Below are 115,343 nucleotides of genomic sequence, written 5' to 3' on the forward strand. Positions count from 1 at the left end.
TCATTTACTTATGTATTTTTTGTTTCACTATCTCTACTCAGCTAGCTTTTTGTTGTATGCGTCTCATCTCTACAAGTCTATCTACTACGTTCTCGGTAATTTACTGTCTCGTGGGCGCGGAGATGTTTAAGATGTTTAAAAGAAACACCCACCGCCAAAACCACCCCAGCCGCCGTGACGCGCGTAACGCCCGGCCGATACCGACATCAGTCCGTAAAGCAGGCCGATCGCGCCGGCGATGCCCGCCAGCGGGATCAGCGACGACATCAACCAGGCCACGCCGCCAGCCGCGCCGCCAGTGAGCACGCTGCGCACGCCCTTGGGCGCCTTTCCGAACAGGCCGCGGATGAAGCTGGCGGCGATGAAGGCCGCAACCAGGGCGAAGACCCAGTCGCCGCCGCCGTCGCCCTGCGCGCTGCGGTTGTCGCTGACCGGTGCAGGAAGCTCCTCGCCATCGATCAGCCTTACGAGTTGGGCGGTGGCATCGGCGATGCCGCCGCCGTAATCTCCTTCGCGGAATTTCGGCGCCAGGTATTCCTGGATGATGCGGTTGGCGATGGCGTCGGGAATCGCGCCTTCCAACCCGTAACCCGGCTGGATGCGCACCCGTCGGTCGTCCTTGGCCACGACCAGGAGCACCGCGTCGTCGACGCCCTTGCGGCCGAGCTTCCACTGGTCGAATACGCGTTGCGTGTACTGCTCGATGGTTTCCGGTTGCGTGCTCGCGACCACCAGCACCTGCAGCTGGCTGCCCTTGCGTTGCTGCAGGGCCAGCGCTTGTTGCTCGAGTTGCTGCCGCTGCGCCGTATCGAGCGTGCCGGTGGTGTCGACCACCGGCGAGTCCAGTGCGGGAATCGCTGCTGCCTGTTGTGCCCACGCAGGCAGACAAGCGAGCAGCAGCCAGGCGAACGCGAGCGCGCGTCGCAGCATGTCGATCAGCTATCCGCCACCGATCAGTTGCCGGGTGCGGGCGGCGGTGGCGGCGCAGGCGGAGCCGGCGGGGGCGGCGTGTTGCCGAAATCCACAGTGGGCGCCTCGGAAATCTGCGCCTCGTTCTCCACGGTGAAATTGGGCTTCTGCTTGTAACCGAAGATCATCGCGGTGAGGTTCTGCGGGAACGAGCGCACGTAGGTGTTGTAGTCCTGCACCGTGGCGATGTAGCGGCCGCGGGCCACGGTGATGCGGTTCTCGGTGCCTTCCAGCTGCGCCTGCAGGTCGCGGAACGACTGGTCGGATTTCAGGTTGGGGTAGTTCTCGGTGACCACCAGCAGGCGCGACAAGGCTCCCGACAGCTCGCCCTGCGCCGCCTGGAAGTTCTTCAGCGATTCGGCGTCGTCGGCATTGACGTTGATCTGCCCGACCCGCGCGCGCGCGTTGGTCACGTCGGTCAGCACCTGGCGTTCCTGCTGCGCGTAGCCCTGCACGGTCTTGACCAGGTTCGGAATCAGGTCGGCGCGGCGCTTGTACTGGTTCAGCACTTCCGACCAGCCGGCCTTGACCGTCTCGTCCTTCTGCTGGATGGCGTTGTAGCCGCAGCCCGAGAGCAGCGCGACCAGGGCAAGAATCAGGATCGAACGCGAAAGCAGGCGCATGGCGGAAGTCCTCCAGGTGGGCTGCGGCCATTGCAGCACCGCACCGACCCCAGCGCAACCATCATGCCCGGTCTTGTCCCCGAGGGGACTTCCTCCGGGGCGTAGATCCGGGCTTGCTCGGATGCTCTGGCTCCACACATCCGAGCAAGCTCGGACCTACAAATCAACCGCGTTACGGCACGATCGGGTGCTGGTGCTGGGCGCCGCGGCGGCGCATCAGCAGGTTGAGCCATTCCACCAGCACCGAGAAACCCATCGCGAAGTAGATGTAGGGCTTGGGCACGTGGACTTCGAAGCCGTCCAGGATCAGGACCGCGCCGATCAGCACGATGAAGGCCAGCGCCAGCATCTTGATGGTCGGATTGGCGTCGATGAAATGGCCCAGCGGATTGGCCGCCAGCAGCATCACCGCCACCGCCAGCAGGATCGCCGCGACCATCACCGGGATGTGCTGGGCCATGCCCACGGCGGTGATCACCGAATCCAGCGAGAACACGATGTCGATGATGGCGATCTGCAGGATCACCATGCCGAACACGCCGGAAGCCTTGGTGGTGTTGGGATCCTTGTCATGGCCGCCGGAGATCAGCTCGCGGATTTCCATGGTGCCTTTCACCAGCAGGAAGATGCCGCCCAGGATCAGCACCAGGTCGCGCACCGAGAAACCCATGCCGAGCAGGTGGAACAGGTCGTTCTGCATGCGCGCCAGGAACGCCAGCGAAACCAGCAAGGCGATGCGGGTGATGCAGGCCACGGCGATGCCGAACTTGCGGGCCACGTCGCGCCTTTCTTCGGGCAGCTTGCCCACCGCGATGGAGATGAACACCAGGTTGTCGATGCCCAGCACGATCTCCAGCGCGCTCAGGGTGACCAGGGTGAGCCAGACGTTGGGGTCGGCAAGGAATTCGAAACTCATCGGCAATCAATCCTTCAAATCGAAAAAAGTCGCGGACCCAGGATCAGGCCCCAGCACAGCAATACGTTCATCATCAGTACGAACACGGCGGCAGAACCCATGTCCTTGGCGCGGCCGGCCAACTCGTGGAACTCGGGGCCGTAACGCTCGATCACGGCTTCCACGGCCGAGTTGAGCAATTCGGCCGAAAGCACCAGCAGGCAGCTGCCGATCAACAGCACGCGTTCGATCGCGCCTTCGCCCAGCCAGATCGCCAGCGGGGTCAGCACCACCAGCAGCACCACTTCCAGTCGGAACGAGGACTCGTGCAGCCAGGCCGCGCGCAGGCCCTGCAGGGACCAGACCGTGGCTTTCAGGATCCGGCCCGGACCGCGGGGCATATGCCCTTTTTCATCGGCCATGTCGAAGGAGCTCAGCGAAGGTGGACATGGGCTGGGCGAGGCTCGGCCGTCGGGAAGGCGTCGATTTTGCCACAAGGCGACGACAGCCACTCGCGGCCACCTGGATTTGCGCTGGCTGGCGTGGGCTGGTCCACTACGGAAAACCCCTGCCGGACCGCGTCATGCCCTCGATACGCCCCATGCATACCCTCCTGCTCGCCAGCCTGCTCACCTTCCTCGCAGCGTGCGCCAGCACCCCGGCACCGCCGATCGGGCCGCCACAGGTACCCGGACAGGTCTCCAGCGCGGATTGGGAGCAGGACATGCAGCGCTTCGCCGCCGCGGACGCCGTCACGCCACCGCCGAAGCATGCGCTGCTGTTCATCGGCAGCTCCTCGATCCGGTTCTGGGACACGCTGGCGACGGACTTCCCCGGGCTGCCGGTGATCAACCGCGGCTTCGGCGGCTCGGAGATCCGCGACAGCACCTGGTACGCGGACCGCATCGTGGTGCCGTACGCGCCGCGTCAGGTCCTGATCTACGCAGGCGACAACGACCTGGCAAGCGGACGCAGTCCCGTGCAGTTGCGCGATGACTTCCGCCGCTTCGTGGCACGCGTCCGCCACGACCTGCCCCGGGTGAAGATCGCCTATATCTCCAACAAGCCCAGCCCCTCGCGCGCCCACCTGCTGGCTGCGCAGCGGAAGGCGAATTCGCTGATCCGCCAGGACATCGCCACGATGGCGAACGTCCAGTTCATCGACATCTTCACTCCGATGCTCGATGCGCAAGGCCGACCACGCGAAGAACTGTTCGGCGAAGACCGGCTGCACATGAACCCGGCCGGCTACGAGTTGTGGACGCGGGTGGTCGCGCCGTACCTGTCCGCCGACCGATCCATTCCGGTAACGGATCCGTAACTCCTGCAGGCATAGATTCGCTGCTCCCATCCTGCGGAGCATATCCATGGCCGTGAACTACATTCCCGACGGTTACCACACCGTCACTTCCTATCTGATGGTCGATGACGCGGCCAAGGCGCTGGATTTCTATCGCGACGCCTTCGGCGCCGAGGAGCTCTTCCGCCTGCCGATGGGCGACAAGATCGGCCATGCGGAAATCATGATCGGCGACACCCACCTCATGCTGGCCGACGAATTCCCCGACATGGGCGCATTGGGCCCGAACAGCCGCGGCGGCCCCACTGCCAGCTTCATGATCTACGTGCCCGACGCCGACGCCGCCTACGACCAGGCGGTCAAGGCCGGCGCCAAGGCGGACCGGCCGCTGAAGAACGAATTCTGGGGCGACCGCATCGGCACCGTGATCGATCCCTTCGGGCACAAATGGTCGCTGGCCACGCACGTGGAGGAAGTCGGTCCGGAGGAAATGCAGAGGCGCATGGCCGAATGGAGCGAGCAACAGAAATGAGCCTGTGCCCATGAACGACGACAACCCCAGCATCCTTTCCCACGTCTCGATCGGCAGCAACGACCAGGCCCGGGCCATTGCTTTCTACGATGCCGTGCTTGCAACACTGGGCTGCAAGCGGGTGCTGGAACACCCCGGCGCAGTGGCCTATGGCAAGCGGTTCCCCGAATTCTGGGTGCAGACGCCCGTGGACGGAAAGCCCGCGCAGGCCGCCAATGGCGTGCATTTCGGTTTCATTGCATCCAGCCGCGATGCGGTGCATGCATTCCATACCGCGGCGCTGACCAATGGCGGAATCGACGAAGGCGGTCCGGGACCACGCCCGCACTATGGCGAACCTTATTACGGCTGCTTCGTACGCGATCCGGATGGCCACAAGATCGAGGCTGCGTTCTGGGACGAAAGCCTGGCCTGACCGGCGACGCCGTCGCAGTTGATCCTGCGTACGCGGACCCGGACGTGGAGATCAGTTGTCGCTCGCGCCGAAGATCGCCACGCCACGCGAGCCATCGCCTTTGGCCCATCCGCGATACATGCCCGAGGTACTGAAGGGCATGGCGATGTTGCCATCGCGATCCACCGCGATGGCGCCCCCGTCGCCGCCGAGTTCGGGTACGCGCTGCAGGATCACCGCATCGGCGGCGGCAGCGAGGCTGGCGCCGCCATAGGCCATGCGCGCGGCGATGTCGTGCGCGACCGCGTTACGGATGAAGAATTCGCCCCAGCCCGTGCCCGACACCGCGCAACGCTCGTCGGCCCAGGTGCCGGCGCCGATCAACGGCGAATCGCCCACCCGGCCGTAGCGCTTGTTGGTCATGCCGCCGGTGGAAGTGGCGGCGGCGAGATTACCGTGCGTATCCAGTGCGACCGCACCGACCGTGCCGAAGTATTTGCCGCGCAGATTGTCGGCATCGGCGGATTCAGCACGTTCGCGCGCCTGTTCCTGGTCGAGTTGCGCACGACGTGCGTCGGTGTCGAACCACTCGTTGGTCACGCGTTCGATCTGCGGCTGGGTGTCCGCGAACTGTTCGGCACCGGCGCTGATCATCATCACATGCGGCGAATGCTCCATCACCGCGCGCGCCAGCTTGACCGGGTTGCGGATGGTTTCCACGCCGGCCACCGCACCCGCGCGGCGCGTGCGCCCTTCCATCAGCGAGGCGTCAAGCTCGTGCCTGCCATCCGCGTTATAGACCGACCCCTTGCCTGCATTGAAGCGCGGCGATTCCTCCAGCGCCACGACCGCTGCTTCGACCGCGTCGAGCGCGCTGCCGCCATTGGCGAGGATCGCACGTCCCGCTTCCAGCGCCTGTTCCAGATCGGCGCGGATCGATTGCTCGTCGGCCGCGGACAGCTGGTCGCGCTCGATCACGCCGGCGCCGCCGTGGATGACGAGGGTGAAGTGTTGGGCGTGCGGGGTCATTTGGAAGATCGGCTATGGCCAGGCCAAAGGATAGCCGATGGCCCCGTCCCCCAAGGGGACTTCCTTCGGGGCGTAGGAGCGGGCCTTGCCCGCGATGCTTTTCATCTGGTTACACGAGAAGAGCATCGCGCCCAAGGGGCGCTCCTACGGCATGCCGTTATTGCTGGCGCAACGCCTCGATCGGATCCAGCTGCGAGGCCTTGCGCGCCGGGTAGTAGCCGAAGAACAGGCCCGTGCAGATCGAGAAGGCGGCGGCCAGCGCCACCACCTGGCCGTTGAGGACGATGGGCAGGTCGCTGAACTTGCCGACCAGCAGCGCGCCGACCACGCCGATGAGGATGCCGATGACGCCGCCGACCAGCGAGATCAGCATGGCCTCGGCGAGGAATTGCCTGCGCACGTCCGAAGGTCCCGCGCCCACCGCCATGCGCAAGCCGATCTCGCGGATCCGCTCGGTCACCGAGACCAGCATGATGTTCATGATGCCAATGCCGCCGATGATCAGGCAGATGGTCGCCACCGCGCCGAGCAGTTTCGACATCAGGTTGGTGGTGGCGGTGCGCGTGGCGACGATCTCGGAAATATTGCGCACGTTGAAATCATCGTCCGTACCCGGCGCGATCTTGTGCCGCTGGCGCAGCAGCGCCTCCACTTCGCCCTGCACGTAGCCCAGGTCCTTGGCGCTGGTCACGGTCAGCGCGATCTGCATCACCGCGCCCGCGGGCAGGCCCATCGCGCCCATCAGGCGTCGGCGCGCGGTCTGCAGGGGCACCATCACCACGTCGTCCTGGTCCTGGCCGAAGCCGCCCTGACCCTTGGCCTTGAGGGTGCCGATCACGGTGAACGGCACCCGCCCCAGGCGGATGGTCTGGCCCACGCCGCTGTCGTCGCCGAACAGGGTGCGACGCACGCTGTCGCCCAGGATCACGCTCTTGCCGGCGCTGGTGTAGTCCTGCGCGTCGAAGCCTTCGCCGTTTTCCATCGTCCAGCCGTTGATGTCGAAATAATCCGCCTGCACGCCCTGCCAGCTGGTCGCGGCGTTGTTTTCCGCATACACCACCTGGGTGCTGCCGCGCAGCGCACCGGCGACATATTGCACTTCCGGGATTTCGTTGCGGATCGCCTCCACGTCGCCCTCGTCGAGGGTGAAGAAACTGCTGGAGCTCATCCGCACCCCGCCGCCGCCACGCCCGGCGCCGGGCGAGATGTCCAGGCGCTGCGAACCCAACCCGGACACCATCTTGTCGATTTCCGCCTGGGTGCCCTGCCCCACCGAGACCATGACGATCACCGCGGCGATGCCGATGATCACGCCCAGCGAAGTCAGCGCGCTGCGCATCCAGTTGCCGCGCAGGGCGAAGATCGCGGTGCGCAGGATGTCGAGGAAATTCATGCGTGTTGCTCCACGTGCGCGTGCGGCTCTTCATGCAGCTCGCCATCGCGCATCACGAAGATGCGGTCGGCGTGGGCGGCGACTTCGGCATCGTGGGTGATCAGGATCACGGTGTGGTCGTCGTCGCGCAGGCGCTTGAACAGGGCCAGGATCTCCTCGCCGGTCTTCGAATCCAGCGCGCCGGTGGGCTCGTCGGCCAGCAGGATCGGCGGCTTGTTGATCAGCGCGCGGGCGATGGCCACGCGTTGCTGCTGGCCGCCGGAAAGCTCGCTGGGCCGGTGCGAGGAGCGCTCGCCCAGGCCGACCGACGCCAGCGCTTCCTGCGCGCGACGCTTGCGTTCGACCGGCGGCACCTGCGCGTAACCCAGCGGCATGGCCACGTTGTCCAGCGCGCTCATCCGCGGCAGCAGATTGAAGCCCTGGAACACGAAGCCGATCTTGTCGCGGCGCAGGATCGCCAGCTCTTCCGCATCCAGCGTGGCCACGTCGATGCCGTCGCATTCGTAGACGCCCGCACTGGGCTTGTCCAGACACCCGATCAGGTTCATCAAGGTCGACTTGCCCGAACCCGAAGGGCCCATGATCGCGACGAAATCGCCGCGATGTATTTTCAGATCCACGGCTTTCAGGGCGACGACCTCGGCCTCACTGCCGGGCGAATACACCTTGCCCAGGCCGCGCGTCTCGATCACCGGTACCGCTGTCGGGTCCTGGCTCATTCCCTGGCGCGCTCGCCGGTGATGATCGTGTCGCCCTGCTTGATGTCGCCGGAAACCTCGGTGTTGGTGCCGTCACTGGCGCCGATGCGCACCTGCACCTGTTGCGGCTTGCCATCGACCAGCTTGTACAGCGGCGCGCGCTTGGCGCTGGTCAGCGCGGACACCGCCGCATCCCATTGCTTGCGCTGGACGTCGTCCAGGCTGGTGCGGAACGCGGCGAAATCCTGCTGGTAGCGCTCCAGCATGCGTTGCCTGATCTGCGCCTGCATGTCACCGGAACCGCTGGAGACCATGCGCGGACCGCCGCCGCCACCGAACATGGAATTGCTGCCGCCGGCTTTCGCCGCCGCCTGGCGCGCGGCCTGGCGTTCGCGGATGCTGGCGACGGCGGCATCGAATGCCGCCTGTTGTTCCGGATTGGCCTTCAACTGCGCGACCGTACGCGCCAGGTCGTCGGTGATCCCGCTGCCGGCGCCGCGCATCGCGACCGGCGCCGCCTGTTGCGGGGCAGCGCTGTCCGCCGGTTTGTACCGCAACGCCGCGTTGGAAATCCTCAACACGTCATTGCGCTTGCTGACCTCGATCTCGGCATTGACGGTCAGGCCCGGCAGCAGGGTGCCGTCGCTGTTGTCCACGGCGACCACCACCGGATAGGTGACCACGTTGCTGGTGGTGGTGGCGGACAGGCGCACCTGTTCCACCGTGCCGCGGAACTGGCGGTCGGGGAAGGCGTCGACGGTGAACGATACGCCCTGCCCGACCTTGACCTGGCCGATGTCGGCTTCGTCCACGGCCAGTTCGATCTTCATCTTGGCCAGGTCCTCGGCGATGGTGAACAGCTCCGGCGCCTGCAGGCTGGCGGCCACGGTCTGGCCGGGCTCGATGGTCCGGGTCAGGACCACGCCATCGACCGGCGAACGGATCACGGTGCGGCCCAGGTTGATGCGCGTGGTCTGGGTCGACGCGGTCTGCTGCTGGATCTGCGCCTGCGCGGAATTGACCGCCGCGCGCGCCTGGTCCAACGCCGCGCGGGCAAGGTCGACGTCGCTGCGCGCGACCAGTTGGCGGCTGCCCAGGTCGGACTTGCGGTCGTAGTCGAGTTGCGCGTTGCGCAAAGTGGCCTGGGCCTGGGCCAGCGAGGCCCGCGCGCCGCTGATCTGCGCCGAGCCCTGGGCGATCTGCGCTTCATAGGTACTGGGATCGATGCGCGCGATCACCTGGTCCTTCTTCACCTGATCGTTGAAGTCGACCAGCACGTCGGTGACCTGGCCGGAAACCTGGCTGCCCACGGTGACCGTGGAGGTGGCGCTGAGCGTGCCGGTGGAAGAGATGACCACGCGGATGTCGCCGCGATCGACCTGGACGGTACGGTAGGCGCCTTCGGCCGCTTCGCTCTTGCGATTGTTCCAGTACCAGAGCCCGGCCACGATCACCGTCACGACGACCACCGCGGAAACGATGCGGGCAACCAGTTTGCTGCGGGGGCGCGAGGGATTTCGACGTGGGGAATTTCGACGCGGCTGGTTCATGCGGGGAGTCGGACCTTGGGGCGTGGGATTCGAGGCATTAACGCACGGCCGCGGTCAGCGTTGACAGTGCGGGACGGGCGAGGGTTCCCTTGCTCGATCCCGTTTAGGAGTGGTTTGCTTGCATGAGGGCACGGGAGGCGGGAGGGGAAACGAGAGATGGAAACAAGAGCCCTCCTCACTCCTCACTCCTCACTCCTCACTCCTCACTCCTCGCTCCTCGCTCCTCGCAACCCAGGCTAAGCGACGAAACGGATGGTCGCGGTAGTGCCGCGCCCGAGCACGCTCTCAAGCTCGACCTTCCAGCCGAAGCGCTCGCACAGCCTGCTTACGATGGAAAGGCCCAGGCCGGTGCCGTTCGGACGCGAAGGATCGGCGCGGTAGAACGGTTCGAACGCGCGCGACATCGAGTCCTGGCTCATGCCGATGCCGGTGTCGCGGATGACGATGCGGTCCTGTTCCAGGACCACCTCGATGCGGCCCGCATCGGTGTAGCTGCAGGCATTGCGCAACAGGTTGCTGACCACGACCTGCATGACCCGCGGCGGCGCGTGCAGGCGCGGCTTGGCGTTGCAGGTGACTTCCAGGTCCACGTGCTTGCCGATCAGCAGCGAACGCGCGTTGTCGGCTTCGTCCAGGACGATGTCGGCCAGCTCGAAATCCTCGCTCTGCGGCTCCACGTCGGCCTCGCGGGCGAGGATCAGGAAGGCGTCGATCACCGCTTCCATGTCGCGTCCCGCACGCTGGATGCGTTGCAGGGCGCGGGTCACCCGTGGCGGCGAATCCTCGGCCATGGCCATGTCGCTGGCCACCCGGATCACGGTGAGCGGAGTACGCAGCTCATGGCTGGCGTCGCGGGTGAAGTCGCGTTCGCGTTCGACATGCGCCGAAACCCTATGGGCCAGGCCGTGCAGCGCCGATGCCAATTGCCGTGCTTCGCCCTGCACGTCCGCCGGCAGCTTGTCCGGCGCCAGGTTGCTGATATCGGGGCCACGCGGATCCCAGCGCATGACCTGTTCGGCCAGCCAGCTGACCGGCGAGACCAGGCGCTTGGAGGCTCGGTAGGTCAGCCATGAAACCGCGTAGATCGCGATCAGGGTGAGGATGATCGGCAAGGTGCCGAAATAGAAGGCCAGGCGCTCGGCCTGCGAGCGCAGGAACACCAGGTACAGGCGTCCCGCCGGTTTCTCATCCACCAGTACCAGTTGGTCGTCGTCCTTCAGCTCGTAGAAGCCCGGCTTCAGCGCGCGCAGGTTCTCCGGCAACAGCAGGTTGGAGCGCCCGCGTGGGACCAGGTAGCCGCGGATGTTGTAGGTATTGGGCGGCGGCTGGGTCTGCGATGCGCCATACAGGTCCCAATAGTGCATGGCCTCTTCCTGCAGCGCGGTGTTGATCAGGCTGTGCTTGATCACCGCCGATACCAGAAACACGCCGAGCACGATAGCGAGGCTGGCCAGCACCACCTGGATGATGAAGGCGATCCGGATCTTGCGGGGCAGGCCTTGCCGCATCTTATGTTCCGTTTCGGGGTAGCTGGGTCATGCCGGCAGAATCATGCCCGTATCCGGCCCATGGCTAGGCGATGTCCGCGATGCGATAGCCCGCGCTCTGCACCGTATGCAGCAGCGGCTTGTCGAACGGCTTGTCGATGACTTTGCGCAGGTTGTAGAGATGACTGCGCAAGGTGTCCGAATCCGGCAGGCCGTTGCCCCATATCTCGCGCTCGATCTCCTGGCGGGTGACCACGCGCGGCGATTCGCGCATCAGGATGGTCAGCAGGCGCAGCCCGATCGGCGAAAGCATCAACTCCGAACCGCCACGGGTGGCACGCATGCTGACCGGATCCAGCGCCATGTCGGCGACCTTCAATACTTCCGCGCCGACCTGGCGGCGTTCGCGTCGGATCAGCGCGCGCAGGCGCGCCTCCAGTTCCTGGATCGCGAACGGCTTGGTCAGGTAGTCGTCCGCGCCCGAGCCCAGTCCGGTCAGCTTGTCGTCCAGGGTGTCGCGCGCGGTCAGCATCAGCACCGGGGTGGATTTGCGTGCCTCGGTACGCAGGCGACGGCAGACTTCCATGCCGTCCATGCGCGGCAGCATCAGGTCGAGCACCAGCACGTCGTAGCTGTTCTCGACCGCCAGCCGGTAGCCATCGAGGCCATCGGTGGCGTAATCGACTTCGAAGCCGCGCCCTTCCAGGTACTCGCCGATCATTTCTGAAATGTTGCGGTTGTCTTCGACCACCAGCACCAGTCCGGCGGTTTCTTGAGTTTGGCGCATGCAGCCTCCGTCGTTTCTTCAGGTTTGTGAAACTACCTGCTGGACGGTTGACGGCATGTGAAGGCGACGCCCGGACAGGGAGAAGTGCCCTACTCTTCGCAACCGGCCATCCGCCCGGCCAGGTCCACCACAACGGAATCGAACCCATGCACCCTGTCCTGGCCAGCATTTCCCTGCTCATCCTGAGCAATGTGTTCATGACCTTCGCCTGGTATGCGCACCTCAAGGAACTGAGTGCGAAGCCGTGGCTGCTGGCCGCGCTGGTCAGCTGGGGGATCGCGCTGTTCGAATACCTGCTGCAGGTGCCGGCGAACCGGATCGGCTACACCGTGCTCAGCGTCGGCCAGCTGAAGATCATGCAGGAGATCATCACCCTGGGGGTGTTCGTGCCTTTCGCGATCTTCTACCTGAAGGAACCGTTGAAGCTGGACTACCTGTGGGCGGGACTATGCCTGCTGGGCGCCGCCTATTTCGCCTTCAGGAGCAAGTTCTGATCCTTGCCGCCGCTAGGGAGCCTCTGAATAATTCCCTCGTTCGCGCCCATTGCACAAAGCAGGAAAGGCAAAGGCCCTTGGACACGGATCAGGGCGGAAAAGGCAGATACAGCAAAAGACAGATACAGCGTTTGCTTTATCCGTGGTTTCCGCTCTGATCCGTGTCCAGGAGAAGCCCTGGATAATTTCCCCTTTCAAGCCCGCTGGGTGGCTGAAAATCCTGCGGCAGCCATCTCTCCGGGTGGTTCGACAGAGCCTGCCCCGGACCCCTTATCGAGTACGGAGCAGGCTTTGATCCGGGGCTCACCATCAACGGCATTCCAGGAGTCGCGCCCGCTTCCCGGAATCGTCCAGACCTTCCCTAGAGCTTGACCTTGCCAAGCAGGATGTCCTTGAACATCACCCAGTCGCCGGCGAAGGAATAAAGCGGATGCTTGAACGTCGCCGGGCGGTTCTTCTCGAAGAAGAAATGCCCGATCCAGGCGAAGCCGTAGCCGCAGAACAGCGCACCCAGCAGCCACCAGGCATTGCCGCTGACCGCGGCCGTGGCCAGCAGCGCAAGCACGCCCCAACTGCCGATGAAATGCAGCCGGCGCGAAGTGCGATTGCTGTGTTCCTCGAGGTAGAAGGGGTAGAACTCGCGGAAACTGGCGAAGCGGCTCATGACTCCTCCCGGTGGCTTATGCGGTACGTGGCGCGAACATGATGACGCCCATGCCCAGCAGGCACAACGCCGCGCCAAACAGGTCCCAGCGGGTCGGCTTCACCGCATCGACCCACCACAGCCAGCCGATGGCCACGGTTACGTACACCCCGCCGTACGCCGCGTAAACGCGGCCCGAGGCGGTCGGGTGCAGGGTAAGCAACCAGGCGAACAGGGCCAGGCTGGCGGCGGCGGGCAACAGCAGCCACGCACTGCCGCCCTTGCGCAGCCAGACATAGGGCAGGTAGCAGCCGACGATCTCGGCGACGGCGGTCAGCAGGAACAGCAGCAGGGTCTTCATTCCTGCCCGCGCTCGATCCGCTTGGCCCGATCCCAGTAGGCGTCCTGCTGCTCCAGCGGCAATTGCGCAAGGCGGGTGCCCTCGCCGGCCGCAAGCGACTCCATGCTGCGGAAACGCCGCTCGAATTTCAGGTTGGCGTGGCGCAGCGCGGCGCCGACATCGACCTTGGCGTGGCGCGCCAGGTTGGCGCAGACGAAGAGGATGTCGCCGATCTCGTCCTGCAGGCGCTCGCGGTTGGCTTCCACGTCGCCGCGCGCGAATTCCACCCGCACTTCCTCGATTTCCTCGTGCAGCTTGGCGATCACCGGATCGGTGCCGGGCCAGTCGAAACCGACCCGCGCCGCGCGCGCCTGCAACTTCACCGCGCGCTGCCATTCGGGCATGCCGCGCGAAATGCCGGCCAACGCCGAGATGTCGTCGTCGCCCGCCGCCTGGCGTTCGCGCTGCTTCTGCGCTTCCCATTCGCGGGTCTGGGCCTCGGCGTCCTCGACGCTGGCATCGGCGGCCGCTCCCGGCATCCTGCCTCCCGCGGCATTTGCACATCCCTGTGCGGCAAACACATGCGGATGCCGGCGCGTCATCTTGTCGCAGATCGCCGCGACCACATCGCCGAAATCGAAGGCGCCCTGTTCCCGCGCCATCTGCGCATGGAACACCACCTGCAGCAGCAGGTCGCCCAGTTCGTCCTTCAGGTGATCGAGGTCGTTGCGATCGATCGCATCGGCGACCTCGTACGCTTCCTCGATGGTGTACGCGGCGATGCTGGCGAAGTCCTGCTCGATATCCCAGGGGCAGCCGCTGTCGCGATCGCGCAACCGGGCCATGATCGCGAGCAGATCGGCGATATCGGCCGGCTTATCCAATCCAGCTCCTCCACGGCAACTGCGGATCGCCGAGGGCGATGAAATCGCCGTTCAACAGCGTAGGCCGCTGGTTGTAGCGGAACGCGCGCCCGTCCGGGGCGATGACCACGCCGCCAGCGGCCTCCAGCACGCATTGCGCCGCGGCCGTATCCCATTCGGAGGTCGGGCCGAAGCGCGGGTACACATCCAGGGTGCCGTCGGCGATGCGGCAGAACTTCAGCGACGAGCCCAGGCCCAGCGTCTGCGCATCGCCGATCCGGGCCAGCAGTGCCTCGGTACGCGCATCGCGATGCGAGCGGCTGGCGGCCACGCGCAGGGTACCCGTGGCCGGCGCGCGGGTGCGCAACAGGGTGTCGGTTTCGCCATCGCGTCGACAGGCTTCCGCGCCGGCCACGCCATGCCAGACGGTCCCGCCGACCGGCGCCAGCACGACCCCGAACACGGACACGCCCTGTTCTATCAGGGCGATGTTGACGGTGAACTCGCCGTTGCGCTTGACGAACTCGCGGGTGCCGTCCAATGGATCCACCAGCCAGTAACGGCTCCAGTGCCGGCGCGTTTCCCAGGGGATATCGGCGGCTTCCTCGGACAGGATCGGCCAATCCGGAGTCAGCCGTTCCAGGCCATCGACGATGATCCGGTGCGCGGCCAGGTCGGCGGCTGTCAGCGGACTGGAATCGGATTTGCTTTCGACCTCGAAAGCATTTTCGTACACGGCCAGGATCGCCGCCGCCGCCTCGCGGGCGATGGCGATGACCGCTTCGCGCAGGTCCGCGGTGACCGGGCTCATGCCGGCATGCTCATGCCTGTCCCCGCAACCATTCGCGGGCGATGAACAACGCCGCCAGCGAACGGCCTTCGGAAAAATCATCGCGCAGCATCAGCTGGTCCAGCGCATCGAGCCTCCACGGCACCACTTCCAGTTCCTCGGGTTCGTCGCCGGGCAATCGCTGCGGATAAAGATCGCGCGCCAGCACCAGCCATGATTGATGACTCATGTAGGTGGGCACCAGACTCAACGCGCGCAGCACCTCAAGCCGGTGCGCGCCATAGCCGGCTTCTTCCTGCAATTCGCGATTGGCGGCCTGCACCGGGCTTTCACCGGCATCGATGCGGCCCTTGACCAGGCCCAGCTCGTAACGATGCACGCCCGCCGCGTATTCGCGCACCAGCAGCACGGTTTCGTCGTCCAGCATCGGCACCACCACCACCGCGCCATAGCCGTGCGGCTTCTGCCGGTGGAAATGCCGGCGCTCGCCGTTGCTGAACTCCAGGTCCAGCACCTCGACGATGCGCTCGGACGGGCCTTCGCTGCGTTCGCTGATGCCGTGGATGATGGGCAGGCGGCGGCTCATCCGCGAACTCCGGTGCGGGGGCCTGCGGTGGTCGATATGATGGGCGGATGCAGGGAAACGATCATGAAGCTCAAATGCTAACAGAGGCCGGGGACTGGCGTTCGCGCGACCTCGAAGTGTTATGGCACCCGTGCACGCAGATGCGCGAACATCCGGATACGCTGCCGCTGGTACCGATCGCGCGTGGCGAAGGCGCCTGGCTGGTGGGCTACGACGGTCGCCGCTACCTGGATGCGGTCAGCAGCTGGTGGACCAACCTGTTCGGCCATGGCGAACCGCGGATCGGCGCGGCCATCGCGCGCCAGGCGCAGGTCCTGGAGCAGGTGATGCTGGCCGGTTTCTCGCACGCGCCTGCGGTGCAACTTGCCGAACGCCTGCTGGCGCTGGCCCCGCGCCAGGCCGATCGCAAGCCGCTGGCCAAGGTGTTCTATGCCGACAATGGCTCCGCGGGCGTGGAAGTGGCGCTGAAGATGGCGTTCCATTATTTCCACAACCGCGGCGAACACCGGCGCACGAAGTTCGTGGCCCTCGAGAACGGCTACCACGGCGAAACCATCGGCGCGCTGGCCGTCGGCGACATCCCGTTGTACCGGCGCGTATATGCGCCGCTGCTCAGCGAGGCCCTGTTCGCGCCATCGCCGGACGCCTACCTGGCCGAACCCGGCGAGTCGGCGGCGGCGCATGCCGGGCGCGCTGCCGATGCGCTGGCAAACCTGTTCGACCGCCATCCCGGCGAGATCTGCGCGCTGATCATCGAGCCGCGCGTGCAATGCGCGGGCGGCATGCGCATGCACGACCCTTCCTACCTGGCTCGTGTGCGCCAGTTGTGCGACGCCAACGGCGTGTTCCTGATCGCCGACGAGATCGCGGTGGGTTTCGGCCGCACCGGGCCGATGTTCGCCAGCCAGGAAAGCGGCGTGATGCCGGACCTGCTGTGCCTGTCGAAAGGACTGACCGGCGGCTTCCTGCCGCTGGCGGCGGTGCTGGCCACGCAGCAGATCTACGACGCCTTCCTCGACGATTCGCGCGAGCGCGCCTTCCTCCATTCGCACAGCTACACCGGCAACCCGCTGGCCTGCGCGGCAGCGCTGGCGACGCTGGATATCTTCGGGCAGGACGACGTGCTGGCGCGCAACCGCGTTACGGCGAAGCAGATGGCCGCGCTGGCCGCCCCATTCGCCGCCCACCCGCAGGTCGCCGACGTGCGCCAGGCGGGAATGATCGTGGCCTTCGAGCTCACCCGGGGCGGCGACAAGCGCACGCCGTTCCCCGCGCAGCAGCGGGTCGGACTGAAGGCCTATCGGGCAGCGCTGGAACGCGGCGTGGTCCTGCGCCCGCTCGGCGACGTTCTGTACTGGATGCCGCCGTATTGCATCGATGATGCGCAGTTGCGATCGCTGGCGGAAACCACGCGCGCGGTGATCGACGAGGCGACATCGTGATGCCGAACCTGTTGTGGGAAGGGCTTCAGCCCCGACGGCTCTTCGCCCGGCAAACCGTCGGGGCTGAAGCCCCTCCCCCAATCCGAAGAAAGTCCCTTCGGGGGACAAAGGACTGCGAGTGCGCCTGACCCGCTGCCACGTTGACACTGCGCTCTCTCCAGGCGTCGAGATCACACTGCCCGAGTCGGCGGCCGCGCACCTGGTCCGCGTGCTGCGCCTGCGCGAGGGCGATGAATGCGTGCTGTTCAACGGCGATGGCGACGACTATCGCGCGCGCATCGCCTCGGCGGGAAAGCGCGAGGTCGTGGCCCAGGTCCTGTCGGCCAGCCCGGTGGACAACGAATCGCCGTTGCGCATCACCCTGGTCCAGGGCATCGCCCGCGGCGAGAAGATGGACCTGATCCTGCAGAAGGCGACCGAACTGGGCGTCGCCGGCTTCGTCCCGGTGCTGGCCGAACGCACCGAAGTGAGGCTGGACGCCGAACGCACCGAAAAGCGCATGACCCACTGGCGCAGCGTGATCGTGTCGGCCTGCGAACAATCGGGTCGCGCCCGCGTGCCGGAGCTCATGCAACCGATCCAATTGGGCCAAGTCGCAGCGCAGGTCGCGGATGATGCCGTGAAACTCACGCTGGATCCCGTCGGCGATTCCGCGCTGGCGACGCTGGCGACGCCAGCTGCCCGTTTGCTCACCATCGCGATCGGCCCGGAAGGCGGCTGGTCGCCGCGCGACCGCGAGATCCTGCGCGCAGCCGGATTTTCCGGTTTGCGGCTGGGGCCGCGCATCCTGCGCACCGAGACCGCGGGATTGGCGGCTATCGCGGCCCTGCAATCGCGATTCGGGGATATGTAGGAGCGGGCCTTGCCCGCGATGCTTTGTCTTCTGGATACGGATCGAAGAGCATCGCGGGCAAGGCCCGCTCCTACGCCCCGACGCCCCGAAGGAAGTCCCCCTGGCGGACGAAGCAGGCGGTCGTTACGCCACCGCCGCCAACGCATCGCCGAGCATGGCCTCGATGCTTTCCAGGTCCGGCAGCAACGCCGCCTCATCGCCCAGCAATACGCGCATGCGCACGCCATTCGGCAGCTGTTCCTCGGTCGCATCGGCCAGCAGGCCGTCGCGCGGCACCGAGACCAGGCGTGGGAACGACTGCGTCAGCAAGGCGAAATACGGCATGGCTTCGCTACCGCCCAGCGCCTTGAGGACCACGATCTTGCTGCTGGCGACGACGCTTTCCGCTCCCAACCCGGTCAACTGCGCGAACGAAACCAGCGGCACCTGCCAGCCGTGCCAGGAAATCTGGCCCGGCAACCACGCCGGTGCGTCGGCGATCGGCTCCACCGGCACGCGCGCCAGTACCTCGGCGACGGTCGCGTTGGGCAGGAGCAGGCGCTCTTCGGCGGCCTGGATCAGTACGCCACGGATTTCGTCGTTGGAACTTGCCATCGGTATTTCCTCGGTACGTCAGGCCTGGTTACAGCGTGCCTGGATACAACGTGATCAATCGGGCCAGTGCGAAGCGAGATGCGACGCCAGCTCGGCTGGCGTCGCCACCATGCCGCCACGCGCGGCCAGCGCCTTGGAGGCGGCCGGGTCGTAGCAGCCCTGCGGCGACTGCCCTGCGGCGAGGCCGCCCTCGGCCGCCAGCGCCAACGCCGCCTCGACCTGCGACGGATCGCTGCCGCTGAGCAGCAGCACCGCGCTTTCCGCGGGCGGGAGCGAGGCGATCAGGTCATCGACCCGGAGCGCGCCCTCGCCGAAATGGACGACGCCTTCTTTCACGTTCACCGCCACGTCGTCGGGCAGCACGTAGACATGCGCCGCCTGCGCGGCTTCGCCCGCTCTGGCCAGTTGCACCGGCAGCGTCGAGACGCGCTCCATCTGCTTGACCAGGTTGTCGTAGCGTCCACCATCGAGGCGCAGCTGCACCAGCACCGGGCGCGAAAGGCCGGGCGGCAGGTCCGCAAGCACCTTGCGTACCGCATCGGGACCGCCAATGCCGGCGAACAGCAACGCCGCACCACGGACGCCGGCGCCCGTCGCCGTGGCATGGATCGATTCCAGTTCCAGGGTCAGGCCACTGGATTTCACCGGCGCCTGGGGCAGCGGTGGCGGCTCGGCCACGGCAACCGCCGGCGGCTCCGCCGATCCGATACCGTCATGCAGCGGCGCGTCGTGTTCCACGGCGATCGACGGTTTCCAGGTTTCCGGGTCGATGGACTGGCTGGATCCGGGCGCGTCGTCGTCGGCCACCAGTTCCAGGCCGCCGCGCGGGAGTTCGAACGCCACTCCCTGCGCTTCCTCCAGGTGCGGTTCGATTCCCGCATCGGCATGGATCTGCGCCGGCGAGAGCGGCAGGCCGGGTTCGGGGCGGGTGTCGTCCAGCTCGCCACCCGGCGGCAGCACGTCGGCGTGGCCATTCAACTTCGCCGACAGATGCCGCGCCCAGCGCTTGGCCTCCCAGCCTTCGCGACGCGCGGCCAGCTCGACTTCATCGAAAATCACCACCACCGAAGGATCGTGCAGCACCTGGTCGAAACGCGAAAGGCTGTCCTCGATGGCCGATTCCAGCGCCACCAGCACGACCTGCGGGGAAGCGTCGCCCAGGGCCGCTCCATCCAGGGTGTTGGGATCGTCCTCCAGCACGATCTCCGCCCCTGCTGCATGCAAGGCCAGGCGCAATTGCTCGCGGGCGGAGCCGGGACGCGCCAGCAACGCGACGCGCTTGCCCGGTTGCGCGGTCATCGCCAAACCACCCTCATTCACGGACACGGGCGATCCCCAGCAGGTCGTAGACGTTGCGCATCAGGTCGAGCTCCTGGTACGGCTTGCCCATGTAGCGCTGCACGCCGAGTTCCATGGCGCGCTGGCGATGCTTGTCGCCGGTGCGCGAAGTGATCATCACGATCGGCACGTCCTTGAAGCGCGGATCGGCCTTCATCGCCGTCGCCAGCTCGTAGCCGTCCATGCGCGGCATCTCGATGTCGAGCAGCATCAGGTCGGGCACGCGCTCTTCCAGCCGCTCCAGCGCTTCGATGCCGTCGCGGGCGACGGTGACCTCGAAGTTGTGGCGCTCCAGCACCCGGCCGGTGACCTTGCGCATGGTCAGCGAATCGTCGACCACCATCACCACCGGTACGCGCCGCTCTTCAGGCGCCGGCGTCTCGGAGACGAACAGGTGCGGCTGCAGGATGTGACGGCGCACCAGCGGGGCCACGTCCAGGATCACCACGATGCTGCCATCGCCGGTGATCGTGGCGCCGTAGATGCCCGGCACCGAAGTGATCTGCGGACCGACCGGCTTGACCACGATCTCGCGGTTGCCCAGCACCTGGTCCACGGCCACGGCCGCGCGCAGGTCGCCGGCGCGCACCAGCAGCAATGGCACCTGCGGCTGGCCTTCGGCGCGCGCGGGCGGCTGCCCGATCAATGCGCCCAGGTCGTGCAGCACGTATTCCTCGCCACCGTAGACATAGACCGCGCCCGCGGTTTCGAAACGGTCGCGGGAGATACGCCCGACGCCGCCCACCGCCGCCACCGGCACCGCGAACTGGGTTTCGCCGATCTGCACGAACACCGCCTGGGTGACCGCCAGTGTCTGCGGCAGACGCAGGGTGAAGGTGGTGCCCTGGCCGGACTGCGAAGCGATTTCCAGCGAACCGCCGAGCTGGCGGACTTCGTTGTAGACCACGTCCATGCCGACGCCGCGGCCGGCGAGCTGGCTGATGCTGTCGGAAGTGCTGAAACCGGATTCCAGGATCAGCCGTTCCAGGTCCGCATTGGACATCTGGGTATCGGCCTGCAGCATGCCGCGCTGTTCTGCGCGGCGGCGGATCGCGGCATGGTCGATGCCGACGCCGTCGTCGGAGACCTGGAACACCATTTCCGCGCCTTCGCGACGCAGGGCGATCTGCACCGTGCCTTCTTCCGGCTTGTGCTGTTTGCGGCGCTGCTTGGGCGATTCCAGGCCATGGGCCACGGCGTTGCGCAGCAGGTGCTCCAGCGGCGCGGTCATGCGTTCGAGCACGTTGCGGTCGAGTTCGCCGTGGGCGCCGTCGAGCTGCAGCCTCACCTGCTTGCCGGTATCGCTGGCGGCCTGGCGCAATACGCGACGCAGGCGCGGAACCAGTCCGTCGAATGGCACCATGCGCGCGCGCATCAAGCCTTCCTGCAATTCGGAGCTGACCCGCGACTGCTGCTGCAGCAGGCCGTCGTACTGGCGCGCAAGCTCGTCGAGCACGCCCTGCAAGCCGGTCAAGTCGGCCGCCGATTCGCCCAGGCCGCGGCTGAGCTGCTGCAGCGTGGAGAAGCGGTCGAGCTCGAGCGGATCGAAGGTCGGGTCGCGCTTGTCGTGCTCGCGCTGGTAACGCGCGACGATCTGCGCCTCGGTTTCCAAGTCGAGGCGACGCAACTGGTCGTGCAGTCGGGTATTGGTGCGGTCGAGTTCGGACATGGCGCCGCGGAACGCGCCCAACTGCTGTTCCAGGCGCGAACGGTAGATCGCCACTTCACCCGCATTGTTGACCAGGCGGTCGAGCAGGTCGGCGCGCACGCGCACCTGCTCCTGCGCCGCATAGGGCATGGCCTCGTCGTCGCTGGCGAAAGCGGTCTCGATCGGCGCGGAAAGCGGCGCCAGGGCGATGGCCGGCGCCGGAGCCTGTGCCGCGCCTTCGGCAGCCTGCTCGATGGCCGCGGCTTGCGGGTTCGCACTCGATTCGAATTCGGCGATGAGTTCGGTCGGCATCGGCGCCTTGCGATGCGCGGATACCCTGGCCACCAGGCCGTGCAACCCGTCGAAGCCGCGTTCGAGCAAGCGCACGCCATCGCCGTCCAGGTCGATGCGCTGCGCGGCCACCTGTTCCAGCAGCGACTCGATCGCATGGCCCAGGTCGCCGATGGCGTTGATCCCGGCCATGCGCGCGCCGCCCTTGATGGTATGCAGGTCGCGCTGCAGGCCGGTGATCAGCGAACGATCGTCCGGGGTCTCGCGCAATTTCGCCAGCAGGCCATCGGAATGGTCGAGCAGGTCGTTGCCTTCCTCGGCGAAGATGTCGACCAGGTCGAGATCCAGTTCGGCGGGGTCCAGCGCATCGTCGGCAAGCGCGGGCGAGGCGTCGTGCGCGGTGGCCATCGTTTCCTCTACCCCTGCATTGCCTTCGTTTGCGATCGGTTCGCCGCCGGCTTCGACCGTTCCGTCGGAGCCTGCCGCTTCGGTATCCATCGATTCTTCCACCCCTGCCTCCATTGCCGGTGGTTCCGGCACGACGTCGCTCGGGGGTTCGACGGTATCGATTGCTGCTTCAATGCCTGCGGACGCGGACGCCAAGGAATCGGCCTCGAGCATCTCTGTTTCTTCGGTCTGGACTTCTTCGACCGGCGCCGCGGATTCAGGCTCGTCGATCATCGGCTCGTCGATCGCCGGCTCCTCGACCACAAGCTCCTCGACCGCGGATTCTTCGATTTCCTGATCTTCCAGGAAGGGCGCTTGCATGGCCGGTTCTTCGACGACCTGCTCTTCTACGACCTGCGCTTCTACAACCAGCTCTTCGACAGCCTGCTCTTCGACGGTGGGCCCGTCGGCGGCCTGTTCTTCGATGGCAAACTCTTCGCCAGCGATTTCTCCGCCGACCGTCGCTTCGGGCGCAAGCTCTTCGGCGGCTCGCTCTTCAACCGTGACCGGTTCAATCGCAGCCGCGTCGTCCTGCGCTGGTTCCGGCACGGAGTATCCGGGTTCGGAAGCGACGGTTTCCGTCGACGCTTCCCCACCCGAAGCCGCATCACCTGCCGATTCTCCGGCCGGGGATGCTTCGATCGCATCGCTGGCAATGGCTTCCCCGGCGAGTTCGTCGACAGGCGCTTCCGTTGCCGGTACGACCGCGCTGTAGGTCATTTCCACGTCGAAGAAAGTGACTGCGGGTTCCGGCTTCGCATCCTCGGCTTCAGCAGCCTCGACTTCGGCATCGCGGATTCCAAGCACGACTTCCCGATCATCGAATGCCAGTTCGTCGTTCGTCCCGTCGACCAGCTCCGTTTCCGCTCCAGCCGGCGAGCCGGCCGTTTCAGACGCGACCGCCACGGGCTCTTCATGGCCAACATAGGCGGACAGATCATGGACCGACAGTTCGACCCCGCCGGGCGATACCGGCGGCTCGATGCCCGGCATGGCTTCGGCGTAAGTGCCCTGCGCGGAGTCGTCGACGATCACTGCCGCCATACGCGCTTCGGGCAGGCTGTCGCGCAGGTTGGCCAGTTGCGCCGTGAGTGCGGCGAATACCGGGATGCGGGGCGAAGCGGCCTGCAGGGCGGCGACGGTGCGGCGGATCGCATGCGCGCTGTCGGCCAATGCGGCCACGCCTTCGGTCGACGGGATTTCCTTCGCCGACCAGAGCCGCTTCACGTATTGCTCGGCCGCAGCGGTGACTTCGGTGATTTCCGGCACGTCGGCCATGGCGAACGCGCCGTTCATGGTGTGGAACGCGCGCAACAGGGATTCATCGGCAAGGCAGGCAGCGGTTTGCGCTTGCGCCATCCACTGATCCACGGTTTCAAGGTGTGCGCCGACCTCGGTCTCCAGGATTTCGCGCAGCACCCCGTCCACGGAAGCGGGCGTGCCTTCGATTTCCGGTGCGAACGCTTCCGTAGCGGGCGCTTCGACTTCTTCGCCGGTATCGAGGTCGGCGGCGACGGCCGGCTTGGCGGAATAGAAGATCTCTTCACCCGCCGCCACGCGATCGCTGAGCTCCTGCAGGCCCTCCAGGTCGGCGCTGACCTGGCCTTCCCCGCGCAGTGCGGCATTGAGTTGCGGCAGCACCTTGGTGGACTGTTCGAGCAGGGCGATGACCGCATCGGACGGCGGACGCGAGCCGTCGAGCACGCGGTTGAGCATGTTCTCGATCTTCCAGCTGAACTCGCCCAGCAGCTTGGCGCCGACCAGGCGGCCGCTGCCCTTGAGGGTGTGGAATACGCGGCGAATGGAACGCAGGCGCTCCATGTTGTCCGGGGCCGCGCTCCATGCCGGCAGCAACTGGCCGAGGTTGACGATTTCCTCGTCGAACTCCTCCATGAAGACTTCGCGGATATCGTCGTCGATGTCGTTGCCGGTCAGGTCGAAACCACCCTGGGCGACGCTCTGCGCGACCGCTGCCACGGGGGCCGGGACTTCGGCGACGGTCGCCACGGGAACCTCGGCGGCCGGCGCTTCAACGACATGCCCTTCAACAACATGCTCTTCGACAAGGCGCTCTTCGTCGAACGAAGCGGCGGCCGCTTCGGCTTCCAGCGCCTGCATCGCTTCCTGCACTTCCAGAGCTTCCAGGGCGTCGGTGTCCAGTGCCGCCTGGTTCGGATCCGCGTCGTCCGGCGCGATCGCAGCGATGCCGGAATGATCGAAGTCGACCGTGTGGCTTTCCGGCGCTGCGTCGATCGACGCGTCGTCCAGCGCCACCGCCGGGATATCGGTTTCCACGGCGATGGCATCGGCGAAGGCCACGGCTGCGGGCGCCACCGGCTCATCCGCCGGCAACGGCCAGTAACGCAGGTTCTCCAGGCTGCTGCGGGTGATGTCCAGGATTTCGTCGCGATTGGGGCGGCGTTCGCGCAGGGCTTCGAGGTAGTACTCGAGACTGGCCATCGCATCGGCCAGCGTGTCCAGCTGCTGCCCGCCGGGCACGCGGCGCTTGCCGATCAGTTCGATCGCCACGTACTGGCGCACGCCCAGCAGGTAATCGGCGGGTTGCGGCAGTTCCAGCATGCGCAGCGCACCGGCGACTTCGGACAGCAGGCGCGGGACTTCGGCCAGTTCGGCGTGGTTCCAGTTGGTTTCGATGAAGGCCACGAAGCCTTCGCGGGCCGCCGAGAAATTGTGGATCGCTTCCTGGGCCAGCGCCTCGACCGTGCGCTGCGATTCGGAGCTGGCCATTTCCTCGACCGCGGCGCCCGATTCGCCCAGGCGGGCGACCTGGTCGTCCAGCGAGGCGTCCACGTAAAGCAGGGCGCCGGCGATATCCAGCAGCGCGCCCTCATCGGCCGTACGCTGGCCGCCGACCATCTCGCGCAACGAATCGCGCTGCTGCACGACCACGCCGCGGGCCACGCCCAGGCCGAGCATGCCCAGGGTATCGGCGACATTGCCCAGTTCGTCGACCTGGGTCTGCAGCGCCGAGACCTGCGCGCCGGTCCGCAGATGCAGGTCGAGCGCGTCCTTGATCCGCAGCAGTTCCTCCTTGACCGCGGCACCGACGGTGTCCAGCAGCGCGCGATTGCGCCCGCTGACGCTACCGCGCGCGTGATCGAGTTCGGCTTCGCTGGGCAGTTCCGCATCCAGTGCGAAGGCCGTGCGCAGTTCGTCGAGCCCGGCATGCCCGGTCGCGGATTGCGCGACCAGGTAAAGCAGTTGCCGGGTGGGCTCCTGGCTTGGCGCAGTGGCACCGCCGCCTTCCTGCTGGCTGCTGCGTACCGCACGGCTGACGCCGGCATAGGCCTGGCGCAGCACCGGAGTCGCAGGGATCGCGCCATCGCGCAGCGCATCGGCGACCGAGGAAGCGACCCACAACATGCGTCGCGTGGCGATGTGCTCGACGCTTTCCAGCAAGCGTTTGGCCGATTCGGCCAGGACCACGGCGTTGGCCGGCGCGCCGTCTTCGGGCCATGCGGACAAGGCCAGGTCGAATTGCTCGAGGGCATCGCCCACGCGCGCCTGGCGCGCCTGCCATGGCAGCACTTCGGGCAATGGCAAGGCCTGCGGCAGCGGTTGCTCCAGGTCCGGCGCGAACAGCACGCTCTCGCTCAGGCCGGGGGCGCCGCGCGCGGCGCGAATGTCGTTGAGCAGCGGCAGCAGCACGATCGGGATGTCGCGATGGCCGTTCTGCAGGCGTTCCAGGTAGTCGGGCAGCAGCACCGTGCCGCGCATCAGCGTGCCGCAGGCCTCGTCGCGATCGCTGGTGGTGCTTTCCTGCAACGCGCGCGCCAGCAGTTCCAGTTCCTCGGCGACCATCGCCGGGGCGTACAGCTCGACCATGCGCAAGGTGCCCTGCACCTGGTGCAGATAGCCGGCGCAGAAATGCATGCGCGAAGTGTCGGCGGTGTCTTCGGCGAAGAACTCCACCTCGGCGCGCGCCAGGCGCAGGGTTTCGTCCAGCTCGGGCTTGACCCAACCCAGCACTGCGTGGCTCATCGCATCGCGTAGCGCACTCATCGGCCTGCTCCTGCCGCGAAGATCCGCCCACTGCCTGCGCGTGCTGCCCGGGAATTCCTGACTTCCATTCTGGTTCGTCCCGCCCTCAGCCCGGCAACTTGAAGTCGGCGACCGAGCGACGCAGTTCCGCCGACAGCTCGGTCAGATGGCCGATGGATTCGGCGGTCTGGCCGGCGCCCAGCGAGGTCTGCGAAGTGATCTGCCGGATCACGCCCATGGTCTGGGTGATATCGGTGGCCGCGGTCGACTGCTTTTGCGCCGCGCTGGAGATGCTCTTGATGAGTTCGTTGAGGTCGATCGACACGCGCTCGATCTCGCCCAGCGCGGTGCCCGCGTCTTCGGCCAGTCGCGCGCCGGAAACCACTTCCGACGTGGTCTGTTCCATCGAGCTGACCGCTTCGTTGGTGTCGGCCTGGATGGTCTGGACCAGCGATTCGATGCGCCGGGTGGCGCCGGAGGTGCGTTCGGCCAGGCGTTGCACTTCGTCGGCCACGACCGCGAAACCGCGACCCGCTTCGCCGGCCGAAGCCGCCTGCACCGCCGCGTTCAAGGCCAGGATGTTGGTCTGTTCGGAAATGTCGTTGATCAGTTCCACCACCGATCCGATCTCCTGCGAGGACTCGCCCAGGCGCTTGATGCGCTTGGAGGTTTCCTGGATCTGGTCGCGGATCTGGTCCATGCCGCGGATGGTTTCCCGCACCACGCCGGCGCCCTCGGTGGCGATCTGCACCGATCGCTGGGCCACTTCCGCCGACTCGGTGGAGTTGCGCGAGACCTGGTCGATGCTGACCGCGATTTCGTTGATCCGCTCGGAGGCGCTGTTGATCTGGTCGGACTGGTGCCCGGCCGCTTCCGCCAGCTGCAGCGCGGTCGCCTGCGTTTCCTGGGTCGACGCGGCCACCTGCACGGTGGTGTCGTTGATGGTGGTGACCAGGTGGCGCAGTTCATCGACGGCGTAGTTGATGGCGTCCGCGATCGCGCCGGTCATGTCCTCGGTCACCGTCGCCTTCACCGTCAGATCGCCTTCACCCAGCGAGCTGATTTCGTCCAGCAGCCGCATGATCGCCTGCTGGTTGCGGCTGTTGTATTCCACCTGGGTCTGGTAACGCGTTTCCTGTTCGCGCTGGCGGCTGCGATACAGGCTCCAGAGCAAGCCGACGATCGAGACCAGGGCAAGCAGGCCGGAGACGATGCCGAGCCAGAAATTGGGGAACGGACGCGTATCGCGCACCGAGCCGAACGAGGAGAACGCGTCGAACAGCTTCTTGCTGTCCTCCAGCATCTGCGTGGAGCCGCTGGTGATGGTGGCGGCGGCCGACTGCGCGGCGAACAAGTTCTTGGAACTGCCGGTGATCGCGTCCAGGTCCTTCTTCATCGTCGCCCACAGCGCCTGCGATTGGGTCAGCGCCGACAATGCGTCGCCGCCGCGCAGCGGGGCGATGCCGAGGTCGGCATTGCCGTTGCGCAGGCCTTCCAGTACCTGTCCGAACACCACCGCGTCGCGCGTCAGCGCGCTACCGGCATTCGCCGCGCCGCTGCCGCCGGCGCGCATTTCCGTCACCCGGCGGGCCATGGTGCCCGCGACCACGACCTGCTGCAGGGCGTTGTACATCTGCGAAGACTGGGCGCCGCTGGCGGACATGGCGCGCACCACTTCGTTCAACTGCGCCTGCAACTGCGGGACCTGGTTGCCGAAGCGATCGGCATTGCCGGCCAGGGCCAGCACCGCCGGCTCGCTGCTGATCAACTGGTCGGCGCTCTTGCCCAGCGGCGTCCAGGTGGCCACCAGCTTGTTCAACGGGCCCGATACCGTTCCTTCCGAACCGTAGCGGCTGGTGGTGGTGGCGATGGTGGAGTCGATCTGCGACTTGGTGGCTTTGAACGCCTTGAACGCCTCCGCATTGCCTCCCACCGCCTCGCGGCCCTGGTTGGCCAACTGCTGCGACAGCACCTGCAAGTCGGCCGCGCCGGTGGCGGCGCCCGACAGGCGGCTGCCGGTGTAAGTGGCGACGCCGGTATTGGCGCCGAACACGATCACCGACAATGCCAGCAGGATCAGCCAGAAGTTGCTTCCCAAGCTGCCGAGCTTGCTGGCTTTGGGAGAATCCGGTGCAGTGCTCATTATTCGACCCCTGGAATTGGACAATATGCAGCAGTAGTTCAAATCAAGCCTGGCTGACGCGCGCTGCGCATCATCCAAGTACCCGGCCCGGCCAAGCCCGACCTTCCCCCCCGGGGACCGCGCGTCTATGCGCCGGATCCCTTCGCCTCCCTGGCGGCATTGCAGGCCGCTCCAGCGGCCTTTCGCTCTTTCCCGCCGGCTTTCCCGTCAACTCGGCCCTACAGCGCGGCCTGGCGGAATTCCGGCGTACGCGCCAGCAACGACAAAGCAAAGACTCCCCAGTCATGCTCGTCGCCGTGGAAGGCCCGCTCCACGAAATGCGCGTACCGCCCTTCCGCCAGCGCGCCGGGCTCGATGCCCTGCTCGTCGGTGAAACTGCGCTGGCCATACAGTTCGTCGATGGTCAGGGCCACGTCGCCGCCGGCCTGGCGCACCACCAGCACGCGCTGGCCTTCATGCAGCACGGTGCGTTCGCCCTCGAGGAAATGCTTGAGGTCGATCACCGGGAACAGATTGCCGCGCAGGTTGCCGATGCCCAGCAGCCAGGGCTGCGCGCCCGGAACCGGCGTGGTCGGCGGCAAGGGCACGATTTCCACCACGTCCTCGAAGCCCGATACCAGCCGGCGCTGGCCGACGCGGTAGCCGACCCCGCGCCACTGCTCGGCGGCGGCTTCGCGCGCCGGCAGGACCACGGCGTGGGCCAGGCTGCGGCGTTCGTATTCAGCGAGGGTGTCGAATGGAGTGCGGCTCATGGCGTCGTCCCTTTCCGGTCAGCCGACATGGGTGCGGATCGCGTCGAGCAGCTCTTCGCGGGTGAATGGTTTGGTCAGGTACTGCTCGGAACCGACGATGCGGCCGCGCGCCTTGTCGAACAGGCCGTCCTTGGAGGACAGCATGATCACCGGCGTGCTCTTGAAGACCTGGTTGTTCTTGATCAGCGCGCAGGTCTGGTAGCCATCCAGGCGCGGCATCATGATGTCGACGAAGATGATCTGCGGCTGCTGGTCGGCGATCTTGGCCAACGCCTCGAAGCCGTCCGTCGCCGTGACCACTTCGCAGCCTTCCCGCTTGAGCAGGGTTTCAGCGGTGCGACGAATGGTTTTCGAGTCGTCAATCACCATCACCCGGAGGCCGCTGAATCCCCCGGCCGGGTTGTCATGCTCTGTCATTACCGTTCATTCCCCAGGCGCGGCGCTTCTAATCGGCTCCGCTGCGAAGCACCTTATATCCCAACATCCGCACGCACTGTCAAGTTGGGGTGAGGGTCCGGGCGAAGCTGAATGCGGCGATGCGAACTTCGTCTCATTTTCCGCCTGCTAACATCCTCGGCTGAAAAACCCCGGAAAAAGCCCGCCATGCCCCTCGATGTCGTCGTGGTGATGGACCCCATCGGGTCCATCAAGATCGCCAAGGACACTACCTTCGCCATGTTGCTGGAGGCCCAGCGCCGCGGCCATCGCCTGCATTATGTGCGCCCCGGTGGGCTGTCCCTGCGCGACGGCAAGGCGCTGGCGCAGGCCGCGCCGCTGGCGGTGAAGGACGACAAGGCCGGCTGGTTCACCCTCGGGGAAACGGCGCCACTGGCCTTCGGCCCGGGCCAGGTGGTGCTGATGCGCAAGGATCCGCCGTTCGACGACCAGTTCCTCTACGACACCCAGATCCTCAGCATCGCCCAGGGCGCCGGAGCGCTGGTGGTCAACGATCCGCAGGGCCTGCGCGACTACAACGAGAAACTGGCCGCGCTGCTGTTCCCGCAATGCTGCCCGCCGACCCTGGTCAGCCGCGATGCCGCGGAGCTCAAGGCCTTCGTCGCCGAACACGGCGAAGCCGTGCTCAAGCCGCTGGACGGCATGGGCGGACGTTCGATCTTCCGCGCCCGTGCCGGCGACTCCAACCTCAACGTGATCCTGGAAACGCTGATCGGCGACGGCAACCAGACCCTGGCCCAACGCTTCATCCCCGGGATCAAGGAAGGCGACAAGCGCGTGCTGCTGGTCGACGGCGTGCCGGTGGATTACGTGCTGGCGCGGATACCGCAGGGCGACGAATTCCGCGGCAACCTGGCCGCGGGCGGACGCGGCGAAGGCCGCCCGATCTCCGAACGCGACCGCTGGATCGCCGCCCAGGTGGCGCCGGAAATGAAGCGCCGCGGCATGCTCTTCGTCGGCCTGGACGTGATCGGCGACTACCTGACCGAGGTCAACGTCACCAGCCCCACCTGCGTGCGCGAACTGGATGCGCAGTTCGGCTTGAATATCGCGGGGATGTTGTTCGACGCGATCGAGAAGCGGCTGCAGATCTGATGGAAAGCATCGGAATTTCTGTTCTTGATCGTCATTCCCGCGTAGGCGGGAACCCAGTGACTTATCGCCCTCACAAGCAAAGTCACTGGGTCCCCGCCTTCGCGGGGATGACGACGGAATTTTCCCAGGACCAGTAATGTCCGCAGTCGTCGCACCCCCGAAGATAGGCTCCAACGAACGCCTGACCGCCACCCTGGCGCTGTCGCTGATCGTGCACGGCATGCTGGTGCTGGGACTGGGCTTCGCCCTGGACGACGCGGCGCCGGTGGTGCCGACGCTGGACGTGATCCTCAGCCAGACTTCCACCCCGCTGACGCCCAAGCAGGCCGATTTCCTCGCCGCGGCCAACCAGCAGGGCGGCGGCGACAGCGACAAATCCAGACGGCCGCGCGACAGCCAGGCCGGCTGGGTACCGCAGGCCCAGACCGGGGTCGCTCCGCACCCCTTGCGCGCGCAATCGCCCGACGCGGCGCCGCCACCTGAAACCCGCGTGGTCACCACCCGGAACAGCGACACCACCGTGCCACCGGCGCAGACCCTGCCCGAGCCCGACCAGCCCGAACTGCCGCGCGGCGACCTGAAGATCTCGCGCGATGCGGAAATGGCCCGGCTGGCGGCGGAGATCCACCTGCGTTCGGAGCTGTACGCCAAGCGCCCGAAGCGCAAGTTCGTTTCCGCCAGCACCCGGGAATACGCCTACGCCAACTACCTGCGCGCGTGGGTGGATCGCGCCGAGCGCGTCGGCAACCTCAACTATCCCGACGAGGCGCGGCGCAAGCGCCTGTCCGGGCAACTGGTGATCAGCGTGGCGGTGCGCCGCGACGGTTCGGTGGAAGGCAGCCGCATCATCCAGTCCAGCGGCATCCCCCTGCTCGACTCCACCGCGCTGCGCATCGTGCAGCTGTCGGTGCCGTTCCCGCCGTTGCCGAAGACCGACGAGAACATCGACATCCTCCACGTCACCCGCACCTGGCAGTTCCTGGCGGGCGGCGAAGTGCGCGACGACGAGTAGCGACGATCAAAAGCCCATAGGGTGGGCCCCAGCCCACCGTCTTTGACGGAGCCGATGCGCCCCGATGGGCGCATCAGGTGGGCTTGAGCCCACCCTATGCGATTACCACTCGCCGCGGCGATGGTTGGACACCCAGCGATACATGCCCATGATGTTGAGCACGCGCATCGTGTCGAAGCCGATCCACTTCTTCGTCTCGTCGTTGAACTTCACGTTGCGGTACAACTGGTCCCACGACTGGCCGGCGCGCACCAGGTCCAGCACCTGCTGGTGCAGGTCGACCATGTAGGCTCGCTCGGCGGCGATGTCTGGCTTGGTTGCCGGGCTGTAATGTCCGATGTCGATCACATCCACATCCTGCAGCAACACCCAGTCGAGCGTCTCGATCCAGCCGGGATAGTAGAAATCGAGGAAGTCGTTGTAGGGCATCGACTTGCCTTCGCAGACATCCGTGCACTGCAGCGCCTTGTACTTCGGGAACAGCACCATGATCATGCTGTCGGAGTGGCTGGGGGCGACGCGATGCAGCAGCACCGTTTCGCCGCCGAGGGTGATTTCCATGTCCTGGTCGAAGACGCGATCGGGCACGGCGGTGGGGATCTTCTCGCCGACGATCGGCTCGACCGCGCGCTGGTTGGCGACGACGATCGCGCCGTCTTTCTGGAACACTTGGCCGCCACTGATGTGGTCGGCATGACCGTGGGTATACACGACGTACTTCACCGGCACGTTGAAGCGCTCGCGGATCTCGTCGCGCAGCCAGCCGGCGGTGCAGGTCGCCGCGGGGTCGATGACCAGCGCGCCTTCCTTGGTGATAAGCACCAGGCCGCTGTGCACGGCCAGACCCGCCCCACTGGTGTGGCGATAAAGGTTGCCCTTCATCTGTTCAAGGCCGCGCGGCATGTCGGGGCAATCGCCCCCGGTGAAATCCGGCAACAGGGAGCGGTTGGCGTATTGCGCCTGGTCGACGGCGATGCCGTCATCGGCGGCTCGCGCGGTTGGCGCAAGCGGGACCAGCATGACGGCCAAGAGCATTGGCAAGCGGACAAGTGCACGCATCATGGATTTCCTTGGCTAGGGGACGGCGGTGTGGAGCCTAGGACTTTCGTGGCGCCAATGCGTGCCTGTGCAGACCGGTGCCTATGCGGTAGCAACGCAGTCAACGCATCGCGGTTGTCCAGTCCGCCGCGCAGCCACAGGCGGGTGGCCGCTTCGGCGCGGTCGATCAACTCGCCGGTGTGGGAGAAATCGTAGGCGTGCACCGCCAGCGGGCATAGCGACGGAATGACGACCAGTTCGCAACGTTCGGAGTAGCGCTCGACGTCACTGCGCAGTTGGCGCATCGCCAGCAGGTTCAAGGCGTGCACAGCGATGGCGAAGGCGCCGCGCGGCGGCTGTTCCAGCGTGCATGGCACGCCGGTCGGCAGCACGATCACCCGCGTCGCGCCCAGGTGCAGGGCGGTGGAAATCGGCGTATTGCCGGCGACCCCGCCATCCATCAGATGCCGCTCGCCGATCGACACTGTGGGGAAGATCACCGGGATCGCGGTACTGGCGAGCAGCGCCGGCACCACTTCCCCGTCAGAGAAAACGACTTCCGTGCCATCCAGCACGTCGGTGGCGACGATATGACACGGCAGCCGCGCCTGTTCCAGCTGGCGGTACGGGAGTTCGGATTCGATCAGCGCCTGCAACGATGCCGGCGTGGCCAGGTAATCGCGCCGTCCCAGCAACCACGACAGGCTGCCGACCAGCGACAGCGGGAAGATGTCCGCGCGGCGCAACCCGCGCCAGATCCGCTCGAGCCGGGCCACGCCCGCCTCATCCGGATCGGCGGCGTAGTAGGCGCCGTTGATCGCACCGGCCGAGGCGCCGACCACGAAATCGGGAACGATGCCTTTCCGCGCCAGCGCCTTGAGCATGCCCACTTGCACCGCCCCCAGGCTGCCGCCACCGGCCAGCACGAAAGCGGTACTGCGTTTTTCGTCGCCTGACGTGACCGAGGGTCCGCTCATGCCGATACGGTACACCGCTGCAGCTCGGCTTCGATGGCAAGGTTTTCCTGGTCGCGTCCGACCGACGCCGCAGCCAGCAGTTCGCCCTTGCGGAAAAATCGCGCGGTGCAATCATGCGCCGCCAGCGCGCCTTCGATCCGCACTTCGTCCCAACCCTGCGCATGCCCGTTGTAACGGATGTCCAGGCCGTAATGATGGGTCCAGAAGAACGGCACGTCGTCGAACACCCGGCCCGCGCCCAGCATGTTTTCCGCCGCGGCCTGGCCCTGGCGTTGCGCGTGCACCCAGTGTTCGATCCTGACCAGTTCCGCGCCATGGCGGTAACGGGCCACGTCGCCGGCCGCATAGATCCCGGCGACCGAAGTCTGCAGGCGCGCATCGACCAGGATTCCGTTCTCCACCGCCAGGCCCGCGGCAGTGGCCAAAGCGATGCGCGGGACGACGCCCGCGCCGACGATCAGCAGGTCGGCGTGGATCCGGGTTCCATCGGCGAGCGTGAGCACCTCGCCGTCGAAACCGGCGGGGCGGGCCTGCAGGTGGAACCGCACGCCATGGTCGCGGTGCAGGCCGGTGATGAACTCGCCGAACTCGCGCCCCAGCGCGCGTTCCATCGGCACTTCATCGCGCGCCACCACATGCACTTCCAATCCACGCACGCGCAACGCGCCAGCCGCTTCCATGCCGATGAAGCCGGCGCCGACAAGCGCGACCGACTTCGCGGCGCCAACCGCGGCGACAATCGCCCGCGCATCGGCCAGCGAACGCAGGGCGAATACGTTGGGCCGATCGAATCCCGGCAGCGGCAGGCGCACCGGCTCGGCGCCGGTGGCGATCAGCAAGGCGTCATAGCCGAAACTTCCGCCGTCGCGAGCGCGCACTTCGCGTGCTTCGATGTCGATCGCGACGACTTCGCAGGACTGATGCAGATCGATCCTCCGGTCGGCGTAGAACTCGTCCGGCTGCAGCGGAATCCAGTCTTCCGCGGCGGTCCCGGCCAGGTAATCCTTGGAAAGATTGGGCCGGTCGCAGGGCGGATCGGCATCGGCGCTGAGCATCGTCAACGAGCCGTTGAAACCGAGTCCACGCAAGCGTTCTGCCGCGGCGAAGGCGGCGGCGCCGCCACCGATGATGACGATGCGACGCGGGTGGGTGGACGGATCGGCAGCACCGGTTTTCGTCTCGCCGCTGTTGATCTGGCCGCGGACGAAGACCGTGTCGCCGACGGTTTCCACCTGCCACGTCGCCAGCGGCGCGAAGGCCGGCGCCTTCGATGCCGCACCGGTACGCAGGCTGAAACAGGCATGGTGCCAAGGACAGTGGATTTCGCCATTGCTTGCCAATCCTTCCGCCAGCGCGGCGCCGTAATGGGTGCAGGTTCCGCCGATCGCGAAGATCCCGTCGTCCAGTCGCGCCAGCAGCACCGCCCCGCCATCGACATGGCCGGCGAGCACGCCGCTGGTGGGCACGCTCGATAGTGGTACGCCGAGGGCGAGGTCCGGACCCGGGGGTGGTGTATCGGATTGGGACATGGTGTGTCTCCTTCGATCTACGCGGATGCGATGCGCCTGCGTGCCAGCGCGGGTTACGTGCATTGGATGGCGCAAGCCGCATCCGGTTCCCGGTGATTGTCGGGCGCGATGCGTATCGCAGGCGTGAGCGGCGAGGAGCACGTGGGAGCGGCGTAAGCCGCGAAGCTTTGGCTGGTGTCTTTGCGATTCTCTACTCCAGGCCGAAAGCAAGAGCTCGCGGCGGGACGCCGCTCCCGCGAAGGCAGAGACGGAGGCAAAAGCTGCGCGGCTTACGCCGCTCCCACGAACCGCGTCTGCGGGAACCTCACCCCCACCCGCGCATCCATTCCTGCATACCACCTCCACTCCTGAGGCCGTACCGTGCTCGATGCCGACCTGCAAACCATTGAACGCCTGCCCTCGCACCAGCACGCCGAGTGCGCGAGCAAGTGCCCCACCCGCCACGAAGCCGAAGCCGCCGTGCGCACCTTGATCCGCTGGGCCGGCGACGATCCCGCGCGCGAAGGCCTTCTGGCCACGCCGGGGCGGGTGGTGCGCGCCTACGAGGAATGGTTCGGCGGCTACCGGCTCGATCCCGACCGGCTCCTCGACCGCACCTTCGAGGAAACCGGCGGCTACGACGACCTGGTCCTGCTGCGCGATATCCCGGTGCGGTCGGTATGCGAACACCACATGGCCGCGATCCGCGGCGTGGCGCACGTGGCCTACCTGCCGGGTGCGCGCGTGGTCGGCATCTCCAAGCTGGCGCGGCTGGTCGATGCCTACGGCCGGCGCCTGCAGATCCAGGAGCGGCTGACCGCCGAGATCGCCGACACCCTGCAGCGCGTGCTGCAGCCGCGCGGCGTGGCCGTGGTCATCCAGGCCAGCCACGAGTGCATCTCCTCGCGCGGGGCGCGCATGCACGGCGTGTCCATGGTCACCCGGCGCCTGCTGGGGCAATTCGGGCAGGAACCGCATCGCCGCGACATCCTGGCTACCCTGGCGGGCTGAGTCGGGAACCTCTCGCGCACTCGTGCATCCGATGGGTGTAGAAGGAGAGGACCATGAACACGCCAGCCAACGCGCTAGCCATCGATTACGCCCAGTTGGAGGATACGGCGCTAGTCGCCCTGGCCCAGTCGGGGCATCGCGGCGCCTTCCGCCACATCATGCAGCGCTGCAACCAGCGCCTGTTCCGGGTCGCGCGCGGCGTGGTCAACGACGACACCGAGGCCGAGGACGTGGTCCAGGAGGCCTACACGCATGCGTATGAGAAATTACACACATTCCGCGGCGAGGCGGCGCTGCTCACCTGGATGACCCGGATCGTGCTCAACGAAGCCTATGGCCGCTTGCGCCAGCGGAGGAACACCGTGGACATCGACCAGATCGAGGCCTCGCAGGCCAGCGACCGGATCGTGCAGTTCCCGTCGAAGTTCGGCAACGAGGATCCCGCCGCCAGCGCCGCGCGCGCGCAGATCCGCAAGCTGGTCGAACACGCCATCGACGACCTGCCGGAACCGTTCCGCATCGTGTTCGTGATGCGCGAGATCGAGGAATGCACGGTCGAGGAAACCGCGTACAGCCTGGACCTGCGCCAGGAAACGGTGAAGACCCGCCTGCACCGCGCGCGCCGGCTGCTGCGCGCGGCCTTGCACGACAGCCTGTCGACGACATTGACCGATGCGTTCCCGTTCCTGGGACCACGCTGCGAGCGCATGACTGCGACGGTGCTGAAGCGATTGGACGATCGCTTCACCGTGCATGGCGTCGGCACCGAACTGGACGGATCCGGCGAAGACGGGCGCAGGCCCTGAACGATCGAAGCGGGAACCGGCGGCATCGCCGGTTCCTTCCACCTGTTGCACCCACCACCCGAGGATCGGACATGCTCACTTATGCACTCATCGTTTTCGCCATCGCCGCCGTCGGCGGACTGGTCCTGGCCAGCAGCGTGCTGCGCGGCAAGCTCGCCCCGTGGGCCATTTCGATCCTGCACGCGCTGCTCGGCGCCAGCGGCCTGGTCCTGCTGATCCTCACCGTCATGCAGGGCGCGACCCCGGCACGCGTCACCGCCGCCCTGGGCCTGCTGGTGGTGGCGGCCCTGGGCGGTTTCTACCTGGCTTCGCTGCACCTGCGCGGCACGGTCGCGCCGAAGGCGGTCGTGTTCGTCCATGCCGGCGTCGCGGTGGCGGGTTTCCTGACCCTGCTCAGCGCCGTGCTGGTGGCTTGAGGTTCGACCCACCATGAGCCATCCCCTGCATCCGGCGCTGGTCCATTTCCCGATCGCCTGCTGGTCGCTGGCCACGGCTGCGGATGTGGCCAGCCTCTGGTTCGGCGAGCCGGCGTGGAGGCTGGCCGGCGTGCTGCTGGCGCTGGGCACGCTGATCGCGCTGGCGGCGATGGCCACCGGCTTCATCGAACTGTTGAAAGTCGGTGCGGAACATCCGGCCACCCGCGATCTCAACCGGCACATGCTGCTGATGTCGACCGCGTGGTGTCTGTACGCGACCAGCCTGTTCCTGCGCCTGCAGGGCACCACGCTGACCCAGCCCGATACCCTGGACCTGGGCCTGAGCGTGGCCGGCTTCGCGGTGTTGGGCGTGGGTGGATGGTTCGGCGGCAAGCTGGTGTATGGGCATGGCGTGGGTGTGGCGAAGCATCCGCCTGCCTAGACGCCGGCAGGACAGGGGCTTCAAACCAAACCGATCCACCCCAGCGCCTGCGGACAAACCACACCGTCGGGTTTTAAAGTTCCCGATGCCTCGCGCATCCGGGGTGGCATGAAGTGGGCTACCTGTTCAAACTCTTCGCGTTGGCCAACGGACCAGGTGCCCGACAATTCATTCGAGTCGAGTCCGAGTCCGGGTCCGGGTCCATTCCAGGAGGGGCGATGCGCCAGGAGAGAGTCTTCGCAATCAAGTTCTCGAGCTTGTACCCGCTGTATGTCAAGAAAGCGGAATCCAAGGGCCGCTCGGCGGAAGAAGTCGATCAGGTCATCCGCTGGCTGACGGGTTACAGTCCTGAAGGACTGCGGCGCCAGATCGGGTCCGAAAACGACCTCGAGACCTTCTTCGCCCAGGCGCCACGGATCAATCCGAACGCCTCGCTTATCAAGGGCGTGGTGTGCGGCATTCGAGTGGAGGAAATCGAGCACCCGCTCATGCAGAAGATCCGCTACCTGGACAAGCTCGTCGATGAGCTCGCAAAGGGCAAGGCGCTGGAAAAGATCCTGCGGCAGTGACTCATCCACGCGCTGACGCCACCCGGAAGGCCATGTGGTCCGGGTTGGCCCGCTGCGCTGTTGAAAGTCGCTGCGCTTTACACGGGCGATCTGTTTTGGGTCAACGCGATGCGCGTAGTGCTTTCTGTTCTTCCAGGGTCAGCGCCACGTTGTTGCGCAGGTAGGCCGGCTCCACCCGTTCCGGCGCGAGCGCTTCGCCGCGTGCGTATGCGGCCACCGCGAGCCGCGCCACATCGGCGGCATGCGGCAGGGCGCTGGCGTCGACCGAGGCCAGTTGCGCATGCAGATGCTGTTGCAGCAGTCCATTGGCAGCGGCGAAGCCGGTGCCGATGCCGTGCCAGCCGCTACGGTCGTCGGGCAGCGCGACCGCTTCCGGGGCGCAGACGATTTCCGTGGAGATCGCGATCAGCCCATCACCCTTGCGTGCGAACGCGCCCACGTAGATCTCACCCATGCGCGCATCGATCGCAGCGAGGATGCGTTCGTCCTGCGATTGCACGGCGATGGCCTGCAGGGTGGACACCGCGACCACCGGCTTGTCCAGCGCCAGGGCGATGCCCTGGGCCAGGGCGATGGCCAGGCGCACGCCGGTGAATGCGCCGGGGCCGCGGCTGATCGCGATGGCGTCGAGCTGCGACTTGGCGATGCCGGCCTCGGCCAACAAGGCTTCCGCCCACGGCAAGGCGTATTCGGCATGCAGGCGCGGGGCGATTTCGTGGCGCTCGATGATCTCGCCATCGACGTATACGGCGATGGAGCAGGCTTCGGTGGCGGTTTCGAGGGCTAGGAGTTTCATGGGCGGGGGAGTGAGGAGTGAGGAACGAGGAACGAGGAACGAGGAACGGATGAAGCGTAGCTCTTTTTGCTCGTCATCCCAGCGAACGCTGGGATCCATCTTGATCTTGCTGTTGCATTCAAGCGGGTTCGAACAAGAGCAACAGCAAAATGGATCCCAGCTTGCGCTGGGATGACGGATCACTCTTTTTCACTAGCTATCTGTTCACTGGTTACCTGTTCACGACTGCCCACTATCGCTTCATCTTCACGCACCGCAAAGAACGCCTCCACATCCTCCACATTCCTTGTCCGCGCAAACGGCGGCAGCGAATCCAGGAAGACCTTGCCGTAGGACTTGCCGGTCAGGCGCGGGTCGCACAGGACCAGCACGCCGCGGTCGGTTTCGCTGCGGATCAGGCGGCCGACGCCCTGCTTGAGCGCGATCACCGCCTGCGGCAGTTGTTCGTCGCGGAACGGATTGCCGCCATCGCGGCGGATCGCTTCCAGGCGCGCCTCGAACACCGGATCGTCGGGCGCGGCGAACGGCAGCTTGTCGATCACCACCACCGACAGCGCATCGCCGACCACGTCCACGCCCTCGCGGAAACTCGCCGCGCCCAGCAGCACGCCGTTTCCGGATTCGCGGAAGCGCTGCAGCAGCGTCGCCCGCGGCGCCTCGCCCTGTACGAACAGCGGCCACGGCGCATCGCGCAGGGTTTCGGCCGCTTCGCGCAAGGCGCGATGCGAGGCGAACAGCAGGAATGCACGTCCATTGGAAGCCTGCAGCACCGGATACAGCGCGGCGATCAATGCTGTGCCGTAGCCGCGCGAATTGGGTTCGGGCAGGCCTTGCGGGAGATAGCAGAGCGCCTGTTTCGGCCAGTCGAACGGGCTGGGTTGCAGCAGGGTCTGCGGATCGTCCAGGCCCAGGCGCACCGCGAGATGGTCGAAGCTGCCACCGACGGCGAGCGTTGCAGAAGTGAATACCCACGACGCGTGCGATTTTTCGCGATGCTCGCGCAGCGGGCCGGATACATCCAGCGGCGTGCGCTGGCAGCGAAAGCCGCGCTGGGTGAGTTCGTACCAGAGCACGTCGCTGGAAGGCAGCGGCGCTTCGTCGTCGAAATCGACCAGTCGCTCGTCGTCGGCGCGGGTGTCGTCGCCGAGCCAGCGCCCCAGCCGGGTCGAGGCGTCTTTCGCGCGTGCGGCACAGGCGTCCAGGCCGAGCGAGGTATCGGCCATGGCGACGGTTATTTCGAGCAACTGCCGCAGCGATTCGGTCAGCGCATCGAAACCCTCGCGCACTTCCGGCTTGGACAGCGCGCGGAAACGGGTGCCGCGCACCGGCAGGCCTTCCATGCCCGCGCGCAGTTCGCGCAGCGACTGCTCCAGCGCGCGCACCGGCATCTGCAGGCTGGCGAGCGCGCCGGGGATTTCCTTGCACTCGGCCAGGCAGTCGCGCGCCAGTTCCTGGATCGGGCGCATGCCGAAACTTTCGCCGAAGAAGTTCGCCGCCAGTTCCGGCAGCTGGTGCGCTTCGTCGATGACGAAGGCCTGCGCGCCGGGCAGGATTTCGCCGAAGCCTTCCTGTTTCAAGGCGAGGTCGGCGAGCAGCAGATGGTGGTTGACCACGACGATGTCGGCCGACTGCGCGCGCTGCCGCGCCTGCACGACGAAGCACTCGCCCCAGAACGGACAATCGGTGCCCAGGCAGTTGTCGTTGGTCGAAGTGACCATCGGCAACAGCGGCGAATCGTCGGGCAGCGCTTCCAGTTCGGCCATGTCGCCGAACTGGGTGCGTCCGCCCCAGGAAACGATCCGCTGGAACTGCGAGATCTGTTCGCGGGTGGTGAAGCGCGGTTCGCCCTTGGCCTGTTCCAGCCGGTATCTGCACAGGTAATTCGCGCGGCCTTTCAGCAGCGCCGACTTCACTCCCGTGCCCAGCGCGTTGCGCACCCGCGGCAGGTCGCGGTGGTAGAGCTGGTCCTGCAGCGCGCGGGTACCGGTGGAGATGATGGTCTTCAGCCCCGACAGCAACGCGGGCACCAGATAGGCGAAGGTCTTGCCGGTGCCGGTACCGGCTTCGGCCAGCAGTACTTCGCGGCTGTCGAAGGCATCGGCGATCGCCGTGGACAGGCGCTGCTGCGCCTCACGGGGAACGAAATTGTCGAGCTGGTTGGCGAGCGCGCCGCCTTCGCTGAGGGCGTCGCGGGCTGCTTCGGCAAGTCGTGACATCGGTGGGTGGGGCATTCCTGAAAAGCCCCCTCCTCCGTTTCGCGGGGAAGGGCTAGGGTGGGGGCAGCCGGAGCCGATCGGAATCCAGTTGCGACGACAACTCCAATGCCAGGCAACCGCATGGGATGGCATCGCTGGAAACTGGCGTGCCCTGCAAGTTTACCGGCTTCGGACCGCCCCCATCCCAAGCTTCCCCCGTGAACGGGGAGGCGGCGGACGCCTTACATCCTGTTCAATCCCGCCACGGTGCAGGCTTCTATCTGCGTATGCGCCGAAACCGCGTCCTGCTGCAGGCCGCGCGCGAGGCGCGCCTGTTCGATGGTGGCCCAGTGCCGGCGGCACAGCGGTCCGACCTTGGAACCCAGGTCGAAGGCGCGCTTGGCCAGCGTCTCCGCGCGTTCGTATTCCGATTGCAGCAAAGCCGCTTCCGCGCGCTCCTGCAGGATCGCCGGATCGTCGGGCGCGATCAGCAGCGCCTGGTTCAGGGCTTCGGCCGCGGCGGGGTAATCGCGTGCGGCGATGGCGGCGGCCGCATCGTCGCGCAGGTCCTGCACTTGCGGGTCGCGCAAGGGCTGCACCGCGAGTTCGCGATCGTCGGCGCCCTTTGATGCGGCGACGACGTTGGCGAGCCGCAGTTCCGGAGCGACCTTGGGAACAGCGGGCGATGCGGGAACAGTCGATGTACCGGATGTCGTGCAGGCGGACATGGCGAGCACCACGGCGAGGGTTGCGAATTTTCGGAACGGTTTCATCTTCATCACGGTTGCGGTGCGGGGGCAGGTTCTGCGGGCGGCGCCTGTTCTTCCTTCTTGCCGTCCAGGCCGAACCAGCTGCGCCAGCCGCCGCCTTCGGCTTCTTCGCCCGTTTCCTCGGGCACCGGCTCGATCACGCAGGTGGCGTAGGCAGGCGCGAAGCCGGACACGAACGGCAGTTGCCGCGCGCCGGGGCAACCGGCATCGGTGGCGTTCGCGCCGGCGACCCACTGCCAGTCCAGGCCCTTGCCGGACACCTTCAACGGCGCGCTGGGCAGGCGCGTGAAGATCCCCGACCATACCCGCATCGCACCGGTAGCGCCGTACAGGCCGGTCTGTTCGTTCTGGTCGTTGCCCATCCACACCACCGCGAGGTGATCGCCGGTGTAGCCGGCATACCAGCTGTCGCGGCCGTCGTTGCTGGTGCCGGTCTTGCCCGCGGACTGCAGGCGGCCGAGGCCATCGCCGAGCAACTGGCGCCCGGTGCCGTTGCTGACCACCTGCTGCAGGCCGATGCTGACCAGGTGCGCTGCGATGGAATCGCCTTCCTGCGCCGGCGCCGGGGTCTTGTCGTAGCGTTTGAGCAGTTTGCCGTTCGGATCGAGCACGCCACGCACTGCGTGCAGCGGCTGGATCTCGCCACCCGAAGCGAGGAACTGGTAAAGCTGGGCCATCGCATACGGACTCTGGTCGGTGGCGCCCAGGATCAAGGCCGGATTCGGCTCGGCCTTGATTCCGGCCAGCACGTGGATCAGGTTGGACAGGCGCTGCGGATCCACCTTCATGCCGATGCGCACGGTGGCCTGGTTGTAGGAATGGGCCAGCGCATCGACCAGTCGCACCGAGCCATGGCTGCGGTTGTCGGAATTGCCGGGCGTCCAGCGTCTGCCCTTGCCCAGTTGCACGGTGACCGGGGAATCGTCGACGTAGCTGGCCAGCGAATAGTTGTCCGGCTGGGCCAGCGCGAGCAGATAGACGAACGGCTTGAGCAGCGAACCGACCGGACGCTGCGCTTCCACCGCGCGGTTGAAGCCGGGTTGCGACACGTTGCGGCTGCCGACCACGGCCAGCACATCGCCATCGTGCACATCGGTCAGCACCAGTCCGGCCTGCAACGGCGGGCGCTTCTTGTTCTCCACCGATTTCAGCGTGCGCGCGACCGCGCCTTCGGCATAGGCCTGGGCCGAAGGCGACATGCCGGTGAGCACGCTCAGGCCGGCGCCCTGCAGCGCGCTTTCCGGATAATCGCGCGCGAGCTGGCGGCGCACCAGATCGACATAGGCGGGGAAGCGGTTGGCCGCGGCCATGCCCGGGGTGGTGGTGACGCCGAGCGGCGCGGCGCGGGCGCGCTTCCATTCGGGCTGCTTGATCAACCCGGTTTCCAGCAGTTTGTCCAGCACCAGGTTGCGGCGATCCAGCGCACGTTCCGGGTTGCGGCGCGGATCGTAGTAGGACGGTCCCTTGACGATGCCGATCAGAAGGGCGATCTGTTCGCTGGTCAGCGAATCCAGTTCGCGCCCGAACCAGAATTCGGAGGCCGCGGCGACGCCATGGATGGCCTGGCTGCCGCGCTGACCCATGTACACCTGGTTCAAGTACGCCTCGAGGATGGTGCGCTTGTCGTAGCGCGCTTCCAGGATCAAGGCGAAGAGTATTTCGTTGAACTTGCGGCTCGGGGTGACTTCCTTGCCGATGCCGAGCAGGCCGCTACGGGCGAGCTGCTGGGTCAGGGTGCTGGCGCCCTGCCGGGTCTCGCCACCGGAGCGCACGGTCACCCAGATCGCGCGCAGGATGCCGCTGACATCGATGCCGTGGTGGCTGCTGAAGTCGCGGTCTTCCACCGCCTGCAGGCCGGTGACCAGCAACTCGGGTACCTCCTCCATGCGCACCAGCCGGCGTTCTTCCTGCTTCTGCCCGTACAGGGTGGCGATGCGCGCCGGATCCAACCGCGCCGACTTCAGGTTCTGGCTGCGGCCGAGGTCGCGGACACTGGCCACGCGCCCGCCCGACAGCGATACCTGCAGCCTGCGCGCCGGCACCTTGCCTTCCACATCGGTGAAACCACGGCTGGCAATGATGAAACGGCCGCCATCGCGCGCATAGGTGCCGAGGCGCTCGCCACTGCCGTCGTCGCGATAGGAAGCGGCGTCGAGTTCGGTCTTCAGGGTCTGCGCATCCATCGCCACGCCGGGCGCCAGCTGCAGCGGGCGCGCATACACGCGGGTCGGGATCTGCCACTGCAGGGCGCCGAAGCGCTGGCTGACCTGGTGGTTCAGGTACAGGGTGTAGGGAATCAGGAAACCCAGTCCCAGCCCCAGCGCCGCCAGTGCCCAGGTCACCAGCCGCTGGCGCCAGGGATGCGCGTCGTCGTGATCGTCGGTGTCGTCGTCTTGGTCGTCGTAGTCGTAGCGCGGCACGGGAATGCGACAATAGGAGTTCCGACGAGTCTAGCGCAGCCCGCCACGCTGCGGCCGGCGGACTTCCCCCCTGCTCAGCTGGAGTTGCACCGGAATGTCGATTTCCCTGGCCGATGCGCGCTTCCAATGGCAACGCGCGCTGGGCCTGATCCGTCGCGGCATCAGCAGCCTGCGCACCCGTGGCTGGCGGGCGAGCTGGGACCGGCTGAAACGCCAGTTCCAGCGCGCGCCGCAGATGCAGCGCGCCGCGCTCTATTTCCCTGTCGAAGCGCCATTCGCGCCATTCGCGGTTCCCGACAGTCCCACGCCGCGGGCCAGCATCATCATCCCGGTCTACAACCAGGCCGCGCACACCCCCGCCTGCCTGCGCGCTTTGGCCGAACACCCGCCGCTGGCCAGCTGCGAGATCCTGGTCGTCGACGATGGCTCCAGCGACCAGACCGCGGAGTGGATGGCGCAGGTCTCCGGCCTGCATTTCCACCGGCGCGCGCGGAACGAAGGTTTCATCGCCGCCTGCAACGATGGCGCGGAGCGCGCGCGCGGCGAGTTCCTGGTGTTCCTGAACAACGACACCGTGCCGCAGCCCGGCTGGCTCGATGCCCTGCTGGATACGTTCCGCTCGCATCCCGAGGCCGGCCTGGTCGGCGCGCAGTTGCTGTATCCGGACGGGCGCCTGCAGGAAGCCGGTGGGGTGGTGTTTTCCGATGGCTCGGCCTGGAACTACGGACGCTTCGAATCCCCGCACGATCCGCGTTTCGCCAGTTTGCGCGCAGCCGACTATTGCTCGGGTGCGGCGATCGCGATCAGGCGCGAGCTGTTCCACTCGCTGGCCGGTTTCGATACCCGTTATGCGCCGGCGTATTACGAGGACACCGACCTCGCTTTCTCGGTGCGCGCCCGCGGCCACGGCGTGCTGTACCAGCCGCGATCGCGCGTGGTCCACTTGGAAGGCATCACTTCCGGCACCGATACCAGCACCGGCGCCAAGGCTTATCAGGTACGCAATCGCGAACGCTTCGCCGGGAAGTGGGGCGACGCCCTGGCGCGGCAACCCGCCCCGGACGCACTGCCCACGCCGGCCCTGCTGCATGCCGGACAGCGCCAGGTCCTGATCATCGATGCGATGACCCCGCGGCCGGATCACGATTCCGGCTCGCTGCGCCTGGTGAACCTGATGCGGTTGCTGCGCGAGGAAGGGATGCATGTCGTATTCCTGCCCTCCAACCGGCGCGACGATGGCCACTACACCACCGCCCTGCAGGCGCTCGGCGTGGAAACCTGGTACGCGCCGCATGCGCGCCGCCTGCCCGCCTGGCTGGCCGAGCACGGGCCGCGCTTCGATAGCGTGGTGCTCTGCCGGCACTACGTGGCCAGCGCATTCCTTCCGCTGGTCGCCAAGCATGCGCCCCAGGCGAAAGTGGTGTTCGACACCGTCGACCTGCATTACCTGCGCGAACGGCGGGGCGCGGAAATGAACCAGGACGAGGCGATGCTGCGCGCGTCCGAAATCACCCGAACCTCGGAACTGGCGGTGATGGCGCGCGCGGACGTGACCCTGGTGGTCAGCAGCGTGGAAAAGGAATGGCTGGCGCATGAAGCGCCGGGCCGGGCCGTGGAAGTGGTTTCCAACCTGCACCAGGTCGCCGGGCCGGGCCAGCCCTTCGCGCAGCGCAAGGACCTGGTCTTCGTTGGCGGTTTCCGTCATCCGCCGAACGTGGACGCCGTGGTCTGGTTCGCGCGCGAAGTGCTGCCCACCATCCGCGCGCGCTTGCCGGAGGTGGTGTTCCATTGCATCGGCAGCAATCCCTCCGATGCGGTGCTGGCCTTGTCCGCGCTGGACGGTGTCGTGGTCCACGGCCATGTCCCCGACCTGGTGCCGGCCATGGATGGCATGCGCATCGCGGTGGCGCCGCTGCGCTACGGCGCCGGGGTCAAGGGCAAGGTCAACCTGAGCATGGCCCACGGCCAGCCGGTGGTGGCGACGACCTGCGCGGTGGAAGGCATGCATCTGCAGGGCGGCCGCGATGTGCTGGTCGCCGACGATGCGCAAGCGTTCGCCGAGGCGGTGGTTCGCCTGTACCAGGACGAGGAATTGTGGAACCAGTTGGCCCGCAGCGGCCTGGAGAACGTGGCCCGGCATTTCTCCCTGGATGCGGCGCGCGAGGTGGTGCGGCGGGGGTTTTTTGGGCGGGAGGCGGGGAGCAAGAAGTGAGGAACGAGGAACGAGGAGTGAGGAACGAGGAACGAGGAACGAGGAGAGCGATAGCCTTCTCACTTCTCACTTCTCACTTCTCACTTCTCACTTCTCACTTCTCACTTCTCACTTCTCACTTCTCACTTCTCGTTCCTCGTTCCTCGTTCCTAGCTCCCCGCCCCTAATCGCCCCCAGCCTCCGCACTGCGCACCCGCGCGGCGAACTCGGCCAACCCTGGCGCACCCGCATCCAGGCCACGCGCTTCGCGCAGGGCTTCGGCGGCGAAGGCGACTTCGCCCGCCCCCAGCCGCTCGCCGCCCACCGCTAGCCATTTCTGCGCCAGCCGGCGACGCGCGTCGGACAATTGCGCATTGCCCGGCTCCAGGGTCTGCCAGGCGTCGTAGCAGGCGCGGGCGCGACGCACGCGGTTGCCACGCAGTTGTTCCTCGAAGCAGGAACGGGTGGCTGGCAGCAGACGGGCGGCAGCGCGCCTGACCTCGACATCGTCCGGTGCCAGCGACTGGGCCGCGCGGAGTTTGTCGTAGGCGCTTTCGCCCGGCGGCGTGAGCCAGTCGCCGCGCGCCTCGGCCTGTTCCATCGCGGCCAGCAGGACCCGGCTGCGCCGTATCCGTTCGCGCGGCGGCATCGAGCTGGTCATCCGCGACTGCGATTGCCGGGCACGGGCCAGCGACTGGGCCGCCTCCTTCACCACGGCTGCCCGTGGCGCGATTTCGCGGGCCAGCGCCAGCGACGCCTCGGCCTTGGCGAAATCGAAATCCGCCGCTTCGCGCACCGCTCGCTGCGCATAGGCGCTGGCCACGCGCTCGATGCCCTGTGCTGCCGCGGCGTCATCGGCCGACGCAGCCAGTACCAACCGATAGCCTGTCAATGCCCGATCCAGTCGCTGGCGCCGCAAATCGACATCGGCAAGCTGGCGTCGGTGCTCGATGGCGCGCGCCAGTTGCGCCTCCAGGCCAGGCAAATCGACATGCCCCGGATCGTAGCCGCGTGCCTGCGCGATCAAACTGGAACCACGCGCAAGATCGCCACCCGCCAGCGCCTGGCTCGCCTGCTGCAACCATTCCGACAAGGCGTCCTCGCGACCTTCCAGGGCCGCGGTCTGGTTGGGTTCCAGGACCAGCACGCGCTGGTACAGGGGCAACGCGATTCCCAGTTGTCCGTCCGCCTGCGCGGCCGCGGCCTCAGCCATCAGCACATCGATGCCGGCATGCGCGGCCTCGCCACGTCGCAGCTGATCGGCGACCGCGTCGGCAACGGCCCGGGGCACCTGCAGTTCCCGGGCCAGCGCGAGCGACTGCCGCGCGTCTTCGAAACGGTTCGCGCGGAGTTGCGCGCGCGCCTGCGCCAGTGCCGTTTCCGCGACCCGGCTCAAACCCGCGCGGGCCTCGCTGCGATCCGAGTCCAGGGCCAGCGCCGCCTCGAAACGCTGGCGCGCGCCGGTGCCGTCCGCGGCATTCAATTTGCCCTGTTTCAGGGCGATTTCCGCCTCGCCCAGCAAGCGCTGCACGCGCATGTCCGGCCACATCAGATTGGCCAGTGGTTGCCGGAACGCCACCACCGCCACGCCCGCCACCAGCATGATCGCCAGGGCCCAGCGCCAGTAACGACGATCCCGCCAGGCAGGTGGCGGGGATGGGCGCGCGGGCCGGCGGAATTCGACCTCCTGCAGCCAGTCCGCCACCGGTTCGACCCGGTCGCCAGGCGACTTGCCGGACTGATTGTCGGGAGTTCGGATCACCGCGACAGGATAATCGCTCAGCCTGAACGTCGCGCTTCCTCGACCCCGGGCAGCGCATCGAGCTTGCCGAGCAGGGTCGACAACTGGCCGTAGTCGGTGACCTTCAGGCGCAGGCGCAGCAGCACGTGGCCACTGCCGCGCACGTTGTCGCTCTGGATGTCGGTGACATTGGCGTCTTCCTGCGCGATCAGCGTGGTGATGTCCTTGAGCAGGCTCTTGCGATCCAGCGCGCGGATCTGCACATCGACCTCGTAACCGCCGCCGGCCACGCCCCATTCCACCGGCAGCACCCGTTGCGGACTGGCCGCGGCCAGGCGCAGCAGCGAAGCGCAGTTGGCGCGATGCACGGTGATGCCGCGGCCGCGGGTCAGGTAACCGGCGATGGCTTCGCCAGGCACCGGCTGGCAGCAACGCGCCAACTGCACCAGCAGGTTGCCCACGCCCTGCACGGTGAACTTCGAGCGTGAATTCGAGCGGGAAGGCGTCGGCGGACGCTTCGGCAGGTGTCGCGCGAGGGCGGCCGGCGCGGGTTCGCTGGCGGCGCGCTGTTCCTCATGCAGGGCGCGGCCGATCTGGCTGGGGCCAACGTCGCCCAGGGCAATCTGGATATAGAGGTCGTCGATGCTTTCGGCGTGGAATTTCTTCGCCATCGGCGCCAGGTCGGCGTGATGCAGGCCCAGGCGCTTGAGTTCGCGCTCCAGCACCTCGCGGCCGGCCTGCACATTGCGGGCGCGATCCAGCTTGTGGAACCAGGCCCGCACCTTGTCGCGCGCGCGGCCGCTGGCGAGGAAGGCATTGCTGGCCAGCAGCCAGTCGCGGCGCGGCTCGCCGGTTTTCGCGGTCATGATTTCCACGCGGTCGCCGCTGCGCAACTGGTGGCTGAGCGGCACGATGCGGCCGTTGACCTTGGCCCCGCGGGTGCGGTGCCCGACCATGGTGTGCACGTGATAGGCGAAATCGAGCACGGTTCCGCCCTGCGGCAGGTCGATGACCTCGCCCTTGGGCGTCAGCGTGTAAATGCGTTCCTCGGCGAGCTGAGCGTCGAGTTCGCCGGCCAGGCCAACTCCTTCCTCGCGCCCGCCTTCGCCACTGGGTTCCAGCAACTGCCGCATCCACGCGATCTTGCGGTCGAAGGCCTTGTCGCCGCCCTTGCCGCCTTCCTTGTAGCGCCAGTGCGCGGCCACGCCGAGTTCCGCCTGGGCATGCATTTCGTGGGTGCGGATCTGCACTTCCAGGGTGCGTCCTTCCGGTCCGATCACCGCGGTATGCAGGGAACGGTAGTCGTTGGGCTTGGGACGGGCGATGTAGTCGTCAAACTCGCTGGGTATCGGCAACCACAAGGCATGGACCAGACCCAGCGCGGCGTAGCAGGCACCGACGTCGTCCACGGCCACGCGCACCGCGCGCAGGTCGTAGAGTTCCTCCATCGCCAACTGCTTCTTCTGCATCTTCCGCCAGATGCTGTAGATGTGCTTCGGCCGTCCGCTGATATCGGCGGCAATGCCATGTTCACCCAGCGTCTCGCGCAGCGTGGTCGTCACCGCGGCGATGTAGCGCTCGCGGCCGGTGCGTTTCTCGTCCAGTTGCTGCGCGATCTGGCGGTAGGTTTCCGGCTCCAGGTAACGGAAGGCCAGGTCCTCCAGTTCCCACTTCAACTGCCAGATGCCCAGCCGGTTGGCCAGCGGCGCATGGATGTCGCGGGTCAGCTGGGCCAGCAGGCGCCGCTCCGCGGCCGGCAATTTGCCCGCGGCGCGCATCCGCGCCAGTTGTCTGGCCAGCAGGATCGGGACCACCCGCAGGTCGTTGACGATGGCCAGCAACAGCCGGCGCAGGCCTTCGTTGTTGCCGGCGATCTCGCGCTCGGCGTGCAGCGCCCAGACCTGTGCGGCTGCGTTCTGCCCATCCAGCAAGCCGGTGACGCCGGTGTTTTTCGCGAGCTGCGCCTTCAATGCCGGTTGCAGGCCGGGGAGACCGAACAACAGGGCCGCCAGCAGCACATCCGCCTCGGCCGACAACCCGGCCAGCGCTTCCAGCGTATCGATCAGCACCGGCCACGGATCCGGCATGCCCGCCGTCGCGTCCCCGGCCGTCGCTGCGTCGGCGATGGCCGCGCGCATCGACGGCGACAACGCTTCGGCTGAACGGGACTGCAGCCAGGTTTGCAGCGGGGCGGTGGATGGGGCGTTCAAGGGATCGATTTCCAGAAGATGTGACTACACTAGCGGCCTTGCGCCCGGAGGAACAACCATGAAATCGCTACGCATCCCGCTCGCCATGCTGATGTTCGCGCTTGCGCCGCTTGCCTGGGCCCAGCCATCGGCCCCGCTGACCGCCAATGTCGAGCAGCAGATGAGCGCCGACGAGTTCAAGGCCGCCGGCTTGGACAAGCTGAGCGCGCAGGAACTGGCCGCGCTCAATGCCTGGCTGCAGCACAAGGTGGTGCAGGAAACCACCAAGGCGGTCGAGGTGGCGAAGGAAGAGGGACGCAAGGAAGTCAAGGAGATCAATCGCGGCTTCTTCGATTTCGGCTCCAGCGAAGCGATCGAGAGCGCGCTGGTCGGCGAATTCAACGGTTTCGCCAAGGGCAGGAAGTACACCCTGGAGAACGGCCAGGTCTGGGAGCAGATCGAGCCCGCTTCGCTGGACGGCGTGCGCCGGACCAACCCCAAGGTGTCGATCAAGCCCGGCATGTTCAACAACTGGTTCATGCGCATCGACGGCTACAACACCGCAGCCAAGGTGCGCCGCATCAAATAACGACCGGCAGCGAGAAGATCACCCGTAGGAGCGGGCCTTGCCCGCGATGCTCTTGCCCGAATGTTCGATAAGGCATCGCGGGCAAGGCCCGCTCCTACAAGTCAGCGCAGCGCCTGCAGGCGTTGCGCGAGTTTCTTCGGCGAAATCCCGCCGCGCGCGCCCAGCTCCTGGGCGAACATCGAGACCCGCAGTTCCTCCAGGTCCCAGCGCAGCGCCTGCCATTCCGGGCTTTGGCGCTTGCCCGATTCGCGATCCAGCGCATCGATGAAGGGCTGCAGTTCCAGCAGGCGGGCCTGGTCGCGGGTGGGATCGCGCAGCGCCCGTTCGGCGCGCAGGCGCATCGCCTTCAGGTAGCGCGGAAACTGGGCCAGCGCCGCGGCGGGGGTGTCGCGCAGGAAACCGGCGTGGACCAGCGCCGCGAGTTGCCGGCGCAGGTCGTCGAGGTTGCCGCCGGCCCAGCCCATCAGCGGCGATTCCAGTTGCGGCTTGAGTTCGGCCACGGCGGAAAGGATGGATTCGGCCAGCTTCAGCCGCTCCATCGCTTCGCCGAACAATCGCCGGCCTGCGCTTTCGCGTCGCTGCTCGAAGGCTTCGCGATCGCGGATGTCGCCCAGTCCCTCGGCCAGCAGCGCATTCATCGCCGCTTCAACCAGGTCGCCGCGCAGGCGCTCCTGCGATTCGATCGCGGCGTACAGCAGGCCGGTCTTCGGCGAAACCGGCAGCTGCTTGCGCGCGCTCTTGGCCTTGTCGGCCAATGCGATCTCCAGCAGGCGGCGAACGCCTTGCGGATGGTTGGCATCGGCTTCGCCGCGGTCGGCGAAGACGCGCAGGGAAACCGCTTCGCCTTCATCGACCAGCGCCGGATAGGCCGGCACCCCGGCTTCGCCCGGCACCTGCAGCGGAACCGGCGCGGAAGGGAATTCACGCAATCCTTCGGCCGCGAGCTCCCGGCCCGCACGCGCGGCGAAGGCGTTGCCCGCGCGTTCGCCGAAACGCGCGCGCAATCCGTCGAGGTCGCGCGACTCGGCCAGCACCTTGCCGTCGGAGTCGCGCAGGCGCAGGTTCATGCGCAGGTGCGGTTCGATGCCCGCTTCGTCGAAATCCAGGGCAGCGACCGCGGCGCCGGTGGTGCGGGAAAGGAACCGGGCGAGTTCGCCGCGCACATCGTCGGCACCCGCCTTGGGAAACGCCTCGGCGAAGGCGCGGCCGAAATCCGGCGCCGGTACGTAGTTGCGCCGCATCGCCTTGGGCAGGCTGCGGATCAGTCCGGCGGCCTTGTCGGCGACGAAGCCCGGCGCCAGCCACGACAGGCGCGCGGCATCCAGCGCGTTGAGCAGGTGGATCGGCACTTCCAGGGTCACGCCGTCGTCGGCCGCGCCGGGTTCGAATTTGTAATGCAACGCGAGACGCGCGTCGCCGAGCGGGAAATATTTCGGAAACCGGTCCTCCTCGCTACCCTCGCCCGGCAACAGGTCGAGCAGCGACCAGTGCAGCGCGTGGCGCGCTTCCGGCGCCAGTTTCTTGTGCCAGGCATCCAGTCCGGCGGCGGAATGCAGGTCGGAGGGAATGCGGTCCAGGTACCAGCGCGCCTGCCAGTCCTCGTCGGCGACGATGCCGGCGCGACGCAGCTTGGCTTCCTCTTCGCGCGCCTGCTCCAGGGTCCTCAGGTTGTCGGCGACGAAGCTGGCGCGGGTATTGATCTCGCCGGTCACCAGCGCCTGGCGCACGAAGATCTCGTGCGATTCCTGCGGCGCGATGCGCCCGTAATGCACCGGCTTCTTCGGCGCCAGCACCAGGCCGAACAGGCTGATCTGTTCCGAGGCCAGCACATGGCCCTGCGCGCGCGACCAGTGCGGATCGAAATGCTTGCGCGCCAGCAGGTGCGGCAATTCGGCGATCACCCAGTCGGGCTCGATCGCGGCGTTGGTCATGCCCCAGACGCGCGCGGTGTCGAGCAGGGTCGCGCTCAACACCCATGCCGGCGGCTTCTTCGCCAGCGTCGAGCCCGGGAACAGGTGATAACGACGCTGGCGCGGAGCGAGGAAGTCGCCCTTTTCGGTCTTGTGCCCGACCTGGGTCGGCAGGCCGGCGAGCAACGCGCGATGCAGGGCGATGTAGGAACGAGTGGAGAGGAACGAGGAACGAGTATCTGCATCCGCGCCCTTGCCTTCTCTCGTTCCTCGTTCCTCCCCACTCGTTTCTAGCTCCTCCCATCCCAGCTCCCCGCACAACACCAACAACTGCCGATGCAGCTCGCGCCATTCGCGCATGCGCAGGAAACCGAGGAAGTGGCGTTCGCACCAGTCGCGCAGTTTCGACTGGGTCAGTTCCTCGTGCGCATCGCGGTAGGCCTGCCACAGCTTGAGGATGCCGATGAATTCGGATTTCTGGTCGGCGAACTTCGCATGCGCGTGGTCGGCGGCCTCGCGCGCTTCCGGCGGGCGTTCGCGCGGATCCTGGATGCCGAGGAACGAGGCGATCACGGTCATCTCGCGCAACGAGCCATTGCCGTGCGCGGCGACCAGCATGCGCGCCAGCTTCACGTCGACCGGCAGCCGCGCCATATGCCTGCCGATGGCGGTGAGTTTCCTGTCCTTGTCGACCGCGCCGAGTTCGCCCAGCTGCTGCCAGCCATCGGCGATCGCGCGCTCGTCCGGCGGTTCCAGGAACGGGAAATCCTCGATTCGGCCCAGGCCTAATGAAAGCATGCGCAGGATCACACCGCTCAGACTGGAACGCCGGATCTCCGGATCGGTGAACTCTGACCTCGACTCGAAATCGGCTTCCGCGTACAGCCGGTAGCAGATGCCATCGGAAATGCGTCCGCAGCGGCCCTTGCGCTGGTTGGCGCTGGCCTGGGACACCGGTTCGATGTGCAGGCGATCGAGTTTCTGCCGCGGGCTGTAGCGCTTGACCCGCGCATAGCCGGGATCGACCACGTACTTGATCCGCGGCACGGTCAACGAGGTCTCGGCGACGTTGGTGGCCAGCACCAGGCGGCGTTTCGGCCCGGGATTGAAGACCTTGTCCTGGTCGCGCGCGGACAGCCGCGCATACAGCGGAGTGACTTCGGTCTCGCGGTACTTGCGCCGTTCCAGCGCCTGGTGCGCATCGCGGATCTCGCGTTCGCCGGGCAAGAACATCAGCACGTCGCCGCGCGGATCCTGGCGGGTGATCTCGTCGATGGCGGCGACGATGGCGTCGTTTACGGTGCGTTCGCCGCGACGTGATTCCTCGGAATCACGTCCCTCAGCATGCGTCTCTCCTTCTCCTTCAAGCGGCCGGTATCGCACTTCCACCGGAAAGGTGCGGCCTTCCACGTCGATCACCGGCGCGCCGTCGAAATGGCGCGAGAAGCGCTCGGTGTCGATGGTCGCCGAGGTGACGATGACCTTCAGGTCGCGGCGCTTGCGCAGCAGCTGCTTGAGGTAGCCGAGCAGGAAATCGATGTTGAGGCTGCGCTCGTGGGCCTCGTCGACGATGATGGTGTCGTAAGCGGACAACCAACGATCGGAGGCGATCTCGGCAAGCAGGATGCCGTCGGTCATGAACTTGATCCGGGTGTCGTCGCCGACCTGGTCGTTGAAGCGCACCTGGAAACCGACCGCGCCGCCGACAGGAGTCTTCAGTTCCTCGGCCACGCGCCGGGCCACCGCCCGCGCCGCGATCCGCCGCGGCTGGGTGCAGCCGATCATACCGGCCACGCCGCGGCCTGCGGCGAGGCAGAGCTTCGGCAACTGCGTGGTCTTGCCGGAGCCGGTCTCGCCCGCGATCACCACCACCGGGTGCATGCGGATGAGATCGACGATCTTTTCCGCCTCGCGTGCGATCGGCAGCGCCTCGTCCAGGGTCACCGTGGGCGCGGAGCCTGCCCTGGCGGCGACGCGCGAGGCCGAGACCGCCAATGCCTGCTCGAAGGCCGCCCTGGCGGCGATGTCCGCCGGTTTGCCCTGCCAGCGCGACCACAGGCCATGCAGCCGCCCACGGTCGCGCGTCAACGCGCCATCGATGGCGCGCCGCGCGGCGCGCAGATCCTTGTTTTCGGCTTCAATCGCACTCATATATCAGCGGCAGCGAATTTTTCGATTACACGACATCGGTTAGTCTGTTTATTGTCGCCTATCCCACCCCGAGGAGCGCCCCATGGCCAAGACCAAGAGCAACAAGTCCAACAGCAAACCAGCCAAACCGGCCTCTCCCGCCAGCGCCAAGCTGGCCGCCGCCGCGCCAACCGCGCCCAACATCGATATCGGGATCGGTACGGGTGATCGCAAGAAGATCGCCGACGGCCTGTCGCATTTCCTCGCCGACAGCTACACCCTGTACCTGAAGACCCACAACTTCCACTGGAACGTCACCGGTCCGATGTTCAACACGCTGCACACCATGTTCGAGACCCAGTACACCGAACAGTGGACCGCACTGGACGAGACCGCCGAACGCATCCGCGCACTGGGCTTCAACGCGCCGGGCTCGTACCGCGAGTTTGTGGCCCTGTCTTCGATTCCCGAGGAGCCAGGCCTGACCCACAGCGCCGACTGGCGCGAAATGGTCCGCCAGCTTGTGGTCGGCAACGAGGCGGTCTGCCGTACCGCGCGCAAGGTGCTGGACATCGCCGACGCCGCCGACGATGCCCCGACCGAGGATCTGCTGACCCAGCGCCTGCAGACCCACGAGAAATACGCCTGGATGCTGCGCTCGCTGCTGCAATGAACCCGTTATTGCAGTGAAGGAACTCCCCTCTCCCTTCATGGGAGAGGCTGGCCAACGGCCGGGAGAGGGTATGCCGGAGGTGGCTGAAGGGACTTACCTTTTCGTAATCGAAGCCAGGATCAAAGGCACGCAAGCTCCGCTTGCGCCCCCTCTCCTGCCCCCCGACTAAAGCATTCGGGGGCAGGCTCTCCGGGCATCCTCTCCCACGAGGGGAGAGGAAAAAGTCAGGTCAGTTTTTTCCGACAGGGAACTGCGCCAATACTCCTTGGATCTGCGGGCATTCTCACTATTGCACCACTTGACCCCGCTGCTACCCTAGCCACATGCACGAATCACCCCAGGAACTATTGCAGCGGATCTTCGGCCACGCCGGTTTCCGCGGCCCGCAACAGGCGATCATCGAACACATCGCCGACGGCGGCGATGCGCTGGTGCTGATGCCGACCGGCGGCGGCAAGTCGCTGTGCTACCAGGTACCGGCGCTGCTGCGCGACGGCGTGGGCGTGGTGATCTCGCCGCTGATCGCGCTGATGCAGGACCAGGTGGAAGCGCTGCGCCAGCTTGGCGTGCGTGCCGAGTTCCTCAATTCGACCCTGGATGCGGAATCCGCGTCGCGGGTCGAGCGGGCCCTGCTGGCCGGCGAACTGGACCTGCTGTACGTGGCTCCGGAACGCTTGCTGACCCCGCGCTTCCTGTCCCTGCTGGACCGGTCCCCCATTGCCCTGTTCGCCATCGACGAGGCGCATTGCGTCTCGCAATGGGGCCACGATTTCCGCCGCGAATACCGCGAGCTGACCGTGCTCCACGAGCGCTGGCCGCAAGTACCGCGCATCGCCCTGACCGCCACCGCCGATCCGCCGACCCAACGCGAGATCGCCGAGCGGCTGCAACTGGACCAGGCGCGCTGGTTCGTCAGCTCGTTCGACCGGCCCAACATCCGCTACAACGTGGTGCAGAAGGACAACGGCAAGCGCCAGTTGCTGGATTTCCTCGGCGCGCATCGCGACGAGGCCGGCATCGTCTATTGCCTGTCGAGGCGCAAGGTGGACCAGACCGCCGAGGCGCTGGCCGGCCTGGGTTTCAAGGCCCTGCCCTATCACGCCGGGCTGGATGCGGAAATGCGCGCCGCCAACCAGCGCCGCTTCCTGCGCGAGGACGGCGTGGTGATGGTCGCCACCATCGCCTTCGGCATGGGCATCGACAAGCCCGACGTGCGTTTCGTCGCGCACATGGACCTGCCCAAGTCGCTGGAAGGCTATTACCAGGAAACCGGCCGCGCCGGCCGCGACGGCGAGCCCGCCGAAGCCTGGCTCTGCTACGGGCTGGGCGATATGGTGCTGCTGAAGCAGATGATCGAGCAGTCCGAAGCCGGCGAGGAACGCAAGCAACTGGAGCGCCGCAAGCTGGACCAGCTGCTGGGTTATTGCGAATCGATGCAGTGTCGGCGGCAGGTACTGCTGGCCGGCTTCGGCGAAGCCTACCCACAGGCCTGCGGCAACTGCGACAACTGCCTGCAGCCGGCCGCCAGCTGGGATGCGACCCTGGCCGCGCAGAAAGCCCTGAGCTGCGTCTATCGCACCGGCCAGCGTTTCGGCGCGGTGCACCTGATCGACGTGCTGCGCGGCAGCGAAAGCGAACGCATCCAGCAGTTCGGTCACGACAAGCTCAGCACCTACGGCATCGGCAAGGACCTGGACGCGAAATCGTGGCGCGGCGTGTTCCGCCAGCTGGTCGCTAGCGGGTTGCTGGAAGTCGATACGGAAGCATTCGGCGGCCTGCGCCTGACCGACTCCAGCCGCGCCGTGCTGACCGGCAAACAGGCCGTGGTGCTGCGCAAGGAACTGCCGGGCAAAAAAGCCCGCGAGCGCGAACGCGGCCCACGCACGGGGGTATCCGTGCAAGCGCACGACCTGCCGCTGTTCGGCGCGCTACGCGACTTGCGCGCGCAACTGGCGCGCGAGCAGAACGTGCCGGCCTACGTGATCTTCCACGACAGCACCCTGCGCAACATCGCCGAGCAGCGCCCGGAGAATCTAGGCGAGCTCGCCCGGGTCGGCGGCATCGGCGGCACCAAGCTGGAACGCTACGGCCCGCAAGTACTGGAAACGATCCGCGCGCAGGGTTGAGGCGCGTCGAGCATCGAGCATCGAGCCATAGACGTAGGAGCGACGTAAGTCGCGACCGAATCCGCACCTGGTTTGGCACCGTGCGGAAAAGGCCATGAGCAAGACCAGCGATGTGGCGACGAGCCGACCAATGCCGGGTCAAGCAGGAAGATTGCGTTCGCGACTTACGTCGTTCCTACGGCATCGACTTCCTTGCGCCGTCCTGGATTTTCCACGAAAACCTATTTTTCTTGCGAATCCCCGACATTCGTTGCCTGCATCCCCGGCTTTGCCAGCAAGGCATGCAGGATCCGCGCATCCTCGTCGTCCAAGACCGCAGCCTGGCTGTCGATGCCCCGATAGTGCAGATGGAAGGCACGGATCACGGCCGCGTGATCGTCGCTGGAATAGCCGAGCAGGCGCAACGCGAGCGCGGGATCGAAACCCGCCGGTGGATCGGTCAGCGGCACGTGCGGCCAGCGGCCGAATCCTTCCTGCGCCAGTCGCGCCCAGGGGAATTGCGCGCCCGGATCGGTTTTCCGGGTCGGTGCCATGTCGGAATGCCCGATCACCTGTTCGCGAGGGATTCCATTGCGCTTGCAGATGTCGGCCAGCAGCTTGAGCAACGAGTCGATCTGCTCGGACGGATACGGATCGGTCCCGTTGTTGTCCAGCTCGATGCCGATGGAAGCGGAATTCACGTCGCTGATCGTGCCCCACGCGCCGGGACCGGCATGCCATGCGCGCAGGTCCTCGGCGACCAGCTGGTACAGCGCGCCATCGCGGCCGATCAGGTAGTGGGCGCTGACCGGCCCGCCGCTGTTGGCGGTGCGCAAGGTCTCAAGGCTTTCCTCGACCGAATCCTGGGTAGTAGCGTGGATCACGACCAGGATCGCCTCGCGCGCATTGTGGTTGGGCGAAGGCACCCACTGCGCCAACGGGTTGCGTGGCGGCGCATGCGCGCACGATGCCAGCAGCACGGCGAGCAGGGACAACAGCAACAGCCTGGCCAATGGCGTGGAGCGCGTGGGGACGTCGCGGAAAGGCGGCACGAGCATGCTCACTCCTTCGGAAGATAAAGTTTTGCGATCGCCTTTGCGGTCGCGTAAGGCTCGGGATCGTCGCGGTTGCTGAGCAGGACCACGGTCAGGCGCTGCCGTGGATAACGCACGATCACGTTGCGGAAGCCGATGGTTTCTCCGGAATGCCAGAGGCTGTCGCCGGTGATCCGCCAGCCGTAGCCGTAATCGGCCTGGTACGGTTCTCCCACCACCTGCGCGTGCGCACTGAAGGCGGCGGCGCGCGAGGCGTCGCTGAGCAGGCGGTCGTCGTACAGGGCCGCATCCCACTTGGCCAGGTCCGCGATCGAGGAATAGATGCCGCCATCGCCGAGTACCGCGCTGGTCGTGCTCTGGTCGGTGCGGATCCATCGGCCATCGATTTCGCTGTAGCCATAGGCCCGATGCGCAACCTCGGACTCGCCCCGCACATACGCGAGGGTGTCGTGCATGCCCAGCGGCAGGAAGATGCGTTCGCGCAGGAAGTCCTGGAAAGTTTTACCGGAGGCACGCTCCACGATCAGCGCCAGCAGCGCATAGCCGCTGTTGCTGTAGCGGTAGTCGCTACCCGGCTTGAAATAGGTCCGGTCCTGCGATTCCAGCAGGCTCAGCACGTCGGCGTCGCGCAACTGTTCCGTGGTGTCGCCGGGCATCACGTCCTCGTAGTCGATCAGGCCCGAGGTGTGGGTGAGCAGGTGGCGAAGGGTGATCGCGTCGTCCGCGGCCGGCAGCGAGGGCAGCCACTGGCGCAGGCGGTCATCGAGGGCGAGCCTGCCGTCTTCGGCAAGCAGCAGGATCGCCGATGCGGTGAATTGCTTGGTGACCGAGGCCAGGCGGTAGTTGGTCGTGGGGCCGGCCTCGATGTCGTTTTCGATATCCGACAGGCCGTAGCCGCGCTGCACCACGGACTTTCCATCCTGGATCACCAGCAGCGACGCCCCCGGCACCGCGCCATCGTATCGACCCATCAGCGCGTCCACCTCGTTGCCTGGTGAATTCGCGTGGGTGGCGCAACCGGTGGACAAGGAGATCATGGCAATCAGCAGGAAGTGGGAACGCATGGCGTGGACCCGGGCAGGCACGAGGGCGGGGATATTGTTCAAGGAACGTTGTTCAAAGAGTGCTGTTCAAGGAATGCTATTCGACAGGAATATCGTAGATGGCCTGCGACTGTTCGGACGCCAGGCTGAAGTGCCACCACTCCTGAGGATAGTTGCGGAATCCCTGCCGCGCCATCGCCTGCAGCAGGCGCTGGCGGTTGTCGCGTTGTCCGGCGGTTATCGCGGGCGAATCGGTGTTGGCTCGCGGATCGAAGAAATCGAAATCCGTGCCCATGTCCAGCGCCCGGCAGTCTCCGTCGCCTGCACGGCAATCCAGCAAAGTAAGGTCCACGGTCGCACCGCGGCTGTGGCCGGAAACCGAAGCGATGTATCCGTCGAACAGTACCCGCTTGTCGAGGTTCGGATAGTGGCGTGCCTTGGTCCGCTGGTCCGGTAGATCGGCAGCCCAGCGCACGAAGTGCCGAACCGCGCGCGCGGGCCGGTAACAATCGAACAGCTGCAGGCGGAACCCCTCCTCGCGCAACGCCGTCTCCACGCGCTGCAAGGCCTGGGCCGACGATTCGCGCAGGTAACAGCGCGGAGCGCGGTAGCCGTCGACGGGAACACCGACGAAATTATCGGCGCCGGCATAGCGGATGTCCTCGGCGATATCCGGGACCAGCGACCGTATGTCCACCAGGCCGGCTTGCGCGAAGGTGGTCGCGCTGGAGACTACCGGTGCGGGGGCAGGGATTCCGGTTGAACATGCCGCGATCATCAGAGTCATGGCCAGCATCGACGAGTGGCGCCAGCACTCCGGTTGTAGGAGGGGCTTCAGCCTCGACGAACGCAAGCGAAAAGCTGTCGCGGCTGAAGCCCCTCCTACAAGAGTTCTCCGCCTACTCACAATCGCGCACCCACTCGAAAGCGAGATCCTCATAGTCGTAGCTGAAATCGGCATCAGGATCGACCTTGGCCATGTTCAGTCGCACGGGCGAAGCGTTGCCGGCTTCATGGAAGTCCAGCCAGGCTTCCGCATCCACGCCATCGTCGTCCCAGTCCACCAGCAGGCGCGCGCCGCTGCGCATCACCCGGCCGGCGAGCACCGGCGATTTTTCCGAAGCGAAACGTACTTGTCCGTTATGCGGACAGACCCTCGCCTCACCGAACCATGGATCGCGATACACGCCGAGCCACGGCTTCATTTCCTCCACGCCGGCCGCCTGCCGCACGGAAGGGGCCGGTGGCGCGGCAGCGCGACTGGACGCCTCTTCCTTGAGCAACTCGTCGGCGTAATAAGCGACACCGCGTGTGTCTGCGGGCGAGGTGAACCGCTTCAACAGCACTTCGTTCAACACGGTCCGTGCCGCGTCCGCGTCGCCGTTGATGAGCACGACGAAACCCGACTTGCGGTCGGGCAACAGGGTCATGACCGAGTACATGCCGGACAGGGTGCCGGTATGGGAAACGGTCATCGCGCCATCGACATCGGCGATCCTCCAGCCGTAGCCGTAGGCGTAGAAGCGGGTTCCGTCCCAGGCATGGCGCCGGGCCGAAATGGGCATCGGCGTGCGCGGCGTCCACATCGCCTGTCGCTGGCCCGCCGACAGCCAGTTCGATTGCGCGGCATCCGGAACCAGCCAGTTGCGCGCCCACGACAGCATGTCGTCCAGGCTGCAGCGGATGCCTCCGGCCGCAGCGGAAACGAGCTCAGGCACGGCCGCGTCGCCATCGCCGCTCGCCATGTAGCGGCCTGCGCTGCGGGTATGCGATCGGGCGACGTTGCCGACCGTATCGCGGTTCCATTCGCCGACCCGGCAACGCGACAGGCCCAGCGGCTGGAACACTTCACGGCGCACCAGTTCTTCGTATGGAGCACCGCCCGCGGCCGCGGCCACTTCACCGGCCACCACGTACAACAGGTTGTCGTAGGCATAACCGGAACGGAAACTGTAGGCGGGCTTGATATGCGCCAGGCCGGCGATGATGTCGGCACGGGTGTAGTGGTTGGGTTCCGGCCACAGCATCAGGTCGCCGCCCCCTTCGGGCAGGCCGCTGTTGTGCACCAGCATATCCTTCACCTGCATCTCGCGGGTGACCCAGGGATCGTGCATGCGGAATGCGGGCAGGTACTTGGTGACCGGATCGTCCCAGCGCAGTTTTCCCGCATCCACCAGCCGCGCCAGCACGCTGGCGGTCATGGCCTTGCTGTTGGAGGCGATCTTGAACAGGGTTTGCGTATCGATGGGTACGCCACTGCCCGCCGCGATTTCGCCACGGGTTGCCGTGTAAGCGACCCGCCCGTCCTCGATCACGCCGACGGCGATGCCGGGAAGGTGGTATCGCTCCACTGCCGCATCGACGATCGCATCCAGCGCTGCGTCCTGGTTTCGCGTGGCGGTGGTTGCGGTGTCGTTCTTTTCCGTACCACCCGCAATGGCCGGCGCCATGAAAGCGGCCGCGAGCGCCAGACAAGCGAATGCGGCGGCGCGACGGATTTCCGATGCATCCATCAGACATTCCTCCACGAAGTAGCGGCCTGTTCGCCCATGATCATTTCCTCGAACGATTGCCGGCGGCGGATCACAGAGTAGCGTCCCTCGTCGACCAGGACTTCGGCGGCAAGAGGCCTTGAATTGTAGGTCGAGGACATCGACGCGCCATACGCCCCGGTGCAGCGGATCGCCAGCAGGTCGCCTGCCCTGCACTCCGGCAACTCGCGGCCGACGGCGAAGGTATCGCCGGTTTCGCAGACGGGCCCGACCACATCGTAAGTCGTGGCAGGTCGTTCCCCTTCTGCCGCTGTCGCTCCGATCAGTTGAATGTCGTGCCAGGCGTCGTACAGGCTGGGCCGCATCAGGTCGTTCATGGCGGCATCCACTATCAGGAAATTCCGGCTCTCGCCGCGCTTGGTCCGGATCACCCGGGTCAGCAGCAGTCCTGCCTCCGCCACCAGGTAACGCCCGGGTTCGAGCAGGATGCGCCCCTCGAAGCCGGTCAGCGCCTCGCGGATCGTGCGCACGTATTCGACCGGATCTATCGCTCGGTCGTGGCCGGCGCGATAGACCACGCCCAGTCCACCGCCCACATCGATGCTGGCGATCTCATGTCCCGCCTCGGCCAGTTCATGCCAGAACCGTGCGACACGCGCCAATGCCTGGCGGAAGGGCTCGAGATCCAGGATCTGCGAACCGATATGCACGTGCAGGCCGTCCAGCCGTACGTTGGGAAATGCCTTGCTGCCGGAGAACCAGCGTCGTGCCTCGTCGATGCTTACGCCGAACTTGTTGTCGGACTTGCCGGTGGATATTTTCTGGTGGGTGCGCGCGTCGACGTCGGGATTGATGCGGACCGCCGCGCGTGCGATCACCTTGTGTGCGTTCGCCACCCGCTGCAGGGTTTCGAACTCGTCGAACGATTCCACGTTGAACCGGCCGACTCCGGCATCGAGCGCCTCCGCCATTTCGGCCTCGGTCTTGCCGACGCCTGAAAACACGATCCGATCAGCGGGAATTCCCGCCCTGAGGCTGCGATTCAACTCACCGGCGGAAACGATGTCGGCGCCCACGCCGCTTTCCGCCATCAACTGCAGGATCGCGAGGCTGGAATTGGCTTTGACCGCGAAGCAGATCGTGGCGTCCAGCCCCTGCAACGCTTGCTGCAACCCACTTATGCGCTGGCGTATCGCGTTGGCGGAATAGGCGTGGAAGGGCGTTGGCAGTGCTGTGGCCAACGCATGCAGTTCAATTCCATCAAAGCGCGACTTTTCCTCGACTTCTGGCATCGGGTCATGGTTCCAGCGGTTTTGGAAGGGCCGAACGATCAGCGGAGACCGTCATCGGTCGACAGCTCCCCGGCCTAAAAAAAACAGTGGCAGGGTGACGATCTTCCATCACCCTGCCCTGTTCACGGTCGCTGTCGAAACCTCATGGTTCCGACAGCTGCATGCACGACCTCAGAAGCTCCAGGTCACCACCAGGTTCATATAGCGCGGCGATTGCCAGTTCGTGCCTTCTCCGAAGTAAGGCATCTCGTTTCCGGGTGTGCTTTCGTAACGGGAATGCACGTTGACCTCTACCTGCTTGTTAAGCAGGTTGTACACGGCGAAGCGCGCCTTCAGGTCGATGCCTTCCACCGGCAGCGTCCAGGTCACGCTGGCGCCCAGGTCCGTGACCCACGGCATGCGCCCGAATGCGCCCTGCGGCGTGTAGACCAGTTCCCGGGTCGTGTAGTCCCCGCAGCCTGATACGCAAAGCCAGCCCGAACCGCCGCCACTGTACTCGCCCGGACCGCCCGCGCTGCGGTTGTCGCCGGGCCAGCGCACGCCATAGGCGGTGATGGGCCCGCCGGAGCGCGCGGAAAACGTGGCGCCGAAGCTCCACATGTCGTTGAGCTTGTAACCGCCGCGCAACTTGATCTGGTGGCGGGAGTCGTTGAACAGGACGCCATAGCGCTCATTGACGGCCGGGTGGTCGTAGTACTGCACCAGGTTGGTGTCGTTGTAGCCCGTATCCGAGTTCACCGGGCCTTCGATGTTGCCCTCGCTCTTGGACCAGAGGTAACTGGCGTTGAAAAACCACTTGTCGTTCCATGCACGGTCAAGCTGGAACTCGACCGCCTTGTAGGTGCGTCGGGGTTTCTTGTAACCCATCACGGTGCCGCTGCCGGACGCAATGTAACCATCCGTGGAGTTGTCGAAAGTTACCCATTCGTTGGTATCCGGGCACCACAGAGTGTTCGTTTCGCCGGGGTTGAGGATCGGCCAGTCACCGGAATACCAGTCGCATCCTTCCACGTGCCGGATGCTCACGTCTTCCACGGCACGGGTCACCTTGCGGTAAGTGGCATTGACGCCCCATGACCATTCCTGGTTGAGGGCTTGCTGGAAGCCCAGGATGAATTCGTCCTGGAACACCTGCTTCAGGTCGCGGGCGACTGCGGTACGGACATCGTCGGGTGCCGGGGCATTGCCTTCGGTATTGACCGGACCGATTTGCGCACCGAGGTTCGGGAGCAGGTACGTTGCGCCCGTGGCCGGATCGGTGTGTTCGGTCCAGCCATCGAGCGCGTAGTAAGTGTGCTCGTCGGTGGTGCCGCCACCGAAGTAGTCGGTGAGCTTGTTGGTCAGCGGAATGTAATAGCGGCCGGCGTTGCCGAACAGCTTCATGGTGCCATCGCCATTCATGTCCCAGCTGAAGCCGAGGCGCGGGGAGATCATGTCGCTGAAATCGGCCTTGGCGAAGGTCGCGCCCGAAGCAAGCGTATTCTCGAACATGTCTGCGCGCACGCCCAGGCTGAGCAGCAGGTTAGGCGTGACACTCCAGTTGTCTTCCACATAAATCGCCTGCGCCTTGGTCGAGACCGGGGCACCGGTGATTTTGCGGCGCGCATCGACGTAGGCGGTCCCGGCGTCAACGAGTCCGCCGCCGGGAAGCTCACGGTCCTCATCGGTGGCGTTTATGGGCATGCCAAGCAGCAAGTAGCTCACGCCGTCGCCCGGATACAGCGCCGAGCTGGTGGAATCCATGATTTCCTGATCCAGGCCGAAGCGCAGCAGGTGGTCGCCCAGCGTCCATTCGAAATCCAGGCGAGCCGCTTCGCGCTTGTCGTAGCGGCTGCTGATCCCGCTGTTGGTCGGATGGCAGCCTTCCCGTATGGTCGCATCCCCGAACATCTTGTCGTAGGTGCTGTCGCGGAAGACTATGCTGCAATAACCGTCCCAAGGCGGGCTGCCGCTGGTGCTGCTGCGCTTGTTTACGCCATACATCGCCTTGGCAACGAAATTGTCGCCGAAATGGCCCGTATAGGTTGCCGACCAGTTGTCGCCGCCGGAACCCGACGTGCTTTCGCCCAGATTGTCGCCAATGACAGCCGTATCCCAGTCGTATTCATACTTGGTGGTGACCGAATCGGCCTTGTCGGAGAAAGCCAGCAGTTCCAGCGAGTGATTGTCATTGATGCGCCAGTCGAGCTTGGTGCCCCAGAAGTCATTGCTGTTCTTGGTCTTCCAGGCTTCGATCGTATCGAAGTCCTTGGAGTCGTTGTCCCGGTTTTCATACATGGCGAAGAAGAACAGCCTGTCCTTCACGAGGGGGCCGGACGCCCACACGTTGGTCTTGAAGAACGGGCTCACATCGCGGCTGGTGCGATTGCGCGGGACGAGGGTGCCATCGGAATTGAAGCGGTCCGTCCTTTCAGACGCCCAGGCCGACGGTTCCAGCGTCACTTCCATGCCACCATGGAATTCGTTGCCGCCGGAGCGGGTCACCGCATTGATGACGCCACCGGTAGTACGGCCGAATTCCGCCGAATAGCCGCCGGTCTTGACCTGGAATTCCTCGTAGAAGGCGAACGGCACCGATGAAAAACCCTGACGACGGAAGGGATCGGTCACGTTCAGGCCGTTGATGTAAACGGCGTTCTCCGCCACCGACGATCCGCCGAAGCTTAGGCCGCCAAAGGAGGAACCGGAATCGATCACGCCTGGCGCCAGCAGCGCCACGGAAGTCAGGTTCTGGTCCACCGGCAACCGGGCCAGTTCCTGGCGATTGATGTTGGTCGCCGTTTCCGTGGAACGCACGTCGACGCGGTTGACGATACGCGAACCGATCACCTGCACCACGTCCAGGTTTACTGCGCCAGCACCGGCCAGGTTCACGGTAGTAGTGCCGCCGATCGATACGTTGACTGAAAGCGGCTCACCGCCGCCTGCGACCAGGGTGTAATCGCCCGGCGGCAATTGCGCCACGCGGTAAGTGCCATCGCTGCCGACCGTCACCGTGCGGCTCAGGCCGGTGGCGGGATTGGTGACTGTGATCTGCTCGCCGGCGTTGGCACGGCCGGCCACTGCGCCGGTCACGCTTTGCGCCATCGCCAACGGCGCCATGGACGCCAGACACGATCCCAACGCTATACACAGCGCGGCCCTACGCAAATTTTTGCTGTTCATCCCCGATCTCTCCCTTGCTGAATTGGTAGGTTGGTTCCCGCTCGGCTATTCGGCACTGCTCTTCATCGGCAGTATTTTTCCTTCGAATTCGTAATCCCATTGATCGAAATAGAGGTTGCCACCGCTCCATTCCGCTTCCCCGCGTTGCAGGTCCACCGTCTCCGAGCGGAAATGCCGCTTGGCGGGGACCAAATCCCGCGAATAGTCGTCGTTGAAGGCGATGCGGTACGCATCCAGCCCCCCGAGATAGAAATTGGCGATCTGCGGATCCGGATCGTCCAGCCGGCCGGTGGTGACGTCCATCGGCACCCAGCCGTAGGGAGCGAAATAGACCTTCCCCCAGTCGTGCAGGTTGTCGTAGTCGCCATCCGAATAGACCATCCCCGACTGCCAGCGCGCCGGTATGCCGTTGAGCCGCAGCAGCGCTATCAACAACAGCGTCTGCTGCCCGCAGTCGGCGTGGCCGGCGTGCAGCGCGTAGTCGCTGATGTTGGTGATGGTCGAATACTCGCGGGCGCCGGCCCACGGGATCTGATCGACCGCAGCAAAGAGTTTTTGCGCGATCCGGTACGGATTCTTCTCGTCACCGACCACTTTGCGGGAGAACTCGCGCAGCGCCGGCGTGAACACCACGTGCGGCGGGCGTTCGGCCACGAACGGCGCCAGTTCCGCGGTGAGCGGCGCCGCGACCACCTTGTCGGCATCGATGGCGTGGTACTGCCCGCGGATGGTCAGCTCATAGCTGATCGAGAATTTCGTGGGCTGGCCGGCGCTCGCCGGCTTTTCCAGATACACCGTGCGCTGCAGCGTCGACTCCGGCGCGATCTGGTGCGCCGCCGGCACGCTTTCGATGAAGCGGATGTCTTCCTGCTGCCCGGGAATCGCACGCGGATACGGGATCCACGCACGCACGGTTTCCCCGGCGGGCACCGCATCCGCATCGACGGTCAGCGACTGGGTGACGCGGAGGCGCCTGGACCCGGCATCGGTGGCGTGTTGCGCCAGTGCCGCATCGCGTACTTCGCGGTGATGGGCATTGGCTGCTTCCATCGGCCCATCGACGACGGGAGTCTGCTCCTGCCGACGCGCCCTGGCCTCGGCGCTGAGCCGGAACAGATTGGAAGGGGCGCGGTTGAAATACAGCTTGCGGCCGTCGATGACCTGGTATTCGAGCAGTCCCGCCGCGTCCCAGCGGGCGAACTCCTCATCACCCAGATCGGGGATCTGCTTGCGGATCCGGGCCTTGGCTTGATCGGCATCGACGGTGAAATCGATCAGGATCCGGCGCATGCGTTCGCGCTGGAACAACAGCGCCGACTTCGCTTCGGTGGACACAGCTGGCGATGCGAGTGACTTGGCGATGGAGGATTCCGCTTCGGCGAAGTGCCCCGCATCGATCAACCCGGCCACGGTTTGGGTTTCCTGCGCCGCCATGTCCGTCGCCATCAACGGCGCGGAACAGGCGAGCGCCGCGGCCAGCAGCAAGCCCACCCAGACCGGCTTCGAGCCGGGGCGAACGACGATTGCGTTGACAGGACTCCCCACCATTTCGACTTGCGACGCCTCCCACGGCATCAAGCGGAAGATGACTGTCTAACATGTCATGAAACCGTCGTCAATAATTTATTCTTCAATCTTGTGATATAAGAATCATGTATTCCCAACTCCCGGCTGGCCGGGTGAGGGGAAGAATCGGGAAACAATCCGCAAGGGGAACGCATGATCCGCACGGCCCTGCCCGTTCTGGCGATCGCATTGAAGGCCACCGGGATTTTCACCGTACGCAGGGACCGCGCGTGCCGGCGCCGGTTTGCCGGCCTTTCCTGCTCCATCATTCCTGGCTTCCGTCCGAGGTAGACCATGCGACTCTTTCTCCGCGCTCCCCATGCCCTGCTCGCCCTTTCCCTGCTCACGTGCGCGTCCCTGGCCCAGGCACGCGGCGACGCGCCTGCGGCACCGGTTCCCGCGCATGGCGTGGTCGGAATCGGCGATGCGCAACTCACCGCCGATTTCTGGGTCGCCCAGGCCGACCATCCCGACCGGGTGGTGCTGGATGAAGCCGCGATCGCGGCGCAGAACGAAAAACTGGAGCGCACCGATCCATCGATGAACGACCTGGCGGCATTGCCGGCTTCCTTGCCCAGGGCCCGGATCGTGGAATGGATCCAGGACTTGTCGTCGCGGCCCGAAAAACCCTTCTATGACGTGGACGGCAATCCGGTGCCTGCTTCCACGCTCGACGGGTTGATGGACGCGCTGGACCTGGACGCGATCGCCGCTGACACCAGGACGCGCTACGGACTGGTGCTGCGCCGGACCGCGTTGCGCGGTTTCCCGACCGGGTTGCGCGTCTTCAGCAGCCGCGGCGACACCGACATCGACCGTTTCCAGGAAAGCGCCCTGTTCCCCGGCACCCCGGTGGCGATCGCGCACCAGAGCCGGGACGGAAAGTGGCTGTGGGTGGTGAGCCCGAGGTACAAGGCCTGGGTGAGCCGACAGGACATCGCCGAAGGCAGCCGCGAGCAGGTGCTCGCCTACGCGGACAAGACGCCTTATCGCATCGTGCTGGGAGCGAAGGTGTCCACGGTGTATACCCGCGAGCAGCCGCAGTTGTCCGAATTGCAGCTGGACATGGGCGTGCGGGTTCCACTGGCCGACGTGCCGCCGGACGCGCCGGTGAACGGCCAGCATCCCTATTCCTCGTGGACGGTCGAACTGCCGATCCGCGCCGCCGATGGATCCCTCGGTTTCGCACCGGCGCTGCTGCAGAAGAACCAGGACACCGCGAGCGGCTACCTGCCGCTTACCCACGCAAATCTTGTCCGCCAGGCCTTCAAGTTCCTCGGCGAGCGCTACGGCTGGGGCCATTCCTACAATGGCCGCGACTGCAGCGGATTCGTTTCCGAGGTCTATCGCAGCATGGGCGTGGAGTTGCCGCGCAATACCCGCGACCAGAGCATCAGCCCCGCGCTGAACCACGTGACCTTCGCCAAGGACGAAGGGTCCGAGCGGCGCAAGGCCGCCGTGGATGCGCTGCAAGTGGGCGACCTGATCTATATCCCCGGCCACGTGATGATGATGATCGGCCGCATCGACGGCGCGCCCTACGTGATCCACGACACCAATGGCGGCAGCTATCTCGGCGCCGATGGCAAGCTGCGCTCCATGCATCTCAACGCCGTATCGATGACCCCGTTGCTGCCGCTGCGCTTCAACGTCGAACAGACCTACGTGGACCGCATCACCAGCATCGTCCGCATCCGCCCCTGATAACGAATTCCCATAAAGAACCGACACCAATGAAAATCACCGACATCACCTTCGGCATGCTGCGGGTCCCGCTGAAAACTCCGTTCAAGACCGCGTTGCGCACGGTGGACCGGGTCGAGGACATCGTGATCATGGTCCATACCGACAGCGGCAACATCGGCTACGGCGAAGCCCCGGCGACCGCGGTGATCACCGGCGATACCCATGGCTCCATCGTCGACGCCATCCGCCACTACATTTCCCCGCGCCTGATCGGCGAGGACGTCGCCAACCTCAATCGCCTGACCCAGTTGATCCAGGGCGCGATGGAGAAGAACACGAGCGCCAAGGCCGCGGTCGAGATCGCCATCTACGACCTGTTCGGCCAGCTGTACAACGCGCCGCTGTACAAGCTGCTGGGCGGCGGCGATCCGGTCATCACCACCGACATCACCATCAGCGTCGATTACATCGACAAGATGGTGGCCGATTCCATGGCCGCGGTGGAGCGCGGCTTCGAGTCGCTGAAGATCAAGGTCGGCAAGGACATCGGCGTGGACATAGAGCGGGTCAAGGCCATCTACGCGGCGGTGGAGGACCGCGCCCTGCTGCGGCTGGATGCGAACCAGGGCTGGACCGCCAAGCAGGCGGTGTACGCGCTGCAGACGCTGGAGGACGCCGGCGTGCGTCTGGAGCTGGTCGAGCAGCCGGTCAAGGCCCACGACCTGGAAGGCATGCGCTACGTCACCGAGCGGGTGCATACGCCGATCATGGCCGACGAGAGCGTGTTCGGCCCCATGGAAGTGGTGGAATTGATCCGCATGCGCGCGGCCGACATCATCAACATCAAGCTGATGAAGACCGGCGGCATCTCCAATGCGATCCGCATCGCCGACATCGCCGCGATGCACGGCATCGAGTGCATGATCGGCTGCATGCTCGAAACCAGCATCAGTGTCGCCGCGGCGGTGCACGTGGCCGTGGCCAAGGCCGACGTCATCACCAAGATCGACCTGGACGGGCCTTCGCTGTGCCTGTTCAACCCGGTCGAGGGTGGGGTTATATTCAACGAATCCGAAATCACCATCACCGACGCACCCGGGCTGGGTATCCGCGAAATCCGCGGCCTCGAGCCGCTCGAGGCCTGACATGTCCCCGCTTATCAAGATCCGTTCCGAGCGCGACCAGATGTCGGCGATCGAACGCCGCATCGCCGACTTCATCCTCGAGAATGCGCAACTGCTCCGCGACTATTCGTCGCAGCAGTTGGCGACGGCACTGCGGATCAGCCAGTCCAGCGTGGTCAAGTTCAGCCAGAAGCTCGGCTTCAAGGGCTACCCGGACCTCAAGTATTCGATCGGCGAGGCGATCGCCCGCGCCGACAACGGCGACCCCACCGTGGCCGCGGCCTCGACCCGGGGCACCGACGACACGCATGGCAGCCAGCTGTGGCGGCGCAAGTCCGAGGCCGAGGAAGAAACGCGCCTGATCAATCCGCCCGAGGCGGTGCAGGCGGTGGCCGATGCCATAGGCGAAGCCGGCAAGGTGTTCATCATCGGCTTCGGCGAGGACGATCTGCATGCGCGCGCCTTCGCCTGGCGGCTGTCGCTGCTCGGCATCCCCACCATCCACAATTTCGACGCTGCGCACATGACCGCGAGCGTGTCGGCGGCGACCGCCGGCGACGTGCTGCTGGTGTTCTGCGAAGACGGCACCCAGACCGCGCTTTCGCAGATCTGCCACCAGTTCCGCAAGATCAAGGGCAAGGTCGTCACCGTCCCCCGCCACACCTCCAACGCCCTGCGCGCGCATGCCGACCTGGCCCTGCTGGTGTCGGCGCACGACGACCGTCCGCATATCGAACCGCTGCTCTACCGCTCCGCGCTGCAGCATCTGCTGGACGGCATCTTCGTCATGCTCTGCGAAGGCAGCAAGAAACGCTTCGACATCCTCCAGGAAAACCTGGAGCGCATCCAACCGGCCCTCAATCCATGAACAACGCATACTCCCGCACACGCAAAGACACGACCACCGGCAGGCGGGGTTCTTGGCTACTTGCGCTGATGGCCTTCGCAACCCTCGCTTCTGGTTGCGCGAGTGCGCCCACCTCGCGTTCCACCCTGCCGTGGAGCAATGCGCAGCAAGTCGTGGTCGTGGTCACGCCGGACTGGAATGCCAACCAAGGCGCGCTGCGCACCTACGAGCGCGCGGACGGAAAGTGGCGGCAGGTCGGCGAAAGCGAACCGGTCACCGTCGGCAGGAACGGTTCCGCCTGGGGCCTTGGACTGCATCCCGATCCGAAGGCGGGGCCGCTCAAGCACGAGGGCGACGGCCGCAGCCCGGCCGGCGTGTTCGGCATCGGCGATGCCTTCGGTTATGCACAGCATGCCGACACCGCCCTGCCCTACGACGCGATGCAGGCCTCGCACTACTGCATGGACGTCAGCGGATCGCCGCTGTACAACCGCATCGTCGATGCGCAAGCGGTGGGCGCCGAAGCGGTCGCCGGCTCGACCGAACCGATGCGCCTGGACCTGCACTCCGCGGGGGACCAACGCTATCGTCTCGGTTTCGTCATTGAACACAACCCGCAAGCGCGGCGCGACGCCGGCAGCTGCATCTTCGCCCACCTGTGGAGGAAGCCCGCCGAATCCACCGCCGGCTGCACCGCCATGGACGATCCGACCATGACCCGGTTGCTGGCATGGCTGCGGCCCGACCAACATCCGGTCTTCGTGCTGCTGCCGGCCAATGAGTACGCCAGCCTGCACGATGCCTGGCAACTACCTACCCTGGAGCCCATGCCTTGAAGCCGACTACACGCGTATTGCTGGGCCTCGCCTCGGGCGCGGCGATCGGACTGACCCTGGCCTGGTCGGATCCCGCGCTGGCGGCGAAAGTAGCCGCTTTCGTGCAACCCGTCGGCAAGCTCTGGCTCAATGGGCTGCAGATGACCGTGGTGCCGCTGGTGTTCGCGCTGGTGATCATCGGCGTCCCCACCGCCAGCGACACCGCGTCGTCGGGACGCACCGCGCGGCGCGCGTTGCTGGTGTTCGTGACCCTGCTCAGCGCGGCCTCGTTCTTCACCGCCTTCGCCGCACCCTTGCTGCTGTCGCTGGTGTCGCGCGATCCGGCATTGACCCAGGCGCTGAGCGGCTCCATCGCCACGGCTCCCGTCGTTACGACCGCTAGCGGCTGGAGCGAGGCGTTGACCTCGATCATTCCCAGCAATGCAGTCTCGGCCGCAGCGCAAAGCGCGATGCTGCCATTGATCGTATTCGCCCTGTTCTTCGGCTTCGCCCTGACCCGGATAGAAAAGCCGCGACGCGACCTGATGGTGAACTTCTTCCAGGCCGTGTCCGACGCGATGATCGTGGTCGTGCACTGGGTGTTGTGGGCGGCGCCGGTGGGCGTGTTCGCCCTGGTGCTGGCGGTGTGCGCGCAATCCGGAATGAGCATGGTCAGCGCGCTGGGCGTGTACATACTGCTGCAATGCGCGTTGTATCTGGCGGTTACCGTGATGATGCTGCCGGTGGCGGCCTACTTCGGTGGCGAGCGCATCGGCAGGTTCGCGGCGGCGATCATTCCGGCGCAAGTCGTGGCCGCCAGCACCCAGTCCTCGCTGGCTTCGTTGCCGGCGATGCTGGAAGTCGCGCAACGCCGGCTGGGTTACTCGCCGCAGGTGACCGCACTGGTCCTGCCGATGGCGGTATCGCTGTTCCGGATCAACAGTCCGGTGCAATACGTCAGCGCCGCCGCGTTCATCGCCTGGGCCTACGGCATCGACCTGTCGGCGGCGCAGCTGGCCACCGGCGCCGCGTTGGCGGTGATCATCAGCTGCGGCGCGGTCGGATTGCCGGGCCAGGTCAGCTACATGGCCACCAACCTGCCCGTCACCCAGGCCATGGGCCTGCCGATCGCACCGCTGGGCCTGCTGCTGGCGGTCGATACGATTCCCGACGTGTTCGCCACGGTCGGCAATGTGACCGCGGATCTCACCGCGACCAGCATCGTGTCCAGGCAAGCGGGCAAGGATGCCAAGGAAGCCGACAGCGACAGACCGTAGGAGCGTCCATGGGCGCGAGCCGTTATGCCGGAAGCAAACGATGCCATGCGCTCATGGAGTCCGATCAGAAGTCGTAACGCAATCCCAACATGATCCGCCGACCGGTCGACTCGTAACCGCGTCCGTAACCCGCATCGTTGACCGCGACTACCGGCTCGTCGGTGAGATTGTTGGCCGCCAGGGTCATGCCCAGGTGCGGGGTGAACTTGAAATCGATCGACAGATCCAGCTGCCCGTACTCGTCGATCCTGGATCCATCGCCGAAGTAGCTGTCATTGTCCAGGCGGAAACCGTCGCGATAGTTGTAGGAGAGATAGGCGCCAAAACGCGGCTTTTCGTAATACACGGTGACGTTGTAACTGCTCCTGGACACGCCCGGCAGCGTCTTGCCGGCACCACCTTCCTCGGTCGGCAGTTGACCGGCGTCGATATAGGTGTAGTTGGCCATCATTCCGAAACCATCGAATGGCGGCGGCAGGAAGGTGAAGGGCTGCTGGTAGGCGAATTCGATGCCCTTGATCCTGGTGTCTCCACCGTTGCCCGGCTGGAAGCGGGTGAACTCCACCGGCAGACTCGGTCCGTTTGCGCCCTGACGCACGTTCAACACCTCTACGCTGGTGGTGTTGACGATGAAGTTCTTGACGTTCTTGTAGAAGAATGCCGCCGACAGCATGCTCTCGTTGCTGAAGTACCACTCCAGCGATATGTCGAATTGGTCGGCCAGGTATGGATCCACGCTCGGATTGCCCGAACTGATGGTCTTGACGTTGGCGCTGACGCTGGTGGTTGGAGTGATGACGTTGAGGTCGGGTCTTGACATGACCCGCGCCGCGGCGAAGCGCGCCACCAGGTCGCCGCGCAGTTCGTAACGCAGGTTCAGGCTCGGCAGGACGTTGTCGTAGGAACGGCTGATGGTCTGGGCCACAGCGTCCGGGACGATGGTGATCGCGCTGCCCTGTTCGAACACGATACGGGTCAGATCCGGTATGTAGCCCAGCGTTTCCTGTTCGGTCCTGACGTAACGCAAGCCGGCGTTGCCGGTGAGCCGTCCGTCTTCCGTACCGAAATCCGCCCGGAAATACAGCGCCCGAGTGCCTTCCTTCACATCGGAAACCGAAGTCTGGAACCGTACCGGCGGGAACAGGCGCTCCAGCTCCGATAGCGGGATATCCCGCAGCAACGCATACGGGTCTGCCGACAACCAACCGGTCGGGAAGGTGGAGCTGCCGTCATAGCCGGAGAGGTAGCCGGAACCACCGAATCGGCGCATCCAGGGCGTGCCGTCGAAGCTCCCGCCTTCGAGGACCGGGTCGTAAGCCACTCCCAGCAACTCCGCAAGATCCTCGGCCCCCACCTGCAGGAACCGGCTGTCGATCAGGTATTCGCGGCTGCCCGCGGCCGCACCGAACCTGATGCTCTTGATCGCACCGTCCATCGCATAGGTGAAATCCAGCCTGGCGTCGCGTGTGGTGTCTTCCGTGGGCTGGTCGACCTTGCCGTTGAAACCGATGGCCCGGAACACGCCGGGGGCGGAAGGATCGAACCCGCCATGGTATTCCAGGCTGGGAATGCCGCCATGATCGGTGCGGTAGTCGTAGGAGACGTTGGCGCGGCCGATGACTTCCAGCGACAGATTGCTCTGCACCCGCCTGGATTTTCCGTAGGACACTTCCGCGTCTGTCGTCCAGCGATCGTTGACGTAACTGCTGCCGATGCTGATGCTCTTCAATTCGTCGACGACGTTCTCGGTGCGCGCGTTGTTGCGCAGGTCCACGCCATCGGATTCGAAATAGTCCAGGTATCCGGAACCGTCATCCGAGGCGCTCGTACCCTGCGTCCCGATGATGTAGGTGAACCGGTGCGCATTGACGGGATAGAGCGCATCCGTGGTGAACTTCGAATGGAGGACGTCCGAGCGAAGCTCGAAAACGTCGTTGGGCCGGTACTGGAAAGCCGCCATCACGCTCTCGCGTTCGCGGGTGCCCTGATCGATGCCGAAGTTGGCAGCGTGATTGAAGCGCAGGGTATCGTCCAGATCGCCGTCCGCGTTGAGATCGAACCCGCTGGAAGCCTCGCTACGCTGCTCGAACCCGAAGGCCTCGTAGCGCTGGCCTTGCAACTGGCGTTTGCTGTAGTCCACGCCCAGGGAAACGCCGAAGGTGTTGTCTGCGAATGTATCGGTATAGAACGCCGACAGGTGCGGTGTCGTGCCGCCGGGGTCATGGATTCCTTCGGCAGCAATGGCGCCATGCCGCTCGCCGATGTCCAGCGGCTTGGCTGTTTGAACGTTGATCGTGGCCGACATTCCTCCGTCGCGCATTTCCGGGACCGGCGTCTTGTATACGCTCAATGCGTTGACGAAATCGGCCGAGAGGATGGTGAAGTCGAAACTGCGATCGCCGCTGGCGGAAGGCAGCTGGCGGCCGTTATAGAGAACCTGGGTGAATTTCGGGTCCAGGCCGCGCACGCTCACCGCCCGTCCTTCGCCCCTGCTGCGGGTAATCTGCACGCCAGTCACGCGCTGCAAGGATTCGGCCATGTTCTGCTGCGGGAACTTGCCGATATCTTCGGCCGCGATGCTGTCGCTGATGATGTCGGCATCGCGCTTGTCCGAGACCGACTTCGCCAGACTACTGCGGATGCCGGCGACCTGTACCGTATCGAGGGTGACCACGTCGGCGTTTTCCGCCTTCGCGGTTTCTGCCGCGGGCTGCGCCGCGGCAGGGCCGTAAACCAGCAAGCCCAAAACCCACGCGCTTTGCACCGAAGCCGCCAGAATCGATCTTCGCACTACCCCCCCCCGGGTCCTGTATCGATCAACTATCGAAATGCCTGGATCTTGAAATGATCCATCGGATGCATGGCTGCTACAGATGCAGGTGCGTGATCGTATTCGAGTATAACCAGCCGAATTGCAGAATAATTCGCAACCAGTTCGAACCAGACCCTCTCATCCGCCACGCAAGTCACTTTCCTGCCCGAAGAGTGAACCCGGCCTCGTTTTCACGAACATGACCCGTTTTCACGGCGGTCATAAGCTGCGGCCGGGCAAGGATGCCAACGATATCGCCAGCGACAGACCGTAGGAGCGCCCATGGGCGCGAGCTCTTCAGATCCGGCCGCGAAACAAGTCAAGAGCTCGCGCCCATGGACGCTCCTACGGCGGCGGCGATAATTCGCGAAGCGCCTTCCGGTTCTTCGCGCAAGCGCGAATCTGGTGGATAATCACCCCCATCATCGTGAACCTCTCTTCTCCTCCCCTGCCCGGCCCCGATCTCTGCACCGAAGCCGAAGTCACCCGGCTCGTGCATGAGTTCTATGCGCAAGTCCGCATCGATCCCCTGCTGGGGCCGATCTTCGCCGGGCACGTCGCCGACTGGCCCGTTCACCTGGACCTGCTGGTCGATTTCTGGTCGGCGATGCTGCGCGGCACCCGCCGCTTCCGCGGCGCGCCGATGTCGAAACACCTTGTCCTGCCCGGACTGTCGCAGGAACTTTTCCGGCAATGGCTGCGCTTGTTCCACCAGGTCACCGCGACCCTGGGCAACCCGGCCATGCAGGCCCAGGCCGACGACATGGCGGAACGCATCGCCGAGACCTTCTGGCAGCGCTACCGGTTGCACAACCACGTTTCTCTGCCGACGATCCCGGCGCCGGCCCCGCGCTGATCGCGGTCAGGTCGCGCGCCGCGCGATCTTCTTCAACACCGCGCCGCGATGGGCGGCGACATGATCGGTCTTGTCGCTCTTTATCTCGTACTGCGGATCCTCCGCGCTGGCCCGGTGCATGTGGCCCTTGTAGTCGAAGTCGCGCACGTGGACCTTGATGATGGTGCCGCTCACGTGGCCGGCTTCCGAATTCCATCCGACATGGTCGCCGACCTTGAATTCGCTGGGCATGGAAATCTCCTGGGGAAGCAGCGATGGAGTCACGCCACCGGCACGGAGAATGGCATTCCCTCCGTCAATGCACGGTCAAGGCAACCGTCCAGGAAAGAATCCGCGGAGTTCGTTCACTGGTGCGCTTCGTCCTGTTCTTCGTGCCGCGGGGTGAACAGCAGGTCCTGGTAGTCGTAGCTGAAATCGGCAAGCGGTGAAACCGGCTTCATCGTCATGCGCGCGACCTTGCCTTCCGCATCCAGGGCGAAGGTGGCATAGGCGGGTTCGATCGAACTATCGTCCCATTCCGTGCGGAACGTGTCGTACTGCCAGTGACTGAGCGTTCCCGCCATGTTCGGGGTCCGCTGGAAGTCGATGCGCAATTTACCCGAACGCTCGGTGATCTCGATGGGTCCATACCAGGCATCGGCATAGCGGCCCGCGTAGCCGGTGGCCGGCAGCGAGGGACGCGACGCCTTGCGGGCGCCCTTGCCGGCGGACTGCAGCGCAGCCAGACCACCGTCGAGGCGTTGCTGATACCAGCTGTCGAAGGCCGCCACCCAGTCGCGCGGTTCGAAGCCCAGGTAGTGGTCGAGCAGCTCGTAGCCCAGGCCGCGCATCACCCCGACATCTTCGGAATTGATCTGCAACGAGATGCCGAGGTTCCGCTCCGGCACCATCACGATGAAAGTCAGGACTCCGAATACCGCGCCGCCATGCTGCACTACCTTGACGCCACGGTAGTCCTGCACATTCCAGCCCAGCGCGTAGCTGGAGAATTGCGGCGTTATGTCGGTGATCGGCGCCGGGTAGGCATTGATCGGCACCGGCACCTGCGGGGTCCACATCGCCTGTGCGGAAGCCTCGCTGTAAAGGCGCTTGCCATCGCTGTCTGGCAGCGCGCCCTGCGCCAGTTGCACTTGCAACCAGTGGGCCAGATCGTTGGCGCTCGAGGACAGGCCACCTGCGGGTGCGCCCACCTGGCCCAGGCCTTCGCGCTCGGGCAACACCTGCTGCGGGCCCAAGCCGCGCAAGCGCGGATCGAGCCGTGCGTGCGGCTGCGCCCGGTTCGGGTTGGCGAAGCGGTCCTTCTCGTCGCTGACCGAACTGGTCATGCCCGCCGGCTCGAACAGGCGCTCGCGAATGAAGCTTTCCCAGTCCTGCCCGCTGGCGGCGGCGATCACTTCACCGGCGACGATGTACAGGATGTTGTCGTAGGCATAGTTGCTGCGGAAGCTGGTTGCCGGCTTCAGGTCGCGCAATGCGCGAACGATGTCGCTGCGGCTACGCGAACTACGCGGGATGAAAAGCAGGTCGCCCGCGCCCAGGCCCAATCCGCTGCGATGGACCAGCAGGTCGAGCACGGTCATCTCGCGCGTGACCCAGGGGTCGTACATGCGGAAATCGGGAAGGTGGTCGATGACCTTGTCGTCCCAGCCGAGCTTGCCTTCATCCACCAGGATCGCCAGCGCGGCGGCAGTGAAGGCCTTGCCGGTGGAACCGGTGGGGAAGATCGTGTCCGCGTCGACCGCTTCGGGCGCCCCGAGCCGGCGCACGCCGTAGCCTTTGGCCTGCACGATCCGGCCGTTCTCGACGATCGCGATCGCCATGCCCGGCACGTCGTGCTCCTTCAGCGCCTTTTCCACGCGGGCATCGAAACCGGCGGGCGGTGCGGCCGAAGCGATGCTGGCGAGTAACAAACCCGTCGTGATCGCGACGGCATGCAGAATTTTAGAAGTTGAAAGCATCGGAATCTCCGGAACACGTTTTCCAGGAAGCGTCTGAACAAACCGTCACCCCAGCGGCTTTTAACAGCGAAGCTGGTCAAGCCGGGGCCCACTTGGATCTTGATCCACTCATGGCAAGGTCAAATGGGTTCCAGCGTTCGCTGGAATGACGATCTGGAACTTATTCGGACCTCGCGCTAGCGAAATTCAGCTGCAATGCGCTGCGGACGGCGCCATAGCAGCCAGATTCCCCAGCTCATCAGCGGCAGCACGTACACCGCCAGGAACAGCCAGGTCAGCGTGCCGTAACCCTTGGCGATCAGCTCGACCAGGCCGACGGCGGTCGCGGCGTACACAGCGAGCAGCATCACGCCGACCGCGAGCGCCGGACGCAGTGCTTGCGGCATGGGGCGTTGACGCTCCTCGTAGGATTTCGCCACCCGTTCGTTGATCGCATGCAACAGCGCCACGCCCGTATCCACCAGGGTCAGCAGCACCGCGATCTGGAACGCCCACTCGAACCACGGCGCCTGCAGCTTGGCCAGCAGGAAGGCCGAAGGCAAGGCTTCGGCGCCGATCTCGTGGTAGTAGCCCATCATCGCGATGTAGAACACCACGCCCGGCAGCATGCCGAGCGGACCGGCGAGCGCTCCGGCGACCAGGGTCTCGCGACGACTACCCAGATGACGGATGCAGAACAGCACCGCGGGAATGGTGGCGACGTTGTATCCGGCGTAGGTGACGCCAGCGGCGAGCCAACCGTCGGCGAGCGGAACCGACGCGAAGTTGGCTTCGATGCGATCGCCGAACGCGATCACGCTCCAGACCAGGAACACGAAATAGACCAGATACAGATAACCCACCGACACGGTCAGGAATTTCTCGATCACCGCACTGTTGAAGAACAGCATCGCGCCGGTGGCGGCGATCATGCCCAGCGAACCGGCCAGCTTCGGCAGGCCGAACAGGCTGTGCGCGATCTCGCCGGCAGCCGCGCCCATCACCGCCAGGATGATGATCATCAGCGCGAAGTAGCCGATTTCGAACAGGAACCAACCGCGGCCGAGCAGCAGCTTGAAGAACGAACGGTAGTCGTAGGCGCGCGCGACCCGGGCCAGTTCGAAACTGACCATCAGCACCGCGCTCCACACCAGCATGCTGACCGCCATGCCCAGCAGGCCGCCCCACGGGCCTGCCGGCAGGAAGAACTCCACGAGTTCGCGCCCGGTGGCGTAACCGCCCGCTATCACCGCCGCCTGGAACACGAAGCCGGGCAGCAGGTAGCGCTGGAACCAGGTGGAGGCCGCGCTCATTGCGCGCTCGCGGCAATGACGATGTTGCGGCCCGGTCTTGCCCCGTCCGGCGTACTGCACCACAAGCCCGTCCCGAAGCCTGTCGAAGGGCTTCGTTGCGTGGTCGTTCCGTGGTCGTGCGCAAACCTCATGCCAGGCAGTCTTCCACAAGTCGCTCGAAAGCAGCACCGCCGCGCATCGGGTCGGCGACCGCACAGCCCAGGCGTTCGCTTTCGGTCGCGAGCAGGCGCAACGCATCCGCCTCGTCCATGTGCGAGGTATTGAGACTGACGCCTGCGCAGCGGATGGCCGGCTGGGTGCGTCGCCCAAGCTGCAATGCCAGGGCGATGGTCTCCTCGATGCTGGGCAACGCGAAGTGCGGATGGCCGAGCACCCGTTCGCGACCAGGCTGATGGCAAATCACCACGATATCGGGCTGGCTTCCATGCAGCAGTGCCAGCGACACGGCGGCATAGGCCGGATGGAACAACGAGCCCTGCCCTTCGATCACGTCCCAATGGTCTGCGGCGGCATCGGGCGAAAGCATTTCCGCTGCGCCGGCGGCGAAATCCGAGACCACCGCATCCATCGGTATGCCGCTGCCGGCGATCAGGATGCCGGTCTGCCCGCTGGCGCGGAAATCCGCATCGACGCCGCGTTGCGTGAAAGCCTTGGTGAGCGCCAGGGCGGTGTATTTCTTGCCCAGCGCGCAGTCGGTACCCAAGGTCAACAGCCGTTTGCCGCTGCGAGGCCGGCCGGTTGCGACCTGGATCCCGCGCGGTGGCTCGCGCACATCGATAAGCCTGCGTCCCAGGAGGCTCGCCGCATCACGCAGGCGCTCGATCTCACCCATGCGCACATGCATGCCGCTGATGATGTCCAGACCGGCTTCCATCGCCTGCAGTATCGGACCCACCCATGCGTCCGGAATGACGCCACCGGCGTTGGCCACACCGATGACCATCGAGCGCGCGCCTTGCGCGGCGGCCTCGGCAGGCGTCATCCGCGGCAGTCCGGCGGTGACGGTTCCACCTTCGCAGCCGAACTCCCCGGTGCAATGCCCGGGCGCCCAGTCGCGCAATCCGAAAGCGGTCTTGGCGTAGCCGGGCTCGGTGATGTCGCCCAGGAACAACAGATAGGGTCCCGGCAACGCCTTCAATGCCTGTGGGGTTGGCAAGCGGGTCTGCAGCATGCGGTGTTCTTCACCTGGCAAGATCGTGGGGCATCGGGCCACTGCTGTGCAGTGGCGGATGCAAGGGAACTTCGGCTAGTCGCGCGATATCGCGACTAGAACCGGTAGTCGAACTCGATACCGAAAGTGCGCGGCCGGATAGGCACCCCCACCACTTGCACGGGAGTGCCGCTCAATGCGCCATTCAAGGGAGCGAGTGAGGACCAGGCGCCTTCGTTGGTGATGTTGTTGGCATAGACGCGCAGTTCCCAACCGCCCTTGCCGATGCCTGCGTACAGATCCAGAGCGCGATAGCTGTCGAGTTCGAGGGGCGGCGTTATCTGGTCTTCCGCCAGCAAGGTCGATGGATCTCCGGGAGCCGTGATGCGTTGGAGTTCGGTCGTATCGTTGAGCCGCGAACCCATGCCGCGCAGTGCGGCGCCCACCTGGCCGTTGAACCCACCCTGCGTCGTGAAGGCATATTCGGTAGTCAGCGCCCAGGACAACTTGGGCACGTAAGGCATGCGGTCTCCGGCAAGCCCGGTATAGAGGATGACGTCGAAAGGCCCTTGCGGAATCACCGTCGGCTCGAAGTCGTTCTTGATGCTGGCCCTGGTGTACGCAACGTTGAAGCCAACCGTCCACTCGTCGGTGGCGCGGAACAGGGCGGACAATTCGGCGCCTTCGCTGGTCGCCTCGCCGCCATTGACCAGGCCACCGACGCCGTTGAAGGAAGAGGCTACCTGGATGTCATCCCAGTCGATGCGGAATGCGGCCAGGTCCAACTGCACGCGCTGGTCGGCGAACTGCGACTTGAGCCCAAGCTCGTAGCTGGTGAGCATCGAGGAATCCACCTTGGGAGGCATGCCCTCAAGCGCCACGTTCGGCCCACCGGGTTGGTAGCCGGTCGCGATGCGCGCATAGACCATGGAGTCGTCGCCCAGCTTGAACTGCGGGCTCAGGCTCCAGGTAAAGACGTCTTCACTGGACTCGCCCGGAGCATCGCCGAGCGGCACCAGGATGCCCTCGCTCACGTTCTGGCTGAACCATTGCTCGTTGCGCGCCTGGCGCACGCCGGCATCGATCTTGAAGCGCTCGCCGATGCGCCACGATGCATTGGCGAAGACCGCAAGCTCCTTGTAGGTGCTGGGCAGTTCGAGATTCGCGAGCGTCGAAAACATGCTGTCGTAAGGCGCGGGCAGCGGCGAACCGTCCAGCTGGCCCAGCCATACGAACTGGCTCTGCAGCGCATCCTCCTTGGTGTAGAACACGCCCACCAGCCACTCGAACGGTCCGCCGCTCTTGGAACTCAGGCGGAACTCCTGGGTCACCTTGTCCAGGTCGAAGTCGTATCGCAGGAAGGAACTGCCGGGATCCGGCAGTTCGAGCAACAGGTTGGCGACCTCCCCGAACTGGATGGTCGAATCCATCTGGGTCGTTGTCTTGGTCTGCGACCAGCCGGTGGCGGAAACCAGGTTGGCCCATCCCAGGTCCCAATCCAGGCTCAACGAGGTCAGTGTCAGGTCCTTGGAAAAGGGCTGGCGTTGCCAGGTCCTGTCCACCAGATCGCCGAAAAGCGGCTTGAGGGTCTCGGGGTCCAGCGCGGTGCCGCCGCGATCATCGGCATTGATGCGCTGGTCCAGCACCGACAGGTTCAGGTCGAATGCGTCGCCATCCCAGAACAATGCCGCGCGCGCACCTACTTGCTCGCCGTCATTGATGTCCTTGCGACCGTCGATGATGTTGTCGGTGTAACCCGGCAACCCATTGCGCGCGAAGCTCATGCGCAGGCCAAGCCGGTCCTCTTTCAAGGGCACGCTCGCACCGAAGCGGACGTTCAAGTCCTGGCCGCCGTCTTCCACCGTGCGCAGGCCGAAGCCGAGGCGGAATTCATCGCCGCTGACATCGGGCGCGCGCGTCACGTATTTGAGCAGCCCGCCGATGGCGCCTGCGCCGTAGAGCGTACCTTGCGGGCCACGCAGCACTTCCACCCGGCTGATGTCGTAGGGCAGCACATCCAGCATCAAGGTGTTCGCGCCCTGATAGATGCCGCTCGACCCTACCGGCACTTCGTCGATGTAGGTCGCGACCGAAGCACCGGAGGACAGTGCCGCGATGCCACGCAATGAAACCGAGGTCTGCCCGGGGCTGCCGCTGTCCTGGACCTGCAGACCGGGGATCAGCGCCGCGTAATCGGCCAGCGAGCTCGCCCCGATGTTTTCAAGTTGGCGTTCGCCAATGACGCTGATCGACGCAGCGACATCCCGGATGTTCTCGACGCGCTTGTTGGCGGTGACCACGACTTTGTCGAGCGTTGTCGCACGTTCGGCCGATGCGGATTCTGTCGGCGCCTGGGGCCCGGGACTTTCCTGCGCCATGACAGGCGCGGCGACCACACAGGCCAAGGTACTGGCGATGGCAATGGACAACGGTGAGCGATACCACGGGCGATTGGGCTGGAACGCGTTCATCTCTTGCTCTCCCCGGGACGACGAATGGGTTGTATCGATGATCGGTCCGGGCTGCGTACGCCAACGGCGACACGCACCGGCATCCTGATTGGGGATAATGATCCTAATTGGAGAATTGTCAATACGGATAGAAAAACCCGGAAGAATCCGCTGAAGCCGCTTGATCGCGGATGGTCCAGTTAGGGAGCTCTGAATAATTCCCTCTTTTGCGTCCCTTGCACAAAGCAGGAAAAGGCAGGGACCTTTAGACACGGATCAAAGTGGAAAAGACAGATACAGCGAGAGACAGATAAAGCGTTTGCCTTATCCGTGGCTTCCGCTCTGATCCGCGTCGAGGAAATGCTCTGGATAATTCCCTCTCGCACCCAGTGGACGGCTGGAACTCCTGCGGCAACCGCGAGATTGCCGATCCCTCCAGGTGGTTCGACAGAGCCCGCCCCGGACCCCATACCAAGTACGGGGCAGGCTTTGATCCGGGACTCGACACGAACGGCATTCCAGGACTCGCGCCTACTTCCCGGGATTGTTCGGACCTGCCCTAGTGCTGTCCTTGCCCGCGCCAGCCGGGGCCGCGCACCACGCGCCCGGGCTTCGCTCCTGTGTGTTCTCCATCGCGCAGCACTTGCACGCCATTGACGAAGACTTCCTCCACTCCGGTCGCGTATTGCTGCGGCTTGTCGTAGGTGGAGTGGTCGGAAATGGTGGCCGGATCGAATATCACGATGTCGGCAAAACAGCCGGGCCTGAGGCAACCGCGATCCTTGAGCTTCCAGTTTTGCGCAGGCAATCCGGTCAGGCGATGGATGCCCTCTTCCAACGGCATGAGCTTGCGGTCGCGCACGTAATGGCCGAGAAAGCGTGCGACGTTGCCGTAGGCGCGGGGATGGGTACTGGATTTGAGGAATACGCCTTCGGGCGCCGACGATTCGGCATCCGATCCCAAGCTCGTCCACGGCTGCTTCAGGCCCAGCTCGACGTTCTCCTCGCTCATCATGAAGAACGCGGCGCCCACGCGCGAATCGTCCTCGATGACCAGATCGATCAGTGTTTCCTCGCCGGATTTCCCGCGCGCCCTGGCCACTTCCGCCAGCGACTTCCCGAGCAACGGCTTCAACTTCTCGTTCTTGAACTCGATCAACAGCACGCGATCGTCCGACCCGGAGAGCATGCGGATGTTTTCCCAGTCCACATCGGGATCCTTCATCTCCGCGATCACGCGCTCGCGGATGGCCGGATCCTTGAGCCGGGCGACCATTGCATCGTGGCCATCGGCCTGCACCCAGGGCGGCAAGCCCGCGGTCAAGCCGGTGGCGCCGGCGGTGTAGGCGTACATATTGGCGCTGACCAAAGCCCCCTGCTCTCTGGCCCCGTCTATTTTCGCGATGGCCTGGGCCATCTTCGGCCAGTTCTTCTCGCCGGCGGCCTTGAGATGGTAGGCCTCGGCGCGCTGTCCGGTGGCGCGGGCGATGGCGATGGTTTCATCCAGCGCTTCCAGGAATCGGTCCGCTTCGCTGCGCATGTGCGCGATATAGCCGCCACCGGTTTCTGCGGCGGCTTGCGCAAGTGCGGTCAGCTCGTTGCCGTCGGCGAACGCAGCCGGCGGATAGATCAGGGAGCCGCCCACGCCCAGCGCGCCTTCGCCCATCGCCTGCCGCACCAGATCCTGCATGCGCGCCAGTTGCGCGGCATCGGGCTTGACGTCGGCTTCGCCCAATTCGTGGATCCGCACGGTGGTGGCGCCGACGAACGAGGCGACGTTCGGGGTGACGCCGCGCTCCTGCAGATAGTCCAGGTATTCGCCCAGCGTGGTCCATTCGATCGGATAACGGATATCGCCCTGCTGCTTCAGCGCATCGGCTTTCATCTTTTCGTTGTACGGCCCCATCGACCAGCCTTCGCCGAAGACCTCCAGGGTCACGCCCTGCTTGGTATCGCTCATTCCGCGGCCATCGACGATCAGCGACTCGACGGCCCAGCTCAGCATGTTGATGAAACCCGGGGCGACGGCTTGCCCATGCGCATCGACGGTGCGGGTGGCCACGACTCGGCTACCCACCGGCAGCAGTGCGGCGATGCGATCGCCGCGCACGGCCACATCGACCTGTTGCGCCGCAGAGCCACTGCCGTCGTAGACCACACCGTTGCGTATCAGCAGGTCGTACGGTTCGCTTGCGGTCTTCGGACCGGGCGCGGAAGAACAGCCGGCAAGCGCCAACGCCAATAGGGAAATGCTCAGTCGATACATCGGTATGCTCCTCATGGATATCGCAACGACGGAAAGCATCACGGCAAGACACCGTGATCGACAAGCTTCAACTACGGATTTTTTTCCAGCGTCCCGCCCGCATCCGCGGACGCGTTTTTTTCCGCTGGCAGATTACGACGGGCCGATTCCAGATTGCGGATGGGACGATCCAGCATCCATAGGACGCAGGCGGCCACCAGCGCCAGTCCCGACAACAGGACGAAGAACCCGGCGTGACTGGTCCGCGACCACAATGCGCCGACCGCACCGGCCAGCAGGCTGCCGCTGAAGATCGCCAGGAACCACGCGGCAACGGTGGTGGCGCCCAGACGCGGCGGCGCCAGGCGCGCGAACAGGCCCAGGCCGGTCGGCAGGATGTACAGTTCGCCCAGCGTGAGGATCGCGAAGAACAGAAGCAACCACGACCAAGCCACGCGCTCGCCACCGGCAAAACCGTCCAGTGTCGCCAGCAGCAGGTAGGCCAGCGCAACGATCACCGCGCCGATGGCCATCTTCCGCGCCGGTGAAGTCTCGCGGCCGGCATCGGCGCGACGACGCCAGTGCAACAGCAACAGCGGCGTCATGCTGATCACCAGCAGCGGATTGAGGGCCTGGAACCAGGTCATCGGGATCACCACGCTACCCCAGGTCCGGTCCACGCCCATGTCGGTCCACAGCGGCAAGGTGTTGCCGATCTGTTCGTAAGCGCCGCGGAAGATGGTCGCCGCGAGGCCCACGCCCAGCAGCAACCACCAGACCCGTCTCTGGTCGCCGCGCTCGCCTGCTGTCGGGGGCGCGCGCGCCACGCGCGTACGGATCTCCGGCGGCAGATAGTCGCGGCCGAGCACATAGATGATCAGGCCGATGAACATGCCGATGCCGGCGGCGCCGAAACCGTAATGCCAGCCATAGAGTTCGCCCAGGGTTCCGCAGACCAGCGGCGCCATGAAGCCGCCGATGTTCAGGCCGACGTAGTAGACGTTGTAGGCCCGCCCGCGGCGCGGATCGTCGGCGCGGTACAGATCGTTGATCTGGCTGGGAAGACTGGGCAGGAACAGGCCGTTGCCCAGTGCGATGGTCGCCAGCGCGAGATAGAACATGGGCTCGAACGCCATCATGAAATGGCCCAGCGCCATCACGCTGCCGCCGATGATCACCGCGTTGCGCTTGCCCAGCCAGCGATCGGCGATGGCGCCGCCCAGGATCGGCGTGAAATACGCCATCGCCGTGTACGTGCCGTAGATGAAGGAGGATTTCTCCTGTGCGAACAGCAGCTCCTTGGTCATGTAGTAGACCAGCAGCGTGCGCATGCCGTAGTAGGAGAACAGCTCCCACATGTTGGTCAGGAACAGGATCGTGAGCCCGCGCGGCTGTCCGAACCACGTCTTCTCCATCGCCATGCTCACGCGGCGGCCTTCGGGCCCCAGACTTCGTCGCCGCAGGAGATGTAGCCATCCTCGTAGTGGACCGAGGGCGTGCGGTCCTGCTTCAGGAAGATCGGTCCATCCAGATCGACCACATCGCAGAACTGCCCCAGTACGAATGCTGGCGCCGCGGCCAGGCTGGTGCCGCACATGTTGCCGACCATGACCTGTTTGCCAAGTTCGCGCGCGCGCCTGGCCATGAGCAGGCCCTCGGTAAGGCCGCCGCACTTGTCGAGCTTGATATTGATGACATCGAACCGGTGATGCAGCGCTTCGAGCTCGGCAAGGTCGAGGATGCTTTCGTCCGCCGCGAACGGCAGCGCGCGTTCGATGCCATCCAGGTCGCCTTCCTGGCCCCGCACGCACGGCTGTTCGAGCAGCGAGACCTTCGATTCGACCAATGCCGGCAGTAGCAACGGCAAAGTAGCTGCCATGTAACCCTGGTTGGCATCGACACCGATCCACGGCTGCGGGCAACGTGCGCGCACCGCGCGCACCCGCGCGGCGTCGAGCTCCGGATCGCCGGTCAGCTTCAACTTCAACGCGCGGGCCTGCGAATAGGCAGCCGCCCGGTCCGCCATCACCGAGGGCTCGTCGGCGCCTACGGTGAAGGTAGTCAGCAGCTTGTTCGCCTTCTCCAACCCCGCCAGTTTCCAGACCGGAACGCCGCTGCGCTGCGATTCCAGTTCCCACAAGGCGCAATCGAGCGCGTTGCGCGCGCCGCCTGCCGGCAACAGCGTACGCAGGGTATCCCGATCCAGCCCTGCTTCTATGCGTGGCCTCAGTGCCTCGAGCGTGGCGATCATCGTCTCGGGATGATCATTGTTGTAATACACGCCCGCCGCTTCCCCGCGTCCGACATGCATGCCATCGCGAAGCGTCACCACGGTGGCGGGCATCGCTTCGAACACATGGCCGGCGATGCGGAACGGGGCCGACATCGGCAGCGGTTCGTTATGCAGTTCGAGTTCGACGGACACGTTGGCGGCCACGCGCACCTCTATGGGCGAGATTCAGAAAAAGCGGCCGACAGCGAGAGCCTGCCGGCCGTATCACTCAGTAATACGCGCCGTAACCGATCAAGTGGTTGGCGAAACCGATCCAGAGAAGGAACAGGCACGACAGCGCCAGCAGCACGGCCCACAGCTTGGCCAGCCAGCGGCGGCGACTGCGCAGCACCTGCCAGGCATTCCAGACGGAAATCGCCGCGCCGACAGGCAACACCACCGTTGCGAACAACCGCAGCAGGTTGATCCACTTGTCAGAGCCGGCCCCGGTCATCTCGAGATCGCCGAGCATCGCGACCACGAACCCCAACGTCCCGCCGACCGAAAGCAGTACGGCCAATGCCGCGAGTCTCACCAGGCGATGCGCGCGCGCATCGGCTCCAGACAAGGCATAGGGCGCGCGATAGTGGCGGCGAACCAGCGCCGACACGGGCCATGCGAGCACGGTCAACAACAGCACGGCCAGACTGGCCGCCAGCAGCGGCAGCGCAAGCGAGCGCCAGGTCGAGAGCCGTTCGAACACCATGATCGGCGCGTAAGGCTCCATGGTGAAACGGGTGACCTTGCCATCGACGACGTCGGCGGCCAGGCGGTCGCTGCCGGCCACGTCCTGCCACAGGTAGGGCGAAATCTCCCGCCACTTCTTCGGCACGCCATTGGCGCCCGTCGCCATCGGCACACTGATGGTGCCGTCCTCGTTCGCTGCCACCTTGACCTGGCCCAGCATGTTCACCAGCGACAGCAGGTTGCTCTGCGGACGGCGGCTGCTGTCGTAATGGCCCGCCATCTGTTGCGCGTGCAGTTTGGCCTGGGCCGCGTCGAGCGCGGGTGCGCGCCCTTTCGGACCGGGCAGGTAGCGATCGGCAAAGCCGCGGACCAGGGCGCCGCGGATCACGCCGGTCGCGCCATCGCGACCATTGCTGTTCATGGAAACGAAAATGCCGATGCCGTCGTCGAGGAACAGCTCGAGGTCGCTGTGGAACAACGTGGTGTCGCCGCCATGCGCGATCGCCCGGTGGCCGTTGACGCTGGTTTCATAGAAGCCAAGCATCATCCGGTTCAATGGGCCGACCGAAGCCTGGCCGGTGGTATGCATCTTCTCCGCGGTCGCGGCGCCGAGGATGCGCGCATCGCCATAAGCGCCATCCTGCAGGTGCGCGAGCATGAAGCGACCCATGTCCGCGCCCGTGGATGCGAGGCTGCCGGCAGGCGCCAGGCTGATGAATTCGTAATCTTTCGCCTTGCCATCCGAAGCCTTGTCATAGCCCTTGGACATCTTGGCCAGCAATGCGGGCTGCAGCGGTTGGCTGAAGCTGGAGTGGTCCATGCCCAGCGGCTGGAAGATATGGCGCTGGATATAAACGTCGAAGGGTTCGCCGGACACGCGCTGGATGATGTAGCCCGCCAGTGCGGTCGCATAGTTGGAATAGGCCGGCGTGGCGCCCGGGGCATGGATGCGCTCGGGCACCCAGCGCTTCAGCGCCTCTCCCAGGGGCACGATCTCCTCCTTGCGCGAGGTGATCAGGCCGCGGATCTGCTCTTCCAGCCCGGTGGTATGGGTCATGATCTGGCGCAGCGTCATCGGCTTGCCGTCGGGCGAGGGGATCTTGAAATCGAGGTACTGGTTGACGTCCGCGTCCAGGTCCAGCTTGCCCTGCTCGACCAATTGCATGACCGCGGTCCAGGTAAAGAGCTTGGACACCGAACCGGGACGGAACAGCGTTGCCGCCGGGTCGACCGGGGCGCGCTTTTCGATATCCGAGTAGCCATAGCCCTTCTGCAGCAGCACCTGGCCATCCTTGACCACCACGACCACCGCACCGGCGATGTCACCGTTGTCCAGTGCGTAGGGCAGATAACCGTCCAGCCAGGCCTCGATGTCGGCGCGGGTCAGCTCGGGCGCGGCATCGGGCGACGGGGTCCTGGGCAATTGGGAGACGGCGGGGTCGGCCGGCACCGTAGTGGGAGGAACCGCAGTCGGGACCAATGCGGCCTCTTGCGCTTTTGGCGTCGAGATCAGGCCGATGGCCAACAGACAGCCGCACAACGTGAACGGAATTACGCGCATCGCATAGTCTCCGGGTTGGATGAGCAAGCCCGCCCGGAGATGCCGGGGCGGCGGCAGAGAGTGAACATTATCCTGATTCGGCGATAATGATCCTAATCAGAGAATTGTCAACATGCAAAAAGTCACCCATCCCTCTCCCTCTTGTATCGCCACATCCCGTCGCTATTTCCCTAGAGCGCCTGCTGGGGCGATGATGATCCTGCTCAGGACAATCCACTGTTGCCGCTATTAACCCGGGAGATCAGGCAAGGATGACAGCGCAACACCCCACCATCGGCGGACTGCTGCGCTCGCTTCGCGCACGCAAGGGCTGGACACTGAAGCAGATGAGCCAGCATTCCGGCATCCCGCTCTCCACGCTTTCCAAGGTGGAACATGACCGCTTGACCCTGACCTACGACAAGCTGCTGCAGCTCAGCCAGCGCCTGCAGCTGCGCATGTCCGAATTGTTCGCCGAGCAGGACGATACGCCAGAGCCCGCGGTAACCGCCCGCCGCAGCATCGGCCGTATCGAGGACGCGATCCGCGTCACCACGCCCAACTACGACTATTACTACCTGTGCCCCGAGCTGCGCCGCAAGCGCATGATCCCCGTGCTCACGCGGGTGCGCGCGAAGAGCATCCAGGAGTTCGGCGACCTGGTCCATCACTCCGGCGAGGAATACATCCACATCCTGGAGGGTCGTGCCGAGATACACACCGAATTCTACGATCCGATCGTGCTCGAGGCCGGCGAATCGGTCTATATCGATTCCAACATGGGCCACGCCTATATCGCTGCCAAGGGTTGCGAAGAGGTGTTGCTTCTTGGCGTATGTTCGAGCGCGGACGAGCAGCTGATGGAATCGCTCATGACCTTGCACGGGGAAGAGACGATTGCGCAGCAGAAATCCGCGCGGACCGAGGAATCGCCATCGGCAAGGGCAGTAGCGCGCAGCCGGCGAATGACGGCGAAAACGCCACCCAAGACTCGCTGACCGGACCTCTTGCGAGCCCCCGCATTGCTTTCAGCAAGAGCGGATCATCGACTTTATCGCGCAATCGGGATCGTGTTCCCAGGAGCCTTTACCGCGCTCTAAGCAGAACATGCTCAGAGCGATCAGGACGCAAAGGAAGCCGAGCGGAATGCCGGCCTAATCCGCGGCATCAGTCCGAATGAGTTCCAAGCAGCGCATCAAGCCGCCAAGGTGTCCACTGAACCCCGGCAACTCAAAGCCGGCCCGGTTCCGGATCTTGATGATGGTACCGCTGACATGGCCGGTCCTGAATTCCATCTCACGACATCGCAGACTTGAGCTTGCGTGAGCTTCCCGCGCATGAAACTTCCTGCATGGGGCAAAGCCGCTCTGATGACGCCAGGGCCGGAAAGCAGCAATAAGGCACAAGGGCAAGACCGGTCTTCGATCAGTTGCCGCGTCCCATGTCATATTGCGCCGCGGCCGCATTGCTGATGATCCCGGACAGTGGCAACAACTGGGTCAGGAAGCGGTTCCAGCGTGTTACGCCAGCGGGCCCGACCCACACCACATCGCCCGCATGCAGCGGGAACCGATCGCCCAGCGCAAAAGCCGTGGGCGACGAAGCATCGAGGTGATAGACCCGCGCCGGTGTCCGTGGCACGTCTTCCATGCCGCGTATGACGTAGACCGCGGCGCCCTTGGCGGTGACCGGATTCAGGCCGCCAGTGCGACCCAGAGCCTGGGTCAGGCTCATGTCCGTGGTCTTGAAGGTGATGGCCTGCGGCCGCAGCACCTCGCCGATCACATAGATCTCCTTGCGGTCGTTGAACGGAAGGAACAGGTGGTCGCCGGGTTTCAGATAGATGGGGGGCGCGACGCTGCCGTCGCGATTCAAGGCGTCCAGGTCGAGCCGATAATTGCGCTGGTCGCGCGTGAGCACCAGGCCCGAAAGATCGGCCTGTTCGACATCGATGCGGGCCTTGCCGATCGCCTGCGCCAGGGTCAGGGGCACCGTGGTGATTTCCTGCGGCGAGGTATCGGTGAAGGCGCCCTGCAAGGCGACGCGGCTGCCGTAGCCCACCACGTTCACATCCAACTGCGGATCGCGCAGGTATTTCGCCAGCCGGCTGGAAAGCGTGCCGCGCAACTCCTCGATGCTCATGCCGGATACCTTCATCTTGCCGGCATACGGGTAGTAGAAGGATCCATCCGCCTGCACCAGACGGCCATTGGCCACCGCTTGCTGCTGGCTGCCGGCGGGCGTGGTCAGTTCCGGGTGATCCCACACGGTGACCAGAAGGGTGTCGCCCGGCTGGATGTGGTAGGTATCGGGCCGATAGCTGGTCAATTCGGTCGGCACCGGCACGACGGTCCGTTGTGGCGCGACCAGTTCCGGCGTGATCGCGACCATCTGCGGCTCGCTGCCACCGATCGATTCGGTATTGCCCGACCCACGCGTGGACATGTGCTGGCCGGCACATCCGCCAAGCATGATCGCGAAGATCGCGACGGCACAGGAATGAGTAATGTTTTTCACCTTTGGAGCCCTCTTGCTGATGGCACCGGCACCGGTTGCGATGCCTTTTCTCCCGCCTTTGCTTTGCCGCGGGCGTGCCGATTCATATTTCATCGATGCGGGTGTTGCGGAACTCAATGCCTTCGAGCATGAAGCAGCCTAATGGCCCGATTGCATCAGGCGCGTGAAAAATGCGGGCTTCACGGACATGGAAATGAATATTCCGCAACCGCGAAGTCAAACTGAATCTTCAGATCCATTCCTGCGCATACACGGCCAGCAGGCCTGCGTATTCCTTCCATGCGCGACCACTGCGCCATAGCGCGCCGCGCGACGGAAACCAGCGCTCTCGCCAAGTGGCGCGCGGCATCGTTTCCGGCACCGGCACCGGCACGACATCGATGCCGGCCTGGCGGAAAACCAGGCTTGCGCGCGGCATGTGCAACGATGAGGTGACCAGCAATACCCGCCGCGTCCCGTCGGGCCCGAGCAATGCGGCGGTGTAGCGCGCGTTGTCGCGCGTGTCGCGACTGCGCTCTTCAAGTACCACCGCGGAAGCCGGAACGCCCAGCTTGCCGATCGCATAGGCCATCGTGCGCGCCTCGCTGTCTTCGGCCCGCGTGCCGCCGCCGGAAAGAATGATCCGCGGCGCACGCCTGGCCTGCCACGCGCGTGCGCCTGCCGCCACACGGCTGCTTTGCAGTTGCTCGGGCCCGATTCCCGGGCGATCGAGCCAGCCGTAGTGACCGCCACCCAGCACGACGATGGCATCGGCTTCAGGCAGCGTCGCTTCGGCCACGACGGGATAGCGGGATTCCAGATGGCCGCGCAGCCAATCCGAAGCTTGTGGAATCGACCACACCCCGGACCAGGCAATCGCAAAAAACATGATCGCAAGCGCCAGTTTCCGCCGATGCAGCAGCAGGAACAGCCCCCCGCAAACCAGCAGCCAGACCGACAACGTGGGCGGGTAAGTCAATGAGACGATGAGATCCTGCAACGAAGAAAGCATGGGCACAGGCAAGTCAGTCCATCGAAACATCAGACGGCAGGCGCGACGGCACCGCACCGGCCGCAGCGAACGACGTTCGCATTCCCATGGAATCCGCAAGCGATCCCGTTGGATCCTCTGGCAAAGGCGTCACCAGCAGCTCGTTGTAGACATCGATCGTCTCCTGGATGACGCCGCGATGATCGAAGTGCTGCAGGGCGCGGCTGCGCGCCTGGCTTCCGAGCCGCCGCAACAGCTGGCGGTCGTCATCCAGCCGTGCCAACGCACTGGCCAGCGATTCCGCACTGCGTGGCTCCACATGCAAGCCATCGACGCCATGTTCGGAAACGACTTCGCGGCAACCGGGGAGATCGGTGGTGACCAGCGCCAATCCACTGGACGCACCCTCGATCAGGCTTTTCGGAACGCCTTCACGGTAATAGCTGGGCAGCGCCATCACGTCGACTGTACGCAGCAGCTCCGGCATCCGATCGACATGGCCGAGCCACTTCAGCACGCCTTGCTGCTGCCAATGTTCCACTTCCGCTTGCGGCACCGAACCCGGATTGCCGGGATCCGGCGTTCCGGCGAGCAAGAATTCGATCCGCCGGCCCTGCTGCCGAAGCAAGGCGGCCGCCTCTGCGAATTCGCGTATTCCCTTCTCCCACAGCAGGCGGGCCGCCAGCAGCACCCGCAGCGGCTGCGACGCATCCGCTTCATCTCCTGTCGGGGAAAAAAGCGCGGTATCGACGCCCGAGCTGCGTATCAGGCGTACCTTGTACCGCGGCGCCAGCCGTAGCGCAGCGAACATTTCGGCGTCTTCCGGGTTCTGCAGGATCACCCGCGAGTTCCCATGGCTCAGGCTCTGACGCATCAATCCGGTGACGATCGGCCTGAGCGCCTGCGCCTTCATGCTGTCGCTGGCGAATACATAGCCCATGCCGGCCACCGCATTGACCGTGGCCGGCACCCTGGCCATGCGCGCGGCCAAGGCGCCATAGACCGCGCATTTCGCGGTGAAGTTGTGCAGCAGGTCGGGCTTTTCGGAGGCCAGCAGCCGCGTCAGCGCCTGCAGCACCAGCGCCTCGCGCAGCGGGTTGAGGCTGCTCCGGTTCATCGGCAGGGTCAGCCAGCGGATCCCGTGCTCGGCGAAGCGCGCGCCGAAATCGCCTGGCGGCGATACCACCACCACCTCGGCGCCCAGCGATCGAAGCCGCAATGCCGTCGACAACCTGAAGTTGTACAGATACCAATCGGTATTGGCGAACAGCGCGATCTTCATCGTCCATGCTCCCCGAGCATAGTTACAGGGTTTCCGGAACGGAATCTCGGATCGAATGAGCCGGCGTGCGACACGCCGATCATGGAATGGCCGTCCTGTGCGAATCCGTTGCATCTCCCATGCCCGAAGCGCGAGGCAAGAGCCGCTTGTGCCGCGCCACGGCAGGAACGACGGATAAAAGCAGCGAAGGAAGAATCAGGAACAGCAGGAAACAGGAGGCATAGCGTATGCCGCTTCCGGGGTTATAGATTCCGAATGGCATGTACGACACCAGTATCACCACCGTGGCCGGCAGCCAACCCAGCAGCAACGTGCCACGAACGGGCCCGCGCGGGATCTTGAACAGCGCCACATACACGGAATGGACAAGCAGGCCGAAAACGATCAGCCCGGCCACGAAGAATGGCAGCGTGATCGGCCGTGCAAGCACTTCACCGGGCGTTGGTCCGATCAGCGACAGCGGCAATATCCACCATAGCCCGGTCAGCAGATCCCTGGTGGTGTGCAGGTCGACCCAGGTGCGGGTGGTGGCCGACGCCACCGTGAAATAGCTTCTCGCCAGCGGAAGGACTTCGTTGCTGATATAGCTGTCCAGGTACGGCCAGGCGAACGACAACACCAGCGCCGCCAGCGACAGGACGAACAACGCCTGGACGCCGATGCTCATGTGCAGGCGCGGTCCCCACGCATACAGCAGGTAGACCAGGTAGAACAGCGCGACACCGGTGCCGAACGGTGCGCGGATATAGATCATTCCGGCCACGCACAGGAGCGCCAGAAGGAAATGCTCGAACCGGCGCTGGCGATAGTGGCCCAGCACCGTCCCCATGAAGAACGCAAGCAAGCCCACGAAGATTGATTCGCGTCCGGTCACGGAGGCCCAAACGCCGAAATTCGGATTGAGGAGAATGGCCAGCAACGGCCATCGATAATGGCCGCGGATGTTTCCCTGTGCGACCAGGTAGCACACGCCGCTGGCAGCGAACAGGGAGAACGCCATGTGCACCAGCAGATCCGCGCCGAGCACCGACCGCAGACCACCGGCGATCTGGGCGACAAGCAGGGTCCGGCCTTGCGAATATTCGTCGTAGCCCTCCGTGAGGTAGGCCTCGGCATCACCCAGCTGGCTGTAGCGGCTGTAGACATACACCGAGAAAAGCGTCCAGCCGACGAAGATCGCCAGCACGGCTGCGCTCGTGAGCGGAGCGCTGGCGGATGCGGCAGACGCCGATCGACGACTCGTGGATGCGATCATGGACAGGGTCTCTTGCCGACGCGAGCTTCACTACAACAGGAACGGACCGACGCAACGGTCGCCACGGGACCAAGGGCCGTCCCGCATATCCACCGCATTGATCCTGCCCGGCGCAATGGCGAGCGGATCCGCGCCTCAGCCCGAATCACCATCGTCGTCATCGCGTTGCATCCTGGTGAAACGTCGTACGCCGTAATAAGTTCCCGCTAGCAGGACCGTTTCGGCGGCCACGGTGGCCCAGGCCGCACCCAGTTCATCGAACATGGGAATCAGCAGGACGTTGCCGGCGATGGCGGTGAAGGTGGCCATCGCCATCGCATAGACCCGGAAGCGCATGTGGTTTTCGGTCAGCAGCGCCGAACCCATCGCAGTGGAAAGGAAACGGATCGGGATGCAGACCGCGAGCACCATCAGTATCGCGACCACGCGACGATACTGTTCGCCGAATATCATCGGGATCAGCCAGGGACCGAGCAACACCATGGCTGCGCTGATCGCCAGTCCCAGCGCGAACATGGCGAAATTCCCCTTGCGATAGACCAAGCGGAATTTCGGCTTGTCGTGCGCGGCCCAGCGATGCAGCTTGCCCAGGAGGAACTTCTGGTAGATCGTGGCGGGGATGAGATAGATCGCCGTCATCACCGCCAGCGCGATGGCATACATGCCCGCCTGGGCATCGCCCCTGATGTACTTGATGAGGATCGTGCTGATCTGGAAGAAAACCGGATACAGCGCCGCATATACGCCATAGGCCCATGCCTGCGACCACACTTCGGCGACGCCGGGAGTCGCGATGGACGTCGCCGCCGCTGTGGTCCTCGGGCCATGGCCCTTCAGCGCGATTTCCCCGCGGAACATCGTCCGTATCTGCGGTATCGCCGACAACGCGACCAGCAGGGAAATGGCGCCGTAGCTGAGCGCGACGAACCTGCCGGTAAGCTGCGGCACCAGCAGCAATCCGAGCGCCACCGCAAGGCGGCTTCCCGGTATCACCATCTGGTTCAACGCCATCCGCGTATAGCGGTCTTCCAACCGCAGCTTGCTGCTGACCAGGTTGACGGTGAGGACGCTCAGGATCACCGGCGTGAGCACCAGCAAGCTGAAGCGCGTGCCATCGCGCGGCGCGGCCGCCAGGGCCCAGGCGACCACCATGGCCGTCGCCAGCAGCGTCGTGACCACGGTGAAGCGCATCGACGGCTTCAGCCAGCGATTGGCCGCCCATCCTTCGACCCCGTAGACCTTCAAACGGAACTGGGTCAGCCCGAAACCCGCGAGTGGCGCGAGCATGGTGACCGTGGCCAGTGACGAGGCGAACAATCCGTATTCCGCCGGCCCCATCTGGCGCGCGAGCAGCGCCTGGGTAAGGAAAACCATCAGCGCGCCGATGGCGGTGGCCACGCCCAGCATCGACACCGTCATTGCCGCACGACGCCACCCAGGAATGCCCACTTGCGCTATCACCCGCAGCCCCGCTTCGCCCGGTCGGCGAACAGCAGGCGACGGCAGGCTCCATGACGATGCGCGCCGGGCCGAAGTCGTGTTTTCTGTTTGTCGAGTTGAACAAGCATTGATGTCCGCTGCTTAGTGTCAGTGCGCGCTGGGAAATCCGGTTGCTTTTTTTCCATCGATTCGTCCGCAGGCAACCGGGGGCCGTATCCTACATTCTTGTCATGGCATGCAGTAATCATGGCTTTGGCTTGAGTTCATCGGCGCATCACGTGGCTTTCACTTTGCCCAATGCTTTTCTTCTGCTCGTGGAAGCCTGCCATGCCGCTTCACGAAAATAGGTATAGGCGCGCAAGTTTGTTCGCGCCGCCCGAAGCTGACACGTTTCCGAAAGAAATCCCTACGAGCGAGTGCGGGGACAGTCCCAGTGGCAGAAGGCATTTTCTTGCCATCCGGCCCTGACTGCGAACGCCCTGCCCGCTTTGAGCCTGATGGTCCGTGTGAATGCCATCGTGGGACGTCCCGATCCCGGCGTGCAAACCATCATTCTTCCGAGGGTGCGCGGCACGTCCTGGTACGCGTGCGTCACCATGATGCTCGTGGCAATGCCTCCAACGATGACACGACTGTTTTCCAGCGCGCGACGAACAAACGACTCTCGAAACAGATCGGATATACGACCGGAATCTCCGTCCAGGATGCGATCGGAAGAAACTTCTGCTCGACCCTCTTGTGATCGGGTTTCTCGTCGGCGGGTTCCCGGACATGGGCTGGATCGGACGCCGCTCCCCGGATCCTGAATCTTCTGCCGGCATCCACCGGGGCCACTTACTCAGGCATAAAAAAGCCGCCCCGGCATGGCCGGGGCGGCGTCGACCATCGCTTCAGCGGTAGTAGTTCGTGGTAATCCTGATATCGGAAGTGCTGCCGCGGATAAGCATGTCCCGCTCGATCTTGGAACTCCAGCCGGACATCTGGAACGGCGTCCTGGACACCGCCCCCAGACGGTTGTAATTGCCGTAGGAGGTATTCGAGCTGACCTGGCAATTCCGCGTCCCGTCCTGGATGAACAGGCCGGTCGCCGAATTGTTGCGGATCGTGTTCTGGGCGATATAGGTCGCCACCGCATTGGCGGTGACGATACCGCAGCTGCCGTTGTTCTCCACCGTGCAGCGCCGCACGGTGACGCCCTGGGAACCCTTGTAGAGCAGCATCCCGTACCTGGCGTTGCCGCGGACCAGGCAGTTCTCGAAGAGCACCTTGTAGGCGGTGTTGCCGTTCTCGGGCTCGATGTCGATGCCGCACTGGGGCGTGGCGCCGTTGCTGTTGCTGAATTCCGAGTCGTATACCTTCACATCGCGGACGAAGCCGACCGACAGACCCTGGCGGCGGCTGCCGGTGCTGACGATATTGGCGACGAGGACGTTCGAGGACGGAATCGGAGCCGCCTGCCACATGGTTGCGCCGGCGATGACCAGGCCATCTCCCCAGCACTTTGAAATATGGATGTCGCGGACAGTGACGTTGCTCGATCCACGCACATAGATGCCGTGTCCCCATTCGCCGGCGCTGCCACCATGCCCATCCCTCTCGCCGACGATCCGCCCGCCGGAAATCTCCACATCCCGGACCTTGTTCACGTACACGATGTTGTACCTTTCGGCACTATTGGGCTTGGCGACCAGCTTCGCGTCCGCGGACAACTTCAGGTGCATGTAGCTGCGCAGCTTGATGGAAGTCAGGGCGTTGATGAGATACGTGCCGGCCGGCACGGTAATGGTTCCGCCCGATGCAGGCAATGCATCGATCGCCCGCTGGATCGAAGCCGTGTCGTCGTGTGCCCCATCGCCGACAGCGCCATAGTTCTTCACGCTCAATACCGTGCTGCCGCGCTGCAGGACAGGAAGCGTGTAATTGGAGGCAGTCACGCCCGGGCTGGTGATCGCCGCCATGACAGGACCGGAGAATCCGGCCAGGGTTGCTGGTAGTGCGATCGCAAATGATTTGCGGATGAAATCGCGCCGCGCCATCCCTGGCTCGCACGCCAGACGCGCAAGTTCGTTCTTTCTCATGGAATTTTCTGTCCTGGTCTGAATATATCGAGTAGCCGCTGACGTCGTATTTTTCACGCCCCTTTTACGGCTTGGTGCAATCTATAGCATGCGTGTTGGAACCGAAGTCCGCATCTCGATAATTGTGATGTAACTTCTGTTTTCAGCTTCATTTATTCAGGCTACGTCCCGTCTTATTTTTATTGTTCTGCATTTATGTTCATGACTACGCTCCGCTTCACAACGCTGACTGCGAAGGAGTTTCCAGCCGCGAAAAATTTCGCCACTTCCTTCACCCAACTGAACAATCGCGGCCGGGTACCTGTACCGCTCCCGAGCGGCGGCGGCGCGATCACGGGTTGACGACACAGGCTCGTTCCTAATGACCGGCAATTTCAGTGGCAATGCTTTGCAAAAGGTATCGCGGCATGGGCATACACGCCGAAGAAGGTCATGCGGACTCGCTCCCCCCTGTAGACCTGCTATGGACAGGCGGCTGGGATTCGAGCTTTCGCCTGCTTCAGCTGTTGCTGCAGCATCGGCGTGAAGTGGTTCCCCACTACTTGCTGGACCCGACCCGTGCCTCCACAAACGCGGAACTGGAGGCGATGCAGCGCATACGCAGCGCCCTGTTCGAAAAGCATCCCCATACCCGCGTCCTTCTCAAGCCTCTTAGCAAGTTCGACATAGCCGGGCTGGCGGCGGACGCCGCCATAACCGACGCGTTCCGGCAGCTCGTGGCAGAGCGATTCATAGGCAACCAGTACGATTGGCTCGCAAGGTTCCGCAAGCAACTCGGCATCGCCGAACTCGAGCTGGCAGCCGGCCATCGTGGCGGCAGGATCCAAGGCATTATCGGCGCGCTGGTGGTGCAGACCTGGAACAATGGCCATGTTTCCTACCGCATCGACCCACGCTATTCGGACACGAAGGAGTTCTCTGTTTTCGGTGGATTCTCCTTTCCGCTTTTCGAACTGGACAAGCAGGAAACCGGGGACATCGCCGTCGAGCAGGGATGGCTGGACATCCTCCGCATGACCTGGTTCTGCCATAAACCCGGCAACGGCAACGAACCCTGCGGATACTGCAATCCCTGCCTTTACGCGGTCGACGAAGGCTTTGGCTGGAGGATCCCGCGTCGCAATCGCATCAAGGGAGCCTTCTACCGCGTTCTCGTGAAGCCGATCAAGGCGCCCGCCAAAGCGGTTATCCAGCAATGGGGAGCCGGCCGGCGCGCGCTGCTGCGCTGATCATTCGAAGACGTTGTCCGCTTCGATGCGTATCTCCCGGCTGTCGTCGGCGACCCGTACCTGACCCTTGCCGCCACGGCCGTTGGAGCTGAACCGGTTTCCCGCCACCCGTACATTGCGCGAGCCCGCTTTCAACGCTATCCCCTTCAATCCATTGTCGCGGATGATGTTGTCGGCGAAGACGCAATCGATGGCGGTCACGGCCAGGATTCCATCGCCGCGGTTGCGATCGATCGTGCACCTTCTTATCGTCACTCCCGCCGCGCGCTTGTAGATCGATATCCCGGGGCCGCGATTCCCACGCAGCAGGCAATCCTCGATGACGATATCGCTTGCGATCCCGGTGTCCGGCTCGATATCGATGCCTGCGCCCGGCGGCGTTCCACCGGTATCGGCGAACGTGCAGTTCCGCACCCGCACGCGGCGTGAACTGCCGATGGTGAGTCCCTGGCGCCGGTTCCCGGTACAGACGACGTTCTCGAACACGTAATCGCGGCCCGGCTGGGAAGCCCGCGCCCTGGAGATGATGCCGCCGGCGGAAATCCCGTCGCCCCAGCAGCGCGAAATATGGATATCCCTGACCGTCACTCCCGAACATCCGCGGATCCTTATGCCATGGCCCCATTCACCGGAAGCGGCCAGGTGCGAGTCCCGCTCGCCGATGATGCGACCGCCCGAGATTTCCACGTCCTCGAGCTGCTGGGCCAACAGCACGTAGGCCCGGGGAGAGGCGTTGGGTCTGGCCAGGAGCCGGGCACCGGCCGCCAGTGACAGGTGCATACGGCTGCGCAGCTTGACGCTGCGCGTGGGGTCGATGAGATAAGCGCCAGCGGGCACGGTTATCGTGCCGCCCGCTTCCGGCAATGCGTTTATCGCAGCCTGGAACGAGGAGGTCTCGTCATGGATTCCATCGCCCTTGGCACCGTGCGCCCGCACGTCGATCACGGCGCTTCCCCGCTCCCTGCCGGAGACGACGGCGGCGGAAGCCGCGAATGATGCCGAACCGCACGCCACAGCCGTAGCGGTCAGCTTCAGGAGCCCACCCATGAAATCCCTTCGCGATGCGCAAGCGGCCGCTTGCTCCCGATCCAGGCTCATGCTGCGAGTGCCTGCGACTGCAGATCGCGGCGGTGGTGGGCCAGCCAGGGCAACACGATGGCCAGGAGATAGAACTTGGAGGCGTGGTACTTGTTGTCCAGCCGCTGGCGATTCCGGTCGAGCCAGGGCACGGCACCGGGCAGCAGGTCATGCGCCTGTTGGGCGTAATCGCGCACGCTTTCGAAACGTTGGGCGGCCAGGCCGCACAGATCGAAGCGGAAGCTTCCTTTTTTCCGCACATAGGGAAGCTCGTCGAAACGCGAGGCGATGTGCCTGCGTATCAGCATCTTGTTGAGATGCGTGACCGGGTCCACTTTCTGGTCTCGCGGTACTTCGTGATAGATCCATTCGCGCAGCGTGCGGTCGCAAAACGGATACGCCGCGTGCACCGACAACGCACTGGCGGTGTACAGCCCCTTGGCGAAAGCGCCGGCCGAACCGGCGATGGACATCGACATGTCGCGCTTTTCCCACGGACTCGTGGCCGACGCGATCTCGTCGTTGAACAGGGTCAGGCGTGCCCGCGATTCCCGCGCGATGGGCCGGCCGAACAAGCCATCGACTTCGTCGTCGCTGAAACGGGAGCCGGGGAAGACGCGTTCTATGGCGTTCATCTGCAAGGTGCCGAGCATGAAGCAAAGCTGGAAACTGCGGTCGACCAGCGGCAGCTCGGCAATGCCGCTCGGCAGCCGCAGATCGCGGGCGAACCCGGCGAGTATCCTTTGTCGCCGATCCACCGGTGTGCCGAAATAGCTGTCCGCGCCCAGCCCGTCGATGACCCCATCGCCACCGCGCTCGCCGATCTCGGTTGCCAGGTCCATGTAGGAAAGCAGGGCGAAATCCGCGGTCAGCAAAGGCAGCCGCGGCACGGCCGCCAGGTAGCGGTCGTAGGCGCGCCCGGGATCGCATACCAGCGTTTCATGCCTGAGCCCCAGGGTCCGGGCGACATGGGCCGCCGATTCGACTTCGTTTTCTTCGCGGCCGCCCAGGTAGGTGATGCAGGTGGTGTCGGGCCGGGCATCGGCGCAAGCGATGGACAGCGTGGTCGAATCCTTGCCGCCGCTCTGCAGCAGCCATGGCGCACGCATGCCTTCGCAGGAGCGGAGCACCGCATCGCAGAGCAGGCGATGGTAGGCCGCCACCCAGTCCTGGTCCGCGCTGGCGTCTACCGGAATCTCGCCTGCGTTGCGGAACCTGAAATGGAATTTCGGTGCGACATGCATGTCGTGCTGCGGACAGAATCCGAACGTCACCAGCTTGACGCCTTCGAAGATCGAGTGCGGCGGATAGACGAACGCATTGCGCAGGATGTCGGCCACGGAAACCAGGTCGATGCGATCGCGCTGCGCATGGCCTTCCGCCAGGGCGGAGAAATCCGGCTTGCCGAAGTAAGGGGACATGGTGATCTGCATGCATGCGTACCCGTCAGGACCTGGGGCCGTTGGCCGGTATGTACTCGTAATACGTGTACGCGTACTGGCCGCGACCGCGCTTCTGCACGCCATTGAAGATCGCACCCTTGACCTCCACTCCGTTCTGCTCGAGCCGTTGCTTGGCCAGCGCGATCTCGCGCTGCTGGTTCAGGCCCCACCTCACCACTATCAAGCTGGTGCCGACGTGATGGCCGATCACCGCCGCATCGGTGACGGCTAGGATCGGCGGCGTATCGATGACGACGATGTCGTAACGATCCGCCAATTTCCGCAACAGCTCGCTGAAGTTCTCGTGCATGAGCAGCTCGGACGGGTTGGGGGGTACCGCCCCACGCGAAATGAACGACAGGTTGTCGGCCCCGGAGACCTTGCGGATCGCCTCATCGAGTTCGATCTGGCCGGTGATCAGTTCCGACAGACCACCTTCCCATCTGACCCCGACGGCGTTGTGCAGGGTGCCGCGGCGCATGTCGGCATCGACCAGGATGACGCGCTGATCCGCCTGGGCCATGGCCACGGCCAGGTTGGCGCAGACGAAAGTCTTGCCCACTCCAGGGCTGGGCGCGGTGATCATCAGCAGGTTGTTCCTGGTCTTCAGCCGCGCGAAATGCAGGCTGGTGCGCAAGGTGCGCAGCGCCTCCATCGCCAGATCGGTGGGCGCTTTCAGGGCCAGCAGGCGCTGGCGCCCGTCGCGGCCGAAACGCCGGCCCGGATGCAGGGTCAGCGCGCGGCCCTTTTCGCTGTAGGGGATCGAGGCGTACACCGGCAGGCCCAGCAATTCGATATCCATCGGATCCTCGACGCCGCGCTTGAAAATTTGCCGCAGCAGCACGAACGCGATCATCAGTATCGCTCCCAGTGCGGTGCCGCCGACCAGTACGGGAATGGGTTTCGGCCATGCCGGATCGTCCAGGTTCACTGCTGCCGGATCGATCACCCGCGCATTGCCGACCGCGCTGGCGCGGGCGATATTGAGTTGCTGCGCCTGGTCGAGCAGGTTGGCGTAAGTCTGGTTGGTCACCTCGACGTCGCGATTCAGGCGGAACAGCCCCTGCTGGGTATCGGGCAATTTCTGGATGCGTCCCTGCAACGCCGCCTTCTCGCGCTGGAACTGGCCGATCTGCGCCTGCAGCGCGCGATAGACCGGATGCTCCGGGGTGAAGCGGGCGTTGCTGTCGGTCATCTGGATGCGCAATTGCTGGATGCCCGAGTCCAGCGCGATGGTCTGGTCGAGCAGCGCCCTGTTCTGTACGTCCACGTCCAGCGTCTGCGTGCGGCTTTGGAACGAGTTGAGCGCGGCCTGCGCCTTGGCCAGTTCGCGGCGCACGTTCGGCAGTTGCTCGGTGACGAATTCGAGCCGTTTGGCCGCCTCGGCCGAGGTCCGCGCGACGTTCTGGCGCACATAGGAGCCGGTGATCTCGTCCAGCACCTGCCTGGCCCGGACCGGATCGGCATCGGCGTAGGTCAGCGCGATGACGCCCGAGTTCCGGCCCTGCTCGGAAACGCTGATATTGCGCTTCAGGGTCTCGATCAAGGTCGTGGGATCGAGCCGTTTGAGTTCGAAGCGCGCGCCTGGATTGGCTTGCAGGCTTTTCACTTCCAGCTTGATGCCGTTCGCATCGACGACCCGCCCCACGCTTCCCTCGACCAGCAATCTGCCTTCGCTGTCCGACACCTTGTAGCGACCAGCGTCGCCGGCGACGAGCATCAGCGGCACACCGACCAGGTTGGCCGGCACGTCCAGTCGCGCGACATCGATCCGTTCCCCTCCCCAGCCGTAGTGATCGAGGCCGAACCATGGAGCCGCCAGCTCGCCAGGCCGGGCGAGCTGGAATCCGCGCGCCACGATACCGCCGATCAGCGGAATCCGGGAAGGAGCGGCTTCGATGTACAGGTCGAGGTTGTTCAACGCTTCGCCAAGCACCCGGCGCGAAGTCAGCAACTGGACTTCGGTCGAGGCCGGCGAACTCATCGGCGCAGGAGCCTGCGCGGCCGTGTTCGCATTCAACCCCGGCACGGTCGGCATCCTGTTCTCCACCTGCACCACTGCGTTGGCCTCGTACTTCGGCGTGACCAGGAGTACGTAGATCGCGCTGACGAGCAGGAAAAGCGCGGTGCCGAACAGGATCAACCGCTTGTTTTCGGCGAGAGTGCCCACCATCGTCGGCAGATCGATGTCCTCATCGCGCAGCGTGGCCGGCGCCTGGCCGTGCGTTTCCGTTCTGTTCGTGAGATGTGTTGCCATGTTCTTCACCCGTCAGATAAAAGGGATAACCGCGGCTTCGTATCGCTTTCGGCAGCGATGCCGCGCGGCGCTTCTCCATGCAGTACACGTCCATGCGGTGCTTGCGAACAAGTCGTTGTGTTGCGCTTGCAGCCAGTCATAACGCCCCCCGCACGCCTTGCATGCCGGCGTCCACAGGCAGGTCCACGCCCGGCGCTCGATCGGCGGGCGCCATGGGCGGCGCGGAGCACAGGTTCGCCAGCGCTTCGAGCATCGGCCGATAGCTGTCGCTTCCGGCAGGTTGGCTGGAGGCCTGGCGCATGGCGTCGTATGCCCTGCTTCCATTCAGCAGGGAAGAGATCCGGGCAACGATCTCAAGCCGGCCCGAGCCTGCTTTCACGACATTCGGATTCGCGGCGGTGTCCGCGTCCGATATATCGCTGCCCTGGAGGAGCAGCACCGGCTTTCCCAATGCGGCCGCTTCGACCCGGATGTCCTCGTCGGCGAGGATCAGGTAAGCCATGTCCAGCAGATAGACCCAGGCCAGGTAGTCCATGGCCCCGATCGGATGCACGTTCTGGTACTCCTCCGACGCGTTCCTGGATCCGCCCGTCGGTGTCCGTGCCGGATCCGCGGGATAGACGATGTCCATTTCCGGATGCTGGACCGCGATGTCCCGCAATGCGCATGCAGCCGTTTCGGAAGCGGCGACCCCGGGCCCGCGCGTCGCAAGCAGCAGCAACGGACTACCCGGGCGCAGGAAGGAGAATCGCTGCGCCAACCGTCGCTTGAGCACCGAATCCTGCTGCAGGCGTTCCAGTGCCGCATGCAAGGTGTCCACGGAGGTGTTCCCGGTCACCAGTATGCGTTCGATCGGGACGCCTTCGATCGTCCCGTCCCTGTCCGCGTCCCCTCTCGACATCATATGCAGTGAAGCGAGCGCACGGACGATCTTGCGATTGGCGTCGTCCTGCAAGCTTGAAGCCGGATCCACGGCCTGCGAGTACGTGCCTATGCATACCACCGGAATATCCTGGTGATAGGCCGCCAGCATCGTCGCCAGCGTCGTGGATCCGTTTTCCGGCACCAGCACCACATCCGGCCGAACCTCATCGAGCACGCGCCTCATTTGTCCCAGCGAAGCCTGTGTGATCGCGGAAGGATCCTCGCCCGCTACCGGGGTATCGAGCACCATGTCGGGCCTTATGTCGAACAGATGCAGGACCTGTTCCGCTTCATAGTCGGGCACGGCGGCGATGCACACGGTCGAGTCGAAGCGATGGTCGTGCGAGATCTGCTGGGCAATGGGCGCGATCTTGATGGCATCCGGGGACGCTGCCAGCATGCACAGCGCCCTCACCGGCGTGGACGACTGCATTCCAGGCGGGAAGGAGCTTGAGGATCCCGTGGTCCCGCGCTCGTCTCCGCCTTCCGGACCTCTCGGCGCTCCCTCCCGATCCTCCCATTTCCGGCTTGCGATGAAACCGGCCACTTCCGCGACCGGCATCGGATCTTCTGCCCCGGGCGAATTCAGGGGAAGCAAGTTGCGCAACTTCGCGAGCAGCCGCGGCAGCCACAGCACATAAGCGACCAGGGTTCCAAGGAAAGCCACTGCGCTCAACACATCGTGCACGCCGCGCAATGCATAGCCCAGCAGCGCCAGCATGCCGCAGGCGCCGACCATGGCAAGCAGGGTCGCGTGCGGCGAGCAGCCGGCATCGATCAGCAGGTGATGCAGATGCTGGCGATCCGACTTGAATGGCGAGCGTCCCAGGCGGAAGCGTCGGTACATCACCGCCAACGTGTCCATGACCGGCAGCGCCACGCACCACAATACGTCCACGGGCGCCAGCCGTCCGACCCTCTGGTCGCTTAGGAAGATCAGGCTCCACGCCAGCAGGAAACCGATCAATTTGCTGCCGGCATCGCCCATGAATATCTTGCGTCCATCGGGCCATCCCAGATTGACGAATATGTAGGGAACCAGCGCGGCAAACAGGAGTTGCAGCAACAACAGGGCACCGGGCGCCGGCAAGCCCGCGCCCGCGAAGAGGAGGATCGCGGCGATGCTGGTCATGGCCACGGCGGCCGCCAGTCCGTCTATGCCGTCGAGCATGTTGAAGGCATTCACCAGTCCGATGATCGCGATGATCGTGACCGGGATTCCGAGCAGGCCTAGCCGCAGCTCATGGGTGCCGGACAACTGCGCCAGGAAGTCGATGTGCACGCCGGACGTGGCGATTATCCATCCCACGATGCAGGCCTCGATCATCAGCCGCGTACGCACGCTCAAGTGGGCGACATCGTCCACGACTCCGACCGCCACGATCAGCACGCTGCCGGCCATCAGGTTCATCACGAAACTGTCCACGTAGCCGAGATAGCTCAGCCCCACCAGCGTTCCCAGGAAGAAGCACAGCCCCCCGATCAGGGGAATGCGGCCGCGATGGCGCTTGCGCTCGTCCGGCTTGTCCACCAAGCCCAGCCGGCGCGCCACGGGCCGCATCGAAAAAATGGCGAAAAGAGTGACTGCCAGCGCGATCGCGCTGGCTGCAACAAGTTTTGGGTCATCCATTTGCCTTGCCTCGTATCAATGGCCTCTGTTGCCTGGATCGGTTCGTGCGAGCCAGGCAACAACACGCTTCCACCGGCGGATGACCTGCGCATGCAATTGATCGACGATCCTGATGGATGACTCCCATCGATCGCCTCCTCAACGTTTGGTCCGCAGAGAATCTAGCGATGCGCTCCTGACCATGGAGTGAAAAGCAGGCGTATTTTTTCTTTCAGTTCACGATTGAAAATCGGACTTCATGTTCATGAAAGTAACGAGCCGATGAAACATCGCGTGGAATTTCTATAAGTGCGAACTCCAACGCATCAGCGCTGTTTCTATCGATTGGTAAGCGCGCTCGAAGGCGGGTCGCTGGCGGCCATAGGGGTCCGGGATTTCGGCATCCCCCTGCCATTTCCCCAGCAGGAATGACTTGTCGCGCACAGAAGGCGACAACGCATGCAGCGCGGCCAGATGCCGCTTTTCCATTGCAAGCACCAGATCGGCAGCGTCGATGATGGCTGGGTTGATCTGATGGGCGACATGCAGGCGCCCCGTCAAACCATGCGCGGAAAGCACCGATTCGGCAAGAGGGTCGATGGGACTTCCTTCCATGGCCAACAGCCCTGCGGACCCGACAGCAATAGCTCTTCCATGGAGTTGATGGCGTAAGACGATCTCGGCCATCGGGCTGCGGCAGATGTTGCCTGCGCATACGATTAGCACATGGGTTGGCACGTACGTATCCACCTCGATCATGCTTGGAGTCAGTCCGCTTGGCGACCGTCCCGGTGGAAAGCAGAAGCCGGAAGCAGGCGGGCTGCGGAGCGATGAAGCCGCTTCAGGCAGCCGGGCGCCCAGGATTGGCTGCCGCTGCCCGGACATTCTTTCCGGCGGTCGCGTTACCGTGCCGGACTGGAGCGCGCCGCGGCCGGCGCATGTCGTTACCCGGCGCAGTAGCGACCCACGATGCGCATCACCCGTCAACGACCTCCAGGCCATCGCGCAGGGCGGATCCCCACGTTCAGGGAATGAACGTCTGTTCGGGGTCGTCGAAGGACTTGAACTCCAGGGCGTTTCCCGATGGATCGAACAGGAACATCGTCACGTGCTGCCCGGGTTTGCCCTTCAACCGCAGGTGCGGCTCCTCGTGGAACGAGAGGTCGGCGGCTTTCAGGCGCTTGGCCAGCGCCTCCCACGACTCACGGTCGAGATTCATGCCGAAGTGCGGAACCGGGACCGCCTCGCCGTCGAAGCGCCCGCTCTGCAGCGGCGCGTCGTCGTCAGAGATGTGGGCGACCAGGTGATGGCCGAAGAAATCGAAGTCCTGGTACGACACGTCACTCCTGCCCTGGGGGCAACCGATCGTGTCGCCGTAAAAGCGCCGCGCCTCGTCGAGGTCGCGCACCGGGAAAGCGAGATGGAACTGTGCGGCCTTGTTCATGTCGTCTTGCTCATGTCGTCTTGCTCATGACGTGCCTCCCGGGCGGGACGCACGCATCGAAGATGTTCTGCCAGAACAGGTTCCACGCCGTGATGCTGCGTTCGTAGCCCTCGGCCAGGTCCGGCAGCGCACCGGGATCCTGGCGGATGTAGTCGTCGATGGCCTGGCGCGTCAGCTCGCCATGGACGATGTCCTGCTCTCCGGTATGGATCGTCCAGAACTCCCAGTCGATGCGGTTCGCGTGTTCGCGCATGTACGGATGGGTGCGCAGATGCTCGAACATGACCGACAGGTAGGTCTGGCACAGGCATTCGCCGCCCATCCCGCGCAGGCCCACGCCAAAGGCCGGGGCGCGATGGCGCAGCTCCTCGGTCAACCCGCCCAGGATGGCTCGGTTGGCGGGCAAGCCACGTTCCAGTCGCTCCGGCTCCACGCCGATGCTCGCCAAAAAGCGGTCGTAGATCTCTGGATGCGCCTTGGCCGCGTCGCCTTCGCCGAGCTCCTCGGCGAGAATCTCGCTCAACAGGCTACGCAAGCCGCCGAAAGGAAGTTTTGCCAACAACAAGGCGAGGTCGCTGATGTAGTCGATCGTGAAGAATCGATACTGCGTACAGAATTGCCGCAGCGCATCGACGGGCAGCCGCGACAGCGCCTTCATCTTCTGCTCCGCCAATGCCTCGGTCGCTTCCTTGGCCTTGTCGGCGCGCTGCCAGAACGTTTTCCTGTCCCACGCACCGGAACGCGTCGCCATGGCTGGAACGAAAGGTGTTGCCGGCGCGTTTTGGTTCTTCTGCAATGACATGCGTTCAACCTGGTGGAAATTCCGCGATGTGAATGACCACGATGCGAAGTGGATGGATGGCCGGACGAAATTCCGACGGGAGCATACTCTGCGACCTTGCACGGACGCTTCACTTCATGCTCACGGTCGTGAACCGGATCGATGTAACGTGAATTTTCTTATCCTCATTTCCGTGTTTCGCACAGATCGCCCTTGAAGGCAGCCGCATTCATCTTCCGCAAGATTGCGCCGGTTCATTTTTCATTCTGGAATGACGCGGAATCGCGCACTATTCGCATGTTTGGCAAGGCTGAGAGGGATATGCGGCGAATGCGCAAGAGGAATACTCGACCGATGGATGACCCATCACGCGTCACGACAGACGATTCTTGCGTGGACCTGCTCTGGACCGGCGGCTGGGATTCGACTTTCAGGCTGTTGCAGTTGCTGCTGCTGCATCGCGTCCCGGTCGCCCCCCATTACCTGGAGGATCCGACGCGGGCATCGACGCAGATCGAACTGCGGACGATGGCCCGCATCGGCGAGCATCTGGGCGAGGCGTATCCATGCACCCGCGAGCTTCTGCAACCTCTACGCCTCGCTGCGGTAGCCGACGTCGCGGATGATCCGGAGATTTCCGGTGCGCTTCGGGAGATCCGCAAAAGGACCTTCATCGGCAGCCAGTACGCGTGGTTGCCGGCATTCTGCAAGCAGAATGCGATCACCGGCATGGAGTTGGGCGTGCATGTCGATGACAAGGTACAGGCGTTGTTGCGCTCGTTCGTCGTCGAGTTCGAACATCCATGCGGCTACCGCAGCATCCGCGTCGACCCCAGGCATGCCGACACCGCCGAGTACAGGCTGTTCGGTTGCTTCAGCTTTCCGCTGTTCCGTATCGACAAGCTGGGGATCGGCCGGCAAGCCGAAGCCGGAGGCTGGAGCGCCATCATGGACATGACATGGTTTTGCCATACCCCGCTGCGCGGCAGGCCCTGCGGGACATGCGCGCCATGCGTCTACACCATCGAAGAAGGACTCGCGCACCGCGTGCCGGCTTCGCGGCGCGCACTGTCCTTCTTCTACCGGCATCTGGTCTTGCCGCTGAAAGGGCCATTGAGGGACATGCGCGCGTCATCGCGCCGACGCCCGGTGGCCCGCCACCCGGACGCGCCCGGAATCGGCGATCCCTGATCGCCACGTGGCCGATTGCGCAGGGTCCTCGCCACGCGCGCCGTCCCGCCAACTGCCCTAGCCACCGCATCGTCCGTCTCCCGCAACATCGAGGCCACGCGCTCGTACAAGCGCATGTCCGGTGATGGCTTCCTGACGCTGTCTCCACAGTCGATCGCCACTGAGTCGCGCAGGACATGTGAGCCGACCTCGCCGCCGCCACGCAAGGGCCAGTACACGGCGCCAACTTCCAACAGAAAGCCATCACCGCCGCATGGAGCACCAAGCCGTCGTGCTGCTCTCTGGCCAGGACCGGATGATCCATCCCGCTGCCCAGCGCAGTGTCGCCAAGAAAATCGGCGCCAAGACGATCGTCTTGCATACCGGTCATGTGCCAATGCTGTCCAACCTCAAAGCAGTGGCTGACGACATTGCCAATACGATTGAAGCGATTCGTTGAAGACAGGCGCACGAAACTGAGAAGGCGGCCCCCCGCGCCGCTTTCTCGCCTATGCGATGGCGGAAATCATTCGTGGCATCGCCCACGAGATACGAGCTTGCCTTGTATGCGCGTGCAAGCAAACGCATCTCGTGCAGCAGCAAGCAGGGCACGCGGTTGGTGACTGAAGATGGACCGCTGGCAGGCGCGCTGACCTGATTTTCTTTCTCCCGCTCAGGCAAGACCGGTGCGATCGACCATCGATTCCACCGCCGGGACCGGGTCATGGATTGTGGCCAGTGCCATAGGATCGAGCTACAAGTAGGAGAGCAAAACGGCTCAGTCGAGCCGCTTCACTTCCTCGATGGGACCACCGCCATGCTTAAGTCCCTTGGCATACGTGACTTCGAGCCAGATTGCACCTCGCTCGGTCACCGGCCCCGAGCCGTAGCCCCAGATGGTGCGTGGCGGCTGGTAGATGAAGTAGTCCTTTCCTACGAGGTATGGCGAACCAGCATCCTTGGGATCCTTGAAACGCCAGACATTCATTTCACCCCACACCATGTAGCGCATAACGTTGGCATGCTCGAAATAGGTCCGAGTCCAGCCTGCAGGCGCCTTCCAACCTGGTGGAATCTTCACCAGGCGCGAGCGGAAACCCATCTTGCGGCTGTCATCCAGCCACTTCACGAATCGGCCTGGCACCTCGCGATCCTCCTCCCAGTCCACGTCGCGAGTCGAATCGAGCAGCCAGGGACGGGTGAATTCTTCGACCTTTCGATAATCACCGACGACACCGGGAGGAGGCGGACCGCCATCACGGCCGCGATAGCTGCCGGGTTGGCCGTTGCGGCCGACGTTGATGACGTGACCGTCGCCTTCCTCGAAGATGATCAGATCGTAAGGGAGCTGATTGCGCAGGCCACCGGTTCCCAGCGTGCCGCCATGCAGCGAGTAAGGTGGACGCGAAAGCCAACCGCCTTCCTTCTTGCGGTAGTACATCCCATTGACCTGATCCGGGTGGACGGGCTCGGGCATGATCGCATCGCCGGCCAGCGTGTAGCCCCACTCATAGAACTCGTGGTAATGCGATACCTGCTCGGCAGGCGGCATCTTCGAGGTGAACGTCGGCAGGTATTCCAGGTGGATCAACTGCCCTACCGGAAGCGTGCTGTCGGGCCCGGCCTCTGGGCTCTGGAAGATCGTCTTGGAAGTCGGACCCAGCGGCGGTTTCTTGATCGCCGAACCGGGTGTGCCATCGAAGGGAAACTTCGGCACGTTGACGAATCCGATCTGACCCCAGCTATCGGGGTCTGGCGTGAGTGTCGCGATGATCGGCCGCGTAGCGTCCTGCGGCGCAGGGGTCGCCTGCGCCGCGGAAGCAGAGGCGCTGCCGGCAAGCGTCGCGAGCAGAACTCCCTTGACCACGGGCTTCCAAGCTGGAGGGGAAATCAACATGCGTAAACTCCCAAGTCGGTTAAGGCGGGACGGAATGCAATATCAATTGCTATTCGTGCGGCTTGGCCAAGAAAAGAGTGCTGCTAGCGGTTTCGACGCCGCGAGCGCGGTCTCAGAACAGGCTGCCAGCACGCTTGGCCCAGACGCACGCGCAAGACGATATATCTCAGAAGCTAACCCCAATCCGCAGCATGACTTCGCGCGGCGGGTTCGGATATGCGCTGACGGCCGGTCGCACGGGGTTGGATTGCTGTAGTCCGGCGAGCGAGTAGTGCTTGTCGGCGGCATTGCGTACATCGAGGTTCACTTCCCAACGCATGCCTGGACTGATCCAACCTATGCCCGCGTTGTAGATGCTCGCCGAAACCGTCTGGACAAGCGGCCCTTCGTTGGCGACGTTGTTGAAGTAGGCGCTGTGGTGGTTC

Annotated in this window: 89 protein-coding genes and 3 pseudogenes (1 of these 92 running past the window's edge); 28 read left to right on the forward strand and 64 right to left on the reverse strand. The window is 65.0% G+C overall.

The features are described 5' to 3' along the window. Positions 1–141: 141 nt before the first annotated feature. The 4 genes and pseudogenes from CSC74_RS13955 to CSC74_RS13970 all read right to left on the reverse strand — a co-directional run. Positions 142–930 (reverse strand): annotated as a pseudogene (locus CSC74_RS13955) (TPM domain-containing protein); the annotation flags it as partial. A 23-nt stretch (positions 931–953) separates the two neighbouring features. Beyond that, positions 954–1,592 (reverse strand): LemA family protein, encoded by a 639-nt coding sequence (locus tag CSC74_RS13960; RefSeq protein WP_162315105.1) that lies wholly within the window; start codon positions 1,590–1,592, stop codon positions 954–956. A 172-nt stretch (positions 1,593–1,764) separates the two neighbouring features. Next, the gene (locus CSC74_RS13965) at positions 1,765–2,508 is read right to left on the reverse strand and encodes a TerC family protein (protein ID WP_162315106.1); all 744 of its coding nucleotides are present in this window, start codon (positions 2,506–2,508) and stop codon (positions 1,765–1,767) included. A gap of 14 nt (positions 2,509–2,522) precedes the next feature. Continuing rightward, positions 2,523–2,909: a diacylglycerol kinase gene (locus tag CSC74_RS13970; RefSeq protein WP_162315107.1), complete on the reverse strand. Its 387-nt coding sequence runs from the start codon at positions 2,907–2,909 to the stop codon at positions 2,523–2,525. A gap of 179 nt (positions 2,910–3,088) precedes the next feature. Between CSC74_RS13970 and CSC74_RS13975 the strand changes: the two genes are divergently transcribed. The 3 genes from CSC74_RS13975 to CSC74_RS13985 are packed head-to-tail and all read left to right on the forward strand — an operon-like array spanning position 3,089 to position 4,734. Then, positions 3,089–3,808 (forward strand): SGNH/GDSL hydrolase family protein, encoded by a 720-nt coding sequence (locus CSC74_RS13975; RefSeq protein ID WP_162315108.1) that lies wholly within the window; start codon positions 3,089–3,091, stop codon positions 3,806–3,808. A 46-nt stretch (positions 3,809–3,854) separates the two neighbouring features. Further along, positions 3,855–4,319, forward strand: a complete 465-nt coding sequence (locus CSC74_RS13980) for a VOC family protein (RefSeq protein WP_162315109.1) — start codon at positions 3,855–3,857, stop codon at positions 4,317–4,319. 10 nt (positions 4,320–4,329) lie between these two features. Further along, the gene (locus CSC74_RS13985) at positions 4,330–4,734 is read left to right on the forward strand and encodes a VOC family protein (RefSeq protein WP_162315110.1); all 405 of its coding nucleotides are present in this window, start codon (positions 4,330–4,332) and stop codon (positions 4,732–4,734) included. A 51-nt stretch (positions 4,735–4,785) separates the two neighbouring features. On the opposite strand, the gene CSC74_RS13990 is transcribed toward CSC74_RS13985, so the two are convergent. The 6 genes from CSC74_RS13990 to CSC74_RS14015 all read right to left on the reverse strand — a co-directional run bounded on the left by CSC74_RS13990 (position 4,786) and on the right by CSC74_RS14015 (position 11,657). After that, a complete protein-coding gene (locus tag CSC74_RS13990; RefSeq protein ID WP_162315111.1) occupies positions 4,786–5,742 on the reverse strand; it encodes an isoaspartyl peptidase/L-asparaginase family protein in 957 nt (318 codons plus the stop codon). A gap of 157 nt (positions 5,743–5,899) precedes the next feature. Beyond that, a complete protein-coding gene (locus CSC74_RS13995; RefSeq protein WP_162315112.1) occupies positions 5,900–7,135 on the reverse strand; it encodes an ABC transporter permease in 1,236 nt (411 codons plus the stop codon). Beyond that, on the reverse strand, positions 7,132–7,854 hold the full coding sequence (locus CSC74_RS14000; protein ID WP_162315113.1) for an ABC transporter ATP-binding protein: 723 nt from the start codon (positions 7,852–7,854) through the stop codon (positions 7,132–7,134). The genes CSC74_RS13995 and CSC74_RS14000 overlap by 4 nt, the downstream gene beginning before the upstream one ends. Further along, complete coding sequence (locus CSC74_RS14005) at positions 7,851–9,383, reverse strand: efflux RND transporter periplasmic adaptor subunit (RefSeq protein ID WP_162315114.1); 1,533 nt, start codon at positions 9,381–9,383, stop codon at positions 7,851–7,853. Before CSC74_RS14005 ends, CSC74_RS14000 begins: the two co-directional genes overlap by 4 nt. A 236-nt stretch (positions 9,384–9,619) precedes the next feature. Continuing rightward, positions 9,620–10,891, reverse strand: a complete 1,272-nt coding sequence (locus tag CSC74_RS14010; protein ID WP_162315115.1) for a sensor histidine kinase — start codon at positions 10,889–10,891, stop codon at positions 9,620–9,622. Positions 10,892–10,955: 64 nt separating this feature from the next. Next, positions 10,956–11,657: a response regulator transcription factor gene (locus CSC74_RS14015; protein WP_162315116.1), complete on the reverse strand. Its 702-nt coding sequence runs from the start codon at positions 11,655–11,657 to the stop codon at positions 10,956–10,958. Positions 11,658–11,803: 146 nt separating this feature from the next. On the opposite strand from CSC74_RS14015, the gene CSC74_RS14020 reads away from it, so the two are divergent. Continuing rightward, positions 11,804–12,151 carry a DMT family protein gene (locus tag CSC74_RS14020; protein WP_162315117.1) on the forward strand — a complete coding sequence of 116 codons (348 nt, stop codon included), beginning with the start codon at positions 11,804–11,806 and terminating at the stop codon, positions 12,149–12,151. Positions 12,152–12,512: 361 nt separating this feature from the next. On the opposite strand, the gene CSC74_RS14025 is transcribed toward CSC74_RS14020, so the two are convergent. Genes CSC74_RS14025 through nudE form a run of 5 tightly spaced genes read right to left on the reverse strand, consistent with a single transcriptional unit; the run spans position 12,513 to position 15,373 of the window. Continuing rightward, positions 12,513–12,815: an Mpo1-like protein gene (locus tag CSC74_RS14025; protein WP_162315118.1), complete on the reverse strand. Its 303-nt coding sequence runs from the start codon at positions 12,813–12,815 to the stop codon at positions 12,513–12,515. A gap of 16 nt (positions 12,816–12,831) precedes the next feature. Then, the gene (locus CSC74_RS14030; protein ID WP_162315119.1) at positions 12,832–13,155 is read right to left on the reverse strand and encodes a YnfA family protein; all 324 of its coding nucleotides are present in this window, start codon (positions 13,153–13,155) and stop codon (positions 12,832–12,834) included. Then, the gene (gene mazG / locus CSC74_RS14035; RefSeq protein ID WP_162315225.1) at positions 13,152–13,979 is read right to left on the reverse strand and encodes a nucleoside triphosphate pyrophosphohydrolase; all 828 of its coding nucleotides are present in this window, start codon (positions 13,977–13,979) and stop codon (positions 13,152–13,154) included. The genes CSC74_RS14030 and mazG overlap by 4 nt, the downstream gene beginning before the upstream one ends. Before the next feature lie 31 nt (positions 13,980–14,010). After that, positions 14,011–14,808 carry a 3'(2'),5'-bisphosphate nucleotidase CysQ gene (cysQ, locus tag CSC74_RS14040; RefSeq protein WP_162315120.1) on the reverse strand — a complete coding sequence of 266 codons (798 nt, stop codon included), beginning with the start codon at positions 14,806–14,808 and terminating at the stop codon, positions 14,011–14,013. Positions 14,809–14,818: 10 nt separating this feature from the next. Further along, positions 14,819–15,373: an ADP compounds hydrolase NudE gene (gene nudE / locus CSC74_RS14045; RefSeq protein WP_162315121.1), complete on the reverse strand. Its 555-nt coding sequence runs from the start codon at positions 15,371–15,373 to the stop codon at positions 14,819–14,821. A 47-nt stretch (positions 15,374–15,420) separates the two neighbouring features. Here nudE and bioA point away from each other — a divergent pair, with 47 nt between their 5' ends. Together bioA and CSC74_RS14055 are read left to right on the forward strand one after the other, a co-directional pair. Then, on the forward strand, positions 15,421–16,815 hold the full coding sequence (gene bioA / locus CSC74_RS14050) for an adenosylmethionine--8-amino-7-oxononanoate transaminase (RefSeq protein ID WP_162315122.1): 1,395 nt from the start codon (positions 15,421–15,423) through the stop codon (positions 16,813–16,815). Between the two features lie 118 nt (positions 16,816–16,933). Further along, a complete protein-coding gene (locus CSC74_RS14055; RefSeq protein ID WP_162315123.1) occupies positions 16,934–17,668 on the forward strand; it encodes a 16S rRNA (uracil(1498)-N(3))-methyltransferase in 735 nt (244 codons plus the stop codon). A gap of 123 nt (positions 17,669–17,791) precedes the next feature. On the opposite strand, the gene CSC74_RS14060 is transcribed toward CSC74_RS14055, so the two are convergent. The 7 genes and pseudogenes from CSC74_RS14060 to CSC74_RS14085 form a co-directional block, all read right to left on the reverse strand. Continuing rightward, on the reverse strand, positions 17,792–18,262 hold the full coding sequence (locus tag CSC74_RS14060) for a chemotaxis protein CheW (RefSeq protein ID WP_162315124.1): 471 nt from the start codon (positions 18,260–18,262) through the stop codon (positions 17,792–17,794). 54 nt (positions 18,263–18,316) lie between these two features. Next, positions 18,317–19,561, reverse strand: a complete 1,245-nt coding sequence (locus CSC74_RS14065) for a chemotaxis protein CheB (protein ID WP_162315226.1) — start codon at positions 19,559–19,561, stop codon at positions 18,317–18,319. A 13-nt stretch (positions 19,562–19,574) separates the two neighbouring features. Beyond that, positions 19,575–22,352, reverse strand: a pseudogene (locus tag CSC74_RS17775) (response regulator); the annotation flags it as partial. A gap of 678 nt (positions 22,353–23,030) precedes the next feature. Continuing rightward, positions 23,031–26,009: pseudogene (locus tag CSC74_RS17780) on the reverse strand (Hpt domain-containing protein); the annotation flags it as partial. 85 nt (positions 26,010–26,094) lie between these two features. Beyond that, positions 26,095–28,131, reverse strand: a complete 2,037-nt coding sequence (locus CSC74_RS14075) for a methyl-accepting chemotaxis protein (RefSeq protein WP_162315126.1) — start codon at positions 28,129–28,131, stop codon at positions 26,095–26,097. A 218-nt stretch (positions 28,132–28,349) separates the two neighbouring features. Further along, positions 28,350–28,883, reverse strand: coding sequence for a chemotaxis protein CheW (locus CSC74_RS14080; protein ID WP_162315127.1), 534 nt, complete (start codon positions 28,881–28,883; stop codon positions 28,350–28,352). 18 nt (positions 28,884–28,901) lie between these two features. Beyond that, on the reverse strand, positions 28,902–29,300 hold the full coding sequence (locus CSC74_RS14085; protein ID WP_162315128.1) for a response regulator: 399 nt from the start codon (positions 29,298–29,300) through the stop codon (positions 28,902–28,904). A 186-nt stretch (positions 29,301–29,486) separates the two neighbouring features. Here CSC74_RS14085 and gshB point away from each other — a divergent pair, with 186 nt between their 5' ends. Then, entirely contained in the window at positions 29,487–30,434 is a 948-nt protein-coding gene (gene gshB / locus CSC74_RS14090; RefSeq protein WP_162315129.1) for a glutathione synthase, read from the forward strand. A gap of 136 nt (positions 30,435–30,570) precedes the next feature. Continuing rightward, complete coding sequence (locus CSC74_RS14095) at positions 30,571–31,446, forward strand: energy transducer TonB (RefSeq protein ID WP_162315130.1); 876 nt, start codon at positions 30,571–30,573, stop codon at positions 31,444–31,446. A 102-nt stretch (positions 31,447–31,548) separates the two neighbouring features. Here the strand turns inward: CSC74_RS14095 and CSC74_RS14100 are convergent, their stop codons facing one another. From CSC74_RS14100 to CSC74_RS14110, 3 genes are read right to left on the reverse strand one after another with little or no spacing between them, the layout of a single operon-like run. After that, positions 31,549–32,505 carry an MBL fold metallo-hydrolase gene (locus CSC74_RS14100; RefSeq protein ID WP_211369653.1) on the reverse strand — a complete coding sequence of 319 codons (957 nt, stop codon included), beginning with the start codon at positions 32,503–32,505 and terminating at the stop codon, positions 31,549–31,551. After that, complete coding sequence (locus tag CSC74_RS14105) at positions 32,505–33,461, reverse strand: patatin-like phospholipase family protein (protein ID WP_162315132.1); 957 nt, start codon at positions 33,459–33,461, stop codon at positions 32,505–32,507. The genes CSC74_RS14100 and CSC74_RS14105 overlap by 1 nt, the downstream gene beginning before the upstream one ends. Beyond that, complete coding sequence (locus CSC74_RS14110; protein WP_162315133.1) at positions 33,458–34,990, reverse strand: FAD-dependent oxidoreductase; 1,533 nt, start codon at positions 34,988–34,990, stop codon at positions 33,458–33,460. Before CSC74_RS14110 ends, CSC74_RS14105 begins: the two co-directional genes overlap by 4 nt. 375 nt (positions 34,991–35,365) lie before the next feature. On the opposite strand from CSC74_RS14110, the gene folE reads away from it, so the two are divergent. From folE to CSC74_RS14135, 5 genes are all read left to right on the forward strand, one after another. Then, the gene (folE, locus tag CSC74_RS14115; protein WP_211369658.1) at positions 35,366–35,980 is read left to right on the forward strand and encodes a GTP cyclohydrolase I; all 615 of its coding nucleotides are present in this window, start codon (positions 35,366–35,368) and stop codon (positions 35,978–35,980) included. Between the two features lie 53 nt (positions 35,981–36,033). Beyond that, entirely contained in the window at positions 36,034–36,786 is a 753-nt protein-coding gene (locus CSC74_RS14120; protein ID WP_162315134.1) for an RNA polymerase sigma factor, read from the forward strand. 71 nt (positions 36,787–36,857) lie between these two features. Beyond that, positions 36,858–37,202 (forward strand): hypothetical protein, encoded by a 345-nt coding sequence (locus CSC74_RS14125; protein WP_162315135.1) that lies wholly within the window; start codon positions 36,858–36,860, stop codon positions 37,200–37,202. A 13-nt stretch (positions 37,203–37,215) separates the two neighbouring features. After that, on the forward strand, positions 37,216–37,644 hold the full coding sequence (locus CSC74_RS14130) for a DUF2231 domain-containing protein (protein WP_162315136.1): 429 nt from the start codon (positions 37,216–37,218) through the stop codon (positions 37,642–37,644). A 218-nt stretch (positions 37,645–37,862) separates the two neighbouring features. After that, positions 37,863–38,213, forward strand: coding sequence for a DUF2200 domain-containing protein (locus CSC74_RS14135; protein WP_162315137.1), 351 nt, complete (start codon positions 37,863–37,865; stop codon positions 38,211–38,213). A gap of 100 nt (positions 38,214–38,313) precedes the next feature. Here CSC74_RS14135 and tsaB read toward each other — a convergent pair whose 3' ends face one another. The 4 genes from tsaB to mrcB all read right to left on the reverse strand — a co-directional run bounded on the left by tsaB (position 38,314) and on the right by mrcB (position 44,394). Further along, positions 38,314–39,009 (reverse strand): tRNA (adenosine(37)-N6)-threonylcarbamoyltransferase complex dimerization subunit type 1 TsaB, encoded by a 696-nt coding sequence (tsaB, locus tag CSC74_RS14140; protein ID WP_162315138.1) that lies wholly within the window; start codon positions 39,007–39,009, stop codon positions 38,314–38,316. Between the two features lie 179 nt (positions 39,010–39,188). After that, positions 39,189–41,225, reverse strand: a complete 2,037-nt coding sequence (gene yoaA / locus CSC74_RS14145) for a DNA repair helicase YoaA (protein ID WP_162315139.1) — start codon at positions 41,223–41,225, stop codon at positions 39,189–39,191. Positions 41,226–41,446: 221 nt separating this feature from the next. Then, positions 41,447–41,977, reverse strand: a complete 531-nt coding sequence (locus CSC74_RS14150) for a tetratricopeptide repeat protein (protein WP_162315140.1) — start codon at positions 41,975–41,977, stop codon at positions 41,447–41,449. Between the two features lie 5 nt (positions 41,978–41,982). Continuing rightward, positions 41,983–44,394: a penicillin-binding protein 1B gene (gene mrcB, locus CSC74_RS14155; protein ID WP_162315141.1), complete on the reverse strand. Its 2,412-nt coding sequence runs from the start codon at positions 44,392–44,394 to the stop codon at positions 41,983–41,985. A 94-nt stretch (positions 44,395–44,488) separates the two neighbouring features. Between mrcB and CSC74_RS14160 the strand changes: the two genes are divergently transcribed. Further along, a complete protein-coding gene (locus CSC74_RS14160) occupies positions 44,489–46,606 on the forward strand; it encodes a glycosyltransferase (protein WP_162315142.1) in 2,118 nt (705 codons plus the stop codon). Positions 46,607–46,769: 163 nt separating this feature from the next. On the opposite strand, the gene CSC74_RS14165 is transcribed toward CSC74_RS14160, so the two are convergent. Together CSC74_RS14165 and CSC74_RS14170 are read right to left on the reverse strand one after the other, a co-directional pair. After that, positions 46,770–48,347 carry a hypothetical protein gene (locus CSC74_RS14165; protein WP_246193259.1) on the reverse strand — a complete coding sequence of 526 codons (1,578 nt, stop codon included), beginning with the start codon at positions 48,345–48,347 and terminating at the stop codon, positions 46,770–46,772. A gap of 17 nt (positions 48,348–48,364) precedes the next feature. Then, positions 48,365–50,536 carry a RelA/SpoT family protein gene (locus CSC74_RS14170; protein WP_246193261.1) on the reverse strand — a complete coding sequence of 724 codons (2,172 nt, stop codon included), beginning with the start codon at positions 50,534–50,536 and terminating at the stop codon, positions 48,365–48,367. A 58-nt stretch (positions 50,537–50,594) separates the two neighbouring features. On the opposite strand from CSC74_RS14170, the gene CSC74_RS14175 reads away from it, so the two are divergent. After that, entirely contained in the window at positions 50,595–51,104 is a 510-nt protein-coding gene (locus CSC74_RS14175) for a hypothetical protein (RefSeq protein ID WP_162315143.1), read from the forward strand. Positions 51,105–51,205: 101 nt separating this feature from the next. Here CSC74_RS14175 and hrpA read toward each other — a convergent pair whose 3' ends face one another. Then, a complete protein-coding gene (gene hrpA / locus CSC74_RS14180) occupies positions 51,206–55,165 on the reverse strand; it encodes an ATP-dependent RNA helicase HrpA (protein ID WP_162315144.1) in 3,960 nt (1,319 codons plus the stop codon). 82 nt (positions 55,166–55,247) lie between these two features. Here hrpA and CSC74_RS14185 point away from each other — a divergent pair, with 82 nt between their 5' ends. Together CSC74_RS14185 and recQ are read left to right on the forward strand one after the other, a co-directional pair. Further along, positions 55,248–55,817 (forward strand): Dps family protein, encoded by a 570-nt coding sequence (locus tag CSC74_RS14185; protein ID WP_162315145.1) that lies wholly within the window; start codon positions 55,248–55,250, stop codon positions 55,815–55,817. A gap of 323 nt (positions 55,818–56,140) precedes the next feature. After that, positions 56,141–57,943, forward strand: coding sequence for a DNA helicase RecQ (recQ, locus tag CSC74_RS14190; RefSeq protein ID WP_162315146.1), 1,803 nt, complete (start codon positions 56,141–56,143; stop codon positions 57,941–57,943). A gap of 221 nt (positions 57,944–58,164) precedes the next feature. On the opposite strand, the gene CSC74_RS14195 is transcribed toward recQ, so the two are convergent. The 7 genes from CSC74_RS14195 to CSC74_RS14225 form a co-directional block, all read right to left on the reverse strand. Beyond that, entirely contained in the window at positions 58,165–58,980 is an 816-nt protein-coding gene (locus tag CSC74_RS14195; RefSeq protein WP_162315147.1) for an N-acetylmuramoyl-L-alanine amidase, read from the reverse strand. Positions 58,981–58,982: 2 nt separating this feature from the next. After that, positions 58,983–60,041, reverse strand: coding sequence for a serine hydrolase domain-containing protein (locus CSC74_RS14200; protein ID WP_162315148.1), 1,059 nt, complete (start codon positions 60,039–60,041; stop codon positions 58,983–58,985). Between the two features lie 76 nt (positions 60,042–60,117). Then, the gene (locus CSC74_RS14205; protein WP_246193263.1) at positions 60,118–60,807 is read right to left on the reverse strand and encodes a M15 family metallopeptidase; all 690 of its coding nucleotides are present in this window, start codon (positions 60,805–60,807) and stop codon (positions 60,118–60,120) included. 112 nt (positions 60,808–60,919) lie between these two features. Then, the gene (locus CSC74_RS14210; RefSeq protein WP_246193265.1) at positions 60,920–62,533 is read right to left on the reverse strand and encodes a serine hydrolase domain-containing protein; all 1,614 of its coding nucleotides are present in this window, start codon (positions 62,531–62,533) and stop codon (positions 60,920–60,922) included. Next, positions 62,533–63,804 carry a diaminopimelate decarboxylase gene (gene lysA / locus CSC74_RS14215; RefSeq protein ID WP_162315150.1) on the reverse strand — a complete coding sequence of 424 codons (1,272 nt, stop codon included), beginning with the start codon at positions 63,802–63,804 and terminating at the stop codon, positions 62,533–62,535. Before lysA ends, CSC74_RS14210 begins: the two co-directional genes overlap by 1 nt. 171 nt (positions 63,805–63,975) lie before the next feature. Next, positions 63,976–66,906, reverse strand: a complete 2,931-nt coding sequence (locus CSC74_RS14220) for a TonB-dependent receptor (protein ID WP_246193267.1) — start codon at positions 66,904–66,906, stop codon at positions 63,976–63,978. Positions 66,907–67,014: 108 nt separating this feature from the next. Beyond that, positions 67,015–68,517 (reverse strand): transglutaminase-like domain-containing protein, encoded by a 1,503-nt coding sequence (locus CSC74_RS14225; protein ID WP_162315152.1) that lies wholly within the window; start codon positions 68,515–68,517, stop codon positions 67,015–67,017. A gap of 312 nt (positions 68,518–68,829) precedes the next feature. Between CSC74_RS14225 and CSC74_RS14230 the strand changes: the two genes are divergently transcribed. The 5 genes from CSC74_RS14230 (at position 68,830) to CSC74_RS14250 (ending at position 74,284) form a co-directional block, all read left to right on the forward strand. After that, positions 68,830–70,239 carry a C40 family peptidase gene (locus CSC74_RS14230; protein ID WP_162315153.1) on the forward strand — a complete coding sequence of 470 codons (1,410 nt, stop codon included), beginning with the start codon at positions 68,830–68,832 and terminating at the stop codon, positions 70,237–70,239. Positions 70,240–70,268: 29 nt separating this feature from the next. Beyond that, positions 70,269–71,366 (forward strand): dipeptide epimerase, encoded by a 1,098-nt coding sequence (locus tag CSC74_RS14235; RefSeq protein WP_162315154.1) that lies wholly within the window; start codon positions 70,269–70,271, stop codon positions 71,364–71,366. 1 nt (position 71,367) lies between these two features. Then, a complete protein-coding gene (locus CSC74_RS14240) occupies positions 71,368–72,213 on the forward strand; it encodes a MurR/RpiR family transcriptional regulator (protein ID WP_162315155.1) in 846 nt (281 codons plus the stop codon). A 68-nt stretch (positions 72,214–72,281) separates the two neighbouring features. Further along, complete coding sequence (locus CSC74_RS14245) at positions 72,282–73,028, forward strand: L,D-transpeptidase family protein (RefSeq protein ID WP_162315156.1); 747 nt, start codon at positions 72,282–72,284, stop codon at positions 73,026–73,028. Further along, positions 73,025–74,284: a dicarboxylate/amino acid:cation symporter gene (locus tag CSC74_RS14250; RefSeq protein ID WP_162315157.1), complete on the forward strand. Its 1,260-nt coding sequence runs from the start codon at positions 73,025–73,027 to the stop codon at positions 74,282–74,284. Before CSC74_RS14245 ends, CSC74_RS14250 begins: the two co-directional genes overlap by 4 nt. 64 nt (positions 74,285–74,348) lie before the next feature. Here the strand turns inward: CSC74_RS14250 and CSC74_RS14255 are convergent, their stop codons facing one another. After that, on the reverse strand, positions 74,349–77,024 hold the full coding sequence (locus CSC74_RS14255; protein ID WP_162315158.1) for a TonB-dependent receptor: 2,676 nt from the start codon (positions 77,022–77,024) through the stop codon (positions 74,349–74,351). A 499-nt stretch (positions 77,025–77,523) separates the two neighbouring features. Between CSC74_RS14255 and CSC74_RS14260 the strand changes: the two genes are divergently transcribed. After that, on the forward strand, positions 77,524–77,952 hold the full coding sequence (locus tag CSC74_RS14260; RefSeq protein ID WP_162315159.1) for a group III truncated hemoglobin: 429 nt from the start codon (positions 77,524–77,526) through the stop codon (positions 77,950–77,952). Between the two features lie 6 nt (positions 77,953–77,958). On the opposite strand, the gene CSC74_RS14265 is transcribed toward CSC74_RS14260, so the two are convergent. The 9 genes from CSC74_RS14265 to CSC74_RS14305 all read right to left on the reverse strand — a co-directional run bounded on the left by CSC74_RS14265 (position 77,959) and on the right by CSC74_RS14305 (position 91,567). Next, positions 77,959–78,183, reverse strand: coding sequence for a hypervirulence associated TUDOR domain-containing protein (locus CSC74_RS14265; protein WP_162315160.1), 225 nt, complete (start codon positions 78,181–78,183; stop codon positions 77,959–77,961). Positions 78,184–78,296: 113 nt separating this feature from the next. Beyond that, positions 78,297–79,910: a serine hydrolase gene (locus tag CSC74_RS14270; RefSeq protein WP_162315161.1), complete on the reverse strand. Its 1,614-nt coding sequence runs from the start codon at positions 79,908–79,910 to the stop codon at positions 78,297–78,299. 176 nt (positions 79,911–80,086) lie between these two features. Beyond that, positions 80,087–81,202, reverse strand: a complete 1,116-nt coding sequence (locus CSC74_RS14275) for a YkvI family membrane protein (protein WP_162315162.1) — start codon at positions 81,200–81,202, stop codon at positions 80,087–80,089. 127 nt (positions 81,203–81,329) lie between these two features. After that, positions 81,330–82,373 carry an N-acetyltransferase DgcN family protein gene (locus CSC74_RS14280; protein ID WP_162315163.1) on the reverse strand — a complete coding sequence of 348 codons (1,044 nt, stop codon included), beginning with the start codon at positions 82,371–82,373 and terminating at the stop codon, positions 81,330–81,332. Between the two features lie 95 nt (positions 82,374–82,468). After that, a complete protein-coding gene (locus CSC74_RS14285; RefSeq protein WP_162315164.1) occupies positions 82,469–84,823 on the reverse strand; it encodes a TonB-dependent receptor in 2,355 nt (784 codons plus the stop codon). Positions 84,824–85,361: 538 nt separating this feature from the next. Then, positions 85,362–87,068: an N-acyl-D-amino-acid deacylase family protein gene (locus tag CSC74_RS14290; protein WP_162315165.1), complete on the reverse strand. Its 1,707-nt coding sequence runs from the start codon at positions 87,066–87,068 to the stop codon at positions 85,362–85,364. A 71-nt stretch (positions 87,069–87,139) separates the two neighbouring features. Beyond that, the gene (locus CSC74_RS14295; RefSeq protein WP_162315231.1) at positions 87,140–88,468 is read right to left on the reverse strand and encodes a peptide MFS transporter; all 1,329 of its coding nucleotides are present in this window, start codon (positions 88,466–88,468) and stop codon (positions 87,140–87,142) included. Positions 88,469–88,470: 2 nt separating this feature from the next. Next, the gene (locus tag CSC74_RS14300) at positions 88,471–89,484 is read right to left on the reverse strand and encodes a dipeptide epimerase (protein ID WP_246193270.1); all 1,014 of its coding nucleotides are present in this window, start codon (positions 89,482–89,484) and stop codon (positions 88,471–88,473) included. A 64-nt stretch (positions 89,485–89,548) separates the two neighbouring features. Continuing rightward, the gene (locus CSC74_RS14305) at positions 89,549–91,567 is read right to left on the reverse strand and encodes a serine hydrolase domain-containing protein (protein WP_162315166.1); all 2,019 of its coding nucleotides are present in this window, start codon (positions 91,565–91,567) and stop codon (positions 89,549–89,551) included. A gap of 251 nt (positions 91,568–91,818) precedes the next feature. Between CSC74_RS14305 and CSC74_RS14310 the strand changes: the two genes are divergently transcribed. Beyond that, complete coding sequence (locus tag CSC74_RS14310; RefSeq protein ID WP_162315167.1) at positions 91,819–92,544, forward strand: helix-turn-helix domain-containing protein; 726 nt, start codon at positions 91,819–91,821, stop codon at positions 92,542–92,544. Positions 92,545–92,971: 427 nt separating this feature from the next. Here CSC74_RS14310 and CSC74_RS14315 read toward each other — a convergent pair whose 3' ends face one another. Next, the gene (locus tag CSC74_RS14315; protein ID WP_211369654.1) at positions 92,972–93,991 is read right to left on the reverse strand and encodes a polysaccharide biosynthesis/export family protein; all 1,020 of its coding nucleotides are present in this window, start codon (positions 93,989–93,991) and stop codon (positions 92,972–92,974) included. A 61-nt stretch (positions 93,992–94,052) separates the two neighbouring features. Between CSC74_RS14315 and CSC74_RS14320 the strand changes: the two genes are divergently transcribed. Continuing rightward, positions 94,053–94,205 carry a hypothetical protein gene (locus CSC74_RS14320; RefSeq protein WP_162315168.1) on the forward strand — a complete coding sequence of 51 codons (153 nt, stop codon included), beginning with the start codon at positions 94,053–94,055 and terminating at the stop codon, positions 94,203–94,205. 87 nt (positions 94,206–94,292) lie between these two features. Here the strand turns inward: CSC74_RS14320 and CSC74_RS14325 are convergent, their stop codons facing one another. The 5 genes from CSC74_RS14325 to CSC74_RS14345 form a co-directional block, all read right to left on the reverse strand. Next, positions 94,293–95,021 (reverse strand): YdcF family protein, encoded by a 729-nt coding sequence (locus CSC74_RS14325; RefSeq protein WP_162315169.1) that lies wholly within the window; start codon positions 95,019–95,021, stop codon positions 94,293–94,295. 46 nt (positions 95,022–95,067) lie between these two features. After that, positions 95,068–96,315, reverse strand: coding sequence for a glycosyltransferase family 4 protein (locus CSC74_RS14330; RefSeq protein ID WP_162315170.1), 1,248 nt, complete (start codon positions 96,313–96,315; stop codon positions 95,068–95,070). Positions 96,316–96,394: 79 nt separating this feature from the next. After that, on the reverse strand, positions 96,395–97,501 hold the full coding sequence (locus tag CSC74_RS14335; RefSeq protein WP_162315171.1) for a hypothetical protein: 1,107 nt from the start codon (positions 97,499–97,501) through the stop codon (positions 96,395–96,397). 204 nt (positions 97,502–97,705) lie between these two features. After that, complete coding sequence (locus tag CSC74_RS14340; protein WP_162315172.1) at positions 97,706–98,989, reverse strand: oligosaccharide flippase family protein; 1,284 nt, start codon at positions 98,987–98,989, stop codon at positions 97,706–97,708. Positions 98,990–99,900: 911 nt separating this feature from the next. Beyond that, positions 99,901–101,145: a right-handed parallel beta-helix repeat-containing protein gene (locus tag CSC74_RS14345; protein ID WP_162315173.1), complete on the reverse strand. Its 1,245-nt coding sequence runs from the start codon at positions 101,143–101,145 to the stop codon at positions 99,901–99,903. 350 nt (positions 101,146–101,495) lie between these two features. Here CSC74_RS14345 and CSC74_RS14350 point away from each other — a divergent pair, with 350 nt between their 5' ends. After that, complete coding sequence (locus tag CSC74_RS14350) at positions 101,496–102,317, forward strand: hypothetical protein (protein WP_162315174.1); 822 nt, start codon at positions 101,496–101,498, stop codon at positions 102,315–102,317. Here the strand turns inward: CSC74_RS14350 and CSC74_RS14355 are convergent, their stop codons facing one another. From CSC74_RS14355 to CSC74_RS14385, 7 genes are all read right to left on the reverse strand, one after another. Next, entirely contained in the window at positions 102,318–103,364 is a 1,047-nt protein-coding gene (locus CSC74_RS14355) for a right-handed parallel beta-helix repeat-containing protein (protein WP_162315175.1), read from the reverse strand. A gap of 47 nt (positions 103,365–103,411) precedes the next feature. Next, complete coding sequence (locus CSC74_RS14360; RefSeq protein WP_162315176.1) at positions 103,412–104,815, reverse strand: asparagine synthase-related protein; 1,404 nt, start codon at positions 104,813–104,815, stop codon at positions 103,412–103,414. A 25-nt stretch (positions 104,816–104,840) separates the two neighbouring features. Beyond that, positions 104,841–107,093 (reverse strand): polysaccharide biosynthesis tyrosine autokinase, encoded by a 2,253-nt coding sequence (locus tag CSC74_RS14365; RefSeq protein WP_162315177.1) that lies wholly within the window; start codon positions 107,091–107,093, stop codon positions 104,841–104,843. Between the two features lie 136 nt (positions 107,094–107,229). Next, on the reverse strand, positions 107,230–109,647 hold the full coding sequence (locus tag CSC74_RS14370; RefSeq protein WP_162315178.1) for a UDP-N-acetylglucosamine 2-epimerase: 2,418 nt from the start codon (positions 109,645–109,647) through the stop codon (positions 107,230–107,232). A 282-nt stretch (positions 109,648–109,929) separates the two neighbouring features. Then, positions 109,930–110,385: a low molecular weight protein-tyrosine-phosphatase gene (locus CSC74_RS14375; RefSeq protein ID WP_246193272.1), complete on the reverse strand. Its 456-nt coding sequence runs from the start codon at positions 110,383–110,385 to the stop codon at positions 109,930–109,932. Positions 110,386–110,650: 265 nt separating this feature from the next. Further along, the gene (locus tag CSC74_RS14380; protein ID WP_162315179.1) at positions 110,651–111,070 is read right to left on the reverse strand and encodes a VOC family protein; all 420 of its coding nucleotides are present in this window, start codon (positions 111,068–111,070) and stop codon (positions 110,651–110,653) included. 10 nt (positions 111,071–111,080) lie between these two features. After that, positions 111,081–111,728 (reverse strand): iron-containing redox enzyme family protein, encoded by a 648-nt coding sequence (locus CSC74_RS14385; protein ID WP_162315180.1) that lies wholly within the window; start codon positions 111,726–111,728, stop codon positions 111,081–111,083. A gap of 336 nt (positions 111,729–112,064) precedes the next feature. Here CSC74_RS14385 and CSC74_RS14390 point away from each other — a divergent pair, with 336 nt between their 5' ends. Next, positions 112,065–113,042: a hypothetical protein gene (locus CSC74_RS14390; RefSeq protein ID WP_162315181.1), complete on the forward strand. Its 978-nt coding sequence runs from the start codon at positions 112,065–112,067 to the stop codon at positions 113,040–113,042. Positions 113,043–113,295: 253 nt separating this feature from the next. Continuing rightward, positions 113,296–113,481 carry an alpha/beta hydrolase gene (locus tag CSC74_RS14395; protein WP_162315182.1) on the forward strand — a complete coding sequence of 62 codons (186 nt, stop codon included), beginning with the start codon at positions 113,296–113,298 and terminating at the stop codon, positions 113,479–113,481. A 318-nt stretch (positions 113,482–113,799) separates the two neighbouring features. On the opposite strand, the gene CSC74_RS14400 is transcribed toward CSC74_RS14395, so the two are convergent. After that, positions 113,800–114,918 carry a hypothetical protein gene (locus tag CSC74_RS14400; protein WP_162315183.1) on the reverse strand — a complete coding sequence of 373 codons (1,119 nt, stop codon included), beginning with the start codon at positions 114,916–114,918 and terminating at the stop codon, positions 113,800–113,802. Positions 114,919–115,084: 166 nt separating this feature from the next. Next, positions 115,085–115,343 carry the 3' end of a TonB-dependent receptor gene (locus tag CSC74_RS14405; protein WP_246193286.1) on the reverse strand. The gene runs 1,991 nt beyond the window's last position, so the window shows 259 of its 2,250 coding nt (coding positions 1,992–2,250); its start codon lies off the right edge, out of view; the stop codon is at positions 115,085–115,087.

Origin of the sequence: Pseudoxanthomonas yeongjuensis (genome assembly GCF_010093345.1) — a bacterium.
In the GTDB taxonomy this organism is placed as follows: Bacteria; Pseudomonadota; Gammaproteobacteria; order Xanthomonadales; family Xanthomonadaceae; genus Pseudoxanthomonas_A; species Pseudoxanthomonas_A yeongjuensis.

Excerpts from the sequence above, each read along its gene's own strand:
- CSC74_RS13960 (WP_162315105.1), bottom strand. The coding sequence starts at position 1,592 with ATGCGCCTGCTTTCGCGTTCGATCCTGATTCTTGCCCTGGTCGCGCTG.
- CSC74_RS13965 (WP_162315106.1), bottom strand. The coding sequence starts at position 2,508 with ATGAGTTTCGAATTCCTTGCCGACCCCAACGTCTGGCTCACCCTGGTC.
- CSC74_RS13970 (WP_162315107.1), bottom strand. The coding sequence starts at position 2,909 with ATGGCCGATGAAAAAGGGCATATGCCCCGCGGTCCGGGCCGGATCCTG.
- CSC74_RS13975 (WP_162315108.1), top strand. The coding sequence starts at position 3,089 with ATGCATACCCTCCTGCTCGCCAGCCTGCTCACCTTCCTCGCAGCGTGC.
- CSC74_RS13980 (WP_162315109.1), top strand. The coding sequence starts at position 3,855 with ATGGCCGTGAACTACATTCCCGACGGTTACCACACCGTCACTTCCTAT.
- CSC74_RS13985 (WP_162315110.1), top strand. The coding sequence starts at position 4,330 with ATGAACGACGACAACCCCAGCATCCTTTCCCACGTCTCGATCGGCAGC.
- CSC74_RS13990 (WP_162315111.1), bottom strand. The coding sequence starts at position 5,742 with ATGACCCCGCACGCCCAACACTTCACCCTCGTCATCCACGGCGGCGCC.
- CSC74_RS13995 (WP_162315112.1), bottom strand. The coding sequence starts at position 7,135 with ATGAATTTCCTCGACATCCTGCGCACCGCGATCTTCGCCCTGCGCGGC.
- CSC74_RS14000 (WP_162315113.1), bottom strand. The coding sequence starts at position 7,854 with ATGAGCCAGGACCCGACAGCGGTACCGGTGATCGAGACGCGCGGCCTG.
- CSC74_RS14005 (WP_162315114.1), bottom strand. The coding sequence starts at position 9,383 with ATGAACCAGCCGCGTCGAAATTCCCCACGTCGAAATCCCTCGCGCCCC.
- CSC74_RS14010 (WP_162315115.1), bottom strand. The coding sequence starts at position 10,891 with ATGCGGCAAGGCCTGCCCCGCAAGATCCGGATCGCCTTCATCATCCAG.
- CSC74_RS14015 (WP_162315116.1), bottom strand. The coding sequence starts at position 11,657 with ATGCGCCAAACTCAAGAAACCGCCGGACTGGTGCTGGTGGTCGAAGAC.
- CSC74_RS14020 (WP_162315117.1), top strand. The coding sequence starts at position 11,804 with ATGCACCCTGTCCTGGCCAGCATTTCCCTGCTCATCCTGAGCAATGTG.
- CSC74_RS14025 (WP_162315118.1), bottom strand. The coding sequence starts at position 12,815 with ATGAGCCGCTTCGCCAGTTTCCGCGAGTTCTACCCCTTCTACCTCGAG.
- CSC74_RS14030 (WP_162315119.1), bottom strand. The coding sequence starts at position 13,155 with ATGAAGACCCTGCTGCTGTTCCTGCTGACCGCCGTCGCCGAGATCGTC.
- mazG (WP_162315225.1), bottom strand. The coding sequence starts at position 13,979 with ATGGCCCGGTTGCGCGATCGCGACAGCGGCTGCCCCTGGGATATCGAG.
- cysQ (WP_162315120.1), bottom strand. The coding sequence starts at position 14,808 with ATGAGCCCGGTCACCGCGGACCTGCGCGAAGCGGTCATCGCCATCGCC.
- nudE (WP_162315121.1), bottom strand. The coding sequence starts at position 15,373 with ATGAGCCGCCGCCTGCCCATCATCCACGGCATCAGCGAACGCAGCGAA.
- bioA (WP_162315122.1), top strand. The coding sequence starts at position 15,421 with ATGCAGGGAAACGATCATGAAGCTCAAATGCTAACAGAGGCCGGGGAC.
- CSC74_RS14060 (WP_162315124.1), bottom strand. The coding sequence starts at position 18,262 with ATGGCAAGTTCCAACGACGAAATCCGTGGCGTACTGATCCAGGCCGCC.
- CSC74_RS14065 (WP_162315226.1), bottom strand. The coding sequence starts at position 19,561 with ATGACCGCGCAACCGGGCAAGCGCGTCGCGTTGCTGGCGCGTCCCGGC.
- CSC74_RS14075 (WP_162315126.1), bottom strand. The coding sequence starts at position 28,131 with ATGAGCACTGCACCGGATTCTCCCAAAGCCAGCAAGCTCGGCAGCTTG.
- CSC74_RS14080 (WP_162315127.1), bottom strand. The coding sequence starts at position 28,883 with ATGAGCCGCACTCCATTCGACACCCTCGCTGAATACGAACGCCGCAGC.
- CSC74_RS14085 (WP_162315128.1), bottom strand. The coding sequence starts at position 29,300 with ATGACAGAGCATGACAACCCGGCCGGGGGATTCAGCGGCCTCCGGGTG.
- gshB (WP_162315129.1), top strand. The coding sequence starts at position 29,487 with ATGCCCCTCGATGTCGTCGTGGTGATGGACCCCATCGGGTCCATCAAG.
- CSC74_RS14095 (WP_162315130.1), top strand. The coding sequence starts at position 30,571 with ATGTCCGCAGTCGTCGCACCCCCGAAGATAGGCTCCAACGAACGCCTG.
- CSC74_RS14100 (WP_211369653.1), bottom strand. The coding sequence starts at position 32,505 with ATGCGTGCACTTGTCCGCTTGCCAATGCTCTTGGCCGTCATGCTGGTC.
- CSC74_RS14105 (WP_162315132.1), bottom strand. The coding sequence starts at position 33,461 with ATGAGCGGACCCTCGGTCACGTCAGGCGACGAAAAACGCAGTACCGCT.
- CSC74_RS14110 (WP_162315133.1), bottom strand. The coding sequence starts at position 34,990 with ATGTCCCAATCCGATACACCACCCCCGGGTCCGGACCTCGCCCTCGGC.
- CSC74_RS14120 (WP_162315134.1), top strand. The coding sequence starts at position 36,034 with ATGAACACGCCAGCCAACGCGCTAGCCATCGATTACGCCCAGTTGGAG.
- CSC74_RS14125 (WP_162315135.1), top strand. The coding sequence starts at position 36,858 with ATGCTCACTTATGCACTCATCGTTTTCGCCATCGCCGCCGTCGGCGGA.
- CSC74_RS14130 (WP_162315136.1), top strand. The coding sequence starts at position 37,216 with ATGAGCCATCCCCTGCATCCGGCGCTGGTCCATTTCCCGATCGCCTGC.
- CSC74_RS14135 (WP_162315137.1), top strand. The coding sequence starts at position 37,863 with ATGCGCCAGGAGAGAGTCTTCGCAATCAAGTTCTCGAGCTTGTACCCG.
- tsaB (WP_162315138.1), bottom strand. The coding sequence starts at position 39,009 with ATGAAACTCCTAGCCCTCGAAACCGCCACCGAAGCCTGCTCCATCGCC.
- yoaA (WP_162315139.1), bottom strand. The coding sequence starts at position 41,225 with ATGTCACGACTTGCCGAAGCAGCCCGCGACGCCCTCAGCGAAGGCGGC.
- CSC74_RS14150 (WP_162315140.1), bottom strand. The coding sequence starts at position 41,977 with ATGAAACCGTTCCGAAAATTCGCAACCCTCGCCGTGGTGCTCGCCATG.
- CSC74_RS14160 (WP_162315142.1), top strand. The coding sequence starts at position 44,489 with ATGTCGATTTCCCTGGCCGATGCGCGCTTCCAATGGCAACGCGCGCTG.
- CSC74_RS14175 (WP_162315143.1), top strand. The coding sequence starts at position 50,595 with ATGAAATCGCTACGCATCCCGCTCGCCATGCTGATGTTCGCGCTTGCG.
- hrpA (WP_162315144.1), bottom strand. The coding sequence starts at position 55,165 with ATGAGTGCGATTGAAGCCGAAAACAAGGATCTGCGCGCCGCGCGGCGC.
- CSC74_RS14185 (WP_162315145.1), top strand. The coding sequence starts at position 55,248 with ATGGCCAAGACCAAGAGCAACAAGTCCAACAGCAAACCAGCCAAACCG.
- recQ (WP_162315146.1), top strand. The coding sequence starts at position 56,141 with ATGCACGAATCACCCCAGGAACTATTGCAGCGGATCTTCGGCCACGCC.
- CSC74_RS14195 (WP_162315147.1), bottom strand. The coding sequence starts at position 58,980 with ATGCTCGTGCCGCCTTTCCGCGACGTCCCCACGCGCTCCACGCCATTG.
- CSC74_RS14200 (WP_162315148.1), bottom strand. The coding sequence starts at position 60,041 with ATGCGTTCCCACTTCCTGCTGATTGCCATGATCTCCTTGTCCACCGGT.
- CSC74_RS14205 (WP_246193263.1), bottom strand. The coding sequence starts at position 60,807 with ATGACTCTGATGATCGCGGCATGTTCAACCGGAATCCCTGCCCCCGCA.
- CSC74_RS14210 (WP_246193265.1), bottom strand. The coding sequence starts at position 62,533 with ATGGATGCATCGGAAATCCGTCGCGCCGCCGCATTCGCTTGTCTGGCG.
- lysA (WP_162315150.1), bottom strand. The coding sequence starts at position 63,804 with ATGCCAGAAGTCGAGGAAAAGTCGCGCTTTGATGGAATTGAACTGCAT.
- CSC74_RS14220 (WP_246193267.1), bottom strand. The coding sequence starts at position 66,906 with ATGGCGCCGTTGGCGATGGCGCAAAGCGTGACCGGCGCAGTGGCCGGC.
- CSC74_RS14225 (WP_162315152.1), bottom strand. The coding sequence starts at position 68,517 with ATGGTGGGGAGTCCTGTCAACGCAATCGTCGTTCGCCCCGGCTCGAAG.
- CSC74_RS14230 (WP_162315153.1), top strand. The coding sequence starts at position 68,830 with ATGCGACTCTTTCTCCGCGCTCCCCATGCCCTGCTCGCCCTTTCCCTG.
- CSC74_RS14235 (WP_162315154.1), top strand. The coding sequence starts at position 70,269 with ATGAAAATCACCGACATCACCTTCGGCATGCTGCGGGTCCCGCTGAAA.
- CSC74_RS14240 (WP_162315155.1), top strand. The coding sequence starts at position 71,368 with ATGTCCCCGCTTATCAAGATCCGTTCCGAGCGCGACCAGATGTCGGCG.
- CSC74_RS14245 (WP_162315156.1), top strand. The coding sequence starts at position 72,282 with ATGGCCTTCGCAACCCTCGCTTCTGGTTGCGCGAGTGCGCCCACCTCG.
- CSC74_RS14265 (WP_162315160.1), bottom strand. The coding sequence starts at position 78,183 with ATGCCCAGCGAATTCAAGGTCGGCGACCATGTCGGATGGAATTCGGAA.
- CSC74_RS14270 (WP_162315161.1), bottom strand. The coding sequence starts at position 79,910 with ATGCTTTCAACTTCTAAAATTCTGCATGCCGTCGCGATCACGACGGGT.
- CSC74_RS14275 (WP_162315162.1), bottom strand. The coding sequence starts at position 81,202 with ATGAGCGCGGCCTCCACCTGGTTCCAGCGCTACCTGCTGCCCGGCTTC.
- CSC74_RS14280 (WP_162315163.1), bottom strand. The coding sequence starts at position 82,373 with ATGCTGCAGACCCGCTTGCCAACCCCACAGGCATTGAAGGCGTTGCCG.
- CSC74_RS14285 (WP_162315164.1), bottom strand. The coding sequence starts at position 84,823 with ATGAACGCGTTCCAGCCCAATCGCCCGTGGTATCGCTCACCGTTGTCC.
- CSC74_RS14290 (WP_162315165.1), bottom strand. The coding sequence starts at position 87,068 with ATGTATCGACTGAGCATTTCCCTATTGGCGTTGGCGCTTGCCGGCTGT.
- CSC74_RS14295 (WP_162315231.1), bottom strand. The coding sequence starts at position 88,468 with ATGGCGATGGAGAAGACGTGGTTCGGACAGCCGCGCGGGCTCACGATC.
- CSC74_RS14305 (WP_162315166.1), bottom strand. The coding sequence starts at position 91,567 with ATGCGCGTAATTCCGTTCACGTTGTGCGGCTGTCTGTTGGCCATCGGC.
- CSC74_RS14310 (WP_162315167.1), top strand. The coding sequence starts at position 91,819 with ATGACAGCGCAACACCCCACCATCGGCGGACTGCTGCGCTCGCTTCGC.
- CSC74_RS14315 (WP_211369654.1), bottom strand. The coding sequence starts at position 93,991 with ATGTCCACGCGTGGGTCGGGCAATACCGAATCGATCGGTGGCAGCGAG.
- CSC74_RS14320 (WP_162315168.1), top strand. The coding sequence starts at position 94,053 with ATGTTTTTCACCTTTGGAGCCCTCTTGCTGATGGCACCGGCACCGGTT.
- CSC74_RS14330 (WP_162315170.1), bottom strand. The coding sequence starts at position 96,315 with ATGAAGATCGCGCTGTTCGCCAATACCGATTGGTATCTGTACAACTTC.
- CSC74_RS14340 (WP_162315172.1), bottom strand. The coding sequence starts at position 98,989 with ATGACGGTGTCGATGCTGGGCGTGGCCACCGCCATCGGCGCGCTGATG.
- CSC74_RS14350 (WP_162315174.1), top strand. The coding sequence starts at position 101,496 with ATGGGCATACACGCCGAAGAAGGTCATGCGGACTCGCTCCCCCCTGTA.
- CSC74_RS14355 (WP_162315175.1), bottom strand. The coding sequence starts at position 103,364 with ATGGGTGGGCTCCTGAAGCTGACCGCTACGGCTGTGGCGTGCGGTTCG.
- CSC74_RS14360 (WP_162315176.1), bottom strand. The coding sequence starts at position 104,815 with ATGTCCCCTTACTTCGGCAAGCCGGATTTCTCCGCCCTGGCGGAAGGC.
- CSC74_RS14365 (WP_162315177.1), bottom strand. The coding sequence starts at position 107,093 with ATGGCAACACATCTCACGAACAGAACGGAAACGCACGGCCAGGCGCCG.
- CSC74_RS14370 (WP_162315178.1), bottom strand. The coding sequence starts at position 109,647 with ATGGATGACCCAAAACTTGTTGCAGCCAGCGCGATCGCGCTGGCAGTC.
- CSC74_RS14375 (WP_246193272.1), bottom strand. The coding sequence starts at position 110,385 with ATGATCGAGGTGGATACGTACGTGCCAACCCATGTGCTAATCGTATGC.
- CSC74_RS14380 (WP_162315179.1), bottom strand. The coding sequence starts at position 111,070 with ATGAACAAGGCCGCACAGTTCCATCTCGCTTTCCCGGTGCGCGACCTC.
- CSC74_RS14385 (WP_162315180.1), bottom strand. The coding sequence starts at position 111,728 with ATGAAGGCGCTGTCGCGGCTGCCCGTCGATGCGCTGCGGCAATTCTGT.
- CSC74_RS14395 (WP_162315182.1), top strand. The coding sequence starts at position 113,296 with ATGGAGCACCAAGCCGTCGTGCTGCTCTCTGGCCAGGACCGGATGATC.
- CSC74_RS14400 (WP_162315183.1), bottom strand. The coding sequence starts at position 114,918 with ATGTTGATTTCCCCTCCAGCTTGGAAGCCCGTGGTCAAGGGAGTTCTG.